At 56.1% G+C, this 112,980-nt stretch carries 114 protein-coding genes, 1 tRNA gene, 1 pseudogene and 1 riboswitch (2 of these 117 running past the window's edge); of the genes and pseudogenes, 49 read left to right on the forward strand and 67 right to left on the reverse strand.

Translation table 11 applies throughout. The features are described from left to right. The 5 genes from FHW17_RS00835 to FHW17_RS00855 all read right to left on the reverse strand — a co-directional run. Window positions 1–39 carry the beginning of a GAF domain-containing protein gene (locus FHW17_RS00835; RefSeq protein ID WP_182509016.1) on the reverse strand. It extends 2,004 nt beyond the left edge of the window, so 39 of the gene's 2,043 nt are visible here — the first part of the coding sequence; it begins with the start codon at window positions 37–39; its stop codon lies off the left edge, out of view. Between the two features lie 127 nt (window positions 40–166). After that, window positions 167–592, reverse strand: coding sequence for a GNAT family N-acetyltransferase (locus tag FHW17_RS00840; protein ID WP_182509017.1), 426 nt, complete (start codon window positions 590–592; stop codon window positions 167–169). A gap of 26 nt (window positions 593–618) precedes the next feature. Continuing rightward, window positions 619–1,134, reverse strand: a complete 516-nt coding sequence (locus FHW17_RS00845; protein WP_182509018.1) for a DUF3859 domain-containing protein — start codon at window positions 1,132–1,134, stop codon at window positions 619–621. Between the two features lie 6 nt (window positions 1,135–1,140). Then, window positions 1,141–3,321, reverse strand: coding sequence for a malate synthase G (locus tag FHW17_RS00850; protein ID WP_182509019.1), 2,181 nt, complete (start codon window positions 3,319–3,321; stop codon window positions 1,141–1,143). A 107-nt stretch (window positions 3,322–3,428) separates the two neighbouring features. Beyond that, complete coding sequence (locus tag FHW17_RS00855) at window positions 3,429–5,444, reverse strand: hydantoinase/oxoprolinase family protein (protein ID WP_182509020.1); 2,016 nt, start codon at window positions 5,442–5,444, stop codon at window positions 3,429–3,431. A gap of 145 nt (window positions 5,445–5,589) precedes the next feature. Here FHW17_RS00855 and FHW17_RS00860 point away from each other — a divergent pair, with 145 nt between their 5' ends. Together FHW17_RS00860 and FHW17_RS00865 are read left to right on the forward strand one after the other, a co-directional pair. Next, on the forward strand, window positions 5,590–6,549 hold the full coding sequence (locus tag FHW17_RS00860; RefSeq protein ID WP_112523543.1) for a cation diffusion facilitator family transporter: 960 nt from the start codon (window positions 5,590–5,592) through the stop codon (window positions 6,547–6,549). A gap of 55 nt (window positions 6,550–6,604) precedes the next feature. Continuing rightward, window positions 6,605–7,198: a YdeI/OmpD-associated family protein gene (locus FHW17_RS00865; protein WP_112523546.1), complete on the forward strand. Its 594-nt coding sequence runs from the start codon at window positions 6,605–6,607 to the stop codon at window positions 7,196–7,198. A gap of 83 nt (window positions 7,199–7,281) precedes the next feature. On the opposite strand, the gene FHW17_RS00870 is transcribed toward FHW17_RS00865, so the two are convergent. Further along, window positions 7,282–8,517, reverse strand: coding sequence for a DNA recombination protein RmuC (locus tag FHW17_RS00870; protein WP_112524021.1), 1,236 nt, complete (start codon window positions 8,515–8,517; stop codon window positions 7,282–7,284). Window positions 8,518–8,652: 135 nt separating this feature from the next. Here FHW17_RS00870 and def point away from each other — a divergent pair, with 135 nt between their 5' ends. Genes def through truA form a run of 4 tightly spaced genes read left to right on the forward strand, consistent with a single transcriptional unit; the run spans window position 8,653 to window position 11,401 of the window. Beyond that, window positions 8,653–9,183, forward strand: coding sequence for a peptide deformylase (gene def / locus FHW17_RS00875; RefSeq protein WP_112524024.1), 531 nt, complete (start codon window positions 8,653–8,655; stop codon window positions 9,181–9,183). Window positions 9,184–9,186: 3 nt separating this feature from the next. Further along, on the forward strand, window positions 9,187–10,122 hold the full coding sequence (fmt, locus tag FHW17_RS00880; RefSeq protein WP_112523549.1) for a methionyl-tRNA formyltransferase: 936 nt from the start codon (window positions 9,187–9,189) through the stop codon (window positions 10,120–10,122). Continuing rightward, complete coding sequence (locus FHW17_RS00885) at window positions 10,119–10,616, forward strand: N-acetyltransferase (RefSeq protein ID WP_112523552.1); 498 nt, start codon at window positions 10,119–10,121, stop codon at window positions 10,614–10,616. Before fmt ends, FHW17_RS00885 begins: the two co-directional genes overlap by 4 nt. Next, entirely contained in the window at window positions 10,616–11,401 is a 786-nt protein-coding gene (gene truA, locus FHW17_RS00890) for a tRNA pseudouridine(38-40) synthase TruA (protein ID WP_112523556.1), read from the forward strand. Before FHW17_RS00885 ends, truA begins: the two co-directional genes overlap by 1 nt. On the opposite strand, the gene FHW17_RS00895 is transcribed toward truA, so the two are convergent. Then, the gene (locus FHW17_RS00895) at window positions 11,353–11,964 is read right to left on the reverse strand and encodes a hypothetical protein (protein WP_112523558.1); all 612 of its coding nucleotides are present in this window, start codon (window positions 11,962–11,964) and stop codon (window positions 11,353–11,355) included. The genes truA and FHW17_RS00895 overlap by 49 nt on opposite strands. Window positions 11,965–11,970: 6 nt before the next feature. Next, a complete protein-coding gene (gene dapE / locus FHW17_RS00900) occupies window positions 11,971–13,158 on the reverse strand; it encodes a succinyl-diaminopimelate desuccinylase (protein ID WP_112523561.1) in 1,188 nt (395 codons plus the stop codon). Window positions 13,159–13,256: 98 nt separating this feature from the next. Between dapE and FHW17_RS00905 the strand changes: the two genes are divergently transcribed. Next, window positions 13,257–14,288, forward strand: coding sequence for a 2-dehydropantoate 2-reductase (locus FHW17_RS00905; protein ID WP_246706713.1), 1,032 nt, complete (start codon window positions 13,257–13,259; stop codon window positions 14,286–14,288). A gap of 5 nt (window positions 14,289–14,293) precedes the next feature. Here the strand turns inward: FHW17_RS00905 and FHW17_RS00910 are convergent, their stop codons facing one another. Then, window positions 14,294–15,589 carry an MFS transporter gene (locus FHW17_RS00910; protein WP_182509021.1) on the reverse strand — a complete coding sequence of 432 codons (1,296 nt, stop codon included), beginning with the start codon at window positions 15,587–15,589 and terminating at the stop codon, window positions 14,294–14,296. An 84-nt stretch (window positions 15,590–15,673) separates the two neighbouring features. Continuing rightward, a complete protein-coding gene (dapD, locus tag FHW17_RS00915; RefSeq protein ID WP_112523566.1) occupies window positions 15,674–16,528 on the reverse strand; it encodes a 2,3,4,5-tetrahydropyridine-2,6-dicarboxylate N-succinyltransferase in 855 nt (284 codons plus the stop codon). A gap of 154 nt (window positions 16,529–16,682) precedes the next feature. Here dapD and FHW17_RS00920 point away from each other — a divergent pair, with 154 nt between their 5' ends. Next, on the forward strand, window positions 16,683–17,525 hold the full coding sequence (locus tag FHW17_RS00920; protein ID WP_112523569.1) for an LOG family protein: 843 nt from the start codon (window positions 16,683–16,685) through the stop codon (window positions 17,523–17,525). Between the two features lie 75 nt (window positions 17,526–17,600). On the opposite strand, the pseudogene FHW17_RS00925 reads toward FHW17_RS00920, so the two are convergent. Then, window positions 17,601–17,738: pseudogene (locus FHW17_RS00925) on the reverse strand (DUF817 domain-containing protein); the annotation flags it as partial. Continuing rightward, window positions 17,735–18,460 (reverse strand): pyrimidine 5'-nucleotidase, encoded by a 726-nt coding sequence (locus tag FHW17_RS00930; RefSeq protein WP_112523572.1) that lies wholly within the window; start codon window positions 18,458–18,460, stop codon window positions 17,735–17,737. The pseudogene FHW17_RS00925 and the gene FHW17_RS00930, both read right to left, overlap by 4 nt. Window positions 18,461–18,702: 242 nt before the next feature. Between FHW17_RS00930 and FHW17_RS00935 the strand changes: the two genes are divergently transcribed. After that, entirely contained in the window at window positions 18,703–19,380 is a 678-nt protein-coding gene (locus FHW17_RS00935; RefSeq protein WP_182509022.1) for a GGDEF domain-containing protein, read from the forward strand. Here the strand turns inward: FHW17_RS00935 and phhA are convergent. Then, a complete protein-coding gene (gene phhA, locus FHW17_RS00940) occupies window positions 19,377–20,210 on the reverse strand; it encodes a phenylalanine 4-monooxygenase (RefSeq protein ID WP_113095505.1) in 834 nt (277 codons plus the stop codon). The genes FHW17_RS00935 and phhA overlap by 4 nt on opposite strands. A 122-nt stretch (window positions 20,211–20,332) precedes the next feature. Here phhA and FHW17_RS00945 point away from each other — a divergent pair, with 122 nt between their 5' ends. Next, window positions 20,333–20,815, forward strand: coding sequence for an Lrp/AsnC family transcriptional regulator (locus tag FHW17_RS00945; protein WP_182509023.1), 483 nt, complete (start codon window positions 20,333–20,335; stop codon window positions 20,813–20,815). On the opposite strand, the gene argB is transcribed toward FHW17_RS00945, so the two are convergent. Continuing rightward, window positions 20,816–21,709 carry an acetylglutamate kinase gene (gene argB / locus FHW17_RS00950; protein ID WP_091878718.1) on the reverse strand — a complete coding sequence of 298 codons (894 nt, stop codon included), beginning with the start codon at window positions 21,707–21,709 and terminating at the stop codon, window positions 20,816–20,818. Window positions 21,710–21,879: 170 nt separating this feature from the next. Between argB and FHW17_RS00955 the strand changes: the two genes are divergently transcribed. Both FHW17_RS00955 and FHW17_RS00960 read left to right on the forward strand, forming a co-directional pair. Continuing rightward, window positions 21,880–22,419, forward strand: coding sequence for a sigma-70 family RNA polymerase sigma factor (locus FHW17_RS00955; protein ID WP_112523578.1), 540 nt, complete (start codon window positions 21,880–21,882; stop codon window positions 22,417–22,419). Further along, window positions 22,416–23,135, forward strand: coding sequence for an anti-sigma factor (locus FHW17_RS00960; RefSeq protein ID WP_182509024.1), 720 nt, complete (start codon window positions 22,416–22,418; stop codon window positions 23,133–23,135). Before FHW17_RS00955 ends, FHW17_RS00960 begins: the two co-directional genes overlap by 4 nt. Before the next feature lie 12 nt (window positions 23,136–23,147). Here FHW17_RS00960 and yihA read toward each other — a convergent pair whose 3' ends face one another. From yihA to rpmH, 4 genes are all read right to left on the reverse strand, one after another. Further along, window positions 23,148–23,771 carry a ribosome biogenesis GTP-binding protein YihA/YsxC gene (gene yihA, locus FHW17_RS00965; protein WP_210275799.1) on the reverse strand — a complete coding sequence of 208 codons (624 nt, stop codon included), beginning with the start codon at window positions 23,769–23,771 and terminating at the stop codon, window positions 23,148–23,150. Between the two features lie 192 nt (window positions 23,772–23,963). Further along, entirely contained in the window at window positions 23,964–25,805 is a 1,842-nt protein-coding gene (yidC, locus tag FHW17_RS00970; protein ID WP_182509025.1) for a membrane protein insertase YidC, read from the reverse strand. After that, the gene (gene rnpA / locus FHW17_RS00975) at window positions 25,805–26,188 is read right to left on the reverse strand and encodes a ribonuclease P protein component (protein ID WP_091880119.1); all 384 of its coding nucleotides are present in this window, start codon (window positions 26,186–26,188) and stop codon (window positions 25,805–25,807) included. Before rnpA ends, yidC begins: the two co-directional genes overlap by 1 nt. A gap of 48 nt (window positions 26,189–26,236) precedes the next feature. Further along, the gene (gene rpmH, locus FHW17_RS00980; RefSeq protein ID WP_040853797.1) at window positions 26,237–26,371 is read right to left on the reverse strand and encodes a 50S ribosomal protein L34; all 135 of its coding nucleotides are present in this window, start codon (window positions 26,369–26,371) and stop codon (window positions 26,237–26,239) included. 284 nt (window positions 26,372–26,655) lie between these two features. Between rpmH and FHW17_RS00985 the strand changes: the two genes are divergently transcribed. Further along, the gene (locus FHW17_RS00985) at window positions 26,656–28,113 is read left to right on the forward strand and encodes a HAMP domain-containing sensor histidine kinase (RefSeq protein WP_246706733.1); all 1,458 of its coding nucleotides are present in this window, start codon (window positions 26,656–26,658) and stop codon (window positions 28,111–28,113) included. 14 nt (window positions 28,114–28,127) lie between these two features. Beyond that, the gene (locus FHW17_RS00990) at window positions 28,128–29,588 is read left to right on the forward strand and encodes a phosphatidylserine/phosphatidylglycerophosphate/cardiolipin synthase family protein (RefSeq protein ID WP_182509027.1); all 1,461 of its coding nucleotides are present in this window, start codon (window positions 28,128–28,130) and stop codon (window positions 29,586–29,588) included. Here FHW17_RS00990 and FHW17_RS00995 read toward each other — a convergent pair. From FHW17_RS00995 to FHW17_RS01005, 3 genes are all read right to left on the reverse strand, one after another. Then, a complete protein-coding gene (locus tag FHW17_RS00995) occupies window positions 29,560–30,405 on the reverse strand; it encodes an endonuclease/exonuclease/phosphatase family protein (RefSeq protein WP_112523591.1) in 846 nt (281 codons plus the stop codon). The two genes, FHW17_RS00990 and FHW17_RS00995, sit on opposite strands and share 29 nt — an antisense overlap. A gap of 86 nt (window positions 30,406–30,491) precedes the next feature. Next, entirely contained in the window at window positions 30,492–31,775 is a 1,284-nt protein-coding gene (locus tag FHW17_RS01000) for an FAD-binding oxidoreductase (RefSeq protein ID WP_182509028.1), read from the reverse strand. Window positions 31,776–31,911: 136 nt separating this feature from the next. Continuing rightward, window positions 31,912–32,817: a LysR family transcriptional regulator gene (locus tag FHW17_RS01005; RefSeq protein WP_112523597.1), complete on the reverse strand. Its 906-nt coding sequence runs from the start codon at window positions 32,815–32,817 to the stop codon at window positions 31,912–31,914. Window positions 32,818–32,941: 124 nt separating this feature from the next. On the opposite strand from FHW17_RS01005, the gene FHW17_RS01010 reads away from it, so the two are divergent. The 5 genes from FHW17_RS01010 (at window position 32,942) to FHW17_RS01030 (ending at window position 39,394) form a co-directional block, all read left to right on the forward strand. After that, a complete protein-coding gene (locus FHW17_RS01010) occupies window positions 32,942–34,345 on the forward strand; it encodes a VOC family protein (RefSeq protein WP_182509029.1) in 1,404 nt (467 codons plus the stop codon). Between the two features lie 88 nt (window positions 34,346–34,433). Then, window positions 34,434–35,945 carry an aldehyde dehydrogenase family protein gene (locus FHW17_RS01015; protein WP_182509030.1) on the forward strand — a complete coding sequence of 504 codons (1,512 nt, stop codon included), beginning with the start codon at window positions 34,434–34,436 and terminating at the stop codon, window positions 35,943–35,945. Between the two features lie 289 nt (window positions 35,946–36,234). Next, entirely contained in the window at window positions 36,235–38,622 is a 2,388-nt protein-coding gene (locus tag FHW17_RS01020; protein ID WP_182509031.1) for an EAL domain-containing protein, read from the forward strand. Between the two features lie 299 nt (window positions 38,623–38,921). After that, a complete protein-coding gene (locus FHW17_RS01025; protein WP_139210409.1) occupies window positions 38,922–39,167 on the forward strand; it encodes a hypothetical protein in 246 nt (81 codons plus the stop codon). A gap of 41 nt (window positions 39,168–39,208) precedes the next feature. After that, on the forward strand, window positions 39,209–39,394 hold the full coding sequence (locus tag FHW17_RS01030) for a hypothetical protein (RefSeq protein ID WP_091878739.1): 186 nt from the start codon (window positions 39,209–39,211) through the stop codon (window positions 39,392–39,394). Window positions 39,395–39,403: 9 nt separating this feature from the next. On the opposite strand, the gene FHW17_RS01035 is transcribed toward FHW17_RS01030, so the two are convergent. After that, entirely contained in the window at window positions 39,404–39,616 is a 213-nt protein-coding gene (locus FHW17_RS01035) for a hypothetical protein (RefSeq protein WP_162730147.1), read from the reverse strand. A gap of 20 nt (window positions 39,617–39,636) precedes the next feature. On the opposite strand from FHW17_RS01035, the gene FHW17_RS01040 reads away from it, so the two are divergent. Continuing rightward, window positions 39,637–39,713: transfer RNA gene (locus FHW17_RS01040), tRNA-Arg, on the forward strand. A 146-nt stretch (window positions 39,714–39,859) separates the two neighbouring features. On the opposite strand, the gene FHW17_RS01045 is transcribed toward FHW17_RS01040, so the two are convergent. Together FHW17_RS01045 and FHW17_RS01050 are read right to left on the reverse strand one after the other, a co-directional pair. Then, window positions 39,860–40,888 carry a porin gene (locus FHW17_RS01045; RefSeq protein WP_112523840.1) on the reverse strand — a complete coding sequence of 343 codons (1,029 nt, stop codon included), beginning with the start codon at window positions 40,886–40,888 and terminating at the stop codon, window positions 39,860–39,862. A gap of 322 nt (window positions 40,889–41,210) precedes the next feature. Continuing rightward, window positions 41,211–41,993 carry a membrane-anchored protein gene (locus tag FHW17_RS01050; protein ID WP_112523843.1) on the reverse strand — a complete coding sequence of 261 codons (783 nt, stop codon included), beginning with the start codon at window positions 41,991–41,993 and terminating at the stop codon, window positions 41,211–41,213. 217 nt (window positions 41,994–42,210) lie between these two features. Here FHW17_RS01050 and FHW17_RS01055 point away from each other — a divergent pair, with 217 nt between their 5' ends. From FHW17_RS01055 to FHW17_RS01070, 4 genes are all read left to right on the forward strand, one after another. Beyond that, window positions 42,211–43,236 (forward strand): fatty acid desaturase, encoded by a 1,026-nt coding sequence (locus FHW17_RS01055; RefSeq protein WP_112523845.1) that lies wholly within the window; start codon window positions 42,211–42,213, stop codon window positions 43,234–43,236. Window positions 43,237–43,457: 221 nt separating this feature from the next. Then, window positions 43,458–44,372: a hypothetical protein gene (locus FHW17_RS01060; RefSeq protein ID WP_112523848.1), complete on the forward strand. Its 915-nt coding sequence runs from the start codon at window positions 43,458–43,460 to the stop codon at window positions 44,370–44,372. A 180-nt stretch (window positions 44,373–44,552) separates the two neighbouring features. Next, a complete protein-coding gene (locus FHW17_RS01065; RefSeq protein WP_112523851.1) occupies window positions 44,553–45,053 on the forward strand; it encodes an ankyrin repeat domain-containing protein in 501 nt (166 codons plus the stop codon). Window positions 45,054–45,139: 86 nt separating this feature from the next. Then, entirely contained in the window at window positions 45,140–46,147 is a 1,008-nt protein-coding gene (locus FHW17_RS01070; protein WP_112523855.1) for a DUF930 domain-containing protein, read from the forward strand. 5 nt (window positions 46,148–46,152) lie between these two features. Here the strand turns inward: FHW17_RS01070 and FHW17_RS01075 are convergent, their stop codons facing one another. After that, a complete protein-coding gene (locus FHW17_RS01075) occupies window positions 46,153–46,620 on the reverse strand; it encodes a VOC family protein (RefSeq protein ID WP_182509032.1) in 468 nt (155 codons plus the stop codon). 157 nt (window positions 46,621–46,777) lie between these two features. Beyond that, entirely contained in the window at window positions 46,778–47,035 is a 258-nt protein-coding gene (locus FHW17_RS01080) for a GlsB/YeaQ/YmgE family stress response membrane protein (RefSeq protein ID WP_105737884.1), read from the reverse strand. A 162-nt stretch (window positions 47,036–47,197) separates the two neighbouring features. On the opposite strand from FHW17_RS01080, the gene FHW17_RS01085 reads away from it, so the two are divergent. After that, window positions 47,198–47,656 (forward strand): YidB family protein, encoded by a 459-nt coding sequence (locus FHW17_RS01085; protein ID WP_091878754.1) that lies wholly within the window; start codon window positions 47,198–47,200, stop codon window positions 47,654–47,656. A gap of 43 nt (window positions 47,657–47,699) precedes the next feature. Here the strand turns inward: FHW17_RS01085 and FHW17_RS01090 are convergent, their stop codons facing one another. Then, window positions 47,700–48,875 (reverse strand): MFS transporter, encoded by a 1,176-nt coding sequence (locus FHW17_RS01090; RefSeq protein WP_112523861.1) that lies wholly within the window; start codon window positions 48,873–48,875, stop codon window positions 47,700–47,702. A gap of 121 nt (window positions 48,876–48,996) precedes the next feature. On the opposite strand from FHW17_RS01090, the gene FHW17_RS01095 reads away from it, so the two are divergent. The 4 genes from FHW17_RS01095 (at window position 48,997) to FHW17_RS01110 (ending at window position 51,324) form a co-directional block, all read left to right on the forward strand. Beyond that, the gene (locus tag FHW17_RS01095; protein ID WP_112523864.1) at window positions 48,997–49,377 is read left to right on the forward strand and encodes a winged helix-turn-helix domain-containing protein; all 381 of its coding nucleotides are present in this window, start codon (window positions 48,997–48,999) and stop codon (window positions 49,375–49,377) included. Continuing rightward, complete coding sequence (locus FHW17_RS01100) at window positions 49,368–49,769, forward strand: cupin domain-containing protein (protein ID WP_182509033.1); 402 nt, start codon at window positions 49,368–49,370, stop codon at window positions 49,767–49,769. The genes FHW17_RS01095 and FHW17_RS01100 overlap by 10 nt, the downstream gene beginning before the upstream one ends. A 110-nt stretch (window positions 49,770–49,879) precedes the next feature. Further along, window positions 49,880–50,068, forward strand: a complete 189-nt coding sequence (locus FHW17_RS01105; RefSeq protein ID WP_105737893.1) for a hypothetical protein — start codon at window positions 49,880–49,882, stop codon at window positions 50,066–50,068. A 368-nt stretch (window positions 50,069–50,436) separates the two neighbouring features. Further along, window positions 50,437–51,324, forward strand: a complete 888-nt coding sequence (locus FHW17_RS01110; RefSeq protein ID WP_182509034.1) for a LysR substrate-binding domain-containing protein — start codon at window positions 50,437–50,439, stop codon at window positions 51,322–51,324. A gap of 35 nt (window positions 51,325–51,359) precedes the next feature. Here FHW17_RS01110 and FHW17_RS01115 read toward each other — a convergent pair whose 3' ends face one another. Continuing rightward, complete coding sequence (locus FHW17_RS01115; protein WP_091878764.1) at window positions 51,360–51,521, reverse strand: Thivi_2564 family membrane protein; 162 nt, start codon at window positions 51,519–51,521, stop codon at window positions 51,360–51,362. A 216-nt stretch (window positions 51,522–51,737) separates the two neighbouring features. On the opposite strand from FHW17_RS01115, the gene FHW17_RS01120 reads away from it, so the two are divergent. Together FHW17_RS01120 and FHW17_RS01125 are read left to right on the forward strand one after the other, a co-directional pair. Next, entirely contained in the window at window positions 51,738–52,151 is a 414-nt protein-coding gene (locus FHW17_RS01120; protein WP_112523876.1) for a VOC family protein, read from the forward strand. Window positions 52,152–52,157: 6 nt separating this feature from the next. Then, on the forward strand, window positions 52,158–53,060 hold the full coding sequence (locus tag FHW17_RS01125; RefSeq protein WP_182509035.1) for a DMT family transporter: 903 nt from the start codon (window positions 52,158–52,160) through the stop codon (window positions 53,058–53,060). On the opposite strand, the gene FHW17_RS01130 is transcribed toward FHW17_RS01125, so the two are convergent. Further along, a complete protein-coding gene (locus tag FHW17_RS01130) occupies window positions 53,041–53,676 on the reverse strand; it encodes a glutathione S-transferase (protein ID WP_182509036.1) in 636 nt (211 codons plus the stop codon). The two genes, FHW17_RS01125 and FHW17_RS01130, sit on opposite strands and share 20 nt — an antisense overlap. Before the next feature lie 223 nt (window positions 53,677–53,899). Between FHW17_RS01130 and FHW17_RS01135 the strand changes: the two genes are divergently transcribed. Both FHW17_RS01135 and FHW17_RS01140 read left to right on the forward strand, forming a co-directional pair. Further along, entirely contained in the window at window positions 53,900–55,084 is a 1,185-nt protein-coding gene (locus FHW17_RS01135; protein ID WP_182509037.1) for an MFS transporter, read from the forward strand. A gap of 151 nt (window positions 55,085–55,235) precedes the next feature. Next, window positions 55,236–56,537 carry a hypothetical protein gene (locus FHW17_RS01140; RefSeq protein WP_182509038.1) on the forward strand — a complete coding sequence of 434 codons (1,302 nt, stop codon included), beginning with the start codon at window positions 55,236–55,238 and terminating at the stop codon, window positions 56,535–56,537. A 3-nt stretch (window positions 56,538–56,540) separates the two neighbouring features. On the opposite strand, the gene FHW17_RS01145 is transcribed toward FHW17_RS01140, so the two are convergent. From FHW17_RS01145 to FHW17_RS01185, 9 genes are all read right to left on the reverse strand, one after another. Beyond that, window positions 56,541–57,116 carry a hypothetical protein gene (locus tag FHW17_RS01145; RefSeq protein WP_182509039.1) on the reverse strand — a complete coding sequence of 192 codons (576 nt, stop codon included), beginning with the start codon at window positions 57,114–57,116 and terminating at the stop codon, window positions 56,541–56,543. A gap of 4 nt (window positions 57,117–57,120) precedes the next feature. Continuing rightward, complete coding sequence (locus tag FHW17_RS01150) at window positions 57,121–57,708, reverse strand: hypothetical protein (protein WP_182509040.1); 588 nt, start codon at window positions 57,706–57,708, stop codon at window positions 57,121–57,123. Next, entirely contained in the window at window positions 57,708–58,292 is a 585-nt protein-coding gene (locus FHW17_RS01155) for a hypothetical protein (protein ID WP_112523896.1), read from the reverse strand. The genes FHW17_RS01150 and FHW17_RS01155 overlap by 1 nt, the downstream gene beginning before the upstream one ends. A gap of 116 nt (window positions 58,293–58,408) precedes the next feature. Further along, window positions 58,409–59,287 carry a D-alanyl-D-alanine carboxypeptidase family protein gene (locus FHW17_RS01160; protein WP_112523899.1) on the reverse strand — a complete coding sequence of 293 codons (879 nt, stop codon included), beginning with the start codon at window positions 59,285–59,287 and terminating at the stop codon, window positions 58,409–58,411. 140 nt (window positions 59,288–59,427) lie between these two features. Continuing rightward, entirely contained in the window at window positions 59,428–60,468 is a 1,041-nt protein-coding gene (locus FHW17_RS01165) for an L-idonate 5-dehydrogenase (protein WP_112523902.1), read from the reverse strand. Next, complete coding sequence (locus FHW17_RS01170) at window positions 60,465–61,871, reverse strand: TRAP transporter large permease (protein ID WP_112523905.1); 1,407 nt, start codon at window positions 61,869–61,871, stop codon at window positions 60,465–60,467. The genes FHW17_RS01165 and FHW17_RS01170 overlap by 4 nt, the downstream gene beginning before the upstream one ends. A gap of 3 nt (window positions 61,872–61,874) precedes the next feature. Beyond that, window positions 61,875–62,447, reverse strand: a complete 573-nt coding sequence (locus FHW17_RS01175; protein ID WP_112523908.1) for a TRAP transporter small permease — start codon at window positions 62,445–62,447, stop codon at window positions 61,875–61,877. A gap of 66 nt (window positions 62,448–62,513) precedes the next feature. Then, complete coding sequence (locus FHW17_RS01180; protein ID WP_182509041.1) at window positions 62,514–63,488, reverse strand: sialic acid TRAP transporter substrate-binding protein SiaP; 975 nt, start codon at window positions 63,486–63,488, stop codon at window positions 62,514–62,516. A 23-nt stretch (window positions 63,489–63,511) separates the two neighbouring features. After that, window positions 63,512–64,261 (reverse strand): FadR/GntR family transcriptional regulator, encoded by a 750-nt coding sequence (locus FHW17_RS01185; protein WP_112523913.1) that lies wholly within the window; start codon window positions 64,259–64,261, stop codon window positions 63,512–63,514. A gap of 264 nt (window positions 64,262–64,525) precedes the next feature. Between FHW17_RS01185 and FHW17_RS25430 the strand changes: the two genes are divergently transcribed. Further along, window positions 64,526–65,317, forward strand: coding sequence for a lytic transglycosylase domain-containing protein (locus FHW17_RS25430; RefSeq protein ID WP_112523916.1), 792 nt, complete (start codon window positions 64,526–64,528; stop codon window positions 65,315–65,317). A gap of 71 nt (window positions 65,318–65,388) precedes the next feature. After that, entirely contained in the window at window positions 65,389–68,232 is a 2,844-nt protein-coding gene (locus tag FHW17_RS01195) for a DUF2339 domain-containing protein (RefSeq protein ID WP_182509042.1), read from the forward strand. Here FHW17_RS01195 and thiD read toward each other — a convergent pair. From thiD to FHW17_RS01250, 11 genes are all read right to left on the reverse strand, one after another. Continuing rightward, window positions 68,174–68,974 (reverse strand): bifunctional hydroxymethylpyrimidine kinase/phosphomethylpyrimidine kinase, encoded by an 801-nt coding sequence (gene thiD / locus FHW17_RS01200; protein WP_182509043.1) that lies wholly within the window; start codon window positions 68,972–68,974, stop codon window positions 68,174–68,176. The two genes, FHW17_RS01195 and thiD, sit on opposite strands and share 59 nt — an antisense overlap. After that, the gene (thiE, locus tag FHW17_RS01205) at window positions 68,971–69,633 is read right to left on the reverse strand and encodes a thiamine phosphate synthase (protein WP_112523925.1); all 663 of its coding nucleotides are present in this window, start codon (window positions 69,631–69,633) and stop codon (window positions 68,971–68,973) included. Before thiE ends, thiD begins: the two co-directional genes overlap by 4 nt. A 25-nt stretch (window positions 69,634–69,658) precedes the next feature. Next, window positions 69,659–70,606 carry an ABC transporter substrate-binding protein gene (locus tag FHW17_RS01210; protein WP_112524042.1) on the reverse strand — a complete coding sequence of 316 codons (948 nt, stop codon included), beginning with the start codon at window positions 70,604–70,606 and terminating at the stop codon, window positions 69,659–69,661. 38 nt (window positions 70,607–70,644) lie between these two features. After that, window positions 70,645–71,388, reverse strand: coding sequence for an ABC transporter permease (locus FHW17_RS01215; RefSeq protein ID WP_246706714.1), 744 nt, complete (start codon window positions 71,386–71,388; stop codon window positions 70,645–70,647). Between the two features lie 118 nt (window positions 71,389–71,506). Next, window positions 71,507–71,609: riboswitch (TPP riboswitch) on the reverse strand. A gap of 55 nt (window positions 71,610–71,664) precedes the next feature. Continuing rightward, window positions 71,665–72,711 (reverse strand): TadE/TadG family type IV pilus assembly protein, encoded by a 1,047-nt coding sequence (locus FHW17_RS01220; protein ID WP_182509044.1) that lies wholly within the window; start codon window positions 72,709–72,711, stop codon window positions 71,665–71,667. A gap of 124 nt (window positions 72,712–72,835) precedes the next feature. Further along, window positions 72,836–73,609, reverse strand: coding sequence for an ABC transporter ATP-binding protein (locus FHW17_RS01225; protein WP_113095110.1), 774 nt, complete (start codon window positions 73,607–73,609; stop codon window positions 72,836–72,838). Continuing rightward, window positions 73,606–74,439 carry an ABC transporter ATP-binding protein gene (locus tag FHW17_RS01230; RefSeq protein ID WP_182509045.1) on the reverse strand — a complete coding sequence of 278 codons (834 nt, stop codon included), beginning with the start codon at window positions 74,437–74,439 and terminating at the stop codon, window positions 73,606–73,608. The genes FHW17_RS01225 and FHW17_RS01230 overlap by 4 nt, the downstream gene beginning before the upstream one ends. Beyond that, window positions 74,436–75,365, reverse strand: a complete 930-nt coding sequence (gene nikC, locus FHW17_RS01235; protein WP_112523937.1) for a nickel transporter permease — start codon at window positions 75,363–75,365, stop codon at window positions 74,436–74,438. Before nikC ends, FHW17_RS01230 begins: the two co-directional genes overlap by 4 nt. Then, a complete protein-coding gene (locus FHW17_RS01240; RefSeq protein WP_112523940.1) occupies window positions 75,362–76,429 on the reverse strand; it encodes an ABC transporter permease in 1,068 nt (355 codons plus the stop codon). Before FHW17_RS01240 ends, nikC begins: the two co-directional genes overlap by 4 nt. A 28-nt stretch (window positions 76,430–76,457) precedes the next feature. Further along, window positions 76,458–78,065, reverse strand: a complete 1,608-nt coding sequence (locus tag FHW17_RS01245) for an ABC transporter substrate-binding protein (protein WP_182509393.1) — start codon at window positions 78,063–78,065, stop codon at window positions 76,458–76,460. A 29-nt stretch (window positions 78,066–78,094) separates the two neighbouring features. Beyond that, window positions 78,095–79,150, reverse strand: coding sequence for a dipeptidase (locus FHW17_RS01250; RefSeq protein ID WP_182509046.1), 1,056 nt, complete (start codon window positions 79,148–79,150; stop codon window positions 78,095–78,097). Between the two features lie 344 nt (window positions 79,151–79,494). On the opposite strand from FHW17_RS01250, the gene FHW17_RS01255 reads away from it, so the two are divergent. Both FHW17_RS01255 and FHW17_RS01260 read left to right on the forward strand, forming a co-directional pair. Then, a complete protein-coding gene (locus tag FHW17_RS01255) occupies window positions 79,495–79,773 on the forward strand; it encodes a type II toxin-antitoxin system RelE/ParE family toxin (RefSeq protein WP_112523948.1) in 279 nt (92 codons plus the stop codon). A 9-nt stretch (window positions 79,774–79,782) separates the two neighbouring features. After that, window positions 79,783–80,073: a HigA family addiction module antitoxin gene (locus tag FHW17_RS01260; protein ID WP_112523951.1), complete on the forward strand. Its 291-nt coding sequence runs from the start codon at window positions 79,783–79,785 to the stop codon at window positions 80,071–80,073. 60 nt (window positions 80,074–80,133) lie between these two features. Here the strand turns inward: FHW17_RS01260 and gyrB are convergent, their stop codons facing one another. After that, a complete protein-coding gene (gene gyrB / locus FHW17_RS01265; RefSeq protein ID WP_112523953.1) occupies window positions 80,134–82,575 on the reverse strand; it encodes a DNA topoisomerase (ATP-hydrolyzing) subunit B in 2,442 nt (813 codons plus the stop codon). Between the two features lie 193 nt (window positions 82,576–82,768). On the opposite strand from gyrB, the gene FHW17_RS01270 reads away from it, so the two are divergent. After that, window positions 82,769–84,148 (forward strand): cytochrome P450, encoded by a 1,380-nt coding sequence (locus FHW17_RS01270; RefSeq protein ID WP_182509047.1) that lies wholly within the window; start codon window positions 82,769–82,771, stop codon window positions 84,146–84,148. Window positions 84,149–84,659: 511 nt separating this feature from the next. Here the strand turns inward: FHW17_RS01270 and FHW17_RS01275 are convergent. Then, on the reverse strand, window positions 84,660–85,154 hold the full coding sequence (locus FHW17_RS01275; protein ID WP_182509048.1) for a MarR family winged helix-turn-helix transcriptional regulator: 495 nt from the start codon (window positions 85,152–85,154) through the stop codon (window positions 84,660–84,662). A gap of 1,081 nt (window positions 85,155–86,235) precedes the next feature. Here FHW17_RS01275 and FHW17_RS01280 point away from each other — a divergent pair. Continuing rightward, a complete protein-coding gene (locus tag FHW17_RS01280; protein ID WP_091880126.1) occupies window positions 86,236–86,619 on the forward strand; it encodes an MbcA/ParS/Xre antitoxin family protein in 384 nt (127 codons plus the stop codon). Then, a complete protein-coding gene (locus tag FHW17_RS01285) occupies window positions 86,579–87,331 on the forward strand; it encodes an RES family NAD+ phosphorylase (RefSeq protein WP_112528156.1) in 753 nt (250 codons plus the stop codon). Before FHW17_RS01280 ends, FHW17_RS01285 begins: the two co-directional genes overlap by 41 nt. On the opposite strand, the gene fghA is transcribed toward FHW17_RS01285, so the two are convergent. The 4 genes from fghA to FHW17_RS01305 are packed head-to-tail and all read right to left on the reverse strand — an operon-like array spanning window position 87,328 to window position 90,433. Then, complete coding sequence (gene fghA / locus FHW17_RS01290; protein ID WP_112528154.1) at window positions 87,328–88,161, reverse strand: S-formylglutathione hydrolase; 834 nt, start codon at window positions 88,159–88,161, stop codon at window positions 87,328–87,330. The genes FHW17_RS01285 and fghA overlap by 4 nt on opposite strands. 28 nt (window positions 88,162–88,189) lie before the next feature. After that, window positions 88,190–88,846, reverse strand: coding sequence for a DUF1345 domain-containing protein (locus tag FHW17_RS01295; RefSeq protein ID WP_112528153.1), 657 nt, complete (start codon window positions 88,844–88,846; stop codon window positions 88,190–88,192). Between the two features lies 1 nt (window position 88,847). Then, complete coding sequence (locus FHW17_RS01300) at window positions 88,848–89,321, reverse strand: GNAT family N-acetyltransferase (RefSeq protein WP_112528151.1); 474 nt, start codon at window positions 89,319–89,321, stop codon at window positions 88,848–88,850. Then, window positions 89,321–90,433 (reverse strand): S-(hydroxymethyl)glutathione dehydrogenase/class III alcohol dehydrogenase, encoded by a 1,113-nt coding sequence (locus FHW17_RS01305; protein WP_112528149.1) that lies wholly within the window; start codon window positions 90,431–90,433, stop codon window positions 89,321–89,323. The genes FHW17_RS01300 and FHW17_RS01305 overlap by 1 nt, the downstream gene beginning before the upstream one ends. 200 nt (window positions 90,434–90,633) lie before the next feature. Between FHW17_RS01305 and hrpB the strand changes: the two genes are divergently transcribed. From hrpB to FHW17_RS01320, 3 genes are all read left to right on the forward strand, one after another. After that, window positions 90,634–93,081, forward strand: coding sequence for an ATP-dependent helicase HrpB (gene hrpB / locus FHW17_RS01310; RefSeq protein ID WP_112528178.1), 2,448 nt, complete (start codon window positions 90,634–90,636; stop codon window positions 93,079–93,081). 63 nt (window positions 93,082–93,144) lie between these two features. Continuing rightward, complete coding sequence (locus tag FHW17_RS01315) at window positions 93,145–94,449, forward strand: ActS/PrrB/RegB family redox-sensitive histidine kinase (RefSeq protein WP_091878816.1); 1,305 nt, start codon at window positions 93,145–93,147, stop codon at window positions 94,447–94,449. Between the two features lie 68 nt (window positions 94,450–94,517). Then, a complete protein-coding gene (locus FHW17_RS01320; protein WP_091878818.1) occupies window positions 94,518–95,081 on the forward strand; it encodes an ActR/PrrA/RegA family redox response regulator transcription factor in 564 nt (187 codons plus the stop codon). Window positions 95,082–95,181: 100 nt separating this feature from the next. Here the strand turns inward: FHW17_RS01320 and FHW17_RS01325 are convergent, their stop codons facing one another. Further along, window positions 95,182–95,676, reverse strand: a complete 495-nt coding sequence (locus FHW17_RS01325; protein ID WP_112528147.1) for an MmcB family DNA repair protein — start codon at window positions 95,674–95,676, stop codon at window positions 95,182–95,184. 179 nt (window positions 95,677–95,855) lie between these two features. On the opposite strand from FHW17_RS01325, the gene FHW17_RS01330 reads away from it, so the two are divergent. After that, window positions 95,856–96,473, forward strand: a complete 618-nt coding sequence (locus tag FHW17_RS01330) for a L,D-transpeptidase (protein ID WP_112528145.1) — start codon at window positions 95,856–95,858, stop codon at window positions 96,471–96,473. A 137-nt stretch (window positions 96,474–96,610) separates the two neighbouring features. Further along, a complete protein-coding gene (locus FHW17_RS01335) occupies window positions 96,611–98,239 on the forward strand; it encodes an alpha-D-glucose phosphate-specific phosphoglucomutase (protein ID WP_182509049.1) in 1,629 nt (542 codons plus the stop codon). 220 nt (window positions 98,240–98,459) lie between these two features. Here FHW17_RS01335 and FHW17_RS01340 read toward each other — a convergent pair whose 3' ends face one another. Together FHW17_RS01340 and FHW17_RS01345 are read right to left on the reverse strand one after the other, a co-directional pair. After that, entirely contained in the window at window positions 98,460–99,677 is a 1,218-nt protein-coding gene (locus FHW17_RS01340) for an Mrp/NBP35 family ATP-binding protein (protein ID WP_182509050.1), read from the reverse strand. 123 nt (window positions 99,678–99,800) lie between these two features. After that, window positions 99,801–100,259 carry a carboxymuconolactone decarboxylase family protein gene (locus tag FHW17_RS01345; RefSeq protein WP_182509051.1) on the reverse strand — a complete coding sequence of 153 codons (459 nt, stop codon included), beginning with the start codon at window positions 100,257–100,259 and terminating at the stop codon, window positions 99,801–99,803. A gap of 142 nt (window positions 100,260–100,401) precedes the next feature. Here FHW17_RS01345 and FHW17_RS01350 point away from each other — a divergent pair, with 142 nt between their 5' ends. After that, window positions 100,402–101,265 carry a sigma-70 family RNA polymerase sigma factor gene (locus tag FHW17_RS01350; protein ID WP_182509052.1) on the forward strand — a complete coding sequence of 288 codons (864 nt, stop codon included), beginning with the start codon at window positions 100,402–100,404 and terminating at the stop codon, window positions 101,263–101,265. Between the two features lie 49 nt (window positions 101,266–101,314). On the opposite strand, the gene FHW17_RS01355 is transcribed toward FHW17_RS01350, so the two are convergent. From FHW17_RS01355 to hutI, 9 genes are all read right to left on the reverse strand, one after another. Continuing rightward, a complete protein-coding gene (locus FHW17_RS01355) occupies window positions 101,315–101,905 on the reverse strand; it encodes an SCO family protein (RefSeq protein ID WP_113095122.1) in 591 nt (196 codons plus the stop codon). Continuing rightward, the gene (locus FHW17_RS01360; RefSeq protein ID WP_246706715.1) at window positions 101,905–102,441 is read right to left on the reverse strand and encodes a copper chaperone PCu(A)C; all 537 of its coding nucleotides are present in this window, start codon (window positions 102,439–102,441) and stop codon (window positions 101,905–101,907) included. Before FHW17_RS01360 ends, FHW17_RS01355 begins: the two co-directional genes overlap by 1 nt. A 23-nt stretch (window positions 102,442–102,464) precedes the next feature. Further along, window positions 102,465–103,829 carry a PepSY domain-containing protein gene (locus tag FHW17_RS01365; RefSeq protein WP_182509053.1) on the reverse strand — a complete coding sequence of 455 codons (1,365 nt, stop codon included), beginning with the start codon at window positions 103,827–103,829 and terminating at the stop codon, window positions 102,465–102,467. Window positions 103,830–103,944: 115 nt separating this feature from the next. After that, entirely contained in the window at window positions 103,945–104,328 is a 384-nt protein-coding gene (locus tag FHW17_RS01370) for a hypothetical protein (RefSeq protein WP_112528130.1), read from the reverse strand. Window positions 104,329–104,434: 106 nt separating this feature from the next. Further along, a complete protein-coding gene (locus FHW17_RS01375; protein ID WP_182509054.1) occupies window positions 104,435–104,986 on the reverse strand; it encodes a HutD family protein in 552 nt (183 codons plus the stop codon). Beyond that, on the reverse strand, window positions 104,986–106,656 hold the full coding sequence (hutU, locus tag FHW17_RS01380; RefSeq protein ID WP_182509395.1) for a urocanate hydratase: 1,671 nt from the start codon (window positions 106,654–106,656) through the stop codon (window positions 104,986–104,988). Before hutU ends, FHW17_RS01375 begins: the two co-directional genes overlap by 1 nt. A 2-nt stretch (window positions 106,657–106,658) precedes the next feature. Continuing rightward, window positions 106,659–107,459: an N-formylglutamate deformylase gene (gene hutG, locus FHW17_RS01385; protein WP_112528124.1), complete on the reverse strand. Its 801-nt coding sequence runs from the start codon at window positions 107,457–107,459 to the stop codon at window positions 106,659–106,661. Continuing rightward, window positions 107,456–108,997, reverse strand: coding sequence for a histidine ammonia-lyase (gene hutH, locus FHW17_RS01390; RefSeq protein WP_182509055.1), 1,542 nt, complete (start codon window positions 108,995–108,997; stop codon window positions 107,456–107,458). Before hutH ends, hutG begins: the two co-directional genes overlap by 4 nt. Window positions 108,998–108,999: 2 nt before the next feature. Further along, a complete protein-coding gene (hutI, locus tag FHW17_RS01395) occupies window positions 109,000–110,193 on the reverse strand; it encodes an imidazolonepropionase (RefSeq protein ID WP_246706716.1) in 1,194 nt (397 codons plus the stop codon). Between the two features lie 268 nt (window positions 110,194–110,461). On the opposite strand from hutI, the gene FHW17_RS01400 reads away from it, so the two are divergent. The 3 genes from FHW17_RS01400 to FHW17_RS01410 form a co-directional block, all read left to right on the forward strand. Then, window positions 110,462–111,844 (forward strand): formimidoylglutamate deiminase, encoded by a 1,383-nt coding sequence (locus tag FHW17_RS01400; protein WP_182509057.1) that lies wholly within the window; start codon window positions 110,462–110,464, stop codon window positions 111,842–111,844. Next, window positions 111,841–112,542 carry a GntR family transcriptional regulator gene (locus tag FHW17_RS01405; RefSeq protein ID WP_227987388.1) on the forward strand — a complete coding sequence of 234 codons (702 nt, stop codon included), beginning with the start codon at window positions 111,841–111,843 and terminating at the stop codon, window positions 112,540–112,542. The genes FHW17_RS01400 and FHW17_RS01405 overlap by 4 nt, the downstream gene beginning before the upstream one ends. Before the next feature lie 427 nt (window positions 112,543–112,969). Then, window positions 112,970–112,980, forward strand: the beginning of a protein-coding gene (locus FHW17_RS01410; RefSeq protein WP_112528114.1) for a hypothetical protein. The gene runs 496 nt beyond the window's last position; the window shows 11 of its 507 coding nt (coding positions 1–11); its start codon is at window positions 112,970–112,972; the stop codon falls past the right edge of the window.

The following is a 112,980-nucleotide window of genomic DNA, read 5'->3' on the forward strand; positions in this document are numbered from 1 at the left end:
ATGGGCGTCCTGAAGCACTGAAAGGGGCAAATCGCTCATGGATGAACCCAATCGCCAAATTGTGTCTGAGAGACAGAGGAAGTATCTGCCCTATCAAATAGTCTAATTTTGGCTTGTGACAATTGCTATTTGCAACCGTCCGTTGTCTTCGTCGTCGCATCCACTCTCAGGTCTGGATCAGCGCTTTCTTCAGCCAGATACAGTCATAACCGGGCGGCATGCCCTCAAGCCTGCCAAACTCGATATATCCCTGCTTGCGGTAAAAATCCGGCGCCTGAAAGGTGAAGGTTTCGAGATAGACACCGACACATCCGCGCAGGCGACCGATTTCCTCTGCTTCCTTCAGCAGCCGCGAACCCGTTCCGCCCTTGCGGCCTTCGGAGGATACCCAAAGCCAGTCAACGAACAGCCAGGAAAAAGATGACCATCCCTTGACGCCGCCATGCACCTTGCCTTCATCATCGCGGGCGATAATCCAGAAATCCTCAGCATTCTCCGGGCCAGCCTTGGAGGTATTGAAGCTCTCCAGCCCCTCTTCAAATGTCCGGCGTGTTGCCTCGTCAGGATCGGCTTCGTGGATTATCGTCAACATGGTCGAACCTCAGATTTCATCCCCATTTACGATATGGGGCAGTTCCCTGCCAAGACATCAAAGCTTTTGGTGGCGTATTCGTGTCCCTTCGCGTCCTGCAGCGAAAAGGTCCACACACCCGATACAAGCTCATAGCTCTTTTCAAACACCCATCCTGCATAGCGCTGCCGCCGGATAGCACCATCGGGCCAGCTGCTGCGCAACATGATCCGGCCATCCGGTGTGTGAATGGCGGGATGCTGTACCACAACCATAATGGGCACGATCTGAAAATCAGGAATATTGAAAGCGGCGTACATAACGCCGAAACTCGTACCAAGGCAGGCGGTGATTTTCTCTGCCCTGATGACTTCAACCGGGCCGTCGACGAGCCTGTTATAGCCCGTCGGCGTATCCGGCGCGGTTTCCGTCCCGACATCCTTGGCCCGCGTCAGGCCCCAGTCAAGGATTTCAACGGCAGGTTCGGCCCCTTGCGCCCTCGCCAACCCTGCCTCCGCAAATAATGCGAAAAGAAGCAGGGCCAGAAGGCGATAGGTGCCCATCCGTCGCTATGCTGCGGCGCGCTGGGCTTTCAGTTCCAGCCTGCGGCGATGCAGGACCGGCTCCGTATAGCCATTCGGCTGGGCCCGACCTTCGAATACGAGATCACAGGCGGCTTGAAAGGCGATTGATCCATCGAAATCCGCAGCCATTGGCTGGTAAAGCGGATCGCCTTCGTTCTGCTTGTCAACGACAGCAGCCATGCGCTTCAGGGTCTCCAGCACCTGCCCACGGCTGGCAACGCTATGGTGCAGCCAGTTGGCGATGTGCTGGGCGGAAATGCGCAAAGTAGCGCGGTCTTCCATCAGGCCGACATTGTTGATGTCAGGAACCTTGGAGCAACCAACACCCTGATCAACCCAGCGCACGACATAGCCGAGAATGCCCTGCGCATTGTTGTCGAGTTCGCGCTGGATATCTTCGGGCGTCCAGTTGGGCCGCGAGGCAACAGGTACTGACAGGATATCGCTGAGTTTGGCGCGTCCGCGCGACTTCAACTGGGCCTGAACCTCTGCCACATTGACCTTGTGATAGTGCGTTGCATGCAGCGTCGCGGCGGTCGGTGAAGGCACCCATGCGGTGTTGGCGCCAGCCTTTGGATGGGCGATCTTCTGCTCCAGCATTGCGGCCATCAAATCGGGCATGGCCCACATGCCCTTGCCGATCTGCGCGTGGCCGGAAAGGCCGCATTCAAGACCCACATCGACATTCCAGTTCTCATAAGCGCCAATCCATGACGCCTGCTTCATGTCGCCCTTGCGGATCATCGGCCCAGCTTCCATGGATGTATGAATTTCGTCGCCGGTACGATCAAGGAAACCGGTATTGATGAACACAACCCGTTCCTTCGCCGCACGGATCGCTTCCTTGAGGTTAACCGTTGTGCGGCGTTCCTCATCCATGATGCCCATCTTCATCGTGTTGGGCTGCATGCCAAGCAGTGCTTCCACGCGTCCAAACAGTTCCGACGCAAAGGCCACTTCTTCGGGACCATGCATCTTTGGCTTCACCACATACATGGAACCGGCGCGCGAATTCATGCGGCGACCGTTCGGGCCGACATCGTGCAGCGCGATCAAACCGGTGATTGCCGCATCCATAATGCCCTCGGGCACTTCGTTACCATCCTTGTCGAGAATAGCCGGATTGGTCATGAGGTGGCCGACATTGCGCACCAGCATAAGCGAGCGGCCCGGCAGGGTAACAGGCTTGCCATCCTTACCCGTATAGTCGCGATCGGGATTGAGTTTGCGCGTGACTGATTTGCCACCCTTATCAAACGTATCCTGCAGATCGCCATTCATCAGGCCGAGCCAGTTGCGATAGATGACAACCTTGTCCTCCGCATCAACGGCAGCAACGGAATCTTCGCAATCCTGAATTGTGGTGAGCGCTGACTCCAAAACCACGTCGGCAATATTGGCCCGATCAGTCTTGCCAATCGGGTGATCGGCATTGACGACGATCTCCACATGCATGCCGTTCTTGACCAGAAGAACAGCCGATGGCTTCGCCGCATCGCCCTTGTAACCCACGAACTGCGCCTGATCCTTCAGCGGTAAAACCGCTCCATTACCGTCCTTTAGCGCCAATGCGCCGTGATCAACCGAAAGAACGGTAACATCCGCCCAGCTTCCGCCGTCGAGAGGCGCACTATCATCCAGAAATGCCTTGGCCCAGGCGACGACCCTCGCACCGCGCACGGGATTGAACGCCTTGCCTTTTTCGGCGCCATCGGTTTCCGGGATCGCATCGGTGCCATAGAGCGCATCATAGAGCGAACCCCAACGGGCATTGGCAGCGTTGAGCGCATAGCGGGCATTCATGACAGGCACGACGAGCTGCGGTCCAGCAGTGACAGCGATCTCCGGGTCAACATTATCAGTCGAGACGGAAAAAGCGCCACCTTCGGGCAGCAAATAGCCTATCCCGCGCAGAAAGGCTTCGTACTCGTCCTGCGTGTATCCCGTGTTGCGCTTCTCGCGATAGAAGGCGTCCAGCTTCTCCTGAAAAGCATCGCGCTTGGCCAGCAGCGCCCGGTTTTTTGGCGAGAGGTCGTCAACGATAGCAGCCAATCCTTCGAAGAAGGCATCGGCATTGACTGAAGTTCCGGCAATGGCTTCGCTCGCCACGAAATCGTAGAGTTCCTTTGCCACCTTCAGTCCGTTGATCTCGATACGCTCACTCATGCCATGCTCCTTCAGAATTTTTATTACCGTATCCTTGAACACACCAAAGCATTCCCAGTCAATTCATCAAAAATGAACATGATTTGTGCCGGAATGGAAATAATCATTCAGTGGGCGATGCGGGGTCTGCCGGTGGCTGTTGCAATCAGCACAGCTTCGATAAATTTCCGCTGATCTTCGACAGTTGCGGCGCTGATATCCCTTGCCATGGCAATCTGCGCCTCGTCAGTGCCCGCCTCCAGTGCCAGATGTTTGACCTGTCCCCGCAACGTGTCCTCGGCGAAGGCGATGGCAAGCTCTTCCTCCTGGAAATCCTTGACCACTTCCCCCGACGAAACCCGGAAGATTCCTTCCACCGGCTGGCTGATATGCGCCTCAACCGAAACACGGACCTGCCCGACCACCGCGCCCAGCGCATTGGCGACATCCGTATCAGCGGGAACGATATCATTGGTGCCGAGCATCCGACCCACCGCAGGATAATAAACGGGCGCTGAAGCACCAAGACCGATGAGCGGCCGGTCAATATCAAGCTTGATACCCGCAATACCGCCTTGCCCCGATAGAGCGCGCTGGATCAGCGGGCTCGCCACCATATCGGGACCATCCAGCCCATCCTCGGCCAATATGGTTTCCAGCACGACTTCGGATGAACGGCGAATGAGCGCATCATAGGTGCGCTGCGACACCTCCTCCGGTGTATCGCATAGCGGACGCCCCGCACCATCCTTGCGGCGGGCATAAAGGATAGCACCGTAACGCGCCGCCTCGCCGTTCCAGTTGCTTTGCAAATTGAGAACATGGCAGGCATCGGAAGGGGTAAAGCCCGAGAGATGCACCAGCCCGCGCGCAACCAGCCGGTTAATGGTCGCGGTTTGCGAAACCGAATTCAGGAGCCGATCCAGCGGCTGCGGCTCGCGTGTGATGCGCACATAAAGCTCCGCTTCGCCCTTGCTCAATCCCGATGCCATTTGTTCGGGCACGCCGGTCAACAGTGCAAACCGTCCATCCAGTCGACCGGGATTGGCGGTTTTGACCTGCCGTGCCAGATGGTCAATGACGATTGCACCGTGATTGGCCGCAAGCAGCGAAAGCGGAACCAGACGGCGTGGGCCAAGCTTGATACGCGGGGCCATCGCATTGTCATCGAGCGACACTTCGGAATCACCGCCCAGCCCGAATGTGCGCATCGCCACCGCCTCGACCATGGTGCGAAAACCGCCAACGGTTGCGCCGTTCGGATCAAGCCGGGGACGACCATTGTCGAGAACCGCAACATCAGTCGTGGTGCCGCCAATATCGGATACGATGGCATTGTCGAGACCGGTCATGTGGCGGGCGCCGACAAGGCTCGCAGCAGGGCCCGACAGAATGGTTTCGATGGGGCGATGCCGTGCGAAAGCCGCTGACACCAGTGCGCCATCGCCGCGCACCACCATCAGCGGCGCGTGAATGCCGCGCCGGTCAAGAAATCCTTCCGTTGCCGCCACGAGCCGGTCGATCATCGCAATCAACCGCGCATTGAGAACCGTTGTCAGCGCACGGCGCGGACCATTGAGCTTGGCGGAGAGTTCGTGACTACAGGTCACCGGAAGCCCGGTTTCGCTTCGCACGAGATCGCGAATGGCGATTTCATGCTCAGGATTGCGCACGGCAAAATAAGCGCAGACAGCAAAGCCCGTTACCTCTTCTTTCAATCGGGGCAATGCTTCCCGAAGGGCGGCGGTATCGAACGGCTGCGGCCGCCCATAGACATCGTGTCCACCGGGAAGAAAGACCACGGGATCGGTGCCCAAAGCCGTTCCCAAATCGGCCTTTTCGAGATCAGCCTGCGAGAATCCGACCATGACGAGAGCAATGCGCCCGCCCTGCCCTTCAACAAGCGCATTGGTGGCAAGCGTCGTCGACATGGATACAAGGCGGATCTGTCCAGGATCGACAGACGCCTCTTCGACAATGCGCTCAACAGCGCCTGATATGCCAACACTCAGATCATGACGCGTCGTCAGTGCCTTTGCCTTGGCGATTACACCGCGCGCCTCCGACCAGAGGACAGCATCCGTATAGGTGCCGCCTGTATCAATCCCGAGGAAAATTGCATTCTCTATCTGTGAATCAGCCATGATGCCCTGCGCCTGTTGAGGCAGGGTTATCGCAAGACACCGCGTACGACTAGCGTCATTCCGACCATTTGCCGCCGCATCGGCACAAGAGTGCCGGAACCATTCAAATCCTGTTACGTTGTGACGTGGGATAAAGGGGACTTCAATGGCATCACAATCTGGCAGTCATGCGGGATCGAAGAAGGTTATCTATGCCGCCATTCTAGGCAATCTTCTGATCGCAGCGACAAAATTCATTGCCGCCTTCTTCACCGGCAGTTCGGCCATGTTGTCGGAAGGCGTCCACTCGCTTGTCGATACGGGAAATGGCGGATTGCTGCTCTACGGGCTGCGGCGCGCGGCCAAACCTGCGGACAAATCGCATCCGCTCGGCCATGGACGCGAGCTTTATTTCTGGAGTTTTATCGTTGCCCTGCTGGTTTTTGCGGTTGGTGCCGGTGTGTCCTTCTATGAGGGCCTGATCCATATTCTTGAGCCGGAGCCGGTGTCGAATCCCATCGTCAATTATGTGGTCCTGGGCTTTGCACTGCTTTTCGAGGGCATTTCCTGGACCGTGGCGCTGAAAGAATTCCGAACCATGAAAGGCAAGCTCGGCTATCTCGAAGCCGTGCAGCAGAGCAAGGACCCGAGCGTCTTTACGGTGCTTTTCGAAGACACAGCGGCCCTCCTCGGGCTCATTGTCGCCTTCATCGGCATCTCAGCCGCGCAATTGTTCAATATGCCGGAGCTTGATGGCGTTGCTTCCATCGGGATTGCGATCATTCTCGGCGCAACTGCGATTTTCCTTGCACGGGAAAGCAAGGGATTGCTGATCGGCGAGTCGGCGCTGCCGGAAGCGGAACAGCAGATCCTTGATATTGCGGGCAAGGACCCGGCTATTCAGCAGGCCAACGGTGTGTTGACGGTGCATATGGGACCCAAGCAGATTGTCGCCGGGCTCAGCATCGAGTTTGAGGATCATCTGACTGCGCCCGATATTGAAGCCTGTGTCGAGCGTATTGAAACGGCGATACGTCAGGCCAATCCGGATATCGTTTCCGTATTCGTCAAACCGCAGACGGCGAGTACCTGGAAGATGAGGCGGCAGAAAATCATTGAAGGCTGAAGTAACCAGAGGGCATACTAGCAAATGACATTCCAAATCAGTTGAGAGATGTACCATGGTCAAGGACACAACGAACCCCGAAGTCGACTGGTATTTTGATGAGACCCAGAAATGGCAGGAAGAATTCAGGCTGTTGAGAACAATCGTTCTTGCCTGTGGTCTCAAAGAAGAACTGAAATGGGGATGTGCCTGCTACACGTTGGATAAAAGCAATATTGTTCTCATACATGGTTTTAAGGAATACTGCGCACTCCTGTTTTTTCAGGGCGCCCTGTTAAACGACCCCGATCATATTCTCATCCAGCAAACGAAAAATGTTCAGGCGGGACGGCAGATCCGGTTCACCAGTGTTCAGGAAATATCCAAGATGGATAACATCCTGAAAGCCTATATTCACGCGGCCATCGATGTCGAAAAATCAGGCGCGAAGGTAACTTTCAAAAAGACGGAAGATTTCGCAGTTCCCGAAGAGTTTCAAAGCAGATTGAATGAGAACCCTGCCTTGCAAGCCGCGTTCAAGGCTCTCACACCCGGACGCCAACGAGCATATCTCTTTCATTTTTCCGCGCCGAAACAATCCAAAACACGCGAGACACGCGTTGAAAAATTCATACCGCAGATTCTCGGCGGAAAAGGGCTGGACGATTAGGGCACGTGAGCGACCGGGGCTGCCGTTTGCAGACCCATTTCAGCTTCGCCAGTCCACTTGGCCTAAAGCCACTTGGATATAGCCTAGTCCTCGTCCACCACGCGCAGGCGCAATTGGCCTGTTGTGGAAGCAGCTGATCGGCTGGCGTCCGGACCTTTTGCAGGTTCACCAGCCGAGGGCTCAACAAACTCCAGCGCCTCGATCTTCTGTCCGCGCTTGGTCACTTTGCTGGAGGAAACGAGAATATCATCAATATCCTTGTTCGCCTGACCAAAATGCGTCTGCAAGCGACGGACGCGATCATCGAGGCGCACAACATCTTCCATCAGGCGGATAACCTCGCCCTGAATGAGATGTGCCTGTTCACGCATGCGCACATCCTTCAGCACCGCCTGAATGACTTGAATGGACAGCATCAGCAGCGACGGTGAAACGATCACAATGCGCGAACGGTGGGCTTTTTGCACGATGCCTTCGAAATTCTCGTGTATCTCGGCAAAGATCGATTCCGATGGCACAAACAGAAACGCCGTATCCTGCGTTTCGCCGCTGATCAGGTATTTTTCCGATACATCGCGAATATGGATTTCGATATCCCGGCGGAACTGGGCCAGCGCCATTTTCTTGGCGTCTGATGTCTCGGCCTCACGAATGGCATTCCATGCCTCGAGCGGGAATTTCGCATCGATAACCAGATTGGGCGCATTGTTCGGCATACGGACAACGCAATCGGGCCGGCTGCCATTCGAAAGCGTTGCCTGAAACTCGTAGGCCCCCTGTGGCAGGCCATCGGCAATAATAGTTTCCATGCGCGCCTGACCGAAGGCACCGCGTGTCTGTTTGTTGGCCAGAATGGCCTGCAACTGCACAACCTGTCCGGCCAGCGACTGGATATTGTTCTGTGCCGTATCGATAACCGCGAGCCGCTCCTGCAATTTGGCAAGGTTCTCATGCGTCGATTGCGTCTGCTCCGTCATGGTCTGACCGATACGCGTGGTCATACCGTCAAGCCGTTCGCGGATCGACTGGTTAAGCTCCGCCTGACGCGAGCCGAAAAGCTCGGCCATAGTCTGCATACGACCCTGCATCTCCGACTGGCTTTTCAAAATTTCAGCCATACGTGTTTCCGCATCGCGGGCACGATCCTCAGCCTGGAACTCGGCCATAAGCCGGGCCCGCCCTGCCCGCCACATTGCGACCACGCAAAGAATGACCGCGAGGGCAACGATCACAGCAGCAACAAGCAGGGCCGTTCCGACCGATACGGTGCTGGCGCCAAGCTGAAATAATGGCTGGTCGAGTGAATGTGATGTTTCCATGGATACCAGACTAACCGATTCGGATGGCAAATGTGAGATCAAAACGAGAACATTTTTGAAAATGCTGTTTCTCTTGACACAAATGCCATTTGTATCGGGATTGACGGTTGAAAGCCGAGATATTAGGTGATGCTCATGTCTATCAAACCGCTTGTCATTCTTCCCGATCCGCTGTTGCGTCAGGTTTCTCAACCTGTGACGCGCTTTGACGCCGATTTGCGCAAATTTTCGCAGGATATGCTCGACACCATGTATGACGCGCCGGGCATTGGTCTGGCTGCCATTCAGGTGGCGGAACCCTTGCGCATGCTGGTGATCGATCTTGCCAAGGAAGATGAACCCAAGGCACCGCAGGTGTTTATCAACCCGGAAGTTGTGTCTTCCAGCACCGAGCGCAATGTGTACGAAGAGGGTTGCCTGTCCATTCCGGATTATTATGCGGAAGTGGAACGCCCGGCAAAAGTACGCGTTGCCTATTTTGATATCGAAGGCAAAAAGCACGAGATCGATGCGGATGGCCTGCTCGCGACCTGCCTGCAGCATGAAATTGACCATCTCAATGGCGTTCTTTTCATCGACTATATCTCGCGTCTGAAGCGGGAAATGGTGGTGAAGAAGTTCAAGAAGCTTGCCAAGGATCGTGTTCCGAGCCGGCTGGCGGTGTAAGCCATGAGCCTTCGTATCGTCTTCATGGGAACCCCGGAATTTTCTGTTCCGGTTCTCAACGCGCTCATTGGCCAGGGCCATGAGATCGTCGCCGTTTATAGCCAGCCGCCACGTCCAGCCGGGCGACGCGGACTTGAACTGACTCCCTCGCCCGTTCATCGCAATGCCCAAGAATTCGGCATTGAAGTGCGCACGCCCAAAAGCCTGAAGAGCGCCGAGGAACAACAGGCATTCCGTGATTTGAATGCAGATGTTGCGGTTGTGGTTGCCTATGGCCTGATATTGCCGACAGCCATTCTCGAAGGCACGCGCCTTGGTTGTTACAACGGTCACGCTTCGCTTCTTCCGCGCTGGCGCGGCGCTGCACCCATTCAACGCGCGATCATGGCCGGTGACACGGAAACCGGCATGATGATCATGAAAATGGATGAGGGGCTCGATACTGGTCCCGTTGCCATGGCTGAAAAGATCAAGATCACGTCGGATATGACCGCGGGCGAGTTGCACGACCAACTCAGCATGATCGGTGCTGATCTGATGGTGCGGGCCATGGCCGCGCTGGCGCGTGACAGCCTGACCCTGACGCCGCAATCCGAAGAGGGCGTCACCTACGCCTCGAAAATCACCAAGGTCGAAACCCGCATTGACTGGACGCTGCCTGCGATTGATATCCATAATCGCATTCGCGGCCTTGCGCCGTTTCCCGGTGCCTGGTGCGAGATGGAGATCGGGGACAGTCTGGAGCGGGTAAAACTGCTGCGCTCGCTGCTTGCAACCGGCGCTGGCGCTCCGGGCACAGTGCTTGATGATGAATTGCGTATTGCCTGCGGAGAAGGTGCCGTACGACTGCGCTCGCTGCAACGGGCTGGTGGCAAGGTCATGGATGGATTGGAGTTCCAGCGCGGTGCCAAGCTCACGCAAGGGGCAAAGCTGCCATGAGCAGCATTTCCATCCGCGCCGCAGAACCGGAAGATCGCTCGCTGATTGCAAGCATCGTTGACGATGCTTTTGAAGGCCCGGATGAGGCAAAACTGGTGCAGCACTTGCACAATAATGGCGATGTTGTTCTCGAACTGGTTGCAGAACTGGATGGCGCAATTGCTGGTCATATCCTGTTTTCAAGATTGCACATTGAGGGTGAGACCCGTTTTGAGGCGGTCGCGCTCGCACCCTTAAGCGTTGCCTCAGAGCATCAGGGTAAAGGCGTGGGCGCGGCCCTGATTAAGGCCGCACATCAGCAGCTTGTGCTTATGGGTGAAACGCTCGCTGTCGTACTTGGCGATCCCGGATATTATGGTCGTTTCGGCTACATCAATGAACGGGCATCGGGTTTCACCAGCCCATATCAGGGTGAATATCTACAAGCACTGGCATTCGGCAATGCGCCGTCAACAGGAACGCTGATTTATTCCAGAGCGTTCGAGGCGCTCTGATGCCGCGTTACAAACTCACCGTTGAATATGATGGCACGCCCTATGCGGGCTGGCAGCGGCAGGAAAACGGCCATACGGTTCAGGCGGCCATTGAGCAGGCCATTTTCAAGTTTTGCGGCGAAACCATATCGCTTGGCGCGGCAGGCCGCACCGATTCCGGTGTGCATGCGATTGCGCAGATCGCTCATGTCGATCTGACCAAGGACTGGAGCAGCTCGAAAGTGCGTGAAGCGCTGAATGCGCATCTTATCGTGGCTGGAGAAACTGTTGGGATCATCAATGTCGAGCGGGTCAGCGAACATTTCGATGCGCGCTTTTCCGCCACGGGCCGGCATTATCTGTACCGGATTATCAACCGCAGGCCGCCCGCCCCGCTGGAAGCTTTTCGTGCCTGGTGGGTGAAGAAGCCACTCGATGCGGAAGCCATGCACGATGCCGCGCAGCGGCTGGTAGGCACGCATGATTTCACAACATTTCGCGCCACGCAGTGTCAGGCAAAGAGCCCGATCAAATCGCTTGATCATCTCAGCGTCGTCCGCAACGGTGAAATCATCGAAATCCGGGCATCGGCCCGCTCCTTCCTCCACAACCAGATCCGGTCATTTGCCGGGACACTGAACGAGGTGGGTTGCGGGCGCTGGACGGCTGACGATGTGAGCGATGCTCTCGCGGCCCGCGACCGCAAGGCTTGCGGTCCCGTTGCGCCGCCCTATGGGCTTTATCTTGTCGGTGTGGATTATCCGATTGTCCCCGGTTCGGGCAGCGAAATACCCAGCATATCCTGAAGGCCAACCATCAGGAGTATGGAACCGACCACGAGAATGGCGAAGAAAACCGCCGTATAAGCGTGGGGTTTCTTCAAGGCGACATAGGTCAGGCGATAGGTCAGGACGAGAACGAACATATACAGCGCAAGACCGAAAACAGTCGTGACTGCAGTCCATTCCGGCAGAAGAACGCGTATGATTGTGGCAGGCGCAGCCAACCAGGACGTCACTGCCGAGCCCCAGTTGCTGGTGATCACATAGACACTGAAGCGATTGCCCAGACCAATGCGCGCCGACAGCAAAAGCAGCACAACCAGCGGCAACACCCATGAGGTGAGATCAACAAAGGCGACGCGGCCGATCACGGAAAGCCGGGTGCCCGCCTCGGGCCGAAAGGCCACCATATCATTGGCAAAAACAATCCAGCCAAGAATGAGCGGCGGCAGTGACACGGTAATGGCGTGGAATGATTGCCAGAAACCATCTTCGGAATAGTCGAAATAATCCAAGCCGTCGGCGTGACCATTCATCATCCGCCACGAACCCCAGAAATAGCGTTGGATGTCCTCGAAACTCAGCATGGCCACTCAGGCAAAAAAGTCGGCAATAAACCGCTCATAGATTTGTGTCAGTGTTTCCAGATCGGCGACCGCCACGCGCTCATCCACCATATGCATGGTCTGCCCCACAAGACCAAACTCGACCACCGGGCAATAATCCTTGATGTAACGCGCATCGGATGTGCCGCCTGATGTAGAAAGTTGCGGGCGCTTGCCTGTTACTGCCTGCACGGAAGCGGTCAGCGTGCCGATCAGCTTCTCGTCATGGGTGAGGAACACATGGCTTGGCCGGTCGCGCCAGACCAGCTCGTAATTAACAGGGGTTTTCCTGCCGGGTCTAAGCTTGCGACGGCCCGACGCCTTGTCGAGACGGTTATGGATTTCCGCCATCAATGTTTCATCCGTCCATGTATCGTTGAAACGGATGTTGAACGTCGCAGTTGCCTTGGCCGGAATTACATTCACTGCAGGATTGCCGACATCGACAGTTGTGACTTCCAGATTGGTCGCCTGAAAATTCTTCGTACCCTTGTCGAAGGCCGGATAAAGCAGGCTATCGACGAGTGTTGTCAGACCGCGAACGGGATTTTCAGCCAGATGCGGATAGGCCGCATGCCCCTGAACGCCGTGGACGGTAACAGTCCCGGAGAGCGAACCACGCCTGCCGATCTTGATCATGTCGCCAAGCTTATCGGGGTTGGTCGGCTCGCCGACAATGGCGGCATCCCAAGTCTCACCCTTGGCCTTGGCCCATTCCAGCAATTTGCCTGATCCATTGATCGACGGGCCTTCCTCATCGCCCGTGATCAGAAACGAGATGGAGCCCTTCAATGCGCCATTCTTTTCAATATGGCGCGCAACAGCGGCGGCAAAGCAGGCAATGCCGCCTTTCATGTCCACGGCGCCGCGGCCATACATTTCGCCATTATGGATTGCCGCCGAAAAAGGCGGATAGGTCCAAGCCGCCTCGTCGCCAACAGGCACAACATCCGTATGCCCTGCGAACATCAGATGCGGACCATTGCCCGAGCGCCGGGCATAGAGGTTTTCCACATCGGGTGTACCATCTTCGCTGAAAACGGGCCGCTCAACGGTAAAGCCCAGTGGCGAAAGCATGGCTTCGAGTGTGGTCAATGCACCGCCCTCCGCCGGAGTAACCGACGGGCAGGCGATAAGCTGGGCGAGGTTTTTTACGGGGTCAGTGGAGGATGTCATATGCAAAGCGATAATCCAAAAGCACCATCGTGTCACGCACTGGATCACGATGCATGCATCTGTTTTAATGATCTGTACCTACCTCAAGCCGGGACCAAATGATGATTGAAAACAATAGCCGTATTGTTGTCGCTGGCGCCGGTTCCATCGGATGCTATGTGGGCGGCCATCTCGCCGCATCCGGGAAAGCCGTTACCTTTCTGGCACGCCCGCGTGTCGAAGAGGAAATCAGGCAGGCCGGTCTGAAAGTCATCACTCTTGACGGCACGGAGCATAGCATTCCCGCTGATCAACTTTCCATAACCGTCGATCCGGCCAGCGCTTTTGATGGTGCCCGGATCATTCTCGTTGCGGTCAAAAGCGGTGCTACGCAAGAGATGGCCGGACTGATCACAAAATATGCCCCGGCTGACAGCATTGTCGTCAGCCTGCAGAACGGCGTTGGCAATGCGCAGGTGCTGCGGAAGAACCTGCCTGAAAGCATGACCGTCATTGCCGGGATGGTTCCATTCAACGTTGTTCAGTCGGCGAGCGGGCAATTGCCGCTGACCGTACGCCGGACGACGGCAGGCACAATTTTGATCGAGAACAGGGCGGAAGGCCTTGCCGAGGTTCTGACGACGCCTCAGCTTCCGGTTAGTACCCACGACAATATGCAGGGCATTTTGTGGGGCAAGCTGATGATGAACCTTAACAACGCGCTCAATGCCCTGTCGAACCTGCCGCTTGCCACCCAACTTGCGGATCGCGACTGGCGCGTCCTGCTTGCAGACCAGATGGGCGAAGGGCTGAAGGTCATGCAGGCGCACAGTATCGTCGCGGCGCGGGTGCAGGGCGTATCACCGGCCATATTGCGCCTGATTCTGCTTCTGCCGAATTTTCTCTTTCGCCGCGTTGCCCGCAAGATTCTGGCAATTGATCCGCGCGCCCGGTCATCCATGTGGGAGGATTTTTCCCGGGGCCGGACCACTGAAATCGATTATCTGCAGGGTGTCATTGTGCAATTGGCGCGGGAAAAGAACATTCCCACGCCACTGGCAGAAAAGGTTATCGCTTGTGTCAGACAGGCTGAAGGCCAACCCATCCGCAGCCATGCAGTCACCGAGATCAGGCAGAAAACAGTTTTATAACCCCGTCAGTCGATTGGCTTGCCTGTCTTGTCCCGCATCGAAAGAAGCGTCAGCGCACTGATTGCCGCTGCGGCAATCACGTAGAAGCTTGGTGCCAGCTTCGTTCCCGTCGCTTCGATGAGAAGTGTCACAATAACAGCGGCAAAGCCGCCGAAAATGGTAACGGCGAAATTATAGGCGAGCGACAGACCGGTGGAGCGAAGACCCGCCGGGAACTGCTCGGCCAGAAGTGCAGGTGCTGGTCCTGTGAATGCCGCAAGCAGAAGACCAAGGATGGCCTGCACAATCGACAGGGTCATCAGATTTGGTGATGCATTGACCCAGGCGAAGAGCGGATAGATCAACACACCAATGGCAATGGCGGCAAACAGCAATTGCCGTTTACGTCCGATCCGGTCCGACAATGCTCCTGCGATTGGACAGCCCAACATCAGGACAAGCCCGCCAATGGTGGTTGCAATGAATGCATCGGCCAGCGGAATGTTGAGCTGTTTGACCGCATAGGTGGTCATGTAGAACAAGAGCACATAGGTGCATACGGTCCACAAAATGGTCACACCGAAACCCGACGCGATACCGCGCGGATGATCACGCAGTGCATCCCGTAGCGGCGACTCGCTCTTTTGCGTGTGGCTGTCGGTGAATACAGGCGTCTCGTCAACGCGGGCGCGAATGTAGAACCCGACGGGGCCGATCAGCAGCCCGAGCAGGAAGGGCAGACGCCAGCCCCAGCTGTCAATGGAGGCCGGGTCAAGAAACTGCGTAACGATCGTGCCGCAGATACCGCCGAGCACAACCGCAAGCGCCTGACTTGTCTGCTGCCAGCTGGCATAAAACCCGCGCTTCTCAGGCGGGGCATATTCAATCAGGAAAGCAGTGGCGCCGCCGATTTCACCGCCAGCGGAAAAGCCCTGTATGAGCCGGGCAAGAACAATGACCAGCGGCCCGATGATTCCAGCCTGCGCATAGGTTGGTGCAAATCCGAGAAGTGCCGTACCCAGCGCCATCATCAGGATTGTCAGGGTCAGCGCGGCCTTACGCCCCTTCTTGTCGGCGTAGACACCAAGAACGACAGCACCAACCGGTCGCATGAAAAAGCCGACACCATAGGTGCCGACTGTCAAAAGGATAGAGGTCAGATCGTCGATGGCCGGAAAGAACAGCCGCGCAATGATCGGCGTGAAGAAACCGTAGACCGTAAAGTCAAACCATTCGAGGCCATTGCCGATCGTAGCTGCGGCAATGGCGTGTCGTCGCTTGGCCTCAAAATCACTGGTGGAGACGGAAGCCTGTACGGTCATACGGATACCTCAGCTGAAATGGGAATCGGCTTTGGCACCAGCTTCTGTCGAGAATCTCCGTCTGTCCAGTTGTAAATCGCCTAATCAGTCACGCAGCAATTCATTGATCGACGTCTTGGAGCGGGTCTTCTCATCGACGCGCTTGACGATGACGGCACAATAAAGGCTCGGGCCGGGTTCATTGTTCGGGAACGGCTTGCCCGGCAAAGTCCCTGCAACAACAACGGAATAGGGTGGAACTTCGCCGTAGAAAATCTCGCCGGTGGCGCGGTCAACGATCTTTGTCGACTTGCCGATGAACACACCCATGCCCAGAACAGCGCCTTCGCGCACGATGCAGCCTTCCACAACTTCCGATCGTGCGCCGATGAAGCAATTGTCTTCGATGATCGTCGGGCCAGCCTGCATGGGCTCCAGAACGCCGCCAATGCCGACGCCGCCGGAAAGATGCACATGCTTACCGATCTGCGCACAGGAGCCAACCGTTGCCCATGTATCGACCATCGTGCCCTCGCCGACATAAGCGCCGAGATTGACGAAGGAAGGCATCAGGATTGCGCCGGGAGCAATATAGGCAGAGCGGCGAACAATGGCGTTTGGCACGGTGCGGAAGCCAGCCTTGCTGAACTCGGTCGCGCCCCAGCCTTCAAACTTTGAGGGGACCTTGTCCCACCATGGCGCACCACCCGGACCACCTTCAACAATCCCCATAGGATTGAGACGGAAGGAGAGAAGCACTGCCTTTTTCAGCCACTGATTGACCGTCCATGCACCATCAGCCTGCCGTTCAGCAACACGGACCTCGCCGCTATCGAGAAGCAGCAAAGAGGTTTCAACAGCATCACGTATTTCGCCGCGTGTTTCGGTGTTTACGGCATCGCGGTCATCGAAGGCCTTGTTGATGGTCTTCTCAAGGCTGGCCAGATCGGGCTTGGACATTTTCGGGTCACTCCATTGCACGGGCGGTTAAGGCTGATGTAAGGCCTAGTAAGATAACTCTGTGAGAGGGTCAATCGCAGCGTCACAATGTTGGACGACGAATAGGATTTAATGTCTGTAAGCGTCACTTGCGTCCGCAGAAGGAGAATAACAATTGAATACCGATGAAAAAAACGGCTGGACGCCATTTTCCCACTCCACAGAAGCCGTAAGACGGGTAGAAACTGCTCCCGAGACCCCGCAAACACAGTCAGACACCTATCGTCTTGCCTTTGCCGATCCTGAGTTCATGACACGCCGCGATTTGCGCGCCGTGCGGCTGCAGCTTGAACTGCTGAAGCCGGAAATGGCGCTGACCGAACGGGGTATCCGCTCGACAGTGGTTCTTTTCGGCGGCGCACGCATTCCTGAACCGGGCGGCGAAGCATGGGCAGCGAAGAACGAGGTGCAAAAGAAGAACCTTGAAGCCAATTCGCGCTATTATGCGGAAGCACGCAAATTTGCGCAGCTCTGCTCGGTCTATTCTTCAACCACATATAATCGCGAGTTTGTTGTCGTCACCGGCGGCGGCCCCGGCGTGATGGAAGCTGGCAATCGGGGTGCTGCCGATGTCGGCGCGCCAACCATTGGCCTCAACATTGTCCTGCCGCACGAACAGGCGCCGAATGAATATGTGACGCCTGAACTCTGCTTCAATTTTCACTATTTCGCGATCCGGAAGATGCATTTCCTGATGCGTGCAAAGGCGCTGGCGATTTTCCCCGGCGGCTTCGGCACCATGGATGAGACCTTCGAAACACTGACGCTCATTCAGACCGGGCGCATGGAGCGGATACCTGTTCTGTTGTTCGGCAAGTCGTTCTGGGAAAAGGCTATCAATTTCGAGTTTCTGGCCGAACAGGGCGTTATTTCACCATCGGATCGCGAGCTGATCACCTTTGTCGATGATGCCGACGAGGCATGGGGTGTCATCAAGACATTCTACGAATTGGCCTGATCGTCGGGTTCATCCTTGCCACGCGGCGGATGAACCCACGTCACCAGTACAACTGATATGATCATCAGCAGATACCAGACACGCCCAAGCCTGTTTGATGCCAAAGACCAGAAACTCGACAAGGCCGCCACAAATACCCGATTGCGGCAAACGGGCAAGGACCCGGTGTGCCGCTGCATCGATAACCGCCTCGGCCGAGGTAACCCGCTTCAAGCAGGAATTTCCGTGCGGACCTGTCCCGGTTGGATGGCATTCAGGAACGATGCCAGATCGTCAGTCACGTAATCAACATGGTCGGTATAATCAGGGTCGCTCTCCCATATCTCGGAGAATGTTGGCTCGAAATTATGCGGGACGATCAGCACGGTTTTCATGCCGAGCGCCTTCGGCTCGACCAGATTGCGCGCAAGGTCTTCGAACATGGCGCTGCTCTTGGCGTCGATCTCATGCAGATCGAGAAAGCGATCATAGGCCTGACGTGCCGGCTTGGGCATGAGTTCCGCGGCGACGATATCAAAAATATCATCGAACTGATCGAGAATACCAAGCTGGCGTGCTGTCCGTTCGGCGTGGCCGCGATCGCCATTGGTGAAAATGAATTTACGTCCCGGCAGGTGTTTGATCGCCATGGCCAAAGCCGGATCAGGAACCAGCCATGAATAGTCGATATCGTGGACCTTCTGCAGAAAATCATCCGGGTCGATGTCGTAGCGATCCATCAAACCCTTCAACGTGGTCCCGTAATCCTTGTAGAATTGTTTCTGAATCTGGCGCGCATCCGTATGGGAGAGTTGCAGAAGATTGGCGATATAGCCTGTCATCTTCACATCAATCTGCGAGAACAGATTGGAGTGATGCGGATAGAGCGTATTATCCAGATCAAAGATCCAGTCCGTTATATGGGCAAAATTCAGTGGATCAGGATGTTTTGTCATTCACAACTCGTCGTTTCGGAAACCATAAAGCAGAAGACAGGCATTCTGTTGCCATATCGACTCAATAGACGAAAAAAGACTGAACTACGACCATTTTTAAATTTTCTACTAACAGCAGCGTCATCAATCCAGCATAGTACTGACGAAGCGGTGTTAGGGTCGAAATGTTCAGAATTTTCTACAAATGCGCATTGGTCACAATTATTGCGATTGTCTGTTCTTTGCTGATCACCGGAAGCATCATGTCTGCTTTCGGTATGCACAACAAAATGGGATTTGTCATCGCCGCGTTTTGCCCGCTTGTTATCGCGCCGCCAATCTCGTTTAAGGTTTTCCAGCAATCGGAGCGATTGCGCATCACTCTCATCCATCTGGGCGAGGTCATGCAGCGGCTGGAAGAGACCAATGCGCGATTGCTGGAGAAAGCCTCGCGCGACAGCATGACGGGGCTCCTTAACCGCGAAGCTTTCTTCACGCATGTCGATAAGATGCGCATGCAGGTGCCGGGATCATTGCTGATTATTGACGCCGATCATTTCAAGAAGATCAATGATCAGCACGGCCATTATAATGGTGACGGGGCGCTGACGGCCATCGCCCATTGCATTTCACGCACTGTCAGCGAAAACGACAGCATAGGCCGTATCGGCGGCGAGGAATTTGCGGTGTTTCTCGCGTCTGATCGCGAGAATGAGGTGCGGGCGGTCGCCGAGACGATCCGTGCGGAAGTTGCCCGTCTCGATTTCAGGACGCCGGAGAATGAACGGGTGCCGCTCAGTGTCAGTATTGGCGGAGTAATCGATCTGTCAGAGGAAACGATCGCCGATCATTTTCAGACCGCCGATCGCAGACTTTACGAGGCCAAGCGCAATGGCCGCAATTGCGTCATCATCAAGCCGGTGATGAAGTCAGCTGCTTAAATTGCCGAAGGGTCCAGCGCCGTGCTGTCTTTCCATCGTGCCACAAGGGCGGCCATATCGGCTTTTTCAAAAGCATCACGCAGCGCGGCAAAGCTTGGGAGAACGAAATACGCACGCTGGAACTTGTCAATTTCATAGCTGGTCCGCATGACCGTTTCGAGATTGAAGGGAACGTGGTGGGCGTCGGGGCTCTCGACCGAATACTGCAGCTCACTGAAGGATGACATAAGACCTGCGCCAAACGCCTTCAGCTCTGCGCCCTCCTCCTGCATCAGGCCGAATTCGGCAGTGTACCAGTAAAGCCGGGCCACCATCTGTTCACCGCCAAGGCGAACGGCAGCTCCACCCTTTTCACCGTAAAGCTGCATAAAATCAGCAAACACAGGCTGGCTGAGAATTGGAACATGACCGAAGAAATCATGGAACATGTCCGGCTCGACAATGTAGTCGAGTTCTTTCTTGCTACGCAGCCAATTGGTGACGGGGAATCGCCGATTGGCAAGATGATCAAAAAACGGTTCATTCGGGATAAGGCCAGGAACAGCCACGATTTCCCAACCGGTCAGCTTGCGCAGCCGTTCGCTCACATCATGAAAATCAGGGATGCGATCAAGAAGACCCAGAGCATCAACACCATCAAGATAGCTGTGATGAGCAAGCCGTGAGGTCAGCTTGGTCTGGCGGTCGCAAAGGGTACGCCACACGTCCTGATCTTCCACCGAATAATCATACTGCTGCTCAACGGTAAAATCTGGCTGGCAGGCATGATAATCGCCACGCAATCCCTGAGCGGCGCATTCGCGGGCATAGGCCTCAACACTGATGGTCATGAATTCCTCCTCGGTTCCCATTTTCAGACAAAGGATATGTCGGGAAAGCGAGTGAATTTGACCTTATTGTCTCAATGTAGCATCCTGTTGAGAGAAATATATAACCTTGCGGAGCAAAGTGAGTGATATCTCCTCGATTTGACGAATTTGAAGTGAAGATGCTGCAAGTGCTGCGCGATAATGGCCGGGTGCCGATCACTGATCTTGCCCAGACCATCGGACTTTCCGCCACGCCCTGTGGTCGGCGTTTCGACACATTACAGGAAACCGGCGTTATCAAAGGCTTCGCCGCTGTCATCGACCGGCGATCTATCGGGCTCATGGTGGAGGTGTTCGTTCAGGTGCGGCTCACGTCCCATAGTGACGATTCGCCGGAGCGATTCATCACCGAGATACAACGCATGGATGAAGTATCATCCTGCTGGACAATGACCGGCGAGCACGACTTTCTGTTGCATGTCATGGTGCCAACCGTCGATGATCTCAACGATTTCGTCATGCACAGGTTGATGCGTCTGAAGGGTGTGCGCGATGTACACACCCAACTCGTTCTGCAAAATATCAAGGGGCCGGGCAAGATACCGCTCGACCACCTGAAACGCTGATCAGGGGACGATCAGTGTTCCGGCACCGCGCTCGGTGAAAAGCTCAAGCAGAACCGAATGCGGTGTCTTTCCGTTGAGGATAACCACGCCCTCGACACCGCGATTGATCGCATCAATGCAGGTTTCGACCTTGGGGATCATGCCGCCCGAAATCGTTCCGTCCTTGATCAGCGCGCGCGCCTGACCAACGGAGAGTTCCTTGATCAGTTTCTTGTCCTTGTCGAGCACGCCGGGAACATCGGTCAGGAACAAGAGGCGCGAGGCCGCCAAAGCGCCGGCAATGGCGCCAGCAAAGGTATCGGCATTGATATTATAGGTATGTCCATCGCGGCCCGGTGCAACCGGAGCGATGACCGGGATCATCTCGGAGCGTGCCAGTAAATCGAGCAATGTACGATCCACTTCAACCGGTTCACCGACGAAGCCAAGATCAACAATCTTTTCGATATTGGAATCCGGATCGATGATTGTCTTCTTTGCCTTTTCAGCAAAGACCATATTGCCGTCCTTGCCGCACAGGCCAATGGCCCATTCGCCCTCGGCATTGATCAGCGCGACAATTTCCTTGTTGATCGAACCGGCCAGGACCATCTCGACAATCTCGAGCGTCTTTGCGTCGGTGACACGCAGGCCACCTTCGAATTTGGACTCGATACCCATACGGGCCAGCATCGATGCAATCTGCGGGCCGCCGCCATGCACAACAATCGGATTGATACCGGACTGTTTCAACAGGGCGATATCGCGGGCAAAGGCCTTACCCAGCGTGGCATCGCCCATGGCATGACCGCCATATTTCACAACGACGGTCTTGTTTTCATACCGCTGCATATAGGGAAGAGCGGCGGATAGAAGGCTTGCCTGAATTTCTGCGGTGTGCTCAGTCTCGGACATGTGGGAAGCAAGCTCCAGCTTGAAAAGGACGGGGGGTTCATAACCCTAAAGACGATCATGGGCAAACATGATTTAGGGTTGGCGGGAACGTTTTTGCATGCGGCCCATTGACAGATGAACCTCTGCACAGATTTAACTTCGTTAATCAAAGAGTTGGAAACGTCTACCGCATGACACCCGAGGGCATATCGGAACTGATTTCGCGAGTCGCTCTGCGCGACCGTGCGGCGTTCGATGTGCTTTACAGCTCAACAAGTGCGAAACTATTCGGCGTATGCCTGCGTATCTTGGGCAATCGCTCGGAAGCAGAGGACGCACTACAGGATATCTACGTCAAGATCTGGAACAAGGCAGACCGGTTTGCAGTCTCTGATACCAGCCCTATTTCATGGTTGGTGGCCATTGCCCGCAATCACTCGATTGATGTGCTGCGCGCGCGCAAACCCGCTGCAGCTGAACTGGAAAAAGCCGTGGGTGTTGCTGAACCATCGCCCAATCCCGAACAGTCTGCAATTGCATCGGGTGAGACAAAGCGCATCAATGAATGTCTCGACCAGTTGGACACTGACCGGGCATCGGCGGTGCGGGGTGCTTACCTGAATGGCGAGAGTTACGAACTTCTGGCGATACACCACAGAGTACCACTGAATACAATGCGGACATGGCTACGCCGCAGCCTGATGAAACTGAAGGAATGTCTGGAACGATGAGCACGATACCACCCGATGACACAATGCCGGAAGGCGACGATTTCGTCGCTGCCGAGTATGTGCTGGGCGTGCTCCCGGAACAGGAGCGGCGCGACGCTGCCCGCCGCATTGAAAACGACCCTGAATTTGCCCGCCTTGTTGCCAATTGGCAGCGCCAATTCGATCCACTGAATGAGCAGTTCCAGCCGGTGACAGCGCCCAATTACCTGAAAGGTCAGGTCGACCAGCGCCTGTTTGGAATAGACTCAGGACGGGTCGCAGCGGGCGCTTCATTCTGGAATAGCCTCGCCTTCTGGCGGACGGTCGCCGTTGCGGCACTTGCCCTTGTTATATTCAACGTCAGTCGAGAGTACGTCCAACGTCAGGCTGGCCCTGCGCCCTCGCAACTGATTGCTTCCATGGCAAGCGACACAGGTCCGCTGCGAAGCGTGGCAATCTTTGATGACAGGTCGAGAAAGCTGAAAGTGACCCTTGTTGCCGGAGAAATCCCGCAGGGCAAATCGCTCGAGCTTTGGCTGATCGCCGGAAAAGACGCCCCGGTCTCGCTTGGTGTCCTGAAGTCGCCCAAGATAACCGAGTTTGCGGTATCGACCCCTGTCGCGGCTAAATTGCGCGATGGCACAACGCTGGCCATCTCGGTTGAACCCGTCGGCGGTTCGCCGAGCGGTGCGCCTACAGGTGCAGTTGTGGCCGCAGGCTCGGTGAGCAGCATTTAGAAAACCGAGCGGTTATTCTTCGAGAAGAAGCGCTATCGCCGCGCGCAGTTCATCCAGACCAGCGCCCTTTTCCGATGATGTGGCCAAGATTGTTGGATATGCCGCTGCGCGCTTCTTGATGGCCTGTGCGGTTTCTTCCATGAGACGCGGAACACCGGCAGGCTTGATCTTGTCGATCTTGGTCAGAACGATCTGGTAAGAAACCGCCGCGCGATCCAAAAGGTCGAGCACCTCGGCATCATTTTTCTTTACACCATGGCGGGCGTCGATGAGCAGGTACACGCGCTTCAAGGTGGTGCGGCCGCGCAGATAATCGAAAACAAGGCGCGTCCATGCGTCGACCTGCTCTTTCGGCGCTTCGGCAAAACCATATCCCGGCATATCGACTACCGCGAGTGGCGGCAGGTCGCCATTTTCGCCTGAATGGCCATCCGGCACAAAATAGTTTAGCTCCTGCGTACGGCCCGGCGTGTTGGACGTGCGTGCGAGGCCCTTCTGGCCAATGATCGCATTGATCAGCGAGGACTTGCCAACATTCGAGCGACCGGCAAACGCGATTTCGATGGGCCCTTCCGGCGGCAGGAACTTCATTGCAGGAACGCCGCGAATGAAAACCCAGCCCTGCGCAAAGAGCATCCGGCCCTTTTCGATCAGCCTGTTCGTATTGTCGTTGGTTTCACTCACGTTCTTTTCCGTCCATTCATTGGGCAGCCATATGCCACCTGCATTCAATGTTATTGCCGCCTTGTCAACTGAACGAGATTGTTCAACGACAAATGAAAAGCCCCCGGTATGAGCGGGGGCTTTTGGAATTCCGGGTTAACCCGCCTATTCGGCGGGCTTCGGTTTCTTCTTGAAGAGCCCTGCGAGATTGTCCCACAGTTCGATCTTTGCACCCTGCCGCTTCATGATAATGCCCTGCTGGGTGATCGACAGGAAGTTGTTCCACGCCCAGTAAATCACCAGACCCGCCGGGAAACTGGACAGCATGAACGTGAAGATCAGCGGCATCCAGTTGAAAATCATCGCCTGTGTTGGATCTGGCGGTGTCGGGTTCATGCGCATCTGCAGGAACATCGTCACACCCATGATCAATGGCCAGACGCCGATCATCAGGAATGCCGGAACCGTCCATGGAATAAGACCGAACAGGTTGAACACGGATGTTGGATCGGGCGCAGCCAAATCCTGAATCCAGCCAAAGAATGGCGCGTGGCGCATTTCGATGGTGACGTACAGAACCTTATACAAGGCGAAGAAGACCGGAATCTGGATCAGGATCGGCCAGCAACCGGCGATCGGATTGATCTTCTCGGTCTTGTAAAGCTCCATCATGGCCTGCTGCTGCTTGACCTTGTCATCCGCATATTTCTCGCGGATTTCAGTCATCTTCGGCTGAACCAGCTTCATACGCGCCATCGAAGCATAGGACTTGTTGGCAAGCGGGAAGAACAGCGCCTTGAGCAGAACAGTCACAACAAGGATGGCGACGCCGAAGTTGCCGATAGCCTTATAGAGCCAGTCGATGAGATAGAACATCGGCTCGGTGATGAAATAGAACCAGCCCCAATCGATCAGGTTCTTGAACAATGGAATATGCAGATTGTTCATGTAGCCATTGATCTTGCCAACTTCCTTGGCGCCGGCAAAGACGAGGTTTTCGATTGTGGTGGACTGGCCGGGTTCAATCGTTGTCGGGTCAGACAGATAATCGCTCTGATACTGCGGGCGGCCATTGTCGAAGTAGGACATACGGGCTTTGAACGGCTTTGACTGTGCCGGAACGAGAGCGGCAGCCCAATATTTGTCAGTAATGCCGATCCAGCCGCCGGTGTCTGTTTTCTCCGGAGCGACTTCTTTTTCTTTCTCGATCGCCGCGAATTTGTACTCGACCAGCTTTCCGGCGATCACGCCAATCGGGCCTTCGTGCAACACATAGGTGCTGGCATGCAAAGGCTTGTAGAAGCGTGTGACGCGGCCATAGGAGGCCAAAGACACCGGAGCTGACGTTCCATTCGTCACGGCGTCCTTGACGGTAAACATATAGTTGTCGTCAACGCTGAACGTGCGCTTGAAAGTCAGGCCTTTTTCATTGGTAAAGGTCAGTGTAACCGGTGTGGATGGGCTAAGCTTGTTGTTGCCATCGACAGTCCAGACGGTCGTTGGACCGGGAACGGTTCCTGTGGCGTCATTCCCGGTGAACCCGATCTCGACGAACTGCCCGTCCGCCATCTGGGAAGGGCTCAACAGCTGAATGGTCGGCGAATTGTTGTCGACAGTCTCGTGATACTGCTTGAGCTGCAGGTCATCGAGACGCGCGCCGGTCAGGCTGATGGAACCGCTGAGGCTGGGCGTGTCGATCACAACCCGTGAAGTCTGACCAAGAACCGCAGCGCGGCTCAGGGAACCTGGCTGTGTCGCATCCGGCGTCTGCCCCGGAATATTTGCACCCGGCGCTGCTGGTGTCGTGCCTGGCAGATTGTTGGCTGTTGTTCCGGCTGCTGGCGCTGGCTGTGCCGCTGTTTTAGCTGCCTGAGCCTGCCGCGAGGCTTCCACCTGTGCCTGCTGGCGCTCAGCCTCGATCTTGGGGCCCATATAGAACACCTGCCAAAGTCCCAGAATAACGACGGACAAAGCAATGGTGATAAAGAAATTACGATTGGTTTCCATTATCGGGTCCTGTTGGGCCGGTCATGTCTTGGAGAAACGCCGGTTTGGTATTTTTTGGAAACCCGTTTTGAGAGTTCCCGGGATAAGTCCGCAAACGGCGCATCAAGCGCGTCACGGCGAGCAACGATCACATAGTCGGTTCCGGGGGCCATGTCACCTGCAACTTTGACGCGTACAGCCTCTCTCAGGCGACGCTTGATGCGATTGCGGACGACGGCATTTCCGTTCTTTTTTGTGACTGTAAAACCAACACGCGGCGGACCTTCCCGGTCTTCACGCTGCTTGACTTCGAGCAGGAAAAAGCCGCCACGGCGTTTTTCTCCGGCCCGAACAGCCAAAAACTCCGCTCTCTTGCGAAGGCGGAGTGGTTTTTGATCATTCATTCCTGCAATGCCAACGTTGGCCAACCGCGCAAACCTGCGCGGAATGCCTTATGCCGACAACCGCTTGCGACCGCGAGCACGACGTGCTGCGATAACCTTGCGGCCGCCTGCAGTAGCCATACGGGCGCGAAACCCGTGACGACGTGCGCGGACAAGTTTGGATGGCTGATAAGTACGCTTCATTTGTTTAATACCGCGGTGTGCGGCCCTTCTTGTGGTCTGTTCTTTGACAGGAGCATATCAGGACCGCCATTAGCGCATAAAAATACGCCGCCGGGGCGGTCAACCCGGACGTGCGCGGCTTATAGAGGCATGATGGTGATAAGTCAATTCATACGAGAAGATTCACAAATAGGCAAAAATCAGGAAGTGATTTATTGTACCGGCGCAACGTTTGACCTACATCGGGCGTTGATGGAGCAAATATGGCGGTAACGCAAAAGGAACAGCAACGGTCGCGCGTGCTAATGCAGGCGGGTCGGCGTTTGCCTGTTCTCAAACGGCTTTCCGGTAAGCTGCTGCGTCTTACACTTCTGTTCGGCATTCTGGCCGGAGTCATGATTTTCGTTCCCATCATGGCCGATATGCGAATGCGCTGGCTTTCGGACCGCCTGAATACGGTCGCTGCCGCCAGCGTCGTGCTCGCTGCGAGCGATGGCAAAGACATCCCCCAGAGTGTGCAGAACGACGTGCTTCTTGCCACGGGCACCAAGGCGATTGCCCTGCGTGAAATGGGAGCTTCGCGCCTGCTTGCGGTTTCGGAAATGCCATCCAAGGTCGACCGGCATATCGACATGACCGTGACCGACCCCTGGACGACGCTGCGCGACGCATTCGATACTATTATCAATGGTGGCAACCGCATCATCCTTGTGTACGGCCCTGTTGGAGACACGGGAAAAGTCATCGAGCTGATCACATCGGACGCGCCTTTGCGCAATGCGATGCTACGCTACGCCCGCAATGTCGCGCTTATCTCGATGTTCATTTCGGCTATTACCGCCGGTCTGGTCTTCCTTGCCATCAGCCATCTGCTTATCCGGCCGATACAGCGCATGAGCGCCAACATGCTGGCTTTCGCCCAGCAGCCTGATGATCCGCAGAGGGTCATCCAGCCCGATAATCGTGAAGACGAACTTGGTATTGCGCAGCGCGAACTGGCTGACATGCAGCTACGGTTGCAACGCACGCTTTCCGAGCAAAAGCACCTTGCCGACCTTGGTCTTGCCGTTTCCAAGATCAACCACGACATGCGCAATATTCTGGCATCCGCCCAGCTGATGTCCGATCACCTTGCCAATGCCAGCGATCCGGCCATTCAGCGCATGGTGCCGAAGCTTGTTCGGACGATTGATCGCGCCATCAATTATTCGCAGACCGTGCTTGCCTATGGCGGAACACAGGAGCCACCGCCGCAGCGGCGGCGCGTTAAGCTTCACACTATCGTCGGCGATGTGGAAGAAATGCTCAATCTCGATGCAAAATCGGGAATCGAATTCAAGAACCTCGTTCCTGAAAATTTCGAGATCGACGCCGATCCGGATCAATTCTTCCGCGTCATTTCCAATCTCTGCCGTAATTCTGTTCAGGCAATGAGCGGCGATACGGGTAGCGACACCTCAATCATCAAACGGCTGACAATTACGGCGGGGCAAATCGGCACCACCTCTATCATCAGCATTGAGGATACGGGGCCGGGGCTCCCGCCCAAGGCCCGCGAGAATCTGTTCACGGCGTTCAAGGGTTCGGCGCGCTCGGGTGGCACTGGTCTCGGCCTTGCCATCGTCCACGAGCTGGTGCGCGCCCATGGTGGCACAATTGAACTGCGCGGCGGTGAAGGCGCCGGGACCGGTTTTGAAATCCGCATTCCGGACCAGCCGGTTTCTCTTGCCGAATGGCGCTCGCGCCGGGATTCAATATCGTGATATGACACTCACAAATGAGTGATTATCTTCCTGCCTATTGGCCCCAGATATTCTTTGTTCTTTCGATCGTCCTTGGCGTTCCCGCCGCGGTCCACGCGACCATGACGAAGGAAGAAGTGCGCGCGGCCATTGGATGGGTCGGCGTTATCATTCTCTCGCCTGTTATCGGCGCGGTTATTTATGCGGTTGCCGGCATCAACCGGATCAGACGCTCCTCCATCACCTCGCAGCGCGCCTTCCTGCACGAAATCGGTCAGGATCATCTCATGCGCTTCGATGCAAATGAGAAGAACGTGCTTGATCATTTCGAGAAGCGCTTTGCGGCGATGAAAACACTGGGAGACCGCGTCAGCCGCTGCCGTCTGACCACCGGCAACAACATCACCATGCTGCAAAGTGGTGATGAAGCCTACCGCGCGATGCTGGAGCACATCAACAATGCCAAACGCAGCATCCTTGTTGAAACCTATATCTTTGACCGGGACAAGATCGGCCTGCGATTGGCCGATGCGCTGATTGCCGCCGTTAAACGCGGCGTCGAGGTCCGGGTTCTCATTGATGCGGTCGGCGCGCGCTACTCAATCCCGAGCATTGTTGGTTATCTGCAAAAGAACAATGTGCGCACCGATGTGTTTAACGGCAACATCATTATCGGCCTGCGCCTGCCCTATGCGAACCTTCGAACCCACCGCAAGATCCTGATTGTCGATGGCACCACGGCCTTCACCGGCGGCATGAATATTCGGGCGGGGTTTTCCGCGGAAATCGTCGGGGAGGACAATGCGCGCGATACACATTTCAGCCTGACCGGGCCGATTGTCACCGACCTCTTCCACATCGCTTCGGAAGACTGGCGCTTCACCACGGGCGAACAATTGGCTGGCGAGCCATGGCTGATTACCTCGCCGGATACCCATGCGGGCGATCCTGTGTTCATCCGCGCGGTTCCATCGGGACCCGACAGAAGCGTGGAAGCCAATCACCGCATGCTGATGGGCGCGTTCTCGGTGGCGCAAAGCCATATCCGCATCATGTCACCCTATTTCCTGCCCGACCGAGAATTGATCAGCGCACTGGTAACGGCGGCAAGGCGGGGCGTTGAAGTCGATATTGTTATTCCCGCCGTCAATAATCTGAAACTCGTCGACCGCGCCATGACCGCGCAATTCGACCAGATATTGAACAGTCACTGCCGTATCTGGCGCGCCAGCGGCAATTTTAATCATTCCAAGCTGCTGGCTATCGATGGTCAGTGGGCCTATGTGGGCTCATCCAATCTCGACCCGCGCTCGCTGCGCCTCAATTTCGAAGTCGATCTTGAAATCATGAATGCAGAATTTGCCACCAAAGTGGAAGCGCTCATTGATACCGCCATGCAATCGGCAAAACCGGTTCTGCTGCAAAGCCTGCGCGCCCGCTCTTTCTGGGTGCGGCTGCTTGACCGGATTATCTGGCTAGGCTCGCCCTATCTCTGATTTCGACCGTTTCCGCCAAAGCGCCTTTAAGATCGACATAGGCCTTGATCGGCAGATGATCGGAGGCAACGCGAGCAAGCGGGGTGTCATGCACTTCGATGCCGGTCACCAGACTGTGCGGATGGCCAAGCACCCGGTCCAACGCCAGAACCGGAAAGCGCGACGGGAAACTCGGCACCGCATTTTTCATCGGATCAAACACCGGATGCAGGAAATGCAGCGACGAGCCTTTGCCCACACGCCATTCATTCAAATCCCCAAGCAACAGCGTTGGGCGGGACGGATCGGCATGGACGGCGTTGAGAATAGCTTCCGATTGCTGCATACGGGAATGGCGTAAAAGCCCGAGATGCGCCGCGATGATGCGCAAGGGACCCGCTTCGAGATCAAGATCAACAACAAGCGCACCGCGTGGCTCAAGCCCCGGAAGCTTCAACTGCTGTACGCGCCGCACAACACCTTCACGGAAGAGCAGCAGGTTGCCGTGCCAGCCATGTCCTTTGGGATAAAGCGAGGCAACACGAACCGGTACGAGATTGTTCTCGCGCTCCAGCCTGTCGAGATCAAGAAGACCTGATCGTTCCCCGAAGCGCTTGTCGGCCTCCTGAACCGCGACCACATCCGCATCGAGTTCACCGATAACGTGGGCAATGCGATCCGGATCGAATTTCTTGTCGATACCAACGCATTTATGCACATTGTAGGACGCGATGACCGTATCGTTTCGCACGACCTTGGTCACACCCGTGGGGCGCTTGTTACGGTTCTTGACCGCCGCGAGGATGCTGGCTGAGACACTGGGTCTTGAATGCCGCATTGGCTTCTTGCTGTCCATCCATAAGAGATATGTCGGGAATGATGGAATGGCAAGCAAATGCAGCGATCAGCTTCTATTGAAATATTTCACACCCGGTTTCCGACGAAATGCGCCAGTTGCGCCCCTACCTCGTAATAGCCTTCGCGCAGGGTACGCAAACCTTCTTCTTTTGGCTTGGTAACGGGCAATGGCAGATCCGCATCGGATAGCTTTCCAACAATATGTTCGGCCAATACCCGGCCAAATACTGTTCCCGGAGCGATGCCCCGGCCATTATAACCACTGAAGCTTATGATCTTTGGCGCGAGCGTGTGGAAACGCGGCAGGTTGTCATTGGTCATGCCGATTTGGCCGTACCAGCCGGCTTCAAAGGTAACATCCTTGATCTGCGGAAACAGCTTGCGGATGGAGCGCGCGGCCCATGCCTTGTGAACGGCCATTCCGGTGCCGCGCAGCGCACCAACACTGCCAAAAACCAGACGGCCGCGCTGATCCATGCGGAAGGAGCTTAATATCTCCTTGGTATCCCAGCCACCCTGCCTTTCAGGGAGAACAGTGTTGCGCACCTCTTCGGGAAGCGGTGTGGTGGCAAAATTGAAATAGGGCAGATGCAGGATTTCGGCTCGCAGCTCAGGCCATGGCGATGTCGTATAGGCATTGGTCGCCACGACAACCCATTCAGCAGAAACCTTGCCGGTTGGCGTATTGACGATCCAGCGGTCACCGGAGCGGGTGGTGGATGTCACAGGTGTTCCCGTATAAACAGCAACACCAGCGCCTATCGCCGCAGTCGCAAGACCGCGCACATAGGCGAGCGGCTGAATCGTACCGGCGCGATTGTCGAGCAATGAGGCGGCATAGGCTTTCGAGCCAACCTTTTGCGCCGTTTCTTCAGCACCGAGCAATCGAACAGCAGCACCGCGTGCCTGCCATTGCGCCGCCCGCTGCTCCAGTTGCTTCACACCGCTTTTGCCAACGGCGCAGTGCAAGGTGCCGTTGCGTTCAAGCTCACAGGCGATCTTGTGTTTATCGACAAGGTTGAACACCGATTGCGGCGCATTACCAAGCAATTCCAGCAGGCGTTCACCATGCACCTGCCCCAGCACCTCAGGCAGATCATTGGGCATCACCCACATGCCTGCATTCACCAGACCGACATTGCGACCTGACCCGCCAAAGCCGATTTCCACAGCATCGAGAACGGCAACCTTTGTGCCTGTCTCGGCCAGATGCAACGCCGCGGACAGACCAGTGAAACCGGCACCGATGACAGCAACGTCAACGGATATATCCCCGCGCAACTTTTGCGTTGCGGGCGCTGGTGGCGCCGTCTTTTCCCAGAGGCCATGGGAGCGTTCATCATTCAGCATGGGGTCACCGTCAGGTCAGTCCGGAATTACCGGCAATCTTGCAAAGACTCGAAGTCAATTCTGCTTATAAGCCGCGTTTTTGGCAACGGAAGTGAAATTCCTCGAACAGGTGATGCGGGAAATGAATGATCTCGGTTTATTGCCGTTCGCTGACCTGATCCGCGATCCAGCCAAAGAAGCTCTGGGCCATGGGATTCTCTTTCTTGTGGTCCGGCACCACAAGATAATAGCTGTTCTCCGTCATCAACGGCTGATCAAACAACACCTGCAAACGGCCGGACGCCAACTCGTGCTCAATCAGATAACGCGGCACGAGGGCAAACCCTAACCCAGCCAGCACAGCTTCAATCACCATGGAGAAATGCTCGAAACGATGCCCCTTATAGGGGCTGACCACGTCCGCCTGTACCGATTCAAACCAGTCCGCCCAGGCTTTTGGCCTTGTCGATAGATGCAGGAGTGGCGCCGAGTTCGCAAGCTCCACCGGTGTGGCCACAGGATTGGCCGCCAACAGCTCCGGGCTGCCGACAGGGACGATCATTTCACTGCACAGATAGGTGCATGTGGCATGAGCCCAGACCGGTTGGCCATAATGGATCGCCAGATCAAAGGGTTCTTCTTCAAAATCAAAGGGCTGCGAACGCGAAGCCACGCTCAACGCCATATCAGGATAGAGCCGCAGGAAATCCGGCAGGCGTGGCATGAGCCAGCGGCTGCCGAATGTCGGCAAGGTGGCAATACTCAGCGATGATGCTGACTGTGACGCCGCCATGGCCCGCAGCATCGTTTCTTCGGTGAGCCCAAGGAGACGGCGCACCTCCGGCAGAAACTTTTGCCCGGCATCGGACAGCACCACCCTTTGCCTGATGCGCTCAAAGAGCAGCACGCCGATCTGGCTTTCAAGCTCGCTCATCTGACGGCTGACCGCACTCTGGGTCAGGTTCAGCTCCTTGGCGGCCTGCGTAAAGCTGCCATGGCGGGCGGCGCACTCGAAGGTTTGCAGGATATCGATGTCCGGGATCAGACGGCGGCTCAACTTCATTCTTATCTCGCATCAACCTAGTTCAAATCATCGCAATCTTTGGCGATATCACCACTCTATAATCCAGATTGAGCATGACAGCGATAGTTTTCGCCGTCGCAGCAACAACGCGGAATGAGACACGATGAAATCAGGCACGTTTACGTCAACTGACGTGATCAGGGCGTCCTTTTCGGCCGCCATGTCATCCATGTACCGGACTGAGGTTCCAGCCTATGGCACGCTGATGTCACTGGTTGCCGAAGTGAACAGCAAAACGCTCGCAGCATCACCAGACCTGAAGGATCAGTTGCAGGAAACCGATACGCTCGACCGTATCTCAGAAGAACGCCATGGCGCGATCCGCGTCGGCACTCCGGAAGAACTCTCCATGCTGCGCAGGGTCTTTGCCGTGATGGGCATGTATCCCGTTGGCTATTATGATTTGAGCGAAGCTGGTGTTCCCGTTCATTCCACCGCTTTCCGTCCCGTGGGCGATGCTGCGCTGAAGATCAATCCGTTCCGGGTTTTCACATCCCTGCTGCGCCTCAACCTTATCGGCGATGCCACCTTGCGCAAAAAGGCGCGCGCTGTGCTTGCCGCTCGCCAGATTTTCACTGACAAGGCGATCGCTCTTGTCGAAAAGGCGGAAGCGCAGGGCGGCCTTGATGCCAAGGATGCCGAAACTTTCGTGAGTGAGATTCTCGAAACATTCCGCTGGCATGACCGGGCAAGCGTCAGTGGGACGCTTTATCAGCGTCTGCACGATGCCCACCGGTTGATCGCCGATGTGGTTTCCTTCAAGGGACCGCACATCAACCACCTGACACCACGCACGCTCGATATTGATGCGGTACAGGACCTGATGCCCGAACATGGCATTTCGCCCAAGGCCGTCATCGAAGGCCCGCCCACCCGCGCCTGCCCCGTTCTTTTGCGTCAGACATCCTTCAAGGCGCTGGAAGAAAATGTGTCTTTCCAGAACGCGGATGGCACATGGGAAACCGGCTCGCATACGGCACGCTTCGGTGAAATCGAGCAACGTGGCATTGCACTGACGCCAAAAGGCCGGGCACTCTATGACAAGCTGCTGAACGATACCCGCAAGACCATTCGTCCGGCTGCCGACGGCTCCAACGCAAAAGCCTATATCGCCGCCCTGTCCGACACGTTCAAAACATTCCCTGATAATTGGGCTGATATTCGCCGCGAGGGTCTCGGCTATTTCCGCTATTCCGTGGTCGAGAGTTTCACCGGTCGCGTGACCTCACGTGATGCGTCGGATATTCAAGCGTTGATCGCGCTTGGAGCCGTACGGTTCGACCCCATCGTCTACGAGGATTTTCTCCCCGTCAGCGCGGCAGGTATTTTCCAGTCGAACCTTGGTGATGAAGCCAGCCAGAAATTTGTCGCCAGCCCCAGCCAGCGCGAATTTGAAAATGATCTCGGCACTGCTGTTCTTGACGAGTTTGCGCATTATGCCGGGCTTGAACAAAGCTCCATCAAACAATGCCTGCAAGCACTGCGCCCCGTAGCACTTGCAAGTTGAACGCTCATTTGACCTTATGGCGGCCTCTCCGGCAAAAGTCCGGCTCTCGCCGCACGGTCAGACAAAAGATATGTAAAGGGAAGTCAAAATGACGATTGCTCAAGACGTAAAAACGCTCCTCGGAAAGCTTGGCGTAGCAGAGGCTGCCTATACTGGCGGCCAGATGGCTTCCTACAGCCCTGTTACCGGCGAGAAGATCGCCGATATCGCCGTTCATTCGGCCGCTGACACCGCAAAAGCCATTGAACAGGCTGACGCTGCGTTCCGTGAATGGCGTCTTGTCCCTGCGCCAAAGCGCGGTGAACTCGTTCGCCTGTTTGGTGAAGAATTGCGCGCCCTGAAGACGGAACTTGGACGCCTCGTCTCGATTGAAGCAGGCAAGATTCCATCCGAAGGCCTCGGCGAAGTGCAGGAAATGATCGATATCTGCGATTTCGCCGTTGGCCTTTCCCGTCAGCTTTACGGCCTGACGATTGCAACCGAGCGTCCCGGGCATCGCATGATGGAAACCTGGCATCCCCTCGGTGTCGTTGGCGTCATTTCCGCCTTCAACTTCCCCGTCGCCGTCTGGGCATGGAATACGACACTCGCTCTTGTTTGCGGCGATGCTGTTGTGTGGAAGCCATCGGAAAAGACACCGCTGACGGCCCTCGCCTGTCAGGCAATCTTTGACCGCGCCGTTGCCCGCTTTGGCGATGTGCCTGCTGGTCTGACCAAGACATTGATGGGCGACCGGACAATCGGCGAAGCTCTGGTGGATCATCCAAAAGTCGCGCTCGTTTCGGCAACCGGTTCGACCCGTATGGGCCGTGAAGTTGGTCCGCGCCTTGCAAAACGTTTTGCCCGCTCGATCCTTGAGCTTGGCGGCAACAATGCCGGTATTGTCTGCCCGTCCGCCGATCTCGACATGGCCCTGCGCGCCATTGCTTTTGGTGCCATGGGAACCGCCGGTCAGCGTTGCACCACCCTGCGCCGTCTCTTCGTGCATGAAAGCGTTTACGACACGCTCGTTCCACGCTTGAAGAAGGCCTATGAAAGCGTTTCCGTCGGTAGCCCGATCGAGACATCGGCACTGGTCGGCCCATTGATCGACAAGGCAGCCTTCGACAATATGCAGAAGTCCGTAAAAGAAGCTGTTGCCCATGGCGGCAAGGTAACTGGCGGTGCGCGGATCGATACGGCACACCCGAATGCCTATTACGTTCGCCCTGCTCTTGTTGAAATGCCTGAGCAGGCCGGTCCCGTGACGGAAGAGACCTTCGCGCCCATCCTTTATGTGATGAAATATAGCGACTTCGATAAGGCGATTGCCGATCACAACGCTGTTGGTGCGGGCCTTTCCTCCTCCATTTTCACCCTCGATCTGCAGGAAGCTGAACGTTTCCTTAGCGCCGATGGCTCGGACTGCGGTATTGCCAATGTCAATATCGGCACATCAGGCGCTGAAATCGGCGGCGCATTTGGCGGGGAGAAGGAAACCGGCGGCGGGCGTGAATCCGGCTCGGATGCATGGAAGGCCTATATGCGCCGTGCAACCAACACGGTGAATTATTCCAAGGCACTGCCTTTGGCTCAGGGCGTTTCCTTCGACATCGATTGATACTCTGACCACTTCCATTCAAGCCCTCGGTCTCTGCGGACCGGGGGCTTTTTATTGCCCTGATGGCAGCGCCAGCTCGAAGATAATTACAATTTTATACTTTACCGAATTCCTACGTATTCAGTTTGCTTAAAGCCTTCTGTGAATTGTTTCAGTTTTGTTTACTTCGTTCTCATCCTCACTGTTCCAAATCACTTCAAACTCACGAATAAAATACTTCTTAAGTCCTGCTTAAGACAAAGAAACACAGTGTTGTTGAAGAAAAGAATACGGGACAGGGAACAAAAATATGCTGACAGTATACAATTGTATCGTCAATGAGCATGATGTCAGACTTGTTTTTCTTGCGGCGGCTATCTGTATCTTTTCTTGCCTGACAGCGGTGGACCTTCTCAGGCATGCACGTTACTCAGCCCACCGCACAATCTGGCTTTGCGTTTCTGCCGCCTCCTGTGGTTTCGGCATCTGGGCCACGCATTTTATTGCCATGATGGCTTTTTCGCCGGGCCTGCCTAACGGCTATGACGGCTTGTTGACTGTCCTGTCATTGTTCATCGCTATTCTTGTAACCGGCTTTGGTTCGTTCATCGCGCTAACAGCCAAATGGAAAAATGCTGACCTTGCCGGTGGAGCCATTATCGGCACGGGCATTGCCGCGATGCATTTCACCGGCATGTCCGCCTTCGAAGTCGAAGGCAGGATCGTCTGGGACCCGATATTCGTTGCCGCAGCATTTGGCGTTGGTATTATCCTTGGCGCGCTTGCTATCCGGCTTGCGCTTTCGCAAGCCGAAGACAAGACCCGTCATGCGGCTGCCGGGTTGCTGACCCTTGCAATCTGCGGTCACCATTTCATCGCCATGAGTGCTGTGTCCATCACGCCGGATTCTTCGATCTTCGTTCCCGAGAATGCCATTCCCGCCAATTTTGTGGCCGTAACGGTGGCATTGGTAAGCACATTTATTCTTATTGGCAGTTCCATCGCCCTGACCATCGACGTTCGCAATCGGCGATACAGACTTGAGTTGCGGCGCATGCACAAGCTGGTCAATGCAGCTGTTGAAGGACTGGTCATCTGCGACGGCGAGATCATTGTAACCGCCAATGAGAGCTTCTGTGCCCTCACTGACACTGATGATCCCAGGCTCGCGGGCAGTTCCATCGCGGCCTTTCTGCCCGACGCCCGATTGCGTTCAAAACTTCTGAGCGATCAGAACGAGTTGATCGAAGCTGATCTTATGACGGAGAATGGCGGAATCATTCCGGTCGAACTGATCGCTCACACCATTGATTTCAATGGCAAATGGCACAGGGCTGTCGCAGTTCGCGATTTGCGTTCCCGCAAGGAGGCTGAAGCCCACATCAACTATCTGGCTCACCATGATGCGCTGACCGGCCTGCCCAACCGCCGCAATTTCAACGCCCGTCTGGATCAGCTGATTGCTGCTTCAATGGGCGGCGATGAAACCTATCTGGCGCTATTCTGCCTTGATCTCGATCGGTTCAAGGAGGTCAATGATTTCTTTGGTCATGCGGCCGGCGACAATATCCTGCAGCGTGTTTCAAGTGCCATCACCAAGCTGCTTGGCAAGGATGAAATGCTGGCGCGACTGGGTGGCGACGAATTTGCCGTTATCGTGCCGGGTCTCGTCACACCGACAGCCGCAAGCCGGTTAGCCGACAAGATTCTGGAAGCACTCCAGTCGGAAAACCTGAATTCACCCATTGGCTTCCTGATTTCAACCAGTATCGGCATTGCGATCTTTCCTGTCGATGCCGGAGACCGCGAGACATTGCTCAATCAGGCTGACACTGCTCTCTATCAGGCCAAGGCGGAGGGCCGGAATACCTATCGCTTCTTTGAAGCCAAGATGGGAGCGGAGGCAAGAGAACGCCGCATGATCGAACATGATCTGCGCAACGCTCTGCCGCGCAATGAACTTCGGCTCGTGTATCAACCGCAAATGCGGATGGATACGGGTGCCGTCACCGGTTTTGAAGCGCTGATGCGTTGGCACAATCCGCGTCAGGGCAATATCCCGCCGACGATCTTTATTCCAATCGCAGAAGAAAGCGGCGTGATCCTGCAGCTCGGCGAATGGGCCTTGCGTGAAGCATGCCGGGAAGCGGCGAGCTGGGACAAGCCATTATCCGTGGCGGTCAATGTTTCCGCGGTGCAGCTTTATAGCCATGATTTCCCGCAGCGTGTACACCACGCCTTGCTGCATACGGGTTTGCAGCCGCATCGCCTCGAACTTGAAATCACCGAGACTGCGCTCATCAAGGATACGAACCGCGCCCTGACCACGCTGCGGCAGTTAAAGGCGTTGGGCGTACGCATCGCCATGGATGATTTTGGTACCGGCTACTCGTCACTATCGAATGTCCGCGCCTTCCCGTTCGACATGATCAAGATTGATCGCTCCTTCATCAAATCCGTGGACAAAAACGAACAGGCCGCCGCCATCGTCAAGGCAGTGCTTGGTCTGGGCCGGGGTCTCGGCATGCCTGTCCTTGCGGAAGGTATTGAAACGCCGGATGAGCTGGAATTTTTGATGGGCGAATCATGCAGCGCGGGACAAGGCTTCTATCTGGGCATGCCGAGCCCGATGGAAGATTTTCGCCACCTCACCAGCGACGACGTAGGGGCGACAGCCAAGAAGCTCATTGCGCTTTGACACGGACGGATGCGGCTTCTTTACCGAGCCGCATCCATTCGCTCCGCGGCATGCCTTTGCTACCCGTAAACACAATTTTATTCTTTTAATTCAGCTGTTTACGCAAAACGCCTTATTTCAGAAACATTACAGAAACAAAACGCCACACCCCAGAAATATCGACGAAACAATGCCCACCCATAAAGAGCAAGTAAAATGGTTTTGTATTCTCGCTAATCTTCAGAATACATTTCTCTTTCTTGCAGGTGGCCGTGATAAACATTTCTACCTTACAAACGATACTTCTTGCCGGGGCAATAATGTCTACTGGCCTCTATGGGGTATCGGCTGAAGAGCGGCCGCTATCGCGCAAAGAACTTTGCGCGAAATTCCAGACACAAGTTCATCAGGCAATCATCGAGCATGCCGAGGCTCCCCGGGCGGCCAAGGCGAAATCACTGCAGAAAAAGGCTATCCGATTTTGCGCAAGCAACAGGCAGGCGCAGGGTGTCAGGACTTTTGCCAAGGCATTGAAAGCGCTCGGTGTGCAACCGGTCAATAATTGACGGTTGTATCACAACAGCCCCCATCTGAGAGGAAACGCATTATGAAAAAGTCACTCTATACAGCACTTGGTCTCGCACTTGCTCTTGCATTCTCCGCACCGGTTCTTGCCACCAGCAGCACGACTGCATCGGCAGCACCGATGAAGAAGCATCATCACATGCGGCACCACATGAAACATCATCGCCATCATGCGAAGCATCATCGTCATCATGCAAAGAAGATGTAATAGCAGCGACTAAATCTGGAATTGTTTTGAAATGATGCTGGTCGGCGGATAATGCTGATCGGCATCATTTGTGTTCCTGCCGAAATGACAGCGCCTACGTCTTGCCGGATTTGCGGTGCCAACCAAGCGCGCGACTTCAATGACATCAACGCGGCATCTTGCTATTTGGCAAATTTCACCATTGAAGCCTTGCCCCGCATCAGCTAGAACCGCTTCGCGCATGCGAGCTATCGCAGCCCCATGCACCCGTAGCTCAGCTGGATAGAGCGCTGCCCTCCGAAGGCAGAGGTCACAGGTTCGAATCCTGTCGGGTGCGCCAGTCTCTTCACCATATGAATCCTGCCAAAACAAAAAAACGACGGACTTTGGGTCCGCCGCTTTCTGCGATTCAATGACTGGAGATCATATTGTTTCGCTATTTGACGGCGCACGTGTCATGCACCGCCAAATTCCATCAACAGCCGATTAGAAGTTGCGCTGGAAGCGAATGATACCCTGGAAGGCATCGTCATTGCCGTTGCCGCGGCCGCCATCAAACGAGGTATAGTTGATTTCCGGCACGATCTTGAAGCCGGGTGTCACCTGATAGCCAACGTTCAAAGCTGCAGCAAATGTACCAGCATCTTCATAGGAGGCCTGTGCATTGACAGTTGCCTTTTCCGATACTTTGAGAGCAACACCACCCCAAACCGCGTAATCACCGTTCCAACGACCGAAATAGTTGTTGTTGAGCTCATCGCCATTTGACTTGTAACCGCCCTGCACCCAAGCGGAGAAAGTATCCGTGAATTTAACATCCAGGCGAACCTTGCCTGCCCACTCTTCAGCTACAGAGTCGTAACCGACGACTGCGCCGATCGAGCCCCAGCCCTGTGCATACTTCGCACCAGCCACAACGTGTGGCATGTAATCGTCGATCAGATAACCCTTGTCACCCTGTTCGGCACCGATCGTTGCAGAGAAGCCATTGCTTCCAGCAAAGGTGTAGCTGATCTGATTTGTGACATAAGCACCGGGAGCAATCACGTCATCGGAGATGATGTCGCCCAGGTAACCCAGATAGGAAGTGAACTGCGAGTCGGCGGCGCCAACACGGAAGCCACCCAGTTCGATTGTGCCTTGATTGAGTTCGGTGGTGCTGTTTGATCCATCCGTGTAGTTGAACCGCACTTCTGCGTAAGAGCGCAATGTACCCAGTTCAGTTTCTGAACGGGCATCAAAGCGCAATTCGGCGCGCGACTGCTTGTACCATGTACCGCGCTCGCCACCATTATACGCATCATCGCCGCCCTTGGCGTCATAGCGTACATAGCCGCTAACCTTCAGGCAGGTTTCAGTTCCTGGAATGTAAAAGAAGCCAGTGCCATATGCATCGCAGACGCGAACATATTCAACGGCCTCCGGTTCGGCGACAACAACAGCATCTGCGGCACGTGCGCCAGAGACCGCGATAAGTGCAGCCGTAGAACCTAGCAAAAGCGACTTTATATTCATGAACTTCCCCCTTAATTGGAATAGTAATACTTTTACGCGTGTAAGCTGACTTAGTTCCGCAAGGAATGCACCCAATTTTGTCCGTCATTTTCGATCTTATCTATCTTTCGCAACTCTGCGTTGCCAATATGTCACAGAATTGACATGCTCCACCTCCTGCGAAGACGCAAACGGCTTGCGCATCACTCCCCGCCATCGCGGGGAAGGGGCGAGAATCGGATGGGCAATGCGGTGCTGGTTTGTCTTTGGTCAAGCTAAATGACCAATTATTCGTCATTCCATCATCGGGATTTAGTTCGGGCTTCCGCCCATAAGGAGGTGTTTACAGGGTTTGAATTGCCAGCACAGCCTTTGACGCTAAATGCACGGCACGCGTTTTTTCTGTCCAAAGCGGAAGCCCCGTTGCTACAGCCACATCCGGATCGGCGGTGTAGATTTTATGTCCCCGCGCGCTCAACAATAAAAGGATGTCGCGATCTGACTGGCTGTGATGACGGGTAAGCTCAAGCGCATTGTAAACATGGCCTGACGAGGCAGGATCAATCCCTGAAATAACAACGCATGTCGCTCCGTTTATCAGTGCATAGAGTACCGCTGTGACACCGTTTGAAAACTTTGTATCAAGATCATCTTCACTGTTGAGGATACCCGTCGCCTTTTTAAAAAGCGCCATTCGCTCATAACGGCTAATTGTCTGCAACCGGTCATAACCATAGTTGAAAGCATCAAGCCCATCGGTTAACCGCCGCCGGTTTTCCGGCCAGCGCATGACATATAGTAGCCTGGTCCGCTCCCCGTTCAGGACCCGCCGCACTTCCCTCGCATTTTCATTCATGCCGTAGACCTGACGAAATTGCATGAAAGTGACATCGGGCACCGGAATGCCCCATCGCTTTGTAACGCTCTGGGAGCCATTGACTGTAATAACGCGAAAACGATCATCAAACCCTTCGGGCAGATGCGATCCGGGGGCGGACCCCACCACCAGCACCGGACCTTTAAAAGGCTCGGTGTGTACCGGAACCTTCGGGCACAGAAGATGGTAGTGCAACTTACGTAGAAATCTCTTTGTGTTAAAACGTTTCTCCAAAACGAACCTTTCCATCGGGCTGTTCACCTCAGTTATACTGATGCAAACGCCTCTCCGGCGTGGGAGGTTCCCGTGCAGGCCACTCAAAATCGCTGCGAAAACGATAGAATGCGTCTCGCCCTCCGCCAGTGCGCAGCGTCATTTCTTCCGGGCTGTACATAAATCCGATCCACACGACAAAAGAACGGTGCCGTCCCTTGTGCGGACCTGTGGCGCAAGCCTATAATGGCCAATGAAAAACTCCTCCTTGAATTCTGACGCTGGTTCCGGCGAACGCGCCTGGCCGAAAATCCTTTTGAATTACCGCAAACCAAATCGCGGTCGCAGCGCATTTGAACTGGCTGTGACGGTCATTCCTTTCGCAATATTCTGGGCTTTGTGCTGGGCGGCCGTGCATTACGGCTTCTGGTGGGGGCTGCTGTTGATCATTCCGGCAGCCGGTTTCCTGCTTCGCCTGTTCATGATTCAACATGATTGCGGACATGGCTCGTTCTTTGCCCACCGGCATTCCGATGACTGGACCGGCCGGGTAATCGGTGTTTTGACCCTGACACCCTATGATTATTGGCGCCGCGCCCATGCGCTGCACCATGCTTCGGCGGGAAATCTCGATGAACGTGGCGTTGGCGATATCACCACGCTGACTGTCACCGAATATCGTGCCCTGTCACGCTGGGGCCGCCTCGGCTATCGGCTATACCGGCATCCGGCCATTATGTTCGGCGTGGGCCCCGCCTGGCTGTTTATTTTCAAGCAGCGCTTGCCATTCGGCATGATGCGTTCCGGTGTCCAACCCTGGGTTTCAACCATGGCAACCAATTTTGCCATCGCGCTTCTGGCGGCCATCCTTATCTGGTTTGTCGGCGTCATTCCCTTCCTGATGATCCATCTGCCGATTGTTATTCTGGCTGGTGCCGCCGGGATCTGGTTGTTCTATGTCCAGCACCAGTTCGAAGAAACCCATTGGTCGCAAGGCGCCGACTGGAAATTTCAGGAAGCCGCGCTGCATGGCTCGTCTCACTACGACCTGCCGCTGGTATTGCGCTGGCTCACCGGGAATATCGGCATTCATCACGTGCATCATCTTTCCAGCCGCGTTCCCTATTACCGGTTGCCGGAAGTTCTGCGCGATTATCCGGAGCTTGGCGATGTCGGACGCATCACCATCATGCAAAGCCTGCGCTGCGTGAAGCTCGTTCTGTGGGATGAAGGGCGGCGGCGCCTGATCTCATTCCGCGAAGCCCGCGCACTGGCATAGCGCAAGCAATTTCACAAAAATATTATCCGGACCTTTTTGCAGCCTGCGCGTTCTGCGCAGGCGTACGTCTCCACGCCTTTTTTGTTCCCTGATCAATATAAAATATATCCGGCTGCCGATCCGGAACCAACTTTGTTCCGACGTGTTTTTGCCGTGATCTCGCCGGGCAGCACCGTCCTGCGGGCAATTTATCTGAAGAACAAAATGAATGGAGACGTACCATGGTTTCGTATGAACGAGGCACAGTGGATACAATCGCAGTGGACGGGCAGCGGCTGGCCTGGGGCGGTATTTTTGGCGGCACACTTCTGACGATTGCGGTGCAGGTCCTGTTTGCAGCCCTTGGGCTTGGCATCGGACTGAGCACAGTCAGTGCAACGGGCGATGGCGCTTCGGCGCAGGGCCTTGGCATCGGCGGCGGCATCTGGAGCGCCATTGTAATGATCATCGCATTGGCAATCGGCGGCTATGTCGCTGCGTATTTTTCCGGTCAATATGCGCGCTGGAGTGGTGTCTTGCATGGTCTGGTAGTCTGGGCCGCTGGTCTGGTTATAGGCCTTTATTTGCTCGGCACAGCCGTTGGCGGTGCTTTCGGCGTTCTCGGCAGCGTCGCGTCCTCGGTCGGCTCGACAGCAGGTCAGGCCGTAGCCGGTGCTGCCTCGACCGCCAAGGACATGATCCCGCAAGCGGCACAGGCCAGCGGCATCACCAAGGAGCAGGCAGGCGCTGAAGTTGACCGCCTTGTTGACGGTGTTCTCAACCGCGACCCAACAGGCACGACATCCCTGACGCCGGAACAGGCGCGCAAGGAAATCGTCTCGGCCCTGACCAGTCATGCATTGGGCGAAGAGACGACTGCGGAAACCAAACAGCGCGTCACCGCTATTATTGCGGCGCAGCTCGGCATTTCGCCTGATGAAGCCAACAAGCGTTACGACGCGGCTGTTGCCAAGATCGATGATGTAAAGGCCAAAGCCAATGCGAAGGTCGAAGAACTGAAAGTTCAGGCCAAGCAGGCTGCCGACAAATCCGCGAAACTTGCCGCCAGTGGCAGCTTTGCAGCCTTTATCGCCATGCTGATCGGTGCAATTGCTGCGGCAATCGGCGGTGCGGTGGGCATTCGCCGCAATCGCTAGGTCTCTGCCGTGTTAAAACAAATCCCGCAGTGCAAATTGCGGGATTTTTTATTGCGGTGCCGCCCCTGTGAAATCAGCGTGTCCTCCCTTGATCAGCTGATGAGAAGCCCTGTAGAAGGCTGGCATCGATCCGACTGTGTAACGGGCGGCGGAAACAATCAAATTGGTGAGGACGACAGCATGTCGAGATTGATTTCAAGCGTAGTCTTGTTTGGCTTGGCGCTGACCACAGGTGGTCTGGTTCCAGCGACAACTGCAAGCGCAGCGCCGACGGCGGCTGAATGCAAGAAGCTCGACCCGAATGGACGGGATTCTGGCGGTGATCCGCATTTCGCCATTGCGATCCGGGACAAGAAAGCTGATCTGGTTGCCAAAATGCTGGCCTGCGGCGCTGACGTCAATCTGAAGTCTCAGGAGGGATGGGCGCCGTTGCATACTGCAGCCTATTATGGTCCGGCCAGTGTGATTGATCTGCTCGTCGCCAAGGGCGCGGATGTCAACGCCAAGGGTGACTATGACAAGATGACGCCGCTGCATATGGCCGCCAGTTACGGCGATGATCCCGCTGTTATCAAAGCACTTCTCAAGCATGGTGCCGACAAAACCGCCAAGACAGAGAGCGGCAAGACCGCACTGGAATTGGCAGCGGACAAACCGGCAATTGCCAAACTGTTGAAGTAAGGTTGAACATTCACCCGACTTTGCCACTTGTTGCGGGCCGTTCAAGCTCCTAGGTTTCGGGCATGTGGTCGATAATCGTCTAAGCAATGCTGCAATATACCAAGAAGCTGCGGGCCGAACTTGGAGCAGGCGTTTTGACGTCTGTGGTCCTGCATCTTTTGGTGGCGGCGTTGTTGCTGTTTCAACTACCGGAATGGAAACCCACACCGCCTGAACAGGAGAGTGTCAAGGTTGAGATTGTTCCACCGCCAAAACCCGAACCACAGCCAAAGCCTGAACCGGAAAAGAAAGAAGAGAAGGTAGAAGCGCCCAAGCCACAGCCTGCACCCGCTCCTGCCCCTGCACCGGCGGCGTCTTCGGACCATCTCCTCAAACTTCTGCCGCGATCGGAAAAAGAATCAACCGAAGACAAAAAGCCCCCTTCCGGCGAGGGTGAGACGCAAGACGCGGCTTCAACACCGCAGGACACTGCCACTGAACAAGCAAAAGCAGACGCTGGACCTGGCGCCACTCCGGTCGAGGCACAACCAGCGGTGCCCAATGTGGCAGAACTGCAATCAACCCCCACACCCAGTGAAACAGCGGGACAGGCGGCACAACCGTCACCCACCCCGACTGCGTCTCTCAAGGACGCTCCAACGCCGCAACAAAAGTCCGAACCTCAGCCCAAAAAAGCCGGTCCGGCATTCAAGCCCAATGGATCAAGAGCCATGAAAAGTTCCGATCCATTTGCCGATCTCAATCAACAGTTTCTGCCGAGCCTTGATCCAAGGATGGGGCAGATTGTTGCCAGGCTTTCACCGGAAGTGCGTCTCAGAAATCTTTGCAGCGATGAGACAATAGCGCGGCTTCGCTCAAAATCGGGCATGCGGCGCGCTGATATCCTGCTGCGTCGCGCAGGCCCCACAGGTGGGGCCGTAACCAGAACCTCTTTCAATGTTGTGCAAGGCGCCTTTCGCAACGATGGGAATTGGTACAACATCGATCTGCAATGTTCTGTAAATGCGGGTATAAGTCGCGTGATATCATTGACCTACACTATTGGCCGTCCCATTCCGCGGAATGAATGGCGGCAACGCAATCTGCCCAATTAGTGGCATCACCCGCCATCCGCCGCTTTTTCAATCGTGGCGATATCAATCTTTACCATCTGCATCATGGCATTCATGGCGCGCAGGGCTCTGCCGGGGTCCTTATCCTGTAGCAGTTCGATCATCCTTGAAGGCACGACCTGCCAGAACAGCCCATACTTGTCCTTGAGCCAGCCACATGCGCGTTCCTCGCCGCCTGCGGACAGTTTCTCCCAGAAATAATCAACTTCTTGCTGAGAAGCGCAATCGATGGTGAGGGAAATGGCTTCGGTGAATTTATATTGCGGTCCGCCATTGAGGGCGACGAATTCCTGCCCACCGAGCTGAAAGACAACGGTGAGTGCGCGCTCGGCTCCGGCAGGCCGAAGAATGTCAACAATCTTCGAATCCTTGAATAGTGATACGTAGAAATTGGCGGCTTCCTCGGCCTGCTTGTCAAACCACAGGAAGGTTCTGATTTTCTGGCTGGTTGTCATGAAACATATCCTCCTTCTTCACAGCGCGCCTTTGGGCGCTGATATGCGCTTTATTGCCGGGTGAGTCGCAGATTTCGTGAATCATAGCTGTTGCCAGAGACCATAGCGCGACACGGGTGCCGCGCTATTTTAATCCACAGGGTGATACAGGCTTGGCTTAAGCAGACCTGTTTCCGGTAATCGCGTGATAGAGCCAGAGCACGACCACGGAGCCGATAACAGCAACAATCAGGCTGTAAATGTTGAAACCGGTAACACCGGTTGCACCAAACAAGCTGAAAATAAAACCACCGGCGACGGCGCCGACAATGCCTAGAACGATATCAAGGATAAAACCCTGACCGCTCTTGTTGACAATCTTGCTGCCAATAAATCCCGCAACAAGTCCTAGTACAATCCAACCGATAACAGACATGCAAGCATTCCTTCCCTATCCATTGGCATAATGTCGTCATGTTTTCGCATAGATTGGATAAAATCAAGCTATGTTGTGCTTTACCCCTGAATGAATAAACTCCCTTGGGGGGACGCAATACAGAATTTGAATGAAAACCGAGCAACATTGAAGGAGATCGAGATGGGAATTTTCGATAATGCGGTACCGGGCGGAAACATTTCAAAGCCGCTCTTGATAGCGCTTGGAGCCGTTCTCGTTGGGAAAATGTTCAGTGGCGGTTCGAGCCAGCCCGCTCCAACTCCGGCAAATCCGCAGACAGCCGACAATGGCAACGCTGCTGGCGGCGGCCTTCTTGGCGGCCTCGGCGGCCTTTTGGAAAGTCTGACCAATGCCGGTCACGGCGAGACAGCCGATTCCTGGGTGAAGCCCGGTGAAAACAAACCCATCGCGCCCAATGAGCTTGGCGTGGCCCTCGGCAAAAAGGCAATCAGTGAGATCGCCCAGCAGACGGGAATGAGTGAAGATGAACTGCTGGCACAGCTCTCCAAGGTTCTGCCCGGCGTCGTCGACAAACTGACACCAAATGGTCAGGTCCCGACCACTCAGCAGATCGCTTCGCTTTTGAAAACGTCTTCCTGACAATAGCGCTGGCCGAAGTGATCGCTTCGGCCAGCGGTCTTTCTCACGCGACGGAGAGTTCCGTCTTGCGTGCGCCAACGCTGGCAAGCCGCATCACGACAAGACCAAGCAGCGGCAATGTCCCACCGATCCAGCCCAGATATTCAAGGCCAATATTGGCGATGATCAATCCGCCGACCAGCGAACCTGATGCTATGCCGAGATAAAGTGCCGAACCGTTTAACGAAAGCGCCAGCGGCGCGCTTTCCGGTGCGATGGCAAGAACCCTGCTGGCCTGTGCCGGTGGGAACATCCAGGCAGCGACACCCCACAGAACCATAACCGCAATGAGTGCGGGACCAGCGATTTCATTAGGCCATTGCATGATCCAGCTGATTGCCATCAACGAGGCAGCATTCAGAAACGAAGCCGCGATGACCGTGCGCGTCGGCCCGAAGCGATCAGACAATTGCCCGCCAACGAAGTTGCCAAGGGCTGCACCCAGACCGAAAGCCAGCAAAACGAGAGGGACCATTTCGCGGGAGAGACCCGTGCCCTGCACGGCGATAGCCGCAATATAGGTGAACACGATAAAGCCACCGGCCATATAGAGCAGCATGGTTACAAGTGCGGGCAAAAGACCGGGATGGCGGATGACGCCGAGCCGCTGCTTTAGCGTCAGCTTGTCGGCACGCAGCCCACGCGGCAGCAGGAACCACACGAAAGTCGTTGCAGCCGCGCCGATCAATGCGACAAACACATAAGTACCGCGCCAACCGGCAAAAGACGCAATCAACGCGCCAAGCGGAGCGCCAAAGGCCACGGCCAGCGTCGTACCGCCAACAATAACCGATATCGCCCGAGCGCGATGGTGCGATTCCGAAATAGCAACCGCCGTTGCCTGAGCGGTCGCCGCATAGAGACCGGCAGACATGCCGATAATCAAACGGGCGGCGGTCAGAAAGGCATAGGATGGGGCAAGTGCGGCAAGAATCGCGCCGATAACGAATGTCGTCGCACTCCCCGCCAGAATGACACGCCGGTCCGCTGAACCAGTGAGGGCCGCCAGTACAGGCGCACCCAGCGCATAGGCCAAAGCGAACATGACGACGAGATAACCGGCCTGCACGAGGGTCACGCCGGTATCGCCGGCAATCTGCGGCAGGAGACTGGCGACGACGAAACCTTCAATGCCAATGGCGAATGTACCCAACGCCAAACCGACGAGGCGAATGTCCATGGGAGTAATCCTTTGTTCAATGATCCTTGAACTATTGAACTCACCGGGATGTGAAGTCAAGAACAAAGTTCAACGATTATTGAACATTGAACTTTTCGCCTGATGTTGCTAGGTAGAAACCATGACCCATCCGCTTTTTCATCCGGACGCCGAAGAGATTTCGCTTCCAGCCATCCTCACAGCACTTGGCGATGAGACGCGCCTGAACATCATCGCTATTCTTGCGCGGAACGGTGAACGCGCCATGACATGCGGTCAATTTCTTGAACTCGGCTCCAAGACCGCTCTGAGCTATCATGTGGCCAAGCTGCGGGAAGCGGGTGTGATCAATGTGCGGCCTGACGGGACGAAGCGGCTGCTGACCTTACGCCGTGTCGATCTGGAGGGGCGATTTCCGGGTTTTCTCGATTCGATCATCGCCTCGGCTAACACCATTCCATTGCGCGAAAACCCGATCATGGCCAATACGCCCGACCCAGCAGGAGAAACCGAATGGACGTAAAGACTTGCGGCTCCATACCCTCACGCCGCGCGCCGGAGGACTGGTTCACCGGAACGGTGTGGCAGGACCCGATCATTCAGGCCCCAGCGCCAGCGCGGCTTATATCCGTCGTCGTGCATTTTGAACCCGCTGCCCGCACGGCATGGCACACCCATCCACTTGGCCAGACCCTTTATGTGGTTTCGGGTTCCGGACTGGCGCAGGTCTGGGGTGAAAAAATCCGTGAAATCAAAGCCGGAGACGTGGTCTGGATTCCGCCGGGAGAAAAACATTGGCATGGCGCAGGCCCGGCAAATTCCATGTCACATATTGCCATGCAGGAAGCACTGGATGGCAATGCCGTCGAATGGATGGAAAAGGTTTCCGATAGCCAATATTCCGGCGCAGAGTAGCGCCGCAAACGCGCAAGTGTCATCGAAATGATATGCGTTGATGGCCTAATCTGCTAGCATACCTCTGGGGTGTGGAAGCAGGCATTGCAGATGAATTGAGAGGAAAAACCATGGCGTTCGAAGACATCAAGGCACAGATCGCACTCCTGCTTGAAGAGATGGTGCAGCGGCCTGCTGATGCTCATGAAATTCACGAGACCTTGCGCGAACACCTCAACGAACTGAAAGCCATGGGAATGCCGCTTCCCGAGGACCTCGTGGCCCTCGAAAAGCAGCTTGAAGTGGATTTTGATTCCTGACCGGTATGCTCAGACAGACCTTTTGAAAGTGTCTTTCTGCAGATCATCATGGGATGCAGCAACCTCCCCCCGTATGGGTCGACCGTCCAGCATTCCCATGTCACGCAGCATGTGACTGGAAAAATCCGTAGCATTGATGGTTGGAGGCACTGTTGGCCGGGCCAGCAATCGTCCAATGTTCGCAAGCCAGCCCCAACGGGAGCTGGTATTTTCCATATGTGTGCAATGTGATGGCGATGGGTTCATAACCTCAACTCCGGGTTCTACGCGCATCCGCGTCTTGGGTGGAGAATAGATGCGCCTGATCGCGCTTGTTTTCCAACAAAACCGCGAGTATCTTCCATAAGTATACCTTATGGATTGCCATCATGAATCTGCCGCCCCTTGCCGCCATCCGGGTTTTTGAAGCCGCTGCCCGTCATGGCAATTTTACCAAGGCGGCGGAAGAACTCGGCATGACACAGGCGGCTGTCAGCTATCAGATAAAGCTTCTGGAAGAGCGCGTCGGAACAGCGCTGTTTCTGCGGTTGCCGCGACAGGTGGTACTAACCGAAGTGGGGGCGCGGCTGGCGCCTTCAACGACCGAGGCTTTCGAAATCCTGCGCGCCGCTTTTGCGACGACACGGGAGAGCGCTGATGGTGTCCTGACCATCACAACCATCCCGACCTTTGCCGCCACATGGCTGGTTCCACGCCTCGGTTCATTTCAGATGGAGCACCCTTCGCTCGCTGTGCGATTGAAATCCACCCGTGATATGCTGGATTTCGCCCGTCAGGAGGCTGATGTGGGCATTCGCAGCGGGGAAACAAAATGGCCCGGCCTGGTCTGCCACAAGCTGTTCTATGCGAATTTCACGCCGATGCTGTCGCCTGCGCTGGCGGCTTCCATTGGGGGCATCAAAACACCTGAGGATATTCTCCAACTGCCGGTGCTTGACCCCGGTGATCCATGGTGGACCATCTGGTTCAAACTCGTCGGCATCGAAAAGCCGGAACTGCGCGGCGACGTGCGCAACCGGCTGGGTGATCAGCATCTGGAGGGACGGGCAGTGCTGGCTGGACAGGGCGTCGGCATATTGACACCGATCTTTTTCCAATCGGAACTGCAACAAGGACAGCTTATCCAACCATTCGATGTTGTAGGGACAGGCAAGCACGCCTACTGGCTTGTTTACCCGGAGGCGCGGCGCAACGTTCCAAAAATCCGCGCGTTCCGCGACTGGGTACTCAGCCACATAGACGAGATAAAAATGTGAAAAGACGGGGCTTAGAAGCCCCGTCATAGTGATCCTTAGAAGATTGCGAGATAACGCAGCAGCGAGATAATACCGATCACCACAACGATCACCTGAACGATCTGTTTGGCGCGGCCATCAAGCGGCAGCATCTGGACAAGATAGAGCACAAGAAAAATCACCAGAACGGTGATCAAAAGGCTGATAAGTATGGACATCACAAACTTCCTGTTTTCGGGATCTGAACAATCGTAGCCTGACAAAACTCTTCGCTGGCTATTTTGTTCCATGAAAGCAGGTAATTAGACCCCGGCCAGATTGCTGATTGCTCCCGGCAGGATAATGTTTCGCAGCATTTCGAACTGTCATGCGTTGCATTGCCCGTAAACTTGCTGATAGCGTTGTCATCACTCCCGCTTTTCAGGATTCTTCCCATGCGCTCGCTGTTTCATCTTGCCTATCACGTCCATGATCTCGATGAAGCACGCGGCTTCTACGGCGGCATTCTCGGCTGCGAGGAGGGACGGAGCACGGATAGCTGGGTCGACTTCGACTTCTTCGGCCACCAGATTTCGCTGCATCTGGGCAAGCCGTTCGAAACCACCAATACGGGCAAGGTTGGCGACCATATGGTGCCCATGCCGCATCTTGGCATTATCCTGCCACTGGAAGACTGGAACATCCTTGCGGACCGGTTGAAAGGGGCGAAGGTTGATTTCGTCATGCCGCCAGTGGTGCGGTTCAAGGGCGAACCCGGCGAGCAATGGACCATGTTCTTTCGCGATCCATCAGGCAATCCCATCGAAGTCAAAGGCTTTGCCGATTTCGCCAGCGTCTACGCCAAATAATCCATCATGGAATTCAAGCCGTCGAACCTGAAGGCTGCGTTCTGGATGACCGGATCGTTGACTGCCATACTCATGATGGCAATTTCGGGCCGGGAAGCATCAAAAGAACTCAACGTCTTCCAGATCATGGAAATGCGATCGCTGATCGGGCTCGCCATGCTCTACCCACTGATCCGCTCCTCGGGCGGGGTGCGGGCGATGAAGACGGGCCGTATCTGGCAGCATCTTGGACGCAATGCCGCGCATTATACCGGGCAATTCGCCTGGCTGCAGGCTTTGTCCATGATCCCGTTGGCGCAGGTCATTGCCATTGAATTCACCACGCCAGCGTGGACGGCAGTGATGGCAGTGGCGTTTCTCGGCGAACGCATGAACCTGTGGCGGACGCTGACAATTCTTCTCGGTATTGTCGGCGTTATCATCATTGTCAGGCCCGGCGTCGGAACGGTCGACGTTGGCCAGTTGATCGTGCTTGGCGCCGCTTTCACCTTCGGCATTTCCTTCACAATGGTCAAATCGTTGACCCGCACGGAAAGCGTGGTGAAAATCATCTTCTGGATGCTGGTGATCCAGTCCAGTATCGGCCTGCTGCCAGCGCTGCATGTCTGGCAATGGCCGACCGTGCATGCATGGCCGTGGATTGTTATCATTGCTTTCACAGGTACGTTTTCGCATTTCTGTATGGCAAAAGCCCTGCTCTATGCGGATGCCACCATCGTGATCCCCATGGACTTCCTGCGTGTGCCTCTCACGGCGGTGCTCGGCTGGCTTATCTATGCGGAGCGGATTGATATCTATACCGCGCTCGGCGCAGCACTGATCCTTTCAGGCAATCTTCTGAACCTGAAAAACAAGAGTGTTCCGCGCGTGCCGCAGACCTCACCTGCGGCTACTGACCGAACAGCGTAGGTACATCACCCGCCTGCCATTTCGGGTATTTGAGCATGACGGCTTCAAACCGGCCGGATGATACAAACTCGCCTAGCCAGCGCTTCACATTGGGCCGGGCAAGTGCGTCCCACCAATCCGTATCCACACTGGCAAATTGCCTGACAAAGGGCAGGATTGCCATATCAGCAAGCGATGGTGATGCACCGAAGAGATAACGCGACCATGCGAGGCGTTCCTCATAATCATCCAGAATGGCCAAAGCCTTCGCCCGTTCGGCAAGCGGCTCAACCTTTTCAAAACGCGATGGATATTTGTAGCGGTCAAGACTGCGCTTGAATGGGCCATCATTGCGGGCAATCCAGCCGCCATCATCCACCCCGAGCCAATGTTCGGGATCGTGCTGGCTCAGGGTCCAGCGCATGATGTCGAGGCTTTCATCAATCACAGTGCCATCCGGCAATAGCAGCATGGGCACTGTTCCCGAGGGTGAAATGGCCAGAAACTCCGGTGCCTTGTCTCTCAGCATGATTTCCCGCAACTCACAGGTCTGATGCGATGCAAGAACAGCCAGCCTTGCCCGCATGGCATAAGGGCAGCGGCGAAAGGAATATAGGACTGGAAGACCATGCGTCATGAAGTGCCTCGATTGCCACGAGTTTTCCTGAAACGGCACGCGATAACAAGTCTTGGCCGCCAATTGTTTGATTTATGAATTCAATTCACGGGTATTACGCAATATCACCCGATTATCAATGGAATGCACTTCGACCATATTCAGCGCAACCGGATCGCTATCCGTCATCATTCCATTTACGGGCCGGACTGAAATCTGACCTGCCATTTCAAAGGATAAGACAATGCCTCTCGCACTTCTGGCGTTGACAATCAGCGCCTATGCCATCGGCACGACAGAGTTCGTGATCGTCGGCCTCCTGCCCACCGTTGCCGGTGATCTCGGCATCACGCTGCCACTCGCCGGACTTATCGTCAGTGTTTATGCGCTTGGCGTCACCTTCGGCGCTCCTGTTTTGACCGCTCTCACCGGCAAGATTGAACGCAAGCCGCTTCTGCTTGGTCTCATGGCCCTTTTCATCGTCGGTAATACGGCTGCGGCCCTGTCACCGACCTATGAGCTACTGCTGGTTGCCCGTGTCCTGAGCGCTTTTGCGCATGGTGTGTTCTTCTCCGTCGGCGCGACGATTGCCGCTGATCTGGTTGCGCCTAATAAGCGCGCATCGGCTATCGCCATGATGTTCCTCGGCTTGACCGTTGCCATCGTCACCGGCGTTCCGCTTGGCACCTTTATCGGCCAGCAACTCGGTTGGCGTGCAACATTCTGGGCCGTCACTGTCCTCGGCATCATTGCATTCATCGCGATTGCCATGCTTCTGCCTTCGAAGATCGCCAAGGCTGCCCCTGCCCGCCTGATCGATCAGCTGCGTGTCCTCGGCAGCGGTCGCCTGCTTCTTGCCTTTGCCATGACGGCACTTGGTTATGGCGGTACATTCGTGATGTTCACGTTCCTTGCACCGGTACTGCAGGAAATCACAGGCTATGCCGGGTCAACAGTCAGCCTCATCCTCGTGCTCTATGGCCTGTCGATTGCCGTGGGTAATGTGGTTGGCGGACGCGTTGCCGACGGCAACCCGGTTGGTGCGCTGATTGTGATGTTCGCCCTGCAGGCGCTCGTGCTGGCAATCTTCACCTTCACGGCTGTGTCGCCAATCTGGTCACTGGTTACACTTGCAGCGCTTGGCGGGTTGTCTTTCTCCAATGTCCCCGGCCTGCAGCTCTATGTGGTGCAGCTTGCCAAGACCCACACGCCTGAGACCGTCGATGTGGCATCTGCTCTCAACATCGCCGCCTTCAACCTTGGCATTGCCGGTGGTGCATTTCTCGGCGGTCTTATCGTGGCTTCGCCGCTTGGCCTTGGCGCCACACCATGGGTTGGTGCAATCCTCGTCCTCGGTGCTCTTGGATTGACGATCTGGAGCCAGGCACTTGACCGGCGGGCGGCTACAACGGCTCTTGCCGCCTGCTAACCAGAACGCTGAATACGCCAAACAAACTGCGCCGGATATCCGGCGCAGTTTTCCATTGACTGTCCTTTGCGACAGAAATCCGAAGCGCGCCCAAGGGTGACAGGGCCGTCAATTTTGCTAAGGTCCGCATGAGATTCGGGAGGGACCTGTCATGCTGGCCGAAGCGGTATTGCCTATCAAGCTGACATTCCGGCTGTGGTGGAGATTCTGGCCGCAACTGTTTGCCGTGGTTCTGCTTGGCGTCATTGCCTCCAACATACTCATGCAATTGGCCGTCGATGCCGCCTTCGCCAATCACTATGCGGGACTGGCGGTGCTGACACTGGTTGCACTGGCCCAGCTGGTAACTACCGTTTGCATGATCCAGATCATCAGGCCCGGCCTGCCGGCACTCAATGCGGCTCAAGAAAAGAGACAGCCTGATAGCGGGGAAGATACCGCACGCAGGAGCCTTTCAAGACTGGCCACCATGGTCTCGGTCGCGCTCATTCCCTTCTTTGCCTATTACGCCGCATGGGGATTTCTTGGGGATACGGTACGGCAATATTCGCGTGCAGCGCTTGACCAGATGCCCTTCGGCGAAAGCGGTGGCAATGTCCTCGACGTATTGGATTCCAAATGGATACTCTTGTCCGTTGCCATTTCGTGGGTGGTGCGAAAATGCGCAAAGATCATGAAGGAAAAGACCGGCCAGTCTGTCTGGCAGATCATTATGGTCGTGTGTGAGACAAACTGGGTTTTCATCGGTCTCTATATTGTCAGCCGCTGGAAAGACAGCTGGATGAAGGCACTGAGCGAAGGCAATCTATGGGGCTACGTCAAATCACTGATTGCCAGCCTCTCAGAGCCGGTTTCATCGGCCTATGCCGCTACGGGTTTCATACCCGTCGAGCAGACCCCGCCAGCCTTCAGCACGGTTGCGGTGGGCTTGTTTTTCCATGCGCTCATACCTGTCATTTGGCTCGTCATGGTGGCGCTGGTCTATGGTTACGACGTGCGCGACGAAAAGGAACTTCTGCGCATCCATCACCGTGTCGAACGGTTCGGCGAGCGTTATAAAACGATCCCGAAATTCCTGCGTGATTTCATTGAACATTTCATTGGCGGCTATCGCTCGCGCTACCTGCCCATCGCCAACAGCGTCAAGCTGACCCTCAATTCCGGGCTGCTTCTGATCCTCACGCTGATCCTCGGTTATCGCTTTATCGAATGGGCTGGGGCATGGCTCTGGCTTGGAACTGCCCGGTTGATTGGTCCGCATTCGCTGGATATTTGGCAGGTTCTTTCCAATGGCGTCAGTTTTCTTTTTGGCAGCTCCTTGCAGGACTCTTCAACCGGGCTTCTGGTCGAGCCACTGCGCATCTGCTTTCTGGCCGCTGTTCTGGAAACTGCATTCTCCATGACCCGCAAACCCAAGGAGGTGGTGGCCGAGCCTATAAAAGCTGCAAGCTAAGCTCTATTGCGGGCGGGCAAAGCGCAGATAATAGGGACGCTCGGTACGCATACCGATTGTCGGCCGCAATTCACCAACCACATTGGCAGGAACAAGATAGATTTCCTCCACCATCCGCCGGTTTCCCTTGCTGACACCGGCAAAGATAGTGGTAACACACGTCTCTATACCCTCTGCCGGACGCGGCAGACCCGGAACTGACGTTGGCAACCATGACCGTCCCGCCGCATCGACAAGCCGGATCGAGCACATCACCCAAAGGTCTTTCAGATCAGGATCACCAATCTCGACAATGAAGCGCGCGATAACAGGTACTGAATTTTCCGGAAGTGACTTGGATTTTTTGCCTTCGGTGACAGTGCGCAATTCAACAAACTGCCAGTCGCTGCCACCATAGCGTGCGCTCTGACCCGGGGCGACGTCAACAGGCAGAAAGTCGTTAGTTTTTCCCATTTCCTTGAGATCATCATAGGACGTAACAAGCAAAGTCAGGGGAACGAGCAGGATCAGCGCCCAAAGGCTGCGCCGTCGCCAACGGCGTTCGGAAAGGTCAGGTGTTTCCTCGTGTATAGCACTCATCTTGTCAGTTCCCTGAAACAAGCATGGGTTTTGAGAGATCGTAGCTGTCGGCTATGAGCGGCTGGCCATCGTTGAATTTTCTGAAATCATCGATGGCAATACGCGCCTCTGAATCAAGCCGTGGCGCAAGCTGATTGGCGAGCACGAATGTGGCACCATTCACCTGATCGGGAATGATCTCGAAAACAATACGGACCTTTTGGGGCATACCGGGCTCAAGCATCGGAGGCATCATGCTCGCCAACGTCCCGAGACGATCGGACCTCTGGTAACGCAGGCCAGTCGGTCCCTGCCATGTCGCGGCAATCACTGTTGTCGAAGCGTCTGTTGCCGCCAAATCTACCGTTGCGATAGCCCACAGACCTGAAGTGGTCAGGGTCTTGCTCTGCCCATACTGGGTGAATGTAAGCACGCGGGCAAACTCCACCTGATCCAATGTTACGTCGAAGCGGCGGGTACGCACCTCGTCATGCATCTTGCCATAAACCGGAATGGGGCCGGTCAAATCCATATAGTGTGGCTTGGTCTGCTGCATGCCGTAAAGCAAGGCAACAGCAAGGCAGACCGCCAGAATGTTGGCGACAAGGCGCATCAGCCCTGCCCTCCGGCGAGCGGCAAACTAACCGTCGCCGCGGTATATTTATTGTACCAGCCGGGCATCCCGTACAGATTATCCTGTGGTTTGAATTTCTCGGCCTCGATACTCACAGATACCTCGTCTTTTGGCACTGCGGCGGCTGGTATGAGCCAGACATAGACAAGTTTTTCCGGCAGACCCGGCTGTAAAGACGGCATCAAGGCCTGATCGCGGGCAAGATAGACCATCGGTTTTTCCGCCTTCGTTTCAATTTCCGAGGGCAAATGGAACGCGCTGTAATAGCTTCTGTCGGACTGGGCCGTCAGGTTCATCAACTCAACTTCAAATACCAGTGCTTTCTGATCGGGCTTTGGCGTCAGACCATAAATTTTCTGATCGGTCGCCCAGACTTTCAGTGGTTTGATCTGCCATCTGCCAGCATCGAGCGATTGCCCTGGCGATAGTTTGGGAATTTCATTTGGCGACCGGGCTTCGGAAACCCCCAATGCTACGGCAACGGCGATTGCCGCGAAACCACCAATACCAGCTGTTATCCAGGCAAGCGCCTTGCTGCTGAGATTGCGCATGTAGGACCACATCGGGCGATCATCCTCCCATCAGCGCGATACATCGCGCTAAACTCTGAGTCGCTTTCTGCGGACCATGCAACGTAAGCGCGTTGCATGGCAAGTCCTTGGGTAGAGATCGAAGGTGCTTAGCGTGAGGCCGCCATGGGCAGGTAACTATGAACCAGATCGACGACCTGCTGATCGCGCGCTCTTGCCGTATCACCGCCCATCACCACAGCAACGAGTTGGCGGCCATTGTCATAGACCGAGGTGACAATGTTGAAACCGGAAGCCCGGACATAGCCTGTCTTGATGCCGTCAGCACCATTGAGCTTTGCCAATACACGGTTGTGGCCTTCCACAAGCTTCCCGTTGAACGTGAACTCATGCAGGGCAAAATAGTAATATTGGTTCGGAAAATGCTTGCGCAGTGCCATGCCAAGAAGTGCCATATCCCGGGCCGTGGTAATCTGTGCGGGATCGGGCAGACCCGATGCATTGTTAAAGGTGGTCCCCTTCATGCCGAGTTGGCGCGCCTTGGTCGTCATCAACGCAGCGAACTGCGGTTCGGAACCACCGAGTGCTTCGGCAAGAGCGACGGCAACGTCATTAGCAGACTTGACCACAATGGCCTTGATGGCCGTATCCACATCGATCGACTGCCCCGGCTTGAAACCAAGCTTGCTTGGCGCCTGAGATGCGGCATGGGCCGAAACCGGAAGCATTGTATTCTTGGTGAGGCGGCCGGCTTCCAGCGCCTCGAAGGTCAGATACAACGTCATCATCTTGGTGAGGGATGCCGGTATGCGCGGCAGATCGGCACTCGCCTGATAGAGCACCGCCCCGGTGCTGCTATCCACGACGATCGAAGCGGATTTCTCCGTCATTACGGTCGGGGTCGTCGTCGCTACGGGCTGCAGTGCCGAAGTGGTTGTGCAGCCACTTGCCACACCAACGACCAGAACAAACAATGCCAGGCATTTCGACATCAGTGACAGAGGGTAAAAAACTCGCGGCACGTTCATTTTCCGGTGTCTGATTTCCAAGAGTGCAAACAGGCAGTTTCTAGCGCAGTATTGTTAATAATACGCTGCACCGCCATCCTGTTAGCTGATTTCTTGATCGAGACCAAGCGGTGTTCCCATCACTAAATTGTCGCTGGGCTTCAAGCGGTCAGTACAACCTTGACGCTACGGGACCGGTCCAGAGCCTCAGCGAATGCCGCCGGAGCGTCGCTAAGCGGGAATTCACCCGTCACAAGCCGCAACACATCAATTTCGCCCGAGACAATCAACTCGACCGCTTCATAGAATTCTTCGCCGAAACGGAATGTGCCTTTCAGGTCGATCTCCCTTGCCATGACAGCATTGGCGGGCACCGGAATAGACCCGCCGGGAAGGTTGCCGACCTGCACGACCGTGCCCCCACGCCGCACGGTACGTATGGCCGAGGCAAGACCAGCGGCGGTGCCCGAAATTTCAAAGCCAATATCAAAAGGCGTTGCCACAGCCAGCTTGGCAAGCTTCTCCTCGCCTTCCGACAGGTCGAATATCTTGTCAGCGCCGAGTTCAAGCGCGAATTTGAGGGGCGCCGCCGCCAGATCAACCATCGCCACCGATTCAGCCCCGGCATGTTTCAGTGCAAGCAAAGTCAGAAGGCCGATAGGTCCAGCGCCGAAAATAATGGCTGAATGGCCTTTGACATGTCCGGCACGCCGCACCGCGTGCAGACAGACGGCAAGAGGTTCGGCCAGCGCCGCCGCCTGAAACGGAAAATCTTTTGGCACCTTCACGCATTGCGCCGGAGTTGCATCAAAATAACTGGCGAAACCGCCCTGCATATGCGGGGTCTTTGAAGCGGAACCCATGAAGTAGATATTCTCGCACAGATTGGCGCGTCCCTCGTGGCAATAGACACAGGTGCCGCACCAGCGCGATGGGTTGACTGCAACCCGGTCGCCAACAGCAAGTCCCGCAACGTCGGACCCGATTTGCGCCACTTCCCCGGCCACTTCATGGCCAAGGATGAGCGGCGATGTCACCACGAAATCACCGGTTCGTGCGTGGCGGAAATAGTGCATATCCGAGCCGCAGATGCCACCCGCCCCGAATTTGATGCGCACCATATTGGGCTTCAGTGTGGAGAGCGTGCCTTCGACAACACGCAGATCCTCGGGGCCAAAAAGGGTAGCAGCTATGGTATTCATTTAATCAGTCCCAGTTGTGTCGGCAGCCACAGGGTGATCGCCGGTATGAAGGTAATGGCAATAAGTGCGATGAAGAGCGGAACAAGCCAGGGCAGGATTGCCATAGTGGTACGCTCAACCGAAAGCTTGGCGACACGCGACAGCACGAACAACACCATGCCGAGCGGCGGATGCAGCAGGCCGATCATCAGGTTCAACGTCATGATCAACCCGAAATGCACCGGGTCAATGTCGAATTTGAGAACCAGCGGCAGCAGGATCGGCACCAGAATGGTGATGGCGGCAATCGTATCGAGGAAACAGCCGACAAACAGCATCAGCAGGTTAACGAGGATGAGGAACACCCATTTATTATCGGTGATCGACAGGATTGTGGCGGAGAGCAATTGCGCGGCCTGACTGACCGTGAGCAACCAAGCGAATACGGATGCCGCCGTTACGATGAACAGCACCGAAGCCGTCGTTTCGATCGTATCAAAACTCGCCTTGGCAAGGCTTGCCAAAGTCATGGTGCGATAACGCACAAGGCCGAGAAACAATGACCAAAGCACAGCCGCAACAGCGGCTTCAGTGGGTGTGAACCAGCCCATGGTCATGCCACCGATAAGAATAACCGGCGTCATCAGGGCCATCACTGCCGAGAAGTCAAAATACCAGTCCACAGCCAGCAGAATAAGAAGGGCGATGCCGACAGAAACATTAACGGAAAAACCCAGAAGCGTTGCGATGTAGATGATAACGGGAATGGAAAAGACGACGAGGATTTCGAGCCCCGCCTCAAGCAGTTGCTTCATCTCGAATGGCGCGTCTGAGCCCCATTTGTAGACATAGGCAAAGATGGCAACCGTCAGCATCATCAGAACGGTCATGACCACACCTGGCATGATACCGGCCATGAACAATGCGCCGATGGAGACATTGGCCATCATGCCGTAAATGACGAAAGGCAGGGATGGCGGGAAGATTGGCCCGAGCGTTGCCGAAGCGGCGGTCACGCCGACAGCCGCCTCGATGGGATAGCCATGGTCCTTCATCGCCTTGATTTCGATGGTGCCGATACCAGCCGCATCGGCAAGCGCCGTACCGGACATGCCGGAGAATACGACAGAACCGATAATATTAACCTGCGCAAGGCCACCCTTCATCCAGCCGACAAGCGCGACGGCAAAGGCATAGATGCGGCCTGTGACCCCGGCGGAATTCATCAGATTGCCAGCGAGAATGAAGAAAGGCACGGCGAGCAGCGGAAAACTTTCAACACCGGCAATCATGCGCTGCGCCACGATAATGTCAGGGGCAACGCCGTAGAGGACGAGATAGAGCACCGAGGCCACCGCCATGGAAATGGCAACGGGCACACCAATGATCATGAGAACAAGAAACGATCCAACAAGAAGCAGCATGGATTAATCCTCTACCTTCTGAAATTCCTCCGGCCGTTCCAGAACGGAATAGCCACGGCGCAAATTGCTGATGAAAACCTGAATGGATCGAAACAGCATCAAGACGAATGCAACCAGAACGGAATAGAAAACGATGTTGCGCGGCAGATCGACCGTGACCATCTGCTCGTCGGCAACAATGTCGACATAGCGCCACATCAACCAGCAGGCGTAGACAAAGAAGCCCATGCGCACGAGGTCAACGAAAATGGCGAGCACGCGCGCCAGCGGTGCCGGAATGTAGTGATAAAGCACGTCGACCTGAATATGCCGGGAGACCCGCACACACATGACGGAACCGAGGAACACCACCCCGATCAGACAGTTGATGGCGATCTCCTCCGTCCAGGCATAGCTGTTGTTGAGGACATAGCGCGTAAAGAACTGCAGGAACACGCAGCCTGTCATCAGCCAGAAGATGATCAGCGTCAGCCAATCCTCCACCGCATAATCGGACAAATTGGCGGTCGGCGCCGCATCTTCAAATGAATGCGCGAGTTCCTCGGCGGTTGTCTGGGTATGAACTTCCTTTGTCATGCAATCTCTCCGTTCAAAAACCATGGGGAGAGATGACCGGAGAGTTTCCCCGGTCATCGCCAGAAATTACTTGATGGCGCGAATGGCTTCCCAATCGGACTTTTCGTAACCGAAGTCTTCGAACTTCACCTTTTCCATGACGTTCTTCTCAAAGTCGGCCTTGTCGACCTCGGTGACACTGAGGCCCCGCTCCTTGAAGCTGGCGACAAGCTGCTTTTCCTTGTCCTCGATGATCTTGGTGGTCTTTTCAGCAGCTTCCTGCATCACATCGCCGAAGATTTTCTTGTCTTCATCCGAAAGGCTGGCCCAACGGGTCTTGGAGATCACCGTGTTGAGGTGATCAACAATATGGCCGGTCAGGACGATGTTCTTCTGCACTTCGAAGAACTTTTTGGCCTCGATTGTCGTCAACGGATTTTCCTGCGCTTCAACAGTGCCGTTCTGCAGGGCGAGATAGACCTCGGCAAAGGCAATCGGTGTCGTATTGGCACCGCAGGCGCGCGGCATGGCGAGATAGGCGGGCACATCAGGCACGCGAATTTTCAGACCCTGCATGTCGGAGCATTTGGCAATCGGCTTGTTGGATGTGGTGTGACGCGTGCCGTAATAGCTGACAGCAGCAATGTGGTTGCCTGTTTTGTCCTCATAGCCCTTGGCAAGGCGCTTGAAGATATCACTCTTCGTATAGGCGATCAGGTGCTCAGGGTTGCGGAAGATATAGGGAAAATAGGTGACGCCAATCGGCTTGAAGTCGCGGGCTGCAAAACTCGAACCGGAAATGATGATATCAACAGTGCCGAGTTTCAGGCCCTGATTGATGTCGGCTTCCTTGCCGAGCTGCGAGGCCGGGAAAACGTCGATCTTGTAGCGACCATTGGTGCGCTTGTTGATTTCTTCGGCGGCCCAGACTGATTGCGTGTGGAACGGTTCGGATGTTTCGTAAACATGGGCCCATTTGAGCACGGTTTGCGCCTGTGCCGCTACGGCGGACAAGGCGAGCGCTGCCACAGCGCCCAGGATGGCTGTCAGTTTGATCTTCATGTCTTTCTCCTCCCAGATTGAAATCAGATCTTGTTGCTTCTTTTGGCGCGCCCCTCAGGTTGCCCCCTCTCCGCGTCCGGCTCCTCACCGAAACTTTCGGAAAATCTTGCCTGCGATTGCAGAAGATGAAATTGCATGGCCGCTTTGGCCGCCACGGGATCACCCGCCGCGATGGCATCACGAATGGCGCGGTGTTCGGCGAACGCCTGCTGCCATGAGGCCGGACCTTCAAAATAACTTGCGAGCTTTTCGAAATAGGGCGTCATGCGCTGGTCAAACAACTCGCCGACAAAGCGGTTCAGTGCGGAATTCTCGATAATGCCAGCCACTGTCGTGTGAAAATCACGGTCATAGCCAATGGATGTCTGCGGGCTATGAAAATTGCTGGCCATCTTGGTCAGAACCTCGTCCATTGCCGAGACATGGACTGGTGTAACCACCCGCGCCGCTTCTTCGGCAATGGCGCATTCAATCAATGAGCGGGCGCGCAGAAGTTCGAATGGGCCCTCGAGATCTTCCGGATGAAACGTGCTCCGTCGCGGTCTCTGCTGGATAACATAGATGCCTGAACCCATGCGGATATGGACAAACCCTTCCACTTCAAGGGCAATCAGCGCTTCACGTATGGTCGGGCGGGAGACCGCAAGCTGTTCGGCCAGTTCGCGCTCGCCCGGCAAGCGTTCGCCAACCGCAAACTCACCCTTTTCGATGAGCGCGCGTATCTGGTCGGCGACCTGCCGGTAGAGCCGGCGTGGCTGGATGGCTGCAAACATGGACCCTCCCCCTGTGCGTGCATCCTCCCGATCACGCGCACCACTGGTAAATTGGCCTTACCAATATTCGACTGATACATTGATATATATGATAGAGTCAATTGTTCTATTTTGCAGCCAATTTATCCGCCCAAAACCGCTACACAGGCCTGTGGAAAGGACATTTGTTACAGATTGTTGCGCAAAGTGATTGCCGCAGATGCCCCCGAACAGGTTAGAGAGAAAATTAACGGGTCGTAAACGGCCGCATAAAACTGGTGGACAATGGTTTCTGACATTCGATTGCTGCGCCCTCTGGCCTGTCTTGGTCTGGTACTGACCTTGGCTGCCTGCACCACGGGCAACCCGACACTTCCAGTCGCTACAGCGTCGATTCCGGTTCCTGCTGCTGCTCCCCGCACCACCGCATTGACGGTAACGGATGCGCCAATCCAGATGGCCTATGCGGGCCCGGCGGTCAAAACGACAACAACCACACCAAGCGCCGCTGTCGAAGTGGCTTCGGTTGCGGAACCCGCCAAGTTTTCTGCGCCGGGCACTCCGGTTGACACCCTCATTTCGCAATATTCAGCCGCCTATGCCGTACCTGAATCACTTGTGCGCCGCGTCGTTCACCGTGAAAGCCGTGGCCGCCCGGAAGCGCGTAACGGTAAATATTGGGGCCTGATGCAATTATTGCCGTCCACGGCTCGCGCCATGGGTCACAACGGCACCGCCAAAGACTTGCTCGATGCGGAAACCAACCTCAAATATGGTGTGAAATATCTGGCCGGTGCCTATCGCGTTGCCGACCGCAATCCGGATCAGGCCGTGCGGCTCTATTCGCGAGGCTATTACTATCAGGCCAAGCGCAAGGGCATGCTCGAAGAAACCGGCCTGAAGGGCGGCACCCCTGTCGTGTCGACCCAAATCGCTTCACTGCCTATGGCTCCTGTCCCAGCCATTACCCAGCAGCAGACAGCCGCAACTATCCAACCCGCCGCTGCCATTGCAATGGCTGATCCGGCTCCTGTCCGTCTCAGCCTCGTTGCCATTCCTGCAGACCGCCCATTCTGAACGGGCTATAAATACGCTAGTTGAATAATTAGCCGATTCATGGCGTTGTGTGCTCAATCGGGGGCACATGAATGTTTCTTTCTATCATTATTTCAATCGTCGCGCTGATTGTAGCGGCAACTGCGCGGCAGCAAATCAGTGTACTGCGCAAGCAGGTTGAGCAATTGCAGCAGCAAATTGCCGGGACACTCCAGCCTGCACCCATAGGGCGCGAGAATAGTAAAACGGCTCGCCGGTTCCGGGAAGATGAGCCTTTAACGACCATCGCCACACCCCAGGTTCCCGCCGCCGAGCCCGTAGGGCCACCAATACGAGCAGTAGCCGCCTCCGCTCGACTCGATCCCAAAAAGGTCGCCGAGATCATGTCCGGCAAATCCGCAAGCGCGCCGGTTACGGTCAAGGCGACGCCCGCAGCAGGTACTCCAGCCGAACAGCCAAAGAAGAAATCCTATGGCGATTTCGAGCGGTCGCTTGGCCGCAACTGGCCAGTCTGGATCGGCGGTGTCGCGCTTTTCCTCGGCGGTATCTTCGTCGTGCAGTATTCCATCGAAAATGAGCTGCTCGGGCCGGGTATCCGGCTTTGCCTCGGCGCTCTTTTTGGCCTGCTGCTTTTGGGCGCGGGTGAATATCTGCGCCGCAAGGAAAAGCCACTCGGCCTTTCCGTTACCGGACCTGACTATATTCCCGGTGTCCTGACCGCCGCAGGTTCGGCGGCACTCTTTGCCGTCGTCTATGCCGCCCATGGCATTTATGGCTTTATCGGCACGTCCACTGCCTTTATAGCGCTCGGAGCAGTTGGTCTTGCGACACTCGCCCTGGCCATCAAACATGGCCCGTGGATTGCCGGGCTTGGCCTTATCGGTTCGTACCTCACCCCGGCTCTGGTGAATTCACAGGCACCAGCACCCTACAGCTTCATGACCTATCTGTCGGTTGTTACCCTCGTCTCGGTTGTTCTGTCGCGCGCGAAAAACTGGCCACTGATCGGCGGCGGCGCAATCATTCTCGCGGCGCTCTGGGGTGCGGCCTATACCGGCTTTGATCCCATGCCCAATGGCGGCGCGCTCGGCCTGTTGACACTCAGCCTGCTGGCTCTATCGGTCTTTAGCCATCTGAAGCCAAGTGGTTACAAACTGTTCGACCGAACAGACGAACCCTATTTCGACCCTGTTACCATAGCGGGTGCCGCTGGCGCAGTTCTTCTTGGTCTTGGCTATATATCGCACGATCTTTTCGGACTGGCGTCCTCGCGCTATCTCATCCTTGCAACGATCATCATTGCCGTATCAACACTGGCACCGCTCTTTATACGCCGCACGCTGCCCTTCCTTGTTCCGGCGGCGCTGCTTTCGCTCGTGCCGCTCACCCTTCTGGACATGCATGCGTTTTTGGATAGCGGCTTCGACAGTTCAGGCCTATCGCTCTACGACCCGATGAAATATCGCAGCTTTGCCATTTTCATTGCGCTTGCTTTCACAGCTATCGGCGTAATTGCCGCAACCGTGCTTGCCCGGCTACCAGACATCATACGCGGACTTGCCTATGCGGCATTGGGAACTGCTGTTCCATTCGTCATGATCATCGTGATGATCTACATCTTCGGCAATACACCGGCTTCAACCGAAGAAATGTTGACAGTGGCGCTGGCAATTGTCGGCTTTGGCGCTGCAACGTGGCTGGCACGCGCATGGAAAGACGACATCAAGCCAATCTCGCCCGCATGGCTGTTTGACGCTGCATCCATCGGCTTTGCCGTTCTTGCGCTATTTGTCGTGTTCGAACCACAATGGCGCGTTCTAGCCGCCTGCATACTTGCTGTTGTCTATGCGCTTGCTACCCGCACGCGCATGGCACCGGTGCTGCGCTTTGCTCCGGCAGTCTTTGCGGTCGTCATCATCGGACATATTTTCTTCGATCCAACCATTGTCGGCAGTGACCGGCTGTCGACAACGCCATTCTTCAACCAGCTTCTGCTCAATTATGGCGGGTTCTTCGCGGCCATGATTGTGGCCCAGATCATCCTTGCCAAGGGGATCAAGGATACGGCCTATCGCCTTGTACAGGCGCTCGCCGTGTTGGCGGGCTTCGTGCTTATCAATATCCTCGTTCGCCATTGGATGAATGGCGGCACATTGAACAGCAGTGGCGATCTCACATTGAGCGAACAGTCGCTCTATACGCTTATCGCCTTGGGCGGATCACTGTCCCTGATGATGCTGAGCCGTGGTGGCCAGGACTGGCTCTACCGCACTGCCGCGCTAATTGTCGGCTATATCGGCATTCTGATTGCCGTATGTCAGCATTTCATCCTGCTCAATCCGCTGTTTGACGGTTTTGTCGCTGGTGGATTTGTCTTCAACAGCCTGTTCATGGGTTATCTGCTGCCCGGCCTTCTGGCAGCACTCGTCGCGCTCAATGCCTTTGGCGAACCACAGATAAAACTGTTCGGCTTGCCGCTGGTCATGGCACAGGCGAACCGCCCCAGACATTACGCCATGGCGCTGGCAATCCTCTCGGGCCTCATGCTCTTTACATGGGTCACACTGACTATCCGTCTCTTCTTCCAGGGCAACTATATCCATCTGGGACAGGGTGTGGATTCGTCTGAGATGTTCACCTATTCCGCCATATGGCTCTTGTTCGGCCTTGGCCTGTTCGGTCTTGGCGCATGGCGGCAGAACAGGCCGTTGCGTCTGATCTCGGCGCCGATCGTCTTTCTTGTCATCGCCAAGGTATTCCTGCTCGACATGGCAAATCTCGAAGGCATCTTGCGGGCGCTGTCCTTTATTGGCCTTGGCCTCTCGCTTGTCGGTGTGGGGCTGTTCTATCAGCGCATTCTCAACGCGGGGGCGGCAGCTACGCCGCCCACCAATGATGAAAGTGGTGAACAGGCCCGCGCCCCTGACCCACTTTAAGCGTATCGGCGGCAGCCATGGCTGCCGTCAGATAATCCTTTGCCTCGCCGATTGATGTAGGCAGGTCGTGACCTTTGGCAAGTCCGCTGGCGATGGCCGCTGCAAGCGTGCAACCCGTACCGTGATCATGGGTTGTTGACAGGCGCGGACCGTCAAAACGTTGTAAGGACGAACCGTCGAACAAGAGGTCCGTACTCAAGGCGCTGTTTCCATGGCCACCTTTGATCAGCACCGCCTTCGGACCAAACTTCAACAGGTGTTCGGCTTGCCGCGCCATTGCCTGTTCATCTTCAGCAATATCAGTGCCGGTCAGGAGCGCGGCCTCGGGCAAGTTGGGTGTCAGCACAAGCGCCAATGGCAGAAGCTGCGTGCGAAGCGCCTCTATGGCTTCCGGCTGCAACAGGGAATCGCCCGAAGTTGCAACCATCACCGGATCAAGCACCACCTTGCGTTGCCAGCGGTTCAAGGCTTCGGCGATAGTATTGATGGTTTCCACGGTGGAGACCATGCCGATCTTGATCGCACCCACCGCGATATCCGAGAGAACCGCATCAATCTGCGCGCGAATGATACCGGGGCTCAAATTCTCGATGGCGGTGACGCCGCGCGTGTTCTGCGCCGTGATTGCGGTCAATACGCTTGTTCCATAAACACCAAGCGCCGAGAACGTCTTGAGATCGGCCTGAATACCAGCGCCGCCGCCGCTATCGGAGCCAGCAATCGTCAAGGCAATGGCGGTCATGCCGTCGCCCTCAACGCCTCATCGACAGCATCGCGCAGCACCTGTGCCGCGGCGCGCGGATCAGCCTGCCGGAAGATTGCCGAAATGATCGCAACGCCATCTGCTCCCGCCGCAATGGCTGGAGCCACCCTGCCAAGGTCAATGCCAGCGATCGCACCCACAGGCAGATCTGGCTTTGCTGTCCGGATCATCGCAGCCAGCCGGGCAAAGCCGTCAAAGCCAATCGGCCCATCCGGATTGTGCTTGGCGGGTGTCTCGAACAGGCCGCCCACGCAGGCATAATCGATATCCGCCGCTATGGCCGCCTGTGCGTCCGCTTCGTTTTTCACGGTGAGGCCGATAATCGCATCCGGGCCAAGCAGCTTTCTTGCGTCACTGACCAGCATGTCCTCACGCCCGACATGCACACCTTCAACACCAGCCACCAGAGCGACATCGATACGGTCATTGACGAGCAAGGGCACACCAGTGCCTTTGAGCGCCGCATGGATGGCGCGGGCGCGTTCGACCATCGCCCGCGTCGGCGAGTTCTTGTCACGGTACTGGATAATGGTTGCGCCGCCGCGCGCGGCCTGCAGCGCCAGCCCGCCCAGATTCTTGTCACCACCGATCGCATCAACATCGACAATGGCATTCAAACGAAAATCTACTTTTGGCATGATTGTTCTTCCTCTATGAAACGTTTCACCGCAGTTCAACGGCGAGGTCCTCGACTTTGGGTACGGATTTGATCAGCCCGGCATCGTGCATGAACACACCGAGGCGCTCATAACGGCTACGGTCGAGCGCAGCGGGACGCTTGGCAAAACGCGGCAAAGTATCCGTCCACGCCTGCCGGTTCAGCGGGTTATCGAGATCGGGATAGGCTTTGATGAACAGCGCCCAGGATTCATCCGGGTGATTGGTCAGATAAACAGCGCCCTTCTCCACCGCTTCGATGAAACGTTTCAAACGATCATCTTTTGCAAGGTCCGGATGGGTCAGGAAGATCAGTTCATCATAGACAGGGACACCGTGCTCCTCCGGGAAGAACGCCGTTCCCTTATGGCCTTCCTGCGCCATTTGGGTGAGTTCAAAGTTCCTGTAACCACCAACAGTCGCATCCACCCGTTTGGCGATGAGCGATGACGAAAGGGCGAAATTGACATTGATCAGTTCGACATCATCGGCTTTCAGGCCTTCCGATTTCAGCATGGCCCCAAGCATGGCATCTTCAAAGCCCGCCACGGAAAAGCCGACCCTTTTGCCCTTCAAATCCTTCAGGCTTTTAATGGGACCATCGGCCAGTACCATCACCGTATTGAGCGGGGTTTCCACCAAGGTGCCAAAACGCACCAGCGGCAGGCCTTCATCATGGCTGAGATAGAGATTGGGCTGATAGCCGATGGCAATATCAGCCTGTTTTGCCGCAACAAGACGCGGCGGCGCGGCCGGATCAGCCGGCGGGATCAGATCGACATCAAGACCGGCCTCACTGAAAAAACCCTTTTCGCGAGCGACAACCAGCGGTGCATGATCAGGGTTGACGAACCATTCGAGAAGAACAGACAGCTTGTCCGCTGCCACCGCCTGTGACGGCAGGAAAGGCAACGCGATTAAGAGAGCAAAGGCAAACGCACAGCGGCGAAACATGGATATTCCTTTATTGATGGGACGAACGAAAATTCTGATCATGACACCTGCATCCAAGGGGTGAGGCGCGCGGCGAAAGCATCGACGAGAAAGCGCAGGACAATGGTCAGCACTGCGAGAATGATGAGAGCGGCAAACAGCGTATCGGTCTGCATACGGGCATTGGCCTGAAGCATGACAAAGCCAAGCCCACGCGAGGCACCGACCCATTCGCCAATCACCGCACCAATGGGCGCAAAGACCGCCGCAACGCGCAGGCCCGAGCCAAGACCGGGCAAGGCGCTGGGAACGCGGATTCGAAACAGGGTTGCCAGCGGCGTTGCCTGTGTCAGGGCAGCGGCATCCAGCAAATCCTGATTGGTGCGGCGCAGCGCATCGGCAAAGGCGGAGGCCACGGGAAAGAAGATAATGAGGCTGGCCATGACCACTTTCGAGGCAAGGCCAAAACCGAACCAGAGCACCAGAAGCGGCGCGATGGCAAAGACAGGTAGTGCCTGTAAAACAAGCAGAACCGGCCACACGATCTGGCCAAAGCCGGGCAAACCGGCAACAAGAAGCGCGGTCAGGATTCCGGCAACAGCGCCAAAGAACAATCCGAGCAGGATTTCGAGCACGGTGATGGCGGCATTGGTCAGGAGATAGTGGCGCTGCTCGATCAAGGCGACAATAACTGAGCCGGGACCGGGCAGGATAAAGCGTGGCGGCTGCAAAGCCCAGACAGCCAGTTGCCAGCACAGAAGTACGGCCAACAAGGCGCCAGTGATGCGGACAAGCATGCCCATGGCGGCGATCACATCGTCACAGAAATAATGATTGCGATATCAGGGTAAACGGCATCTGCAGGACTCCATCAAAAGCGTGGAAATCCGGATATGTGCGAAGACAAGGCAGAGTGCGTGAAGAGTGCTCAATTCCCGTTCCTACGCCGGCATAACCCGGATCAGGTTCAAGGGTCCAGCTCGACGCTATCTCAGCACTGTACAGTGCCCCCCTCGGAATAAAGTCATGATGGAGCGGCGCAAGAGCAAAGTCAATCGCGCCGCTTTCGTGTTGAGGATTTATTGGGTCAGACGAATTTGTGAGTAATCGAATGCACAGCCGGTTGTGAGCGTATACTCGAAATCCGGCGTGTCACCACCGCCATCTTCCCAGCCGTGTTTTTTTACCGAACCATCGCAATTCATCAGCTTATTCATGACAATAGGTTCTTTCTCGCCGGGTTTCGTCGACTGAGCACCACCCTCCGCAAACCTCCATGCGTCGTTTGCTCTGTCGCTTCTGACGAGAAAGGCGTTGGTTTTCTCATCGTTTTTGATGCTCTGATCGTCAGCAAAAGTCAGATTCTCCGGGGTGGGCGTAATCTGATAGCGGGGATCATTCACCAATCCGGGAGTTTTAGGGTCGTTGGATTTTACTTTGGGGGCATCCACACAATTCCTGCCCGAAGGCTTCATTCCAATAGGACAGCCGTCTTTCTTGACGATCATGGTAAAATAAAACGATTTGTATGTGCCCAAATCAAAGGTCAGCGGCGTTGATCCCACTGCGGGATTGGATGTCCCAATGTTGTTAATGTACTTGTATTCGATAGAGCCGACTTGTTTCTCAGCACCATCGGCTCCAACAACAATAATGGAAATTTTCTTGTAATAAATTCCTTTTACGTTCGTGACCTTTATTGTTGCGCTCTTTGGCGTCAATGCTCCTGAAGCTGTCGAAGTGGTCCCGATATCCATCGAATTTTGGTTCAATACCTGCATGAATGTCGTCTTCATTGGCCTCGCGAGTGAAAGCTTAATCCGTGCGGGGACATCGTTCGTAACCGACACATTGTAAGTAGCACCACTAGCGTCAAAGCCTGGAAGATTAGCGCGCAAACTTTGTTGAATGCGAGCCTTCACATCGGGTAAATTGCTGCCATTGTACGTAGAGGCGCCCCACAAAACCGCGACATCTGCTGCATTCTGCAGTTCCGCGTGATCACTGCTTGCACGGGTATAATCCACAGCCAATCCTGTCACGCCGAGAAGCGGCACAAGCAATAGTCCAAACGTCAATGCAGTTGCGCCGCTGGTATCTTTAAGAAAATCTCTGAATTTTTTCATAGCCCGCTCCGGTGTTGAGCGGACCATGGATGAAATGGCGTAAATGCGCCTTTAGCAAATTCATTCAGATTGTCACGATCTGCGGCAAGTCTGGGCGTATGGTAAAAATCCGGTGAAGCAGAGCCTAAGCGGCGGGTATATCCGGCCGCACAAAGCCCTCGCTGGCGATAAGCAGATTGCGCGTATAGGCCTGCGTGACCTTGTGCGCCGCAAGATCATCAGCTGAAAGGCGCTCCACCTCAGCCCCGTTCTGCATCACCATCAGCCGGTCGCACATGTGGGTCACAACAGCCAGATCATGGCTGACCATAAGGAATGTCAATTTGCGGTCGCGGCGGATCTGTTCAAGCAGGTTCAGCACCTCCGCCTGCACCGAGGCATCGAGCGCCGATGTCGGTTCATCCAAAAGCAGGATCGATGGTTCAAGGATCAGGGCGCGCGCGATCGCCACGCGCTGGCGCTGACCACCGGATAGCTGATGCGAATAGCGGAAGCGGAAACTTGATCCCAGCCCCACCTCGTCAAGCGCGCGCAGGATGCGTTTTTCAATATCGGCAAAGCCATGCACGGCCAGCGGTTCCAGCAAAAGCCGGTCGACGGTCTGGCGCGGATGCAGAGAACCATAGGGGTCCTGAAACACCATCTGCACTTCCCGGTAGAATGCCTTGGTGCGGCTCTTGCCGAGAAGCTTGCCGTTGATGGTGATCGATCCGCGTGTCGTTGGGGCCAGTCCTGCAATGGCACGCAGCAATGTCGATTTGCCTGAACCGGATTCGCCGACAAGCCCGAAGGATTCGCCCGGCATCACGTCAAGACTGACGCCGCGAAGCGCGCGGAAGCGGTCGAATGTCACTTCAAGTTTATCGACAATAAGCGCTTTGGAAGGAGATGTGGTCATGCGGCCCACTCCGGCTTACGATCAAGGACGGGAAGCGGATGGGTATCGGCACCGATTTTTGGCATGCAGTTCAGAAGACCTTGCGTATAGGGATGTTTGGCATTGTGCAGGTCCTTGGCGGCAATCTCCTCGACGATCCGTCCGGCATACATGACAATGACCCGGTCACAGAAGGACGATACCAGCCGCAGATCATGCGAGATGAAGATCAGCCCCATGCCGCGGTCCCGCACCAGATTGTCGAGAATGGCAAGAACGTCGAGCTGGACGGTAACATCAAGTGCCGAGGTCGGCTCGTCTGCAATCAGCAGTTCAGGTCCGGTGATCAGCATCATGGCAATCATGGCACGCTGACCCATACCGCCCGAGACCTCGTGCGGGTGCAGGTCAAAAACCCGCTCAGGGTCGCGGATCTGCACGGCAGCAAGCATATCGAGCGCCCGCTTGCGCGCTTCTGACCGGCTGACCCTTTCATGGGTGCGCAGGGTTTCGACGATCTGCCTTCCGATGCTCATAACCGGATTGAGCGAATATTTCGGGTCCTGCAGGATCATGGCAATGCGATTGCCGCGCAGCGAGCGCCGTTCGGCTGCTGAAACTTTCAGAAGATCGATCCCGTCGAAATTCAGCGTCTCTGCCGTGATTTTCGCATGAGACGGCGTCAGCCCCATTATGGCGCGCCCGGTCTGGGATTTGCCCGAACCGGATTCACCGACAATACCAAGACGTTCACGGCCAAGGGTAAAGGCGACGCCGCGCACGGCATCGACCACCCCGGTGCGGGTTGGAAACTGAACCCGCAGATCATTGACGGTCAAAAGGGTGCTCATTGGTTGTTACCCCGCGGATCAAGCGCATCGCGCAGGCCATCTCCCAGCAGGTTGAAGCCAAGGCTGACGATGACAATGGCAAAGCCGGGTGCTGCCGCAACCCACCATTGATCCATGATGAAGCGGCGGCCCGAAGCGATCATCGCACCCCACTCCGGCAGTGGCGGCTGAGCGCCGAGACCAAGAAAGCCGAGACCGGCTGCAATCAGGATGATACCAGCCATATCAAGCGTCACACGCACGATGAGCGAGGACAGGCAGAGCGGCATGATGTGTCGCAGGACAATCCGAAAGGGCGAGGCACCCATCAGGCGCACGGCTGCGATATAGTCGGAGTTGCGTATGGTGAGCGTCTCAGCTCGGGCTATACGGGCATAGGGCGGCCATGAGGTGACGGCAATGGCCAAGACCGCATTCTCAATGCCGGGCCCCAAGGCCGCGACCAGCGCAAGCGCCAGAATGAGCTTTGGAAAGGCAAGGAAAATATCCGTCAGGCGCATCAGGATCGAATCCACCCAGCCACCGGCATATCCGGCGACAGTGCCAACGATCAGGCCGATAGGTGCCGCGATGATGGCAACGAGAATCACCACATAGAGTGTCAGGCGCGAGCCATAGATCAGCCGTGAGAGAATATCGCGGCCCTGATCATCAGTGCCAAGCCAATAGTCACCGCCGGGCGGCAACAGGCGCGCATTACGCAAATCGCCAATGACGGGCGAATGCGGCGCCAGAACATTGGCCAGGGCGGCGACCAGCAACAAAGCGATGATGATGGCAAGACCGGCAAGGGCGAGCCGGTTGCTGGCAAAGCGGCCCCACACCAGATAGGCGCGGCCGAGCCTTGCCTGCAAGCGCGATTGCGGACGATCACTCATCAGCCATTCACGGCGGGACATGGGTGGTGTCTTGATTGTCTGGCTCATCGTGCGCGCGTCCGTGGGTCCAGCACCCGATACAAAAGATCGGACAGAAGATTGATGGCGATGAACACTGTGCCGATGACGATGGTGCCGCCAAGCACCGCGTTCATATCGGCGTTCTGCAGGGAATTGGTGATGTACATGCCGAGACCCGGCCATGAAAAGACTGTTTCAGTCAGGACTGATCCCTCAAGCAAATTGGCGTACGACAGGGCAATCACCGTCACCAGAGGCACCGCCGCATTGCGCAGCGCATGGGCCCAGATGATACGGGTTTCAGACAGGCCCTTGGCACGGGCGGCCACGATATATTCCTGCTCCAGTTCATTCAGCATAAAACTGCGGGTCATGCGGCTGATATAGGCAAGCGAGAAATAACCAAGCAGCGAGGCAGGCAGGATGATGAAGGAGAAGATGTTTCGGAAGGCTTCCCAATTGCCCTGCAACACGGCGTCAAGGAGATAGAAGCCTGTTATGGGCGTGAAAGTATATTCATAAATGACATCAATACGGCCGGGACCGGAGGTCCAGCCAAGCTTGGCATAGAAGACCAGAAGTGCCAGAAGCCCAAGCCAGAAGATTGGCATGGAATAGCCGATCAGACCGATAAGACGCACGATCTGGTCAACAAGACTGCCGCGTTTGACAGCGGCAAGCACACCAAGCGGTACGCCGAAAAGCGTGCCTATGAGCGTGCCGAACGTGGCAAGTTCCATCGTTGCCGGAAACACCCGGCGGATGTCGGTCATCACAGGGTTTGATGTCAGAACAGAGCTACCGAAATTGCCCTGCAATGCGCCTTTCACGTAAAGGATGAACTGCTGATAGATCGGCAAGTTCAACCCGTATTCCTCCCGGATGCGTTCGACCACATGGGCCGGGGCTCGATCACCAACGATCGCCAGAGCGGGGTCAATAGGAATAACCCGCCCGATGAAGAACGTAACGGCAAGAAGGCCAAGGAAGGTGATTGCACCGATCAGCACAAAACGGCCAATGGCGAGGGCAAGGCTGGAGACCCAGGCGCCTGAGCGCCTGGCCTCCAGTTGGGTATCGGTCGTTGTCATCGTGTCAGCCTTGGGCGTTTGCCCCAGTTCATTTCGATACGTTGAAGACGTAGTTGGTATCGAATGATGGTCCCAGCTTGAAATCTTTGAGATTCGAGCGGACGGCGGCAACTTCCGTCTGCTGGAACAGCATCACGAACGGGCTGGTTTCAAGAACCTTCTTCTGCAGATCCACATAGGTTTGTGCACGCTTGGCTGTATCGCGCTCAAGCAGGGCGGCCTTGGTTTCCTTGGTCAGTTCAGGTACATCCCAGGCATTGCGCCATGCGAGCGTTTTGTTGGTACCCGTATCGGCATTGTCAGGATTGCTGGTGAAGGTTTCCGCATTGGAATTCGGGTCCCAATAGTCAACACCCCACTGGCCGATATAGATATCGTGGGTACGTGCACGATACTTGGTCAGCGTCTGCTTACCGTCACCGGGGATGATCTCCAGCTTGACGCCACCCTGCGCAAATGTCTGCTGTACGGATTCGGCAATGCCTGTCACCGGCTGATTGTTGCGCACATCCATCGTGACCGAAAAGCCGTCCTTCAGACCGGCCTTATCAAGAAGCTCCTTGGCCTTTGCCACGTTGAGTGAATAGGGCTTTTCATCCAGTTCGCCCAAAATGCCTTTTGGCAGGAATGTCTGGTGGATTTCACCGATACCCTTGATCAGCTTTTCGCCGATCGCATCGTAATCAACGAGGTATTTCAGCGCCTCGCGCACCTCAGGCTTGGCAAGGTTCGGGTTCTTCTGGTTGAGGCTGAAATAATAGATCGTGCCCTTTGCAGCATTTGTGGTCTTGATGTCGCTGTTCTTGGCAACCTGTTCCAGATCATTCGGCTCAAGGTTGCGCGCAACGTCGATATCGCCCTTTTCCAGCAGCAGGCGCTGGGTCGCGCTCTCCTTCACATGGCGGTAGATAACGCGGTTGAGTATCGACTTGGTGCCGTAATAATTATCATTACGTTCCAGAACGAGGATTTCGTTGGCGCGCCAGTCACGGATTTTCATCGGACCGGACCCGGCATAGTTGGTCTTCATCCAGGCATTGCCGTAGTCATTGTCGACCACATGCTGGGAGACGAGCTTTTTATCAACAACCGATGCCACGGTTGCCGTCAGGCAGTTGAGCACAAAGCTTGGCGCATAGGGCTGATCGACGGTGAAGACAAAGGTGTTGGGGTCGGTTGCCTTGGCTTTTTCGGTGACATTGTCAGCCTTCAGGCCGAACTGGGTAAGAATGAAGGCCGGGCTCTTGTCGATCTTGATGGCGCGCTCGAAGGAATAAGCCACATCTTCAGCGGTCAGCGGATTGCCGGAGGCGAACTTCAGACCCGGCTTCAGCTTGAACGTATAGGTCAGGCCATCATCGGAAACGGTCCAGCTTTCTGCCACATCAGGAATGATCTTGGAGGGATCATTAATGTCGAGACGAACCAGCTTGTCATAGGTATTGCCATTGACTTCACCCATGGTGAGTTCGAATGCTTCACCCGGATCAAGTGTGATGACATCGTCAATGGCAAAGGCTTCCACCAGTGTATCGGCTGGCGTTGCCGCCCATGCAGGAACTCCGGATATTACCAGCGCTGAAAGCGCCGCGCTGCCGACAAGCAGCCGGACTTTGGCGTTTATCTGATTGATCAACATTGTCGTTACCCCTGTTTTGTGTTGTTTCAGTTTGTTTCGTGCCAGGCTGACCGAAGAATGCGCATCCAGTTCCCCCGGCAAATTTTTGCGAGATCCTCGTCCGAATATCCCGCCTCCCCCAAAGCATCGACAAGCGCCTGATTACCGGCTGCATCACCAATCTCACTGGGGATTTTAGCACCATCAAAATCTGAGCCAAGTGCCACGCAGTCAATACCCATACGATTGACCATATAATCAATATGGCGAACCACATCGCTGAGCGGTGTATCGGCATTTTCGCGCGCATCAGGACGCAGCATAGCCACAGCATAATTCAGGCCAACCAGCCCCTTGCGCTCCCGGATAGCATCGAACTGTTTGTCCGTCAGATTGCGCGCGACCGGGGTCAGCGCATGAACATTGGAATGGCTGGCGACCAGCGGCTGATCGCTGATGCGGGCGACATCCCAGAAACCTTTTTCAGTAATGTGGGCGAGATCGACAAGAATACCGAGGCGATTGCAGGCTTTGACGAGATCCTCGCCGGCAGCGGTCAGACCGGGGCCGGTATCGGGGTCCATAGGGTAAGCAAAGGGAACCCCATGACCAAAAACATTGTTGCGACTCCAGACGGGCCCAAGCGAACGGAGCCCAGCCGCATAGAAAACATCCAGCGCGGAAAGATCAGCGCCAATGCCTTCGCAGCCCTCAATGTGCAAAACAGCAGCAAAAAGGTCCTTGCCCATCGCCTCTTCAATATCGGCAGTGGACCGGCATAATTTCCAGCCACCCGCCTGTTCGAGACGCAGCGCAATTGACGCCATTTCCAGCGAAATATCGAGAGAAGGGGCACGCTCCAGAGGCGCAGCGAGCGGCGTGGAGTAATGCCCCTTGGCATCCGGCGCCTTGAAGGCGAGATCGCCGGACGGGACATAGATGGCGCAAAGTCCGCCGATCAACCCGCCCTTCAGCGCACGCTTCTTGTCGATATGCCCCGAGGTGGTGCCGTCGATGAATTCCCTGATCGGGTCGGCTCCGTCTCTTGAATGTTTCCACAACCGGTAAAGCACATCGTTGTGACCATCAAAGACAGGCTGCATTTCAATTCCCAATCCGGTTGTTCGGCAAGGCGCAAGCACCGATAAATCGTTTCATCAATTCCGGCATCACGCACTTCTTCTTCGACAAAAGATCATGTCACCGGCGAACAGGCAAGATAGTAATTGTACAAAAGTATAATAGCCGCCGCATTTGTGCGCAGACGACAATAGCGACCTGTTGCAACCTGTGGATCGTGGTTAAGTGTTAAGGCACTTGTTAGGATCAAAGCCGGAACCAAACCTGCTAAGCACCCTGATATCCAAGAGACCGGCATGCCACCAACAAGAAGACCTGACGTTGAGTTCCCCATTGTAATGTGTACCGTTACGCAGTACACTACGACATGATCACCAGTTTCCGGCACAAGGGCCTTGAAGGCTTCTACTGGAAAGGATCGACACGCGGTATACAAGCTGCACATTCACCCAAACTAACACTAATCCTAACAGCGTTGGATGCTGCGGAAACACCGGAACAATTGAGACTGCCAGCATTCAAGCTGCATCCTCTCAAAGGCGAAATGAAAGGGCACTGGTCAATCTGGGTAAATGGCAACTGGCGTGTCATCTTCCGCTTCAACCGACGGAACGTCGAGCTGGTCGATTATCTGGATTACCACTAGGGACAAACCATGATGAAAAACCCAGCACATCCGGGAACAGTTCTAAAAGAAACGGTGTTCGAACCGCTTGGCATGAGCGTCAGCGAGGCAGCGTTGCGGCTAAACATGTCGAGACCGGCACTCTCGCGGGTCCTCAATGGACACGCGGCGATCAGCCCCGAACTAGCCTTGCGTCTGGAAGCCGCTGGCGTTAGCGAAGCCAAGTTCTGGCTGAACATGCAGATGAACTATGATCTCGCTCAAGCGCGCGAACTAAAACGTCCTGTAATCAAGACCATTCAGCCCCCAAGAGCAGCTTGACGTATAAAGCTGCGGGCAGTTGCCTGACGACAACGCCCGCAGTGGATTTCACTGGAAACCTTACACGTCCAGATTGGCGACGCTCAGCGCATTGTCCTGAATGAATTCGCGCCGTGGCTCGACATCATCGCCCATCAGCCTTGAGAACAGGCTGTCGGCATCCGTCGCATCATTGACCTTGACCTGCAGCAGTGAGCGCGCATTCGGATCCAGTGTGGTTTCCCACAACTGGTCGGCATTCATTTCGCCCAGACCCTTATAGCGCTGCAGTGACAGGCCCTTGCGCCCCGTGGCGAAGACCGCTTCCAGCAGCGTGCTTGGCCCGGCAAGCGTTTCGACCTTTTCCTTGCGGCGCAGAACCGGCGGCTTGCCGTAGACTTCCTGCAGACGCGGCGAGTAGCGGTCGAGCTGGCGTGCATCGGCAGAACCGATCAAAGCCATATCGAGTGTCACAGTTTCCTTTACACCGCGCAGCGAGCGCTCCAGAACGTAACCATCAACACCATCGTCAGGCGTTGCGAGGCGGCCGGTCCAGCCCTTTTCCGTTTCTTCGGCGATCAGATCGAGGCGGGCAGCAACTTCCTTCACCAGCAATTCAGCGCGCGGCGTATCGGAAATGGCTTCCGGATTGAGGGCTCCTGCGATGGTCGCCTGTTCCACAACGGCACGATCGTAACGGGTATTAAGGCCCAAAAGCAGATGCCGAACGGCCAGTGCATCATTGATGACAGCCCGTAGATCAGTCCCGGCGCGTACTTCACCACTGGTCAATTCCAGCGACGCCTCTTCCAGTCCCGAATCAATCAGGAATTCCTCAAAAGCCGATTCGTTCTTGATGTATTGCGAGGACTTGCCGCGGGACACCTTATAAAGTGGTGGCTGGGCAATATAGATATGGCCACGCTCGATCAATTCAGGCATCTGGCGGAAGAAGAACGTCAGCAACAGCGTGCGAATATGCGCGCCATCGACGTCGGCGTCGGTCATGATGATGATCTTGTGGTAGCGCAGCTTGTCCGGATTGAATTCATCCTTGCCGATGCTGGTTCCCAGCGCCAGAATCAGCGTGCCGATCTGGTCGGAGGAGAGCATACGGTCAAGCTTGACGCGCTCGACGTTGAGAATCTTACCACGCAGCGGCAGGATCGCCTGATTCTGCCGCGAACGCCCGCCCTTGGCGGAACCACCGGCGGAATCACCCTCGACGATGAAGATTTCCGACTTGGCCGGATCGCGTTCCTGACAATCGGCAAGCTTGCCCGGCAATGAACTGATGCTGAGCGAGTTCTTGCGGGTAATGTCACGCGCTTTACGCGCAGCTTCACGGGCGGAGGCGGCCTGAATGACCTTCTCCACCAGAACCTTACCCTCAGCCGGATGCTCTTCAAGCCAGCTCGACAGCGCCTCGTTGACGAGGCTTTCGACGACCGCGCGGACTTCCGACGAAACGAGCTTGTCCTTGGTCTGCGACGAGAATTTCGGATCGGGAACTTTTACCGAGAGAACGGCAGTTAACCCTTCGCGGCAATCATCGCCTGTCAGTGTAACCTTTGCCTTCTTGGCCTGCCCGGACGTTTCGGCATAACCGGTCATCTGGCGCGTCAGCGCACCCCGGAAACCGGCAAGGTGCGTGCCGCCATCGCGCTGCGGAATGTTGTTGGTGAAGCAGAGCACGTTCTCATGGTAGCTGTCGTTCCACCACATGGCGACTTCCACCGTGGTGTCATCGCGCTCGCCGCGAATGTAAATCGGCTCGCTGACCAGTTCCTTCTTGGTACGGTCGAGATATTTGACATAGGCGGTCAGTCCGCCCTCATAGAACAGCTCGAGATCAACCGGATCAGCATGACGGCGATCAGCCAGAAGGATGCGGACACCCGAATTCAGGAACGCAAGCTCGCGCAAGCGATGCTCCAGCGTCTTGAAATCAAATTCGACCATGGTGAAGGTCTCTGTCGATGGCAGGAAGGACACTTCCGTGCCCGTCTCGCCATTCGAGTCGCCCGTTATCTCCAGCGGAGCATCGGCAACACCATGGGTGAAGCTCATTTCGTGGATCTTGCCCTGACGGCGAACCTTCAGGCGCAGCCACACCGATAGCGCATTGACCACGGAAACACCGACGCCATGCAGACCACCCGACACTTTGTAGGAATTCTGGTCGAATTTACCGCCCGCATGCAGCTGGGTCATGATGACCTCGGCGGCGGAGACGCCTTCTTCGTGCATATCTGTGGGAATCCCGCGCCCGTTATCCGTAACGGTGCAGGAACCATCGGGATTGAGCGTCACGGTGACGCGGGTCGCATGACCGGCAAGTGCCTCGTCAATTGCGTTGTCCACGACTTCGTAAACCATGTGGTGCAAGCCGGAACCATCGTCCGTGTCACCGATATACATGCCCGGGCGTTTGCGAACAGCATCCAACCCCTTGAGAACCTTGATGGAATCCGCACCATATTCCGGTGAAGTTCCGGTCGTCATCTCAGGTGTATCACTCATATAAATTCAATCTTTTCTTGGCGCCGTAAACTGGCGTGAAGGACCCGGGCGAATCATGCCCGGTTACAGACTTAGATATAGTGGTTAATGTAGGTTTTTCCAATTCTTGAGCACCAAGCTATCCACGGATGATGGCTAAATTAGTGGACATTGGGAATAATTATACCCACATCGTGGCTCTGGAGGCTGCCAAATGGACACTGTCAGAACCGCATTCATTCCCCCTGCCCCTGTACCGCGTACGGGACCGGTCGGTACGATCGAGCTAATCCGCACCATTTACCGCAATCCGCTCGAATTATGGGGCGAGCCCTCATACAATGATCCGTGGGTATCAATCGATTGGGCGTTCCAGCATACGATCATCGCCAATGATCCCGGATTGATCCGGCATGTGCTTGTCGACAATGCCAGGAACTACAAAATGGCGGCAGTGCGCCAGCGTATTCTGCGCCCGATCCTGCGTGACGGACTTTTGACTGCCGAAGGCGAAACATGGAAGCGATCGCGCAAGGCCATGGCCCCGGTTTTCACCCCCCGCCACATCAATGGCTTTGCCGAGGCGATGAAGCGAACGACCGAAAACTTTGCCGAGCGCTATGAAAGCGTGGCGGGCACCGTCGATGTCTCCCGCGACATGACGATGCTCACCTATGACATTCTGGCGGAGACTTTATTTTCAGGCGAAATCGCCGGGGAAGCGGATCAGTTTGCCCATGAGGTTGACCGGCTGTTCGAGACAATGGGCCGCGTCGACCCGCTTGACCTTCTCGGCGCGCCGAGCTGGCTGCCGCGCTTTACCCAGATACGCGGGCGCCGGGCGCTGGCTTTCTTTCGCAAGATCGTTGCCGAGACCATTGTCCTGTGCAAGGCACGGATGGACCGGGATGGCGACAAGGTTCCCAATGATTTCCTCACGCTGCTTCTGCGGGCGGAAGGGCCGGAGGGGCTGTCACGCGCCGAGATCGAAGACAACATCATCACCTTCATCGGCGCCGGGCATGAAACCACAGCGCGCGCGCTTGGTTGGACGCTTTATCTGCTGGCACAGGCGCCATGGGAGCGCGACCTGATCGAGCAGGAAATCGATGCCTTCATGCAGCAGGACCCTTTGCCCGCGCCGCATGATTGGCTGAACGCCCTGCCACTCACCCGCGCCGCATTTGAGGAGGCCATGCGGCTTTATCCGCCCGCACCCTCGATCAATCGCGAGCCGGTGGAAGACGATCAGTACAAGGACCTGTTTATCCCCAAGGGCTCGGCTATTCTCGTCATGCCGTGGACGGTGCATCGCCACCGGCTCTATTGGGACAACCCCGAGGCTTTCATACCCGCGCGCTTCCACCCGGATAATCGCGACAAGATTGACCGTTTTCAGTATCTGCCGTTTGGCGCAGGGCCGCGCGTGTGCATCGGCGCCAGCTTTGCCCTGCAGGAAGCAATTATCGCACTGGCAATACTGCTGCACCGTTTCCGCTTTGATACGGTTGGCGCAGGTAAGCCATGGCCGGTGCAGAAGCTGACCACCCAACCCGATGGCGGCTTACCCATGGCTGTTACGGCGCGGAGGTAGGATGGAAAGTGAATGTCTTTCGGAATATCTAAGTCTTTAACAGGGCGCTGCATCACCGTGGTTCGTGGTTCGACAGGCTCACCATGAGGGAGAGTGAGGATGCAATGCTAATCGCAAAGATTGCAGATCACAGGTGTTGCAGCGCAAAGGTTGCAGACTATCGCTCCGGACATCTCAATCCTCTTCGTCATCACCTTAACCCGCTCCGTCATCCTCGGGCTTGACCCGAGGACCCACGACAAAGGGGAAGGAAGGAACGACTACAATTTTTCGTGCTTCTCGATCATGGTCCTCGGGTCATCCTCCGGTTAAACCCGAGGACTGAGGATGACGGAGAGGGATGGGTTTCAGGGAGCTGAGTTCTGCACCCTTCGTTCTGCAACCTTAGCGCTGCACCTTTATGTGCTGCAATCTCAACGATTAGCGTTGCATCCTCACTCTCCCTCATGGTGAGCTTGTCGAACCACGAACCACGCACACCCTTCTGCAATCTTTGCGATCTCATCTGAACTCAGTGGTTCATTCCGCGATCAATGCCGTTCATTCTCTGCACCTTCATCTCAACGGGACAATCCGGCCCACAGGCTGCTTCATCGCACAGTCTGCAAAGATGATCAGATTGATCGCGATCGATTGTCAGGTTTTCCAGCATTTCCGACACCAGACCGTGCAGAACATCCTGCTTTTGCGGCGACAGGTTAACGAGTGCTTTGTCAAGCACCGCCGCACGGGCGTTGATCAAAGCCTCGCGAATGCGTTGTCCTTCAGGGGTAAGTTGCGGCGTTACTTCACGCTTGTCCTTGCCCGATGCTTTGATAACAAGACCGGCGCTGACAAGCACCTCAACCGTTCGCACGATCACGGAATGGCTGAGCCCGGCAATGGTCGCAATGTCCCGGAGCGTCAGATTGGGATAATGACCCAATGCCACCAGAGTCGCGCAACCAGCGGTTCCGACACCACTGCTTTTCTGCACAGCTTCAATCTGCGCATCGGCAAGTGCCAATGCCAGGGCTCCCAGTAAATTTACCAGTTGTGAATTCATCTGTATCCATATATATGTGTGTTGCATACATTTATATATTTAGGATTTTAATTCATTTTTATCCCACGGAAAAGCGGGAGACCCCATAAATGACGCAGCATCAACAAGCCAAACATCAATATGCGGATAACCAACTGATATTGCTTACTTATTGCCGTGCAGGTATCGGAGCGGCAATGGTGTTGTTCCTTGTACAAAGGCTTTATTTCAGTTTGGAAGCATCTCGGAAGCACGTCTCATCAGATCGTTAGAAAAACCAATCTCTTTGGTAATTTTCGAATCTTTTGAGACGCTGTGCTCTCACAAAGACTAGAACAGGCACCACCTTACTCTCCCCCAAGGTGGGGAGGGTCGAACCGAAGGTTCGGGGGATGAATTGGTACACCGGTTGAATCGTGATGTCCGAGCAGTTGGGCCCCCACCCCGCTGCTGCGCAGCGACCCTCCCCACGTAGTGGGAGGGTAAGGGAGCCAAGGTCTGCAATGATAGAGATTGGTTTTGCAATCAAACCAAACCCCTCATCCTGAGCTTGTCGAAGGGCGCAACGATGGTTCTGCAATGCAAAGGTTGCAGACTATCGCTCCCGACACCTCAACCCTCTCCGTCATCCTCGGGCTTGACCCGAGGACCCACGACAAAGGGGAAGGAACGACTACAATTATCGTGCTTCTCGATCATGGTCCTCGGGTCAAGCCCGAGGATGACGGAGAGAGAGGGTTGCAGGGAGCCAAGTTTTGCAACCTTGGCGATTAACGTTACATCCCCACAAGGGGGATATCAGCCACCATTACGGCCTTTGCACAATCTGAAACATTTCCGGTTGTGCAAAGGCATTGATGCCAATGTGATCTCCCCTCTTGTAGGGGGTCCGAAGGACGGGCGAGACCCGTGGCTCGCCCCGGTAGTCCGACAGGACAGGGGGGGGTGAATGTCTCGACCCAATGGCAGAAACCCCCGACACTCTTTCTTGACAAACAATAATCCCACCAATTGATTTCACATGAAATAAACGCTATATTCCTTTCAGATGAAAGGTATGATTATGTCGGCACTCACACAACGCACACCGGAACGCTCCAGCAAGACTGCGGTTGTCTCAAAAGCTTTGCTGCGCTCGGCGGAATTGCTCGGGCTGACCGCCAAGGAGCTGTCAACAGTGGTTGGATTGTCGGAGCCGACCATATCACGCCTGAAGCGCAGTGAGGACGGCACGCCGCTGACCGGCAAGAGTTACGAACTGGCGCTCCTGTTCATCCGTCTTTACCGCTCCCTCGACGCCATTGTTGGTGGTGACGATACCGTCGCCCGGCACTGGATACGCACTGACAACAGCATGCTTGGCGGCAAGCCGCTCAACCGCATCAAAACCATTGACGGTCTCGCCCATGTCCTCGCCTATCTGGACGCCCGACGCGCTCCGATCTGAGGCGCGCGACAGACACGGCGCCTGCTGGCGTCTTGTTGAAGCCCAGCACCGCGTTTCCACCATGAAACTTGTCGATACGCTCGACGAGCAGGCTCTGCTTGAAGACGAGATCGAGGCGACCAAACCACCGCTGCCGCAAGCCTGTGTGCATCTCGATTATCTGCTGGCAACGCCGTTCCGCTATGGCCGCTATCCCGGCAATTCGCGCTTCCGGCGCGAGGGCTATTCCCCCGGCGTGTTCTATGCCAGCGAAGTGGTGGAGACAGCCGTTGCGGAAACAGCCTTCTACCGGCTGCTGTTTTTCAGCGAGAGCCCCGGTACGCCTTGGCCGCGCAATGCGCTGGAATTCACCGCATTTGAAGCCCGCTATGCCACCAAGCGCGGCATCGATCTGATGGCTGCGCCCTTTGTGCAGCATGCGGAGCACTGGACGCACCTGTCCGATTACTCGGCCTGTCTTGCGCTTGCCGATGCGGCGCATGAGGCTGAAATCGAGATTATCCGCTACAAGTCGGTGCGCGATCCATCGGGCGGTGCCAATCTCGCGCTGCTCTCCTGCGCCGCCTTTGCCATGCCCCGGCCGACGCATACGACGACATGGCGGCTGGTGTTTTCCGATTATGGCGTCAAAGCCATTTGCGATCAGCCTGATATCCGGCTCGGCTTCAGCCGTGCGATTTTTGCCAATGATCCACGCATGGCACGGCTCTAGCCAAGCCGCGCCGCATGCCAGGCGATGTGATCGGCCATGAAGGTCGAGATGAAGAAATAGGAATGGTCATAGCCATCGCGCATGTTCAGCGTCAGCGGAATACCGGCGCGCTTGCAGGCGACTTCAAGCAGCCATGGACGCAGGCCATCATCGAGAAAACCATCGGCCTTGCCCTGATCCACCAGCAATTCGGGCACCCGGTGGCCATCCTCAATTAACAGCACGCTGTCATAGGCGCGCCAAGCCGCCTGATCCGTGCCAAGATATTTCTCAAAAGCGGGACGTGACCAGCCCGCAACGCCCGGACGGGTAATGGGTGCAAAGGCCGATACGGACCCGAATCGGCCAGGGTTTTTGAGCGCCAGCGTGATCGCGCCATGCCCGCCCATGGAGTGGCCGAAAATGCCCTGACGCGCCATATCTACGGGGAAATTAGCGGCGATCAACGCAGGCAATTCCTCAGCGATATAACTAGCCATGCGATAATTGGTGGCATAGGGCGCCTGCGTCGCATCGAGATAAAAGCCGGCGCCCTTACCAAATTGCCAATTGTCCGTTTCGTCGGGCACATGCTCGCCGCGCGGGCTGGTATCCGGGCAGATAATGGCAACGCCATGCTCGGCGGCGGCACGGCGATATTCGCCCTTGTCCATGACATTCTGGTGGGTGCAGGTGAGGCCCGACAGATACCACAGCACCGGCACCGGGCCATCCTTGGCCTGCGGCGGCAGGAAAACCGCAAAGGTCATGTCGCATTGGCAGGCATCGCTGCGATGACGATAGACCCCTTGCGTACCGTCAAAACTTTTGGCGATCGATAGCGTTTCCATGACAATTCCCGTGAGATTTATGCGTTGATTATTGGCCGAGCGAGACGGCGACATTCACCGCTGCCGCCACAAGAACGGTGTTGAAAAAGAACGAAACAATGGCGTGCAAGAGATTGACCTTGCGCATTTCGGTGCTGGTGACAGCGGTATCCGAGGTCTGCGCTGTCATGCCGATGACGAAGGAAAAATAGAGAAACTCGATGCCGCCGGGTTCCTTTTCGCCGGGAAAATCCAGACCGCCCACATGTTTGCGCGGCGCGTCCTTTGCCCCTTCCGCCGTCTCATCCGGCTGCCAGTAAAGATGCGCATAATGGATGGCTGTCATCATATGAATAGTGAACCAGCCAAGCGGCACTGCAGCCAATGCCAGCGAAAGATCCAGCAAATGCGGGTTTTTCTCACTGTTGATCAGCACGAAAAGCGAGCCCACAGCCACGACAACCGTGCAGAATGTCACGGCAAAAATGATCCAGATCGGCTCATCGGAACGGGCGGCGTTTTTCCTGAGAAAGGCTGCCGTCAGACGGTGAATCTTGAACGCGGAGAGCACGAGATAGACGATGAAAAAAGCATTTGCCCCGATCACATAGGCAAGGCGCGGGTAGAATGCGAGCGAAAGCACCAGCGCCGCAATGCCGATAATCGCTGCAAGATAGAAGGGATTGTGCCGCCGCAATATCAACATCCTACCCCGCTTTGGCCGTCAGCGGCCTTTGCATATCCACATGAGGAATATTGTCTTCGAGATATTCCCCGGAAACCGGCAAAAAGCCAAAGGATTCGTAGAATCGCTGCAAATGGCTTTGGGCGGACAAAGCAATAGGACTATCCGGGTAGCGCCGCTCACATTCGGCAATCGCCTCCGCCATCAACCGGTCACCCAGCCGCTTGCCGCGATGAACAGGCGAGACGACGACCCGGCCAATACGTGCATCGCTGCCAGCGCCATGCGGCTGGCGCAGACGGGCGCTTGCCACCAGCTCATCACCGCTGAAAAGCCTGAGATGCAGCGCCTCAATATCCTTGCCATCCAATTCCGGATAGGGGCATTTCTGCTCGACAATGAACACGTCAACCCGCATGCGCAGCATGGCATAGAGATCACGCGGGCTGAATTCATCAATCCCGCGCACATCCACCGTGTAATCGGCAGGGTTCATCAGAAGACCACAACCGAGCGGATCGACTTGCCGTCATGCATCAGATCGAAGGCGGTGTTGATTTCATCGAGCGGCATGGTGTGGGTGATGAGCGAGTCAATCTCGATCTTGCCTTCCATGTACCAGTCGACGATTTTCGGAACGTCCGTGCGTCCGCGTGCGCCGCCGAAGGCCGTACCGCGCCAGTTGCGCCCGGTGACAAGCTGGAATGGCCGGGTTGCGATTTCCTTGCCCGCTTCCGCAACACCAATGACAATGCTGGTGCCCCAACCACGATGGCAGCATTCCAGGGCCTGCCGCATCACGTTTGTGTTTCCGGTAGCATCGAAGGAGAAATCCGCGCCGCCATCGGTCAAATCCTGAATGGCCTGTACAACCTTGTCATTGCCCACTTCATTGGGATTGACGAAATGGGTCATACCGAATTTTTTGGCCATCTGCGCCTTGGCCGGATTGAGATCAACGCCGATGATCTTGTCCGCACCCACCATGCGCGCACCCTGAATGACATTGAGGCCGATGCCGCCAAGACCGAAGACAACCACATTCGCACCGGGCCAGACCTTGCCCGTATAGATAACCGCGCCAATGCCCGTCGTTACGCCGCAGCCAATATAGCAAATCTTGTCGAAGGGCGCGTCCTCGCGCACTTTCGCCAAGGCGATCTCCGGCAGAATGGTGAAATTGGAGAAGGTCGAGCAGCCCATATAATGGAACACTTCACCGCCATCGCAGGAAAAGCGGCTGGTGCCATCGGGCATAACGCCTTGCCCCTGCGTCGAGCGAATCGAGGTGCAGAGATTGGAGCGCTGCGACAGGCAGGTTTTGCACTGGCGGCATTCCGGCGTGTAAAGCGGGATGACATGATCACCGACTTTCAGCGACGTGACGCCGGCGCCGAGTTCGCGCACAATGCCTGCGCCTTCATGGCCAAGAATGGCGGGAAATTTGCCTTCGGAATCAAGCCCGGAGAGTGTGTAAGCGTCCGTATGGCACACGCCGGTGGCCATGACTTCCACCAGAACCTCGCCCGGCTTGGGTCCACCAATCTCGATTGTCTCGATGGTCAGCGGCTTCTTGGCTTCCCAGGCAACGGCGGCGCGCGATTTCATTCAAACTCTCCCTGATGCGTCTTTTAAGTGCGGTATACTGATTTGCAGTTGTGCAGGATGATAGCCGGTGTCGTCAATCAAATCGGCGACATTTCCCGTCGCCGATCAGGACAACCGGCTGGGAGGGAGGCACAAGGCTATGGACTTGCGGCGGTAAACCTTGTCAAAACGGCCTGACATTTCATCCTTGGATTTTGCCCGTGCCCGATCTGCCTCTCCTGCCCGTTACCGAGATTTTTCCAGCGCTGGATGAAGCACTGGCAGGTGGTCATGCGGCGGTTGTCGTTGCGCCGCCCGGTGCGGGCAAGACAACGCTCATTCCCCTGCATCTGCTTAATGCCAGCTGGCGCGGCGAGCGCACCATTATCCTGCTCGAACCGCGCCGTCTCGCGGCGCGGGCAGCGGCAAGCCGCATTGCCAGCCTGCTTGGCGAGGCGGTCGGCGCGACCGTTGGCTATCGCATGCGGCTTGAGAACAAGGTTTCGGCGAGGACACGCATTCTGGTTGTGACCGAAGGCGTTTTTGCCCGTATGATTCTTGATGATCCTGATCTGAAAGATGTTGCTGTGGTGCTGTTCGATGAATTCCACGAGCGCAGTCTCGATGCGGATTTCGGGCTGGCGCTGGCGCTTGATGTGCAGGCAGCCTTGCGACCGGACCTGAAACTTCTGGTGATGTCGGCAACACTTGATGGCGCGCGCGTTGCGCAGCTTCTGGGCAATGCGCCCGTGCTGGAAAGCAAAGGCCGATCTTTCCCCATCGAAACACGCTATCGCGAGCGCAAGCCGGATGAAAAAATCGAAGATGCCATGGCCAAGGCGATCCGCGATACGCTGGCGACCGAGACCGGAAGCATCCTGGCGTTTCTGCCCGGCCAGCGCGAGATCGAGCGAACTGCCGGAGCGCTGGAAGGACGTGTCGGCGCGGATACGATGATCGTGCCGCTTTATGGCGCGCTTGAGGGCCGTGATCAGGACGCGGCAATCAAGCCTGCGCCTGCGGGCAAGCGCAAGGTGGTGCTGGCCACCTCCATTGCCGAGACGTCAATCACCATCGACGGCGTGCGCGTTGTCATCGACAGCGGCCTTGCGCGCCTGCCGAAATTCGAACCGGCAACCGGCCTGACCCGGTTGGAAACTGTGCGCGCTGCCCGGGCAGCGGTGGATCAGCGGGCGGGACGCGCGGGGCGCACGGAAGCGGGTATCGCATTGCGCCTGTGGCGGGCTGAACAGACGGCGGCACTGGAAGCATTCGCGCCGCCGGAGATTCTGGAGGCTGACCTTACCGGGCTGGTGCTTGATTGTGCGGCATGGGGCGTTGTTGATCCGCGCAGCCTGTCATTTCTGGATTTGCCGCCAGCGCCCGCCATCAAGGAAGCCAAGGCTCTGCTTGAAAACCTTGGCGCACTGGACGGCGACCGTATCACCCAGATGGGCAATGCCATGCGTGCCCTCGCCCTGCCGGCACGTCTGGCGCATATGGTGCTGACCGCGCGCGAACGCGGACAATCCCTGCGCGCGGCGGAAATTGCCGTGCTTCTGACCGAACGCGGGCTTGGCGGCAATGATATCGACCTTGATGTGCGTCTTTCCCGCTTCCAGCGCGAACGCGGCGACCGTGCAACACGGGCACGCGGCCTCGCCAAACGGCTGGCTGGACGCGATGCAGCCCATCAAGCAGAGCCTGATAGCGTCGGACGCCTGCTCATCGATGCCTATCCTGATCGTATCGCCAAATCGCGCGGCAATGGCCAGTTCACGCTGGCCAATGGGCGCGGCGGCGAGGTTGATGCGGCGACCTCTCTGGCACGCTCTCCATGGCTGGTGGTTGCCGATCTGGCAGGCCGGGCCGGAAAGGCCCGCATTCTGGCAGCCGCGGAAATATCCGAAACGGAAATCCGCGCGGCGCTGGCGGATCGCATTGTCAGTGGAAAGCAGGTTACATACGATGCTGCCCGTAATGCCTTGCAGGCCCGCGATGCCACCCGGATCGGCGCCATAGCGCTGTCGGAAAAGAACCTGCCCGCACCCACGGGTGAACAGGCCAATCAGGGTGTTGTCGAAGCGGTGCGCAATCACGGTCTCGATATCCTGCCCTGGTCGAAAGAAACGATGATCCTGCGGCGACGGCTCGCATGGTTGCACAAGGGGCTTGGCGCTCCATGGCCATCCATGGCGGATGCAGACCTCATCGCGACACTCGATGACTGGCTGCTGCCATTCCTGTCAGGCGCATCAAATCTCAACCAGATACCCACACATGTGCTGATTGAGGGATTGCGCTCGCTGGTGCCTTACGATTTGCAGCGCAAGATCGACGCATTGGCACCAACGCATTTCGAGGTGCCAACAGGATCGAACATTCCCATCCGCTATGATGCCGATGACCCTGTTCTTGCGGTGCGTGTGCAGGAACTGTTCGGGCTTGGCACCCATCCTGCTATCGCTGAAGGTACAATCCCGCTGCTGCTCGAGCTTCTCTCCCCCGCACACCGGCCAATCCAGATTACACGGGACCTGCCGGGGTTCTGGAAAGGCTCGTGGGCGGACGTGCGCAGCGACATGCGCGGTCGCTACCCAAGACATGTCTGGCCAGAGGACCCGGCGCAGGCCCTGCCCACCAGCCGTGCCAAGCCGCGCGGCACCTAGAACCGTAACCAACGATGTAAAACGAGAATTCCCTTTGCATCGGGTTTGTTCTAAAGCTCGCCCATGGCTCAAGAATTCGGCATACGCTCTTCCTATCTGTCGCGGCGACTGCGGCTGACAACATTGATCCGCCTGCGCTGGCTGGCGGTTGCTGGTCAGAGCATCGCGGTTCTGTTCGTTGCGCTCTATCTGAAATTTCCGTTCCCGGTCAGCATCTGCTTCGCACTGATCGCCTGCTCAGCATGGCTGAACCTGCTTCTGTCGTTCCGCTATCCGATCAATCACCGCCTTGAACCACGGGCAGCGATTACCGTTCTTGCCTTCGATATCCTGCAGGTGGCCGGGCTGCTCTATATGACTGGCGGTTTGCAGAACCCCTTTGCTGTCCTCATGATTGTTCCGGTCATTATTTCCGCAACATCGCTGCCAGCATCATCAACTGTCATACTCGGCATTCTCGTGACCGTCTGCGCAACGGCACTGGCCTATTTCCACCTGCCCCTGCCCTGGTACCCTGACGAGACCCTGCAATTGCCGTTTGTGCTCGTCGCGGGCGTCTGGTGTTCCGTTGTTTCAGCGCTGGTCTTTACCGCCGTCTATGCCTACCGCGTTGCCGAAGAAGCCCGCCTGCTTGCCGATGCGCTCACCGCGACGGAACTGATCCTGCAACGCGAGCAGCACCTTTCGGCACTTGATGGGCTTGCCGCCGCCGCTGCACATGAACTTGGCACGCCGCTCGCCACCATCGCACTTGTCGCCAAGGAAATGCAGCGCGCGCTTGCCCAGGATGACCGCTTTGCTGAAGATGTTGAACTTTTACGCTCACAGACCGATCGCTGCCGCGAAATTCTGAAGCGCCTGACCAGCCTTTCCTCCGAGAGCGAAGAGCATATGTCCCGGTTGAAGATTTCCTCGCTGATCGAGGAAGTCATCGAACCCAACCGCAATTTTGGCATCAGCATCGAGGTAACAAAACTGCGCGGCGAAGGCCATGAGCCAGTTATCCGCCGCAATCCGGGGATCATTTATGGCCTTGGCAATCTGGTTGAGAACGCCGTGGATTTCGCCCGCGAGACCATAGAGGTCAGCTGGGGCTGGACCGACAAGACAGTGCAGATTGTTGTCGCCGATGACGGAAAAGGTTTCCCGGCTGATATTCTCGACCGAATCGGCGAGCCCTATACCACTGGCCGCGACCGCGAGATCAATGAACATGGTGGTGGCCTTGGTCTTGGGCTCTTCATCGCCAAAACCCTGCTGGAACGCTCCGGCGCAGCCATAACCTTCCGTAATCGCAATGATCCGGGCCAAGGCGCGGAAGTTGTTGTGACTTGGCCGCGCAATCAACTTGATGAACAAAACGGATAACCTTTGACTTTTTGTTCATTGCGAACCATTAACGGAGTATATTTGTAAGAAATGAGCAGGAAACCCTGATGGAACACACGGATCAGGACGATATTGCGGCCATAGGCGGCGATCGAACGTTGTTACTGGTTGACGACGACAAGCCCTTTTTGCAGCGCCTTGCGCGCGCCATGGAATCCCGCGGGTTTACGGTGGCGATCGCTGAATCGGTCGAGGCCGGACTTGCCAGCGTCAAGACGCACGCACCTGCCTATGCGGTTGTCGACATGCGCCTTGGCGATGGCAATGGCCTTGATATCATCGAGGCAATCCGGGCGCGCCGCGAAGATACCCGCGCAATTGTCTTAACCGGCTACGGCAATATCGCGACTGCTGTTAACGCCGTGAAACTCGGTGCCATCGATTACCTGTCGAAGCCCGCCGATGCGGATGAGGTGTTTGCTGCACTGACCCGGCGCTCCGGTGCCAAGGTTGCACCGCCTGAGAATCCGATGTCAGCGGACCGTGTTCGCTGGGAGCATATTCAGCGCGTCTATGAAATGTGTGACCGCAATGTTTCCGAAACAGCGCGCCGCCTCAACATGCATCGCCGTACACTGCAACGCATCCTCGCCAAGCGCGCCCCGCGCTGAGTTTCTATTTCATCGGTTTTTGCAGCGTCTGGAGTAGGTGCAACTCACCATGAGGGAGATACGCCTCCCCCTCATGGTTGTTATGTCGAACCACAAACACCTACTCCACATCCGTTTCAGGCAAATGTATTCCTGATAGTTCGGCAAGCGTCATGCGTGCAGCGCTTACCCGCGCAAAACGCAGGGTCATAGCCTTGCGGGTGGCACCCGGCAATTTATGCTCGGGCGCGTCACGCAGGATTTCGGCACCATAGCCATCCGACAGGATAAACCCGCAATCCTCAGGGAAGATTTCAGCGGGAACACCGGGGTGCGTGGCAAAGAACAGCCGGTCGCAATGGGCCCGGTATTCAGGCCATTTCCTGTCGACCTTCCAATCCTCAATCGATGACTTGATTTCAACAATCCATATTTCGCCGCTCCGCGACAAAGCCACCAGATCCGCCCGCCGACCAGAGGCCAAAGGCAACTCCGGCACGACAGCCAAACCAAGCTCCAGAAACAGCCGCTGCACGCCGCGGCGCACCAGCATGGCATTTTCCGACTGGCGTCCATCGATGAGCGGACTGGTCTGACCGGGAATCACAAGGGGCATGGCGCAAGTATCTTTGAAAACTCTGCAACCGAATACGGCAAAAATGCACCAGTTGGTTGAAGAAAACGTGGTTAACAGAAAACTACGCTTTACGGTTAATCAAGCATTAACAATAATGGCAGTAATGAGGGAAGACAACTGAATCGCCTTGGATTCGGCCAATACTTGATGGGGTGACTATGCAACTCAAGACGATCGCTCTTGCAGTTGGACTGATGGGTGCAACTGCTCTGACCGGCTGTTCCACATTCGGCTTCAACTATTCCACTGCCTCCTATTCTTCTGTGACCGACGCGGGATATGTGCTTCCAGCCATTCCACGCGCCAAAATTCCTCCGCAGTTCCTGCGTCAGGAAGTTCGCTATGATAGTGGGGAAGCACCGGGGACAATCATTGTCGATACCAATGCAAAGTTCCTCTACTTCATGCTTGGGGATGGTCGCGCCATGCGTTACGGCATTGGCGTCGGCAAGCAGGGTTTTGAATGGTCCGGCTCTGCCCGCATTGCCCTGAAGCGCGAATGGCCGACCTGGACACCGCCAAAGGAAATGATCAAGCGCAAGCCGGAACTGGCTGAATTCCGCGACGGCATGGACCCCGGACTGCAGAATCCGCTCGGCGCACGCGCGCTCTACCTCTTCAATAAAAGCGGCGACACCGGCTACCGCCTGCACGGCACGCCGGAATGGTGGTCCATCGGCAAGGCCATGTCCTCCGGCTGTATCCGCCTGATGAATCAGGACATTATCGACCTCTTCAACCGCGCCGAAGTGGGCGCGAAGGTCGTTGTTCTTTAATTTTCCGGCTTATGAATTGCACGAAAAGGCTGCCCCTCGGGCGGCCTTTTTATTTATCGAACTGATTTTTGCCTTGTTGACCTGATCGACAAGGCGCTCATAGATTGTTCTCAATGCGCATAACCGGGAAGGTCCACATGTTTAAAACCGTAGCCACCACGCCATTTGACGATCAGAAGCCGGGAACATCCGGACTGCGCAAGAAAGTTCCCGAATTCAAGCAACCGAACTATGTCGAGAACTTCATCCAGTCGGTGTTCGATTCGCTGGATGGCTATAAGGGCAAGACTTTGGTGATTGGTGGTGACGGGCGCTACTACAATCGCGAAGTCATCCAGATTGCCGTGAAGATGGCGGCGGCCAACGGGTTTGGCCGGGTCCTTGTCGGTCATCACGGCATTCTTTCAACACCGGCCGCCTCCAATGTCATTCGCAAGTATAAGGCGTTCGGCGGCCTTATTCTTTCCGCCAGCCACAATCCGGGCGGTCCAACCGAAGATTTCGGCATCAAATATAATATCAGCAATGGCGGTCCCGCTCCTGAGAAGATCACTGATGCGGTCTTTGCCAACTCCAAGGTGATCAAGGAATACAGGATCGCCGAAGCCGCTGACATCGACATAGATACCGTTGGCAAACAGCAGCTGGCCGGCATGGATGTCGAGATCATCGATTCCGTCTCCGACTATGCGGAACTGATGGAAACGCTGTTCGATTTCGATGCCATCCGCGCATTGATCAAGTCAGGCTTCACGCTGCGGTTTGATTCCATGCATGCCGTAACCGGCCCCTATGGCAAGGAAATCCTCGAACACCGCCTTGGTGCGCCTGATGGCACCTGCGTGAATTTCGTGCCGCTCGAGGATTTTGGCGGGCATCACCCCGATCCCAATCTCGTCTATGCCAAAGATCTCTACGATCTGCTGATGTCCCCGGATGGTCCTGATTTCGGCGCGGCGTCCGATGGCGATGGTGATCGCAATCTGATTATCGGTAAGGGCATGTATGTCACCCCGTCGGACTCACTGGCGATGCTGGCAGCCAATGCGCATCTGGCGCCCGGCTATAAGGCTGGGCTCAAAGGCATTGCCCGTTCCATGCCCACAAGCGGCGCTGCGGACCGCGTGGCCGAAAAGCTGAAAATCGGCATGTACGAGACGCCGACAGGCTGGAAGTTCTTCGGCAATCTGCTTGACGCGGATATGGCGACCATTTGCGGCGAGGAAAGCTCAGGCACCGGTTCCAATCACGTCCGTGAAAAAGATGGTCTGTGGGCCGTTCTGCTCTGGCTCAACATCCTTGCCGTGCGCAAGGAAAGTGTTCAGCAAATCTCACGGGAACATTGGGCCACCTATGGGCGCAATTACTATACCCGCCACGATTACGAGGAAGTGGATTCGGCAGCCGCCAATGGCCTGATCGACACCTTGCGCGCCAAGTTGCCGACTTTGGCTGGCAAGACGTTGCAGGGACTGACAATCACCACGGCGGATGATTTTGCCTATCACGATCCGGTCGACAAATCGGTAAGCCAGCATCAGGGTATCCGCATCCTCTTTGAGGGTGGTTCGCGCATCGTCCTGCGCCTTTCCGGCACGGGAACATCGGGCGCAACACTGCGGCTCTATATCGAGCGCTATGAGGCAGACCCGAAGCGCCACGGCCTTGAAACACAAAGCGCGCTTGCTGATCTTATCAGCGCTGCCGACGAATTGACCGAGATCAAGACCCGCACTGGCCGCGATAAGCCAAGCGTGATTACGTGAGATATGGGGCATATACGGTTAATGCCGTTGGTGGGGGAAATTCACCCCCCTCTGCCCTGTCGGGCATCTCCCCACAAGGGGGGAGATCACATTGGCATGAAAGGTTTCCCACAAATGGAAGCGTTGCAGATTGTGCAACGTCAGTAATACAGCTGATCTCCCCCCCTGTGGGGGAGATGGGCGACAGCCCAGAGGGGGGTGAAATGCCCCACAAACAAAGCTATTCAAACACGATAGCCGGTGCCGCCTTGCCCTTCGTCTTCGCTGTCTGCAGCTGGTCCCAGACCTTGGTGGCAATCTCGCGGTAAACCTTGGCTTGCGCCCCCTCGGGATTGCTGATCACAACGGGCGTTCCGGCGTCAGACATTTCGCGGATTTCCATTACCAGCGGCACTTCGCCAAGGAAGGGAACACCGAGCCGCTCTGCTTCCGCACGCGCGCCGCCATGGCCAAAAATGTCGTAGCGATTACCGGTATCGGGCGCGATGAAATAGCTCATATTCTCGACAATACCGAGCAACGGCACATCGACCTTCTTGAACATGTTCAGGCCCTTGCGCGCATCGATCAGCGCCAGATCCTGCGGCGTCGAGACGATCACCGCGCCAGCAAGCGGCACCTGCTGCGCCATAGTCAATTGCGCGTCACCGGTGCCGGGCGGCATGTCGACAACGAGGACATCCAGATCGCCCCACTGCACTTCGCGCAGCATCTGCGTCAAGGCAGACATGACCATTGGACCACGCCAGATCATCGGTGTTTCCTCATCGACGAGGAAGCCGATCGACATGACTTTCAGACCGTAGCCTTCCATGGGCTTCAGCACGCGGCCGGAGACGACTTCCGGTTTGCCTGAAAGGTGGAGAAGGCGCGGCATGGACGGGCCATAAATATCCGCATCGAGAATTCCGACGCGGTGGCCATTGGCCTGTAGGCCAAGCGCCAGATTGACAGCAGTTGTTGACTTGCCCACCCCGCCCTTGCCCGATGCAACGGCGATAATCGCGCCAACACCGGGAACACCTGATTTAACTGGCGCGGCGGCGTGGCCATGCTGGTGAGCTGCCGCAGGCTGGGCGGCAACGCGGGGCGGCGGAACAGCACCTGCGGGTGCCGGGCGCTGGACGGGACGCTGCGGGGCAACAGGTGCCGGACGCGGCACGGCATCATCGCTGGTCGGGCCGCCCTTTTTCTCGGCGGTCAGCGCAACAATAGCTCCGGCCACATCTGGCATGTTCTTGACAACACGCTCGGCGGCGGAACGCAGAGGCTCCAGTTCCTGGGCACGCGCCGCTGGAACAGTAATGGAGAAAAACACCTTGTTGTCAGCAATGAAAATATCGGAGACGAGCCCCAGATCGACAATATTGCTGTTGAAATCAGGCCCGGTCACTGTTTTCAGCTGATCGAGAACCTGCTCCTTGGTCACGCCTGCCATGCTTGTTGTCCCTTTTGTTCCTTACCGCTTCACATAGTGCAGTTGGATAGAAACGCCAATGGGGCAAAGCGCAACTTCCGCTGCGGCCTGTCCTGCAGCCGCAGCGGAATGGGTGACTTCAGATCAGACTTTCCACACACCCGGTATCTGCCGGGTGGCGATGTTGAGACGGTTCCACACATTGACATTGGCAATAGCCAGAACGAGGTCTCCGAGCTGCCTTTCATCGAAATATCTTGCAGCTTCATTCCAGATATCATCCGGTACCGGGTCGGATTTGTCGGCAATGCGGGTGACAGCTTCCGTCAATGCCAGTGCCGCCCGCTCGGCATCGGAGAAATAAGGCGTATCGCGCCATGCCGAGACGGCAAAGAGGCGCTCATCGGTTTCGCCAGCCTTGCGGGCCATGCGTGGATGCATATCAACACAGACGCTGCAGCCATTGATCTGGCTGGCCCGCAAATGGACCAGTTCCAGCAGACCTTTGGGGAACTCGCTCGTGCTGGTGGAAGCAGCGAGCGCCTGTAAGGCTTTCATGGCGTCAGGATTGATCATTGCGGGATTGCTCATACGTGCTTGCATTTTCTTTCCTCTCGTTTTCGGGGCCCGGCGTTTGAATATCCAGGCTTTTGCTCTTGACGGTTCAGCGGCTCCGATTTCTTGTCACATCCGCCGGCTTTCGTTCGTCATTGCTTTGACGGAACAGGATGAGGAAATGTGACAGATGAACGAGAAAAAATTTCTGGCAGAGCAATTCGAGGCCAATCGCACGCATTTGCGGCAGGTTGCCTACCGTATGCTGGGCTCCATGACCGAAGCTGAGGATGCGGTGCAGGAAGTCTGGCTGCGGCTCAACCGCGCGGAAACGGGTGACGTCGATAATCTTGGCGGGTGGCTGACAACCGTGATCTCCCGCATCTGTCTCGACATGCTGCGCGCACGCAAATCACGCCGTGAGGACCAGCTAACCCCGCAAACGCCAGAACCGGTGGCGGGCGGCGATCCTGAACGCGATGTGGTGATGGCGGATTCAGTTGGTGCAGCGCTCTTGGTGGTATTGGAAAAGTTGGCGCCTGCCGAGCGGCTGGCTTTCGTGCTGCACGATATGTTCGGCGTGTCCTTTGACGAAATCGCGCCCATTGTCGACCGCACGCCGGATGCGGCGCGGCAGCTTGCCAGCCGGGCACGGCGGCGGGTGCAGGGAACCGAGACCACACCGGAACGCAATCTTGCCCGGCAGCGTGAAGTGGTAACTGCCTTTCTGGCCGCGTCGCGTGGCGGGGATTTCAGTGCGCTTCTGGCGCTGCTTGATCCGGATGTGGTCTTCCGTGCCGACAATACTGCGGTACAGATGGGCTCACTAGCGGAAATTCGTGGTGCCGAGGCTGTGGCCAATACATTCAAGGGACGAGCACAGGGCGCACTGCCAGCACTTATCGATGGTGCGCTGGCTATTGTTGTCTCTATCCAGGGCCAGTTGCGTGTTGTGCTGAACCTGACAATGGTAGATGAAAAAATCACCGATATCGAGGCTATTGCCGATCCGGAACGCCTCGGTGGCTTCGATCTGGTGATGCTGGACAATTGAACCATCATGAACGAGGCCGGATAGCGGCCTCGTTCATCGTTGCGGGAAATCAGGAGGCGATGAGAAGCCGCAGCTTCTTCAACGCCATCTCTGTGGTTTCCTTGTAGTCGATGGTGCTTTTCAGCCGGGCATCCCGGTCGAGCAGCATCACCGATGCCGTATGGTCCATGGTGTAGTCGCCATTTTCTGTCGGCACCTTGCGGGCGTAAATCTTCCAGCCCTTGATGAGTTTCTCGACTTCCTTGGGATCGCCGGTGATACCAGTGATCCGGTCGGTAAAGGCAGCGGTATAGCCCTTCATCACCTCGGGCGTGTCACGCTCAGGATCAACAGAGATGAAAAAGACACGCAGATCCTTACCTTCATCCCCCAGAGCCTTGAGCCAGCCCGCCATTTCAAACAGCGTGGTCGGGCAGACTTCCGGACAGTGGGTAAAGCCAAAGAACAAGGCTGTCGGATGGCCCTCGAACGCCGCTTGGGTGATTGGCGCACCGTTCTGATCAATCAGGGAAAACGGAGCACCAAGCTTGACCGGCTCTATCTCATTGCCATTGCGGGCACTTAGATAGGTAAAGGCAAGGAAGATCATCAAAAGAGCGATGACCGACCACAGCGCTATGCGAACATTGCGTACATTCATCACTGGCCATGCCCCGTGGACGTCGCGCCAGCGGCTTCCACTTTCAGATTGACCTGAACCTTGCCTGCCTTCTGGAATTCCAGTGTGACGGGGACGGTTTCACCCTGCTTCAACGGCTGCTTGATTTCGAGCAGCATCAGGTGCATGCCGCCCGGCTCAAGTTCGATGGTTCCGCCAGCGGGAATTTCCACACCATCGGCAAGCTGGCGCATTTTCATCACCTCGCCATCCATTTTCATTTCGTGGATTTCGACGCGGGCCGCGGCAGGGCTGGAGCCACCGAGCAGACGGTCGGCTTCCTTGGCTTCATTGGTGATCGAGATATAGCCGCCGCCCACTTTGGCGCCCGGCAGAGTGGCGCGGGTGAAGGCATCGGTGAACACAAGATTGCCGACCTTCACAGCATCCTGTGCCCCGTCTTTTTTCATCTTGGCCATATCGCCCTTGCTCATGGCCGAGTGATCATGGGCCAGTGCAGGCACCGAAAAAGATGCCGCCAGAAGGGCAATAGCCGCAAATTTGAGAGTGGATTTCATGGACGTTCTCCAGTTCCGTTTGGTTATGAGAATACGCGTTTGAGCGGGGAAGGAATACGCTGGATCAGCTGATCCAGAACAAGCATCGCCAGAATGGCAAACCCGGTGAGCGGGAAGAGCACACCGAAGCCGAGGATGACCAAAGTCAGCGCCGCAAAGACGCTTTTTTGCGAAGGCATGGGCGGCACACCAAGACGACCCGAAGGACGGCGCTTCCACCACATGACCACGGCGGAAACCGCCGCAAGAATAATGGCAAAGCAGGTAACAAGCATGACAATCTGGTTGAGGAGACCCCAATACTGGCCCATGTGAACGCCAATGCCAAACTCGATTGCCTTGGCACCCGCGCCGTAATCGGCAAACTTCAGATCAACCAGTGGCTTGCCTGAGTATTGATCGAAATGGATTGTCCGCTGTTTGGCGATGTCATCGGGAAAGATCGCCGCCGTATAGACACCTTCCGGATCGGATGGCAGCGAAACCTCGAAACCGGGGGTAATGCCTTCGGCCTTGGCGGATGTGACGATCTGATCGAGGCCAACGCTCTTTACGACGCCATCAACTGTCGAGGTTGGAACAGGTGCATTCTCGACGGTCCAGCCTGCTTCGGTCAGCACATCCTTTGTCGGGATTTGCGACATAGGCGTCTCGTTCCAGAGCTGTGTGGGATAGCCAAGACCGTTATTCGCCAATGTTCCATTGAGCTTGTCGCCCCAATAGGATGACCAGGGCATGCCTGTAATGGCAAGAAAGAAGATCAGGGCACCGGCTACCGCACCAGTCACCGCATGCAGATCGCGCCAGAACACCCGCTTGTCGGGCGTGCCGCGCACTGTAATGACACCGCCACTCTGCTTGCGCGGCCACCAGAGATAGAAGCCGGTGACAACGAGGATCAATGCGAGACCGCCAACGGCTTCGACCACCCGGTCAAGTGCAAAGCCGAAATAGACCAGACTATGGATCTTGCGCACGACCCAGTTGAATTCCTGCTTCTCCGCAACCTTGCCAAGAACAGAACCGGTATAGGGATCAACAAAGACAAGCACCTTCCCGGCATCGGTGCCGACAATTACCCGTGCCGATTGGATTGGCGTTGATGGATCACGATAGCGCAGGATTGCCGAATCCGGGACCGCCGCTTGCGCATTCTTGATCAATAGCGATGGCGCAAGCGTCTCGCTTTTGGGCGTGACGACATTACGATAGGCAAAGACCGTATTGTCGATCTCATCCTTGAAGAGATAGAGCCCGCCGGTGATGGCGAGATTGAGCATGAAGGGAATGACCAGAAGGCCAGCGAAAAAATGCCAACGCCAGATGGCGCGGTAGAGAGATTGACTGATGTCCTTGGGCTTCTCCGAAGCCAGAGTTGAGACGCTCATGCGTGTTCCAATCGTCCGAAAGCAACAATGATTGACCTGTCAAAGGCCAATGGATGCGCCAAAAATGGCGCAACCCTTCCGTTCGATGGCGGACCAGCGTGCGAAAGGGTTCCTGTCAGACGAGTGGGGGAGCCTGCGGCGGCGCTGCCGGAGGATAGAGGCTGCGGGCAATCAGGACCGCTTCACGCTTGATGGCAAGCGAGCGAACAGGTTCGACCTTCAAGCCACCCGTATGGGGCGGGGTGGCAAGAATGAACGATGCGGAAAGACGGCATGCCTCGCAGCTATTGCCATGATAGGCGCTCTTGTGCGGGTCCTGATCACCACTGCCGGGAAGGCAGAGCACGGGAACGGTGCCGTCAGGCAGCGTATAGGCAGCAAGATCAATCTGATCGCTGGGCGCGGCGATGACGGGCTGATGGGCAAAGGCGACGAAGACAAGCGCCAGCGCGCACAGCATGCGCACAGCCAGTTGCCAATCGTATCCATATTTGCGCATCACATCCCCGTTGTGCGATTTTGGCCCGTTGTGCGGTTCCGGCTAACCAGATACTCCAGCTTGCAGGCGAAATCTATGCGGCAAAGCGACAAATGCCCGGAGATACTTATGACGAGAGAAAATTGATCTCGATCAGCCATGCATGGGACGGCATAGTTTCGAATGTTACCGTTTCCGATGTTGCAAGATGCAACACATCGTCGGGTCCAAGCATTTCACCCGACGCAAGCTGGGCATTATCGCGTAGAAGCACAAAAGTCGCCTCGCCATCGCCACGCACAACCGCCCTGTCCAACCGGCTAAGCTGCGCCTGATATCTTCCGCGCCTGATCATAACATTGAGATCCGTCACCTCATGCAAGACCTTTGCGCTTGTGGGCGTATCGCCGGGGAATGCCATAGCCGGACATGACGGATCGAGCTTTTCAGGCGGTCGGCCGTCCACCGTCAGCACCATCTCGCCTTCAAGCACGGCCAACACCCTGTTGATCCCGGCAAAGGCCGAGAACGGGCCTGAATTGGGTACTTTCGCCATGCTGATACGCCAGTCGAAACTGTCGACCGATGCACCCTCAGGAAAAACGGCAATTTCGGTGGTGACACCCTTGCCGTTCTTCCATGGCATCTTCCGGTGATCAGCCGCACGCAGGATGCGCATCAGCCGAGAATACCTGGCAGGTTGAGGCCCTTCTCTTTGGCGCAATCAATGGCAATCTCATAGCCCGCATCCGCATGGCGCATGACGCCGGTTGCCGGATCGTTCCAGAGAACGCGCTCAAGACGGCGCTTGGCATCATCAGTACCATCGGCGCAGATAACCATGCCCGCATGCTGCGAGAAGCCCATGCCGACACCGCCGCCATGATGGAGCGAAACCCATGTGGCACCGGATGCCGTGTTGAGCAAAGCATTGAGCAAAGGCCAATCGGAAACCGCATCGGAGCCGTCCTTCATCGCTTCGGTTTCGCGGTTTGGCGAGGCGACGGAGCCGGAATCCAGATGATCGCGACCGATGACAACGGGCGCTTTCAGCTCGCCCGTTCTTACCATTTCATTGAACGCAAGGCCAAGACGATGGCGATCCCCCAGACCAACCCAGCAGATACGTGCGGGCAGGCCCTGAAACGCGATACGGTCACGCGCCATGTCGAGCCAGTTGTGCAGGTGGGTATTGCCGGGTGTCAGTTCCTTCACCTTGGCATCGGTCTTGTAGATATCTTCAGGATCGCCTGAAAGTGCAGCCCAGCGGAACGGGCCAATACCGCGGCAGAACAGCGGACGAATATAGGCAGGAACGAAGCCGGGGAATGCAAAGGCGTTTTCAAGCCCCTCATCCTTGGCAACCTGACGGATATTATTGCCATAATCGAGCGTCGGCACACCGGCATTCCAGAAGGCAATCATCGCCTCCACATGTTCGCGCATGGAGGCACGGGCGGCTTTTTCGACGGCCTTGGGGTCGCTCTCACGCTTGGCTTTCCATTCGGCCATGCTCCAGCCCTTGGGCAGATAGCCGTTGATCGGATCATGCGCCGAGGTCTGGTCGGTCACGATGTCAGGACGCACACCGCGACGCACCAGTTCGGGCAGGATTTCAGCGGCATTGCCAAGAAGGCCAACGGACTTGGCTTCGCCGGCCTTGGTCCAGCGGTCAATCATTGCAAGCGCTTCATCCACCGTTTCAGCCTTGGCATCAACGTAGCGCGTGCGCAGGCGGAAATCGATGGAATCAGGATTGCACTCAACCGCGAGGCAGCAGGCACCGGCCATAACAGCGGCCAGCGGCTGTGCGCCGCCCATGCCACCAAGACCACCGGTCAGAATCCACTTACCCTTGAGACTGCCGCCATAATGCTGGCGGCCAGCCTCGACAAAGGTCTCATAGGTGCCCTGAACAATGCCCTGCGTACCGATATAAATCCATGAACCCGCGGTCATCTGGCCATACATGGCCAGACCCTTCTTATCCAGTTCGTTGAAATGGTCCCATGTGGCCCAATGGGGAACGAGGTTCGAATTGGCGATGAGCACACGCGGCGCATCCGCATGGGTGCGGAAAACACCAACCGGTTTGCCGGATTGCACGAGCAGGGTCTCATCCTCGTTCAATGTTTTCAGGGTGGAGACGATCTTGTCGAAATCATCCCATGTACGGGTGGCGCGGCCAATGCCGCCATAAACCACCAGTTCATTGGGGTTTTCGGCGACATCCGGATCGAGATTGTTCATCAGCATGCGCAGCGGCGCTTCGGTCATCCAGGATTTGGTGTTGAGTTCCGTACCACGGGGGCTACGAATTTCACGGATATTATGGCGTGGATTGTTCATCATTAGCTCCCCAGCTTGAAGGCGGTTTGTTCGAGATTTTCGAGAATGTCTTTGAGATGTTTGCGCAGGCGCTCGGCCTTCGTCTCATCATAGGCAAAGGGCGGCGCTTCGGTCTGCAAATGGGTGGACTGTGCCAGTTCCATCTGGATCGCATGAATACCCAGTTGTGGCTTGCCATAATGGCGCGTGGTCCAGCCCCCCTTGAAACGGCCGTTCATGACGCCATCATAGCCGGATGCCGCAAAGGCAAACCGACCGGCGGCTGCGGCCACCTCAGGCGCGCAGCTTGCGCCCTGATTGGTGCCAATGTTGAAATCCGGTAGCTTGCCCTCAAACAGGAAGGGGATGTGCGAGCGGATGGAGTGGCAATCATAGAGAATGGCAAGGCCGTGAATATCCTGCACGCGCTTGATCTCAGCGGCAAGCGCCTCGTGATAGGGCTTGTGAAACTGTTCAAGCCGCTTTTGCGTATCGGCGGCGGCAGGCTTTTCGCCATCGCGCCAGATCGATCTGCCGTCAAAATCCGTTTCAGGAACGAGGCTGGTTGTATTCTGCCCGGGATAGAGGCTCACATCATCAGGATCGCGATTGGCATCGATGACATAACGATGGAACGTCGCACGTACCGTCGTCGCTTCAGGCAGAAGGCCATCATACAGCGTGTGAATGTGCCAATCCGTATCGGCAAGCAGCTTGCCGTTTTCGTTGAGGCGGTCCCAGATATCAGCTGGAACCTCCGTGCCCGTATGCGGCAGGCCCAAAATGACCGGGGATGAACCCTGTTTGACATCAACAACACTCATAGGGCGGTATCCAGTGCTGGCAGGATGTCGGAGGAAATGGCGGCATTGAGAATGCCGGAACCGACAAGATCGGAAACCGCTTTCAGGTCGGGCGCCATATAGCGGTCTTCATCCAGCGTCGGCACAACGGAACGGATCGCCGCATGGGCACGGGTAAGTTCCGGGCTTGTCTGCAACGGGCTGCGCAGATCAATGCCCTGTGCTGCCGTCAGCGCCTCGATGCCGATAATCGAGAACAGGTTGTCGGTCATCTGCAACAGACGGCGTGCGCCATGGCAGGCCATGGACACATGGTCTTCCTGATTGGCTGATGTCGGGGTGGAATCAACCGAGGCCGGGTGCGACATCTGCTTGTTTTCCGACATCAGTGCAGCGGAGGTCACTTCGGCAATCATCAGGCCGGAATTCAGACCGGGCTTGCGGGCGAGGAAAGCAGGAAGGCCATAGCTCAAGGCTGGATCGACCAGCAGCGCAATGCGGCGCTGGGCAATCGAACCGATTTCGCAGATTGCGAGCGCAATCTGGTCGGCGGCGAAAGCCACGGGTTCCGCGTGGAAGTTACCACCCGAAACCACAGAACCATCGCTGAGAACCAGCGGATTGTCGGTCACTGCATTGGCTTCGATTTCCAGTGTGCGGGCAGCCATGCGCAGGAGATCAAGGCAGGCACCATCCACCTGCGGCTGGCAGCGGATGCAATAGGGGTCCTGAACGCGCTCGTCACCTTCAATATGGCTTGCGCGGATCGGCGAATTTTCAAGCAGACGGCGAAGCGCTGCACCCGTATCGATCTGACCACGATGACCGCGCAGGGTGTGAATATCCGGATGGAACGGCGCGGATGAGCCCATCGCCGCATCGGTGGACAATGCGCCGGTGATCAGAGCCGATTGGGCGGAACGGTGCGCGCGGAACAGGCCAGCCAATGCCAGCGCTGTTGAAACCTGCGTGCCGTTGATCAGCGCCAGACCTTCCTTGGCGGCAAGCACAACCGGCTTCAGGCCAGCCTTGGCAAGGCCGTCACGGGCGGGCATCTGGGCTCCAGCAAACACCACATCGCCCTCGCCGATCATCGCGGCAGCCATATGGGCCAGAGGTGCCAGATCGCCTGAAGCACCAACCGAGCCTTTTTCGGGGATAACAGGAATGACACCCTTGGCGAGCATACCCTCGATCAGGCTGATCAGTTCAGGGCGAACACCCGAAGCGCCACGACCGAGCGAAATAAGTTTCAGCGCCATGATCAGCCGGACGATATTCTCCGGCAGCGCATTACCAACGCCGCAGCAATGCGACAGAATAAGATTGCGCTGGAGTGTTCCCACATCAGCCGCATCAATGCGGATCGAAGCAAGTTTGCCGAAGCCGGTGTTGATGCCATAAACAGGGGCGTTCCCGGCGGCGATTTCGGCGATACGCGCAGCGGCAGCTTCGATGCCCTTGTGGAACGACTGATCAAGCTTGACCGGCATTCCCTGCCAGTAGATTTTTTCCAGTTCGGCAAGCGGAACGGAACCGGGGTGGAGGACGACAGTCATGGTTAGGCCTTCAAGATGAGCTGGTGGAGGGGATTGAAGCCAATGCGGTAGCAAAGTTCTGCGGGCTGCGTGGCGTTCCAGATGGCGATTTCGGCACGCTTGCCCGGAGCGATTGTGCCAAGATCATCCTGCAATCCAAGCGCATGGGCGGCTTCCCGCGTTGCGCCTGCCAGCGCCTCTTCGGCGGTCAGGCGGAACAGGGTGCAGGCCATATTCATGGTCAGGAGCAGTGATGTCAGCGGCGATGTGCCGGGATTACAATCCGTAGCGATAGCGATACGCACACCGGCTTCGCGCAGGGCTTTGACCGGCGGCGCCTGCTCTTCCCGCAATGCATAGAATGCACCGGGCAAAAGCACAGCCACTGTGCCAGCAGCAGCCATAGCCTTTGCACCATCCTCATCCAGATACTCAAGATGATCGGCAGACAGCGCACCATAGGAGGCGGCTAATTTTGCACCGCCAAGATTGGAGAGCTGTTCGGCATGCAGCTTGACCGGGATGCCAAGCGCCTTGGCCCGGTCAAAAACGCGGGCAATCTGCGCGGGCGAAAAGGCTATGCCCTCGCAGAAGCCATCGACAGCATCAACCAGTCCTTGCGCATGGGCGGCATCAAGACCCGGCAAAACAACCTCGGAGATATAATCATCCGCGCGGCCACGATATTCAGGCGGAACCGCATGGGCAGCGAGGTAGCTGGTACGGATGCGCACCGGGCGTAGCGTGCCGAGGCGGCGCGCCACCCGCAGCATTTTCAGTTCCGTTTCTATATTGAGGCCATAACCGGATTTAATTTCAACGGTGGAAATACCTTCCGCCAGCAGGGTATCCAAGCGCGGCAGGCTTTGTGTAACAAGCTCATCTTCGGAAAGACCATTGGTTGATTTGACCGAGGAGACAATACCGCCGCCTGCCCGGGCGATTTCCTCGTAACTTGCACCCTCAAGCCGCATTTCAAACTCGCGCGCACGGTTGCCGCCAAACACCAGATGGGTGTGGCAATCGATCAGCGCCGGTGTTGCCAGACGTCCGCCGAAATCCTGCGTCTCAACGCCTTTCCAATCACCCGGAATGGTCGCGCCAACCCAGGAAATGCAATCATTTTCAATGCCGATCGCACCCGCATCGATCAGGCCATAGGCAGCACCGGTATTCTCCAGCGTCGCAATTCTCAATCCGGAAAGAATTTTCCTCATTGGCCTTGATACCATCCCCATTAGCGCTTGCTCATGACGTTATTATGTATATACATATTATGTCAAGGAGCCGTTGGGTTTGTTGTGTGTGGGGGTTTGGTTCGTGGTTCGACAAGCTCACCATGAGGCCCTTCGACAGGCTCAGGATGAGGGGAACGCAATTCAGCAACGTTGGAGATTATCGTTGCATCCTCACTCTCCCTCATGGTGAGCTTGTCGAACCACGAACCAAAAACCGAGTGAACCGCTTGTACGTAGGAAATAAAAAATGAATCCAGTCGCCAAATCGGTATTTGCCCGCTCTGCCCTTACAGAAAACGGCTGGGAAAATGATGTTCTGGTGCAAATCGATGCAACTGGACAAATTGTTTCCGTCGAAGCCAACAGCACCGCCCTCCCCAGCAGCTATCGCACCCCTATCCTGCTCCCCGCTCAGGCCAATCTGCACAGCCACACCTTTCAGCGCGCCATGGCGGGGCTATCAGAAGCACGCAGCCCTGAAGGACGGGACAGTTTCTGGACCTGGCGCGCAATCATGTACCGGTTTCTCGACATTCTCGACCCCGAGGATATCGAGGCCATCGCCGCCTTCGCCTTCGTCGAGATGCTCGAATCCGGCTATTCCAGCGTTGCGGAATTTCATTATGTCCATCACCAGCCGGGTGGAACACCCTATGCGAGCCTTGGCGAGTTGTCCGAGCGGATCGCCGCTGCCGCCAGTGCCACCGGCATGGGCCTGACATTGCTGCCTGTCGCCTATGCGCAGGGCGGTGTCGATGGCCGGGCGCTTGCGGGCGGGCAATTGCGCTTTGGCAATGATGTCGAGCGGTTTTCGCAACTGGCGGAGGCAGCCGAAAAAGCGGCCCGCCATACCGGTCCGGACGCAGGCTTTGGCGTCGCGCCGCATTCAATCCGCGCCGTCAATGAACATGACCTTCTGGAGCTGGAGCGCCGGTTTAGAGCCATGCCGTTCCATATTCACATTGCCGAGCAATTACCGGAGTTGGAAGAAGTTCAGGCTGTCTATGGCCAACGCTCCATGAGCTGGCTGCTGGATCACCTCCCCGTCAATGAACGCTGGTGCCTCATCCATTCGACACATATGACGCCCGAAGAAACATTGCGCGTGGCCAAAAGCGGCGCGGTTGTCGGCCTTTGCCCGCTGACGGAAGCGAGCCTCGGTGATGGCATATTCGACGGTGTGCGTTACCTCAATGCGGGAGGACGCTTCGGTACGGGATCGGATTCCAATATCCGCATTTCACCATCGGAAGAGTTGCGGCAGCTCGAATACAGCCAGCGTCTGCGCGATGTCTCGCGGGTGACGCTTTCGGTTGACGGCAAGTCCAACGGGCGAACGCTCTATGATGCTTCGCTCGCCGGCGGAGCACAGGCGCTTGGCCGCAAGGCTGGCAGTCTTGCCGCCGGGAAATGGGCCGATATGGTCGCGGTTGATGCCGACAATCCGGCGATCCTTGGTCTTAAGGGCGACCGGTTGCTTGACGGCTGGATTTTTGCAGGCGACAGGCATGCGGTAACCGATGTGTGGTCGGCAGGCCGCCATGTGGTGCATGACGGACGCCATCATGCACGCGAGCAAATCTTTGCAACCTACAAGACGCGGCTTGCGTCAATTCTGGAGCGGGTGTGACAGCAACAGCGCGAAAATCCTTCCACGCCATCAAGGCCGAAATGGCCCGCCGCATCGCCGAGCGGGTCTGGGCTCCCGGTGCGCTGATCCCGGGCGAGGAAGTTTTATCTGTCGAGTTTGGCTGCGCCCGCGCAACTGTCAATCGCGCCCTGCAGGAATTGGCGCGTGGCGGCGTGCTTGTACGCAAGCGCAAGGCCGGAACACGGGTTGCCCTGCATCCAATGCGCGAAGCACGCTTTGTCATTCCTATTATCAGGCAGGAAATCGAGACAAAGGGCGGAAAATACCAATTCAAGCTGCTTTCCAACCGGGTTGAGAAGGCACCGGCAACCATTACCCAGCGCATGGGCCTCACCAAGGGCAAGGAAATGCTGCATGTGCGGTGCCTGCATCTGTCCGACGGCAAGGCCTATCAATATGAAGATCGCTGGGTCAATCTGGATGCGGTGCCTTCCATACGCGGCGAAACATTCGAAACCATCAGCCCAAACGAATGGCTGGTGACGCACTCGCCGTTTTCACAGGCCGAGATTGTCTTTCATGCCGGTGTGGCCGGGGCTGAAGAAGCTGAGATTCTCGGTGTTGCCGAAAAGGATGCGGTGTTCATTGTCGAGCGCGTTACGTTCGTGCCGCAAAAGCCGATTACATTCGTGCGGATGATCCACCCCTCGTCCCACCGGATGGTGACGCAGCTTTAGATAAAATTCCTGAAATTCCTGAGGATGCGGTTCGCACGGCTTACGCTGGTAAAGACCGCTGAGGTGCGGTGATTTGTCAACTTGCCAGAACAATTGTCTACTAAAATACTCATAATTTCCTAGAATAATTCTAAGCTATTGATATTTTTCATTGTTTTCCGAAATTATCATTTGACTTTGAATCGAAGCATTGCCTTTATGCACGGGCACAAGAGTGCATACCTTTGATGTCTGGGCCTTGAACCCGTTCGATTGGAGGACCCTGTGATAGGTCTTTTTCTGCCACGCCTGCGCGTGGTCTCTACGCTGCATCCGCGGCGTCCACATTCTGCTTCCGGCCTCAACAGGCTGACGCAGCCCGTTGCCTGGTTATGCCGCAACGAATTTACTGCCTTGATCCGCAACAATGAGCAGGATGGGAGTGGACATGTATCCACG

It is taken from the genome of Phyllobacterium sp. P30BS-XVII (genome assembly GCF_014138335.1).
Lineage (GTDB): Bacteria > Pseudomonadota > Alphaproteobacteria > Rhizobiales > Rhizobiaceae > Phyllobacterium > Phyllobacterium meliloti.

Bases quoted from the DNA above. Each gene is read 5' to 3' on its own strand.
- FHW17_RS00840 (WP_182509017.1), bottom strand. From the start codon at position 592: ATGTTGACGATAATCCACGAAGCCGATCCTGACGAGGCAACACGCCGG.
- FHW17_RS00845 (WP_182509018.1), bottom strand. From the start codon at position 1,134: ATGGGCACCTATCGCCTTCTGGCCCTGCTTCTTTTCGCATTATTTGCG.
- FHW17_RS00850 (WP_182509019.1), bottom strand. From the start codon at position 3,321: ATGAGTGAGCGTATCGAGATCAACGGACTGAAGGTGGCAAAGGAACTC.
- FHW17_RS00855 (WP_182509020.1), bottom strand. From the start codon at position 5,444: ATGGCTGATTCACAGATAGAGAATGCAATTTTCCTCGGGATTGATACA.
- FHW17_RS00860 (WP_112523543.1), top strand. From the start codon at position 5,590: ATGGCATCACAATCTGGCAGTCATGCGGGATCGAAGAAGGTTATCTAT.
- FHW17_RS00865 (WP_112523546.1), top strand. From the start codon at position 6,605: ATGGTCAAGGACACAACGAACCCCGAAGTCGACTGGTATTTTGATGAG.
- FHW17_RS00870 (WP_112524021.1), bottom strand. From the start codon at position 8,517: ATGGAAACATCACATTCACTCGACCAGCCATTATTTCAGCTTGGCGCC.
- def (WP_112524024.1), top strand. From the start codon at position 8,653: ATGTCTATCAAACCGCTTGTCATTCTTCCCGATCCGCTGTTGCGTCAG.
- fmt (WP_112523549.1), top strand. From the start codon at position 9,187: ATGAGCCTTCGTATCGTCTTCATGGGAACCCCGGAATTTTCTGTTCCG.
- FHW17_RS00885 (WP_112523552.1), top strand. From the start codon at position 10,119: ATGAGCAGCATTTCCATCCGCGCCGCAGAACCGGAAGATCGCTCGCTG.
- truA (WP_112523556.1), top strand. From the start codon at position 10,616: ATGCCGCGTTACAAACTCACCGTTGAATATGATGGCACGCCCTATGCG.
- FHW17_RS00895 (WP_112523558.1), bottom strand. From the start codon at position 11,964: ATGCTGAGTTTCGAGGACATCCAACGCTATTTCTGGGGTTCGTGGCGG.
- dapE (WP_112523561.1), bottom strand. From the start codon at position 13,158: ATGACATCCTCCACTGACCCCGTAAAAAACCTCGCCCAGCTTATCGCC.
- FHW17_RS00905 (WP_246706713.1), top strand. From the start codon at position 13,257: ATGATGATTGAAAACAATAGCCGTATTGTTGTCGCTGGCGCCGGTTCC.
- FHW17_RS00910 (WP_182509021.1), bottom strand. From the start codon at position 15,589: ATGACCGTACAGGCTTCCGTCTCCACCAGTGATTTTGAGGCCAAGCGA.
- dapD (WP_112523566.1), bottom strand. From the start codon at position 16,528: ATGTCCAAGCCCGATCTGGCCAGCCTTGAGAAGACCATCAACAAGGCC.
- FHW17_RS00930 (WP_112523572.1), bottom strand. From the start codon at position 18,460: ATGACAAAACATCCTGATCCACTGAATTTTGCCCATATAACGGACTGG.
- FHW17_RS00935 (WP_182509022.1), top strand. From the start codon at position 18,703: ATGTCTGCTTTCGGTATGCACAACAAAATGGGATTTGTCATCGCCGCG.
- phhA (WP_113095505.1), bottom strand. From the start codon at position 20,210: ATGACCATCAGTGTTGAGGCCTATGCCCGCGAATGCGCCGCTCAGGGA.
- argB (WP_091878718.1), bottom strand. From the start codon at position 21,709: ATGTCCGAGACTGAGCACACCGCAGAAATTCAGGCAAGCCTTCTATCC.
- FHW17_RS00955 (WP_112523578.1), top strand. From the start codon at position 21,880: ATGACACCCGAGGGCATATCGGAACTGATTTCGCGAGTCGCTCTGCGC.
- FHW17_RS00960 (WP_182509024.1), top strand. From the start codon at position 22,416: ATGAGCACGATACCACCCGATGACACAATGCCGGAAGGCGACGATTTC.
- yihA (WP_210275799.1), bottom strand. From the start codon at position 23,771: ATGCTCTTTGCGCAGGGCTGGGTTTTCATTCGCGGCGTTCCTGCAATG.
- yidC (WP_182509025.1), bottom strand. From the start codon at position 25,805: ATGGAAACCAATCGTAATTTCTTTATCACCATTGCTTTGTCCGTCGTT.
- rnpA (WP_091880119.1), bottom strand. From the start codon at position 26,188: ATGAATGATCAAAAACCACTCCGCCTTCGCAAGAGAGCGGAGTTTTTG.
- rpmH (WP_040853797.1), bottom strand. From the start codon at position 26,371: ATGAAGCGTACTTATCAGCCATCCAAACTTGTCCGCGCACGTCGTCAC.
- FHW17_RS00985 (WP_246706733.1), top strand. From the start codon at position 26,656: ATGCAGGCGGGTCGGCGTTTGCCTGTTCTCAAACGGCTTTCCGGTAAG.
- FHW17_RS00990 (WP_182509027.1), top strand. From the start codon at position 28,128: ATGAGTGATTATCTTCCTGCCTATTGGCCCCAGATATTCTTTGTTCTT.
- FHW17_RS00995 (WP_112523591.1), bottom strand. From the start codon at position 30,405: ATGCGGCATTCAAGACCCAGTGTCTCAGCCAGCATCCTCGCGGCGGTC.
- FHW17_RS01000 (WP_182509028.1), bottom strand. From the start codon at position 31,775: ATGCTGAATGATGAACGCTCCCATGGCCTCTGGGAAAAGACGGCGCCA.
- FHW17_RS01005 (WP_112523597.1), bottom strand. From the start codon at position 32,817: ATGAAGTTGAGCCGCCGTCTGATCCCGGACATCGATATCCTGCAAACC.
- FHW17_RS01010 (WP_182509029.1), top strand. From the start codon at position 32,942: ATGAAATCAGGCACGTTTACGTCAACTGACGTGATCAGGGCGTCCTTT.
- FHW17_RS01015 (WP_182509030.1), top strand. From the start codon at position 34,434: ATGACGATTGCTCAAGACGTAAAAACGCTCCTCGGAAAGCTTGGCGTA.
- FHW17_RS01020 (WP_182509031.1), top strand. From the start codon at position 36,235: ATGCTGACAGTATACAATTGTATCGTCAATGAGCATGATGTCAGACTT.
- FHW17_RS01025 (WP_139210409.1), top strand. From the start codon at position 38,922: ATGTCTACTGGCCTCTATGGGGTATCGGCTGAAGAGCGGCCGCTATCG.
- FHW17_RS01030 (WP_091878739.1), top strand. From the start codon at position 39,209: ATGAAAAAGTCACTCTATACAGCACTTGGTCTCGCACTTGCTCTTGCA.
- FHW17_RS01035 (WP_162730147.1), bottom strand. From the start codon at position 39,616: ATGCGCGAAGCGGTTCTAGCTGATGCGGGGCAAGGCTTCAATGGTGAA.
- FHW17_RS01045 (WP_112523840.1), bottom strand. From the start codon at position 40,888: ATGAATATAAAGTCGCTTTTGCTAGGTTCTACGGCTGCACTTATCGCG.
- FHW17_RS01050 (WP_112523843.1), bottom strand. From the start codon at position 41,993: ATGGAAAGGTTCGTTTTGGAGAAACGTTTTAACACAAAGAGATTTCTA.
- FHW17_RS01055 (WP_112523845.1), top strand. From the start codon at position 42,211: ATGAAAAACTCCTCCTTGAATTCTGACGCTGGTTCCGGCGAACGCGCC.
- FHW17_RS01060 (WP_112523848.1), top strand. From the start codon at position 43,458: ATGGTTTCGTATGAACGAGGCACAGTGGATACAATCGCAGTGGACGGG.
- FHW17_RS01065 (WP_112523851.1), top strand. From the start codon at position 44,553: ATGTCGAGATTGATTTCAAGCGTAGTCTTGTTTGGCTTGGCGCTGACC.
- FHW17_RS01070 (WP_112523855.1), top strand. From the start codon at position 45,140: ATGCTGCAATATACCAAGAAGCTGCGGGCCGAACTTGGAGCAGGCGTT.
- FHW17_RS01075 (WP_182509032.1), bottom strand. From the start codon at position 46,620: ATGACAACCAGCCAGAAAATCAGAACCTTCCTGTGGTTTGACAAGCAG.
- FHW17_RS01080 (WP_105737884.1), bottom strand. From the start codon at position 47,035: ATGTCTGTTATCGGTTGGATTGTACTAGGACTTGTTGCGGGATTTATT.
- FHW17_RS01085 (WP_091878754.1), top strand. From the start codon at position 47,198: ATGGGAATTTTCGATAATGCGGTACCGGGCGGAAACATTTCAAAGCCG.
- FHW17_RS01090 (WP_112523861.1), bottom strand. From the start codon at position 48,875: ATGGACATTCGCCTCGTCGGTTTGGCGTTGGGTACATTCGCCATTGGC.
- FHW17_RS01095 (WP_112523864.1), top strand. From the start codon at position 48,997: ATGACCCATCCGCTTTTTCATCCGGACGCCGAAGAGATTTCGCTTCCA.
- FHW17_RS01100 (WP_182509033.1), top strand. From the start codon at position 49,368: ATGGACGTAAAGACTTGCGGCTCCATACCCTCACGCCGCGCGCCGGAG.
- FHW17_RS01105 (WP_105737893.1), top strand. From the start codon at position 49,880: ATGGCGTTCGAAGACATCAAGGCACAGATCGCACTCCTGCTTGAAGAG.
- FHW17_RS01110 (WP_182509034.1), top strand. From the start codon at position 50,437: ATGAATCTGCCGCCCCTTGCCGCCATCCGGGTTTTTGAAGCCGCTGCC.
- FHW17_RS01115 (WP_091878764.1), bottom strand. From the start codon at position 51,521: ATGTCCATACTTATCAGCCTTTTGATCACCGTTCTGGTGATTTTTCTT.
- FHW17_RS01120 (WP_112523876.1), top strand. From the start codon at position 51,738: ATGCGCTCGCTGTTTCATCTTGCCTATCACGTCCATGATCTCGATGAA.
- FHW17_RS01125 (WP_182509035.1), top strand. From the start codon at position 52,158: ATGGAATTCAAGCCGTCGAACCTGAAGGCTGCGTTCTGGATGACCGGA.
- FHW17_RS01130 (WP_182509036.1), bottom strand. From the start codon at position 53,676: ATGACGCATGGTCTTCCAGTCCTATATTCCTTTCGCCGCTGCCCTTAT.
- FHW17_RS01135 (WP_182509037.1), top strand. From the start codon at position 53,900: ATGCCTCTCGCACTTCTGGCGTTGACAATCAGCGCCTATGCCATCGGC.
- FHW17_RS01140 (WP_182509038.1), top strand. From the start codon at position 55,236: ATGCTGGCCGAAGCGGTATTGCCTATCAAGCTGACATTCCGGCTGTGG.
- FHW17_RS01145 (WP_182509039.1), bottom strand. From the start codon at position 57,116: ATGAGTGCTATACACGAGGAAACACCTGACCTTTCCGAACGCCGTTGG.
- FHW17_RS01150 (WP_182509040.1), bottom strand. From the start codon at position 57,708: ATGCGCCTTGTCGCCAACATTCTGGCGGTCTGCCTTGCTGTTGCCTTG.
- FHW17_RS01155 (WP_112523896.1), bottom strand. From the start codon at position 58,292: ATGTGGTCCTACATGCGCAATCTCAGCAGCAAGGCGCTTGCCTGGATA.
- FHW17_RS01160 (WP_112523899.1), bottom strand. From the start codon at position 59,287: ATGAACGTGCCGCGAGTTTTTTACCCTCTGTCACTGATGTCGAAATGC.
- FHW17_RS01165 (WP_112523902.1), bottom strand. From the start codon at position 60,468: ATGAATACCATAGCTGCTACCCTTTTTGGCCCCGAGGATCTGCGTGTT.
- FHW17_RS01170 (WP_112523905.1), bottom strand. From the start codon at position 61,871: ATGCTGCTTCTTGTTGGATCGTTTCTTGTTCTCATGATCATTGGTGTG.
- FHW17_RS01175 (WP_112523908.1), bottom strand. From the start codon at position 62,447: ATGACAAAGGAAGTTCATACCCAGACAACCGCCGAGGAACTCGCGCAT.
- FHW17_RS01180 (WP_182509041.1), bottom strand. From the start codon at position 63,488: ATGAAGATCAAACTGACAGCCATCCTGGGCGCTGTGGCAGCGCTCGCC.
- FHW17_RS01185 (WP_112523913.1), bottom strand. From the start codon at position 64,261: ATGTTTGCAGCCATCCAGCCACGCCGGCTCTACCGGCAGGTCGCCGAC.
- FHW17_RS25430 (WP_112523916.1), top strand. From the start codon at position 64,526: ATGGTTTCTGACATTCGATTGCTGCGCCCTCTGGCCTGTCTTGGTCTG.
- FHW17_RS01195 (WP_182509042.1), top strand. From the start codon at position 65,389: ATGTTTCTTTCTATCATTATTTCAATCGTCGCGCTGATTGTAGCGGCA.
- thiD (WP_182509043.1), bottom strand. From the start codon at position 68,974: ATGACCGCCATTGCCTTGACGATTGCTGGCTCCGATAGCGGCGGCGGC.
- thiE (WP_112523925.1), bottom strand. From the start codon at position 69,633: ATGCCAAAAGTAGATTTTCGTTTGAATGCCATTGTCGATGTTGATGCG.
- FHW17_RS01210 (WP_112524042.1), bottom strand. From the start codon at position 70,606: ATGTTTCGCCGCTGTGCGTTTGCCTTTGCTCTCTTAATCGCGTTGCCT.
- FHW17_RS01215 (WP_246706714.1), bottom strand. From the start codon at position 71,388: ATGGGCATGCTTGTCCGCATCACTGGCGCCTTGTTGGCCGTACTTCTG.
- FHW17_RS01220 (WP_182509044.1), bottom strand. From the start codon at position 72,711: ATGAAAAAATTCAGAGATTTTCTTAAAGATACCAGCGGCGCAACTGCA.
- FHW17_RS01225 (WP_113095110.1), bottom strand. From the start codon at position 73,609: ATGACCACATCTCCTTCCAAAGCGCTTATTGTCGATAAACTTGAAGTG.
- FHW17_RS01230 (WP_182509045.1), bottom strand. From the start codon at position 74,439: ATGAGCACCCTTTTGACCGTCAATGATCTGCGGGTTCAGTTTCCAACC.
- nikC (WP_112523937.1), bottom strand. From the start codon at position 75,365: ATGAGCCAGACAATCAAGACACCACCCATGTCCCGCCGTGAATGGCTG.
- FHW17_RS01240 (WP_112523940.1), bottom strand. From the start codon at position 76,429: ATGACAACGACCGATACCCAACTGGAGGCCAGGCGCTCAGGCGCCTGG.
- FHW17_RS01250 (WP_182509046.1), bottom strand. From the start codon at position 79,150: ATGCAGCCTGTCTTTGATGGTCACAACGATGTGCTTTACCGGTTGTGG.
- FHW17_RS01255 (WP_112523948.1), top strand. From the start codon at position 79,495: ATGATCACCAGTTTCCGGCACAAGGGCCTTGAAGGCTTCTACTGGAAA.
- FHW17_RS01260 (WP_112523951.1), top strand. From the start codon at position 79,783: ATGATGAAAAACCCAGCACATCCGGGAACAGTTCTAAAAGAAACGGTG.
- gyrB (WP_112523953.1), bottom strand. From the start codon at position 82,575: ATGAGTGATACACCTGAGATGACGACCGGAACTTCACCGGAATATGGT.
- FHW17_RS01270 (WP_182509047.1), top strand. From the start codon at position 82,769: ATGGACACTGTCAGAACCGCATTCATTCCCCCTGCCCCTGTACCGCGT.
- FHW17_RS01280 (WP_091880126.1), top strand. From the start codon at position 86,236: ATGTCGGCACTCACACAACGCACACCGGAACGCTCCAGCAAGACTGCG.
- FHW17_RS01285 (WP_112528156.1), top strand. From the start codon at position 86,579: ATGTCCTCGCCTATCTGGACGCCCGACGCGCTCCGATCTGAGGCGCGC.
- fghA (WP_112528154.1), bottom strand. From the start codon at position 88,161: ATGGAAACGCTATCGATCGCCAAAAGTTTTGACGGTACGCAAGGGGTC.
- FHW17_RS01295 (WP_112528153.1), bottom strand. From the start codon at position 88,846: ATGTTGATATTGCGGCGGCACAATCCCTTCTATCTTGCAGCGATTATC.
- FHW17_RS01300 (WP_112528151.1), bottom strand. From the start codon at position 89,321: ATGAACCCTGCCGATTACACGGTGGATGTGCGCGGGATTGATGAATTC.
- FHW17_RS01305 (WP_112528149.1), bottom strand. From the start codon at position 90,433: ATGAAATCGCGCGCCGCCGTTGCCTGGGAAGCCAAGAAGCCGCTGACC.
- FHW17_RS01315 (WP_091878816.1), top strand. From the start codon at position 93,145: ATGGCTCAAGAATTCGGCATACGCTCTTCCTATCTGTCGCGGCGACTG.
- FHW17_RS01320 (WP_091878818.1), top strand. From the start codon at position 94,518: ATGGAACACACGGATCAGGACGATATTGCGGCCATAGGCGGCGATCGA.
- FHW17_RS01325 (WP_112528147.1), bottom strand. From the start codon at position 95,676: ATGCCCCTTGTGATTCCCGGTCAGACCAGTCCGCTCATCGATGGACGC.
- FHW17_RS01330 (WP_112528145.1), top strand. From the start codon at position 95,856: ATGCAACTCAAGACGATCGCTCTTGCAGTTGGACTGATGGGTGCAACT.
- FHW17_RS01335 (WP_182509049.1), top strand. From the start codon at position 96,611: ATGTTTAAAACCGTAGCCACCACGCCATTTGACGATCAGAAGCCGGGA.
- FHW17_RS01340 (WP_182509050.1), bottom strand. From the start codon at position 99,677: ATGGCAGGCGTGACCAAGGAGCAGGTTCTCGATCAGCTGAAAACAGTG.
- FHW17_RS01345 (WP_182509051.1), bottom strand. From the start codon at position 100,259: ATGCAAGCACGTATGAGCAATCCCGCAATGATCAATCCTGACGCCATG.
- FHW17_RS01350 (WP_182509052.1), top strand. From the start codon at position 100,402: ATGAACGAGAAAAAATTTCTGGCAGAGCAATTCGAGGCCAATCGCACG.
- FHW17_RS01355 (WP_113095122.1), bottom strand. From the start codon at position 101,905: ATGAATGTACGCAATGTTCGCATAGCGCTGTGGTCGGTCATCGCTCTT.
- FHW17_RS01360 (WP_246706715.1), bottom strand. From the start codon at position 102,441: ATGAAATCCACTCTCAAATTTGCGGCTATTGCCCTTCTGGCGGCATCT.
- FHW17_RS01365 (WP_182509053.1), bottom strand. From the start codon at position 103,829: ATGAGCGTCTCAACTCTGGCTTCGGAGAAGCCCAAGGACATCAGTCAA.
- FHW17_RS01370 (WP_112528130.1), bottom strand. From the start codon at position 104,328: ATGCGCAAATATGGATACGATTGGCAACTGGCTGTGCGCATGCTGTGC.
- FHW17_RS01375 (WP_182509054.1), bottom strand. From the start codon at position 104,986: ATGCGCATCCTGCGTGCGGCTGATCACCGGAAGATGCCATGGAAGAAC.
- hutU (WP_182509395.1), bottom strand. From the start codon at position 106,656: ATGAACAATCCACGCCATAATATCCGTGAAATTCGTAGCCCCCGTGGT.
- hutG (WP_112528124.1), bottom strand. From the start codon at position 107,459: ATGAGTGTTGTTGATGTCAAACAGGGTTCATCCCCGGTCATTTTGGGC.
- hutH (WP_182509055.1), bottom strand. From the start codon at position 108,997: ATGACTGTCGTCCTCCACCCCGGTTCCGTTCCGCTTGCCGAACTGGAA.
- hutI (WP_246706716.1), bottom strand. From the start codon at position 110,193: ATGAGGAAAATTCTTTCCGGATTGAGAATTGCGACGCTGGAGAATACC.
- FHW17_RS01400 (WP_182509057.1), top strand. From the start codon at position 110,462: ATGAATCCAGTCGCCAAATCGGTATTTGCCCGCTCTGCCCTTACAGAA.